Origin of the sequence: Micromonospora sp. MP36 (assembly GCF_008119785.1) — a bacterium.
Taxonomy (GTDB): domain Bacteria; phylum Actinomycetota; class Actinomycetes; order Mycobacteriales; family Micromonosporaceae; genus Micromonospora.
On the sequence record NZ_VSFA01000010.1, the window covers coordinates 56,630 to 143,964 of the forward strand.

The following is an 87,335-nucleotide window of genomic DNA, read 5'->3' on the forward strand; positions in this document are numbered from 1 at the left end:
CGCCCCTCGATGGCGTCGAGCACCTTGCTGATCTCGAATCTCATGCCGCGCTCCGGACGATGCCGTCGATCCGCCGGGTCGGGGCCTGCCCGCCCGGCTCGTTCCGCACCGCCGCCGCGGTGCGCCCGTCTGTCATGACCCGACCCTACCGGCAGCGCCGATCGAGGCCGGTCCACGCACGCCGGCAATCGACCTTCGTCGGTTGGTAGCGGCAGCCGGCAATCGGCCTTCGTCGGTCGGTGGCGGCGGCCGGCCGCCGGGCGGGCGGGGCGGCAGGCGCCCCGCCCGGGGCCGCTCAGGCGGTCCGCAGCGGGCGGCCGACCTCGTGCAGGTGTGCCAGGGCCTGCCGGTACGACTCGATCAGCCCGGTCTCCGTGTACGGGATGCCCTGCTCGGCGCAGTACGCCTGGACGATCGGCTGGGCCCGCCGCAGGTTGACCCGGGGCATGTTCGGGAAGAGGTGGTGCTCGATCTGGTAGTTGAGCGCCCCCAGCGCCACGTCCACGAACCGGCCGCCCCGCACGTTGCGCGAGGTGAGCACCTGCTTACGCAGGAAGTCGAGGTCGTCGTCGGCGCCGGGCATCGGCATGCCCTTGTGGTTCGGGGCGAACGCGCAGCCCATGTAGAGCCCCCAGAGCCCCTGGTGGATGGCGACGAAGAGCAGCGCCTTCCCCGGCGACATGACCGCGAACAGCAGACCGAGGTAACCGGCGGCGTGCGCGACGAGCAGCAGGCCCTCGACCGCGCGGTGCCGTACCGGGGTGCGCCACCGGCCGTCCGGCTCCCGGCCGACCAGCGCCTGCACGCTCGCCACGTGCAGCGCCAGCCCTTCGAGCAGGAGCAGCGGGAAGAACAGCCACGCCTGCCGCCGGGCGAGCCACCGGCCCAGCCCGCGGGTCGCCGCCGCCTGCTCGTACGTCCAGACCAGCGCGCCCGCCCCGACGTCCGGGTCCTCGTCCTCGTGGTTCGGGTTGGCGTGGTGGCGGTTGTGCTTGTCCACCCACCAGCCGTAGCTCAGCCCGACCGCGAGGTTGCCGGCGATCAGGCCGGCGAACTCGCTCGCGCCGCGCCGGCGGAACATCTGCCGGTGGCCGGCGTCGTGCCCGAGGAACGCCACCTGGGTGGTGGCCACCGCCATCCCGACCGCCAGCAGCAGCTGCACCCAGGAGTCACCCACCGCGGCCACCAGCACCCAACCGGCCACGAAGGCGCCCAGGGTGAGCCCGATCCGGACGGCGTACCAGGCCGGCCGCCGGTCGAACAGGCCCGCCTCGGCGACCCGCCGGGACAGCCGCGCGTAGTCGCTGCCCCGCCGGTTCGGTGGCGCCGTCAACGTCGATGAGGTCATGCCGGTTTCCGTCCCCTCGGTCGGTACGTCACACCGGGCGGCGCGACTCTCCGTAACCAAGCATGCCTTGATCGACTGCGCTGGGTAATCCAGCCAGCCCCCCAGCCGCGGGTGGTGCTAGCCCTACCCCATCCGGCCCACCGCGGCCCGCAGCCGGGCCAGGTCGCGCCGGCGGCGCTCGTAGGTGGCGGCGAGGGCGATCAGCGCCAGGCCGCCCAGGCCCAGGTAGATCCACCGGGGCAGCAGGTCCCAGCCCCTGGCCAGCTCGTGCAGCGCCAGCGGGACCAGGGCGGCCGCGCCGAGCACGACGGGTGCCTGCCAGCGCCGGACCGCCCCGCCCAACACCGCGCCGAGCGCGACGACCCCGAGCGCCAGCCGGCGCCACGGCTGCGGGTCCGGCCCGGCCAGCACCGACACCAGGCTGGGCAGCAGCGCCGCCGCGAGCCCCGGGCCGAGCGCCAGCCAGCTGTTCAGGCCCGGCCGGGTCCGCAGGGCCACCAGTCCGGCGCCGAGGGCGAGCGCCGCCGCCGGCACGCTGTACGCCTCCAGCACCGCCACCCCGCCGGCCGCGAGCAGCAGCCAGCCACCGAGCAGTTCGGTGCCGCCCGCCACACCGGCGAGAGCCCACCGCCGGCCGGTCGGCTCGCCCCGGCGGAGCACCCGTACCGCCACCACCGCGCCCCACAGCGCGCAGACCGCCGCCGCGTGCCGCAGTGCGCCGCCGGTGAGCAGCAGCGCCAGCAGGGCCACCGCGTGCGCGGCCGCCTCCACCGCGCCGGCCGCGCGGTCTCGTGCCCCGGGCGGACCCGCCAGCGTGGCAGGCACCCCCACCGGCACGCCCCCGGGGACCGCCGGCGCACCGTCGGCCGGGCCGGCCTGCGGCGCTGGACCCGCCGGCCGCGCCGGAACCTGGCGGAGCAGCGGTCCGGCGTGCAGGGCCGCCGCCGCCACGGCCAGGACCGCGAAGGCGGCGGTCCGCAGCGGCAGCCCGCCGGCCAGCGACGCGGTCAGCGCGAACCCGGTGGCCGCCGCCACGGCCGACAGCCAGCCGGCGAGCCGGGCGCCTTCCCGCCGGCCGGCCACTCCGACGACGGCGGCCGCGACAACCAGCGCGCCCAGCCCGGCGAGCGTCCCGGCCCGGGTGGCGGCCAGCCCGCCCAGCCCGGGCACGGTGAGCGCCAGCCCGAGCGGCCCGGTGACCGGCAGCAGCGCCGGGCGCGGCGCGGCGAGCGCGGCCACCAGCAGAGCGGCCAGCCCCGAACCGAACGCCAGCGCGGGAACCGCCGGCCAGGGAGCGCCGGCCGCCGCCAGCAGCACCGGCAGGGCGACCGCGCCGAACGGGAGCGCGGCCAGCGCCGGCAACGTCCAGTTCGGCTGGCGGCCAAAATTCGGCCCCCGCGCCGCCAGGCGACGCTCCGGACCGAATGACGGCCGGTCTGACACCACGCCGCGACCAGGGGCCGTCGCCATCCGGGCGTACGCCGCGGCGGCCGTGCCGAGCAGCAGCAGCGTCAGGCCGGCCGGGACCGCGCCGGGCACCGGCCCGCCGGCGGGCACCCCGGACCAGGGCCGGACCGGCAGCTCCAGGAGCACCCGCAGGGCCGCCGGGGCGGCCGCGACCACGGCCAGGCCGGCCAGTCCGGTGCCGACCACCCGGAGGGCGCCCGCCGGCCGGGCACCCCCGCCGGCGGCCAGCGCCAGCAGCACCCCCGCCGCGGCGTAGAGCGACACCCGCTCGGCGCCCGGTACGACCAGCGGCGCGACCCCGACCGAGGCGAGCGCGACGGCGAAGCCGGCCGAGGCGTACCCGTGCAGGTCCGGCCAGTGTCGACGGGCCGCACGGACGGCGACCACCAGCAGCACGACGGCGGCGGACGCGCCCCGCAGCCGCCACCAGGGCGCCGCGTCGAAGCCGACCAGCGCGACCGCCACCCCCGCCGGTACGGCGAGCAGCGCCACGCCGAGCGCCACCCCGGCGACGGCCGGCTGGGCCCCCTCGCCCCGGCGGCCTCGCGCCGCGACCACCACCCCGGCGATCGCCAGGACGGCGAAGCCCGCTCCCGCCCCGGCCGGGTCGGCGCAGCCGACCAGCAGGGCGTGGCCGAACAGGACCGCCGCGGCCAGGGCGGGGACCAGCACCGTCAGATACCGACGGCGTGGCCGGAACACGGCGCCGAGCAGCAGCGCGATGGCCGCCACCAGGTCGAGCGCCACCACCAGCGGCCAGGGGGTGGCCACGGCGGCCGGCGCGGCGAGCACGGCCAGCGCGCCGCCGGCCGCCGCGACCACCGGCCACGCGGACCGGGGCACCAGCAACGCCACCGCCCCGGCGATGAGCAGCACGGCCACCGGCAGCTGCCAGCCCCACGACGGGGCCAGGACCGGCTCCGCGCCCTGCCAGGCCGGGAACGCGGCGAGCGCGGTGGACCCGCCGACGAGCGCGGTGAGGATCGTGGCGACCTGCCCCGACCCGGCCGCCACCACCAGCGCGCCCACCCGCGGCCCGATACGCAGCCGCCCCGGCACCGCCCGCACGGCACCGGCCAGCCCGGCCGCCACCAGGCCGGCCGACACCAGCAACAGCCCCGGGTGCAGCGCGGCGACCGGTCGGATCAGCGCGATGGCCAGCACCGGCGCCAGCAGCCCCGCGGCGACCGCCCGGTACGCCCGGCCACCGGCCGCCAGCGCGCCGGTCAGCAGGGCGAGCGCCACCACCAGCAGCGGACCACCGGCCAGCAGCGGCGTGCCGGCAGCCCGCCCCAGCACGAGCGGGACCAGCGCGCAGCCGGCCGCGACGGCGAGCGCGACCGCGTGCCCGGTCCAGCCCAGCGCCCACCCGGCGCGCACCGCCGCCGACCCGCCGGGCACCGGCATGAAGCGCGGGTACACCGGAGGACCGGCCGGCGCGGCGGCCGGAACGGGTCCGGGCGCGGCGGCCGGCCCCCCGCCGGCCGCCGCCTCCCCGTTCGGGTCGGGGTGGACCGGCCCCCCGCCGGCCACCCCGCCCCGCCCCGGGTCACTCGCCGACGCCGCGCCGTCCACCCTCGACGGCAGCGCGGCCGGCGTGACCCGGTTCCGCAGGGCGATCACCACCACGAGATCGCCCAACGCCACCCCGGCGAACACCATTGCCCAGCCGGCGGCGGACGGGTCGGCGGCCACCACGGCCAGCGGCAGCACGGGCTGCGCGGTCAGCAGCGCCGCGAACCACGGCACGGTGAGCCGGCTGAGTCGCGCGTATCCGACCGCCACCGCCGCGCCGATCCCCCCGACCAGCGCGGCGTAGCGGCTTCCGGGCCAGCCCGTGACCCCGAACAGGTCCACCGACCAGGCGGCGTACCCGTCGAGGAGCACCAGCAGCAGCCCCACCGCGGCAAACGTCTCGGCGGTGCCGCGCAGCCCGCGCCACCGGGCCACCAGCGGCCCGGCGAGGGCGAGCGCGGTGAAACCCAGGAGGATCACCGCCCGCCCGGCGACCCCGAACGCGGCCCAGGCGACCGCCGTGAAGACCACCGCTGCGGTGCCGAGCAGCAGTCCACCGAGGACGAACAGGAGGCTCTGCACGGTCCGGGTGGAGGTCTCCGCCGCGCCGGGCCGTGCCGGGACGGCCGGCGGCGCGAGCACCGGTGACGGCACCGGCCCGACCGGGCGCGGCGGCGGGACCTCCCGCCGGATCCGCGCGGCCAGCTCCGCCCGGTGCTGCCGGGCCGTGCCGAGCCGGGCCGCCAACTCCTGGTACGCCACCCGGGCGCGCTCCACCTGCGGCGTGAGGGCGGCGATCTCCCGGTCCAGCCGCATCACCTCGACGGCCGGCGGATACGGCGGACGACCGCAGCCGGGGCAGCCGGAGGCGAGATCGGCCGAGGCGCCGCAGCCGGGGCAGGGGTAGCCGGTGTTCTCCACCCGGCCAGCATCGTGACCGGCGGGCCGGGCGGACAGAGTAGGCGTACCTAGGGGCGGGTGTGTTGCCGCACCCAGGCCGTGTAGTCCGGGTTGCCGCTCTCCATCCGGGTCACCAGGATCTCCGGCACCTCGTACGGGTGGTTGGCGCGGAGTTGGTCGATCAGCGCGTCCACCCGGTCCGGGGCGGTCTTGAACTGCACCGACCACTCGGCGGTGGTCTGGATGGCGGACTGCCACCAGTAGGTGCTGTCCACCGGTCCGCTCACCTGGGCGCACGCCGCCAGGCGTCCGGCGACGGCCGCGGCCGCCATGACGTCCGCGACCGCCCGCGCGTCCACCACCGTCGTCACCACGCAGATCTGCTCCACGAGCGCACCATACGTGGGATTCCTGGAAGTCCGCGTCACCGCGGGTCCGGTGCCCCCGCCGGACCGTCCCGGTTGGCCGCGATCCACCGGTCGATCCGCGCCCACCAGTCGAAGAGCCAGTCGATGCGGTCCTGCCGCCCGGTCGGGATGTCCTCCGGCGGCACCGACCAGAACCGCATCACGATCCGCTTGTCCATCGGCAGCTCCCGCCACACGTCGGTCACGGTGAGCATCCGGTCCAGCCCGGTGTGCGCGACGAACACGACCCCGGCGTCCGGGGCGGCGTCCAGGGCGGCTAGCAGCCCGCCGGGCTGTGGGGCGAGCACGTGCTGCATCCGTTCGGCGCGCGACGCCATCCGGTCCAGCCCGAGCGCCCGCAGCCGGGCGATGGCCCGCAGCCGCCGCCGCGGGGTGAAGTTGCCGCCCTCCGGAAAGATCACGAACGCGTCGTCGTCGTCCAGGTCGGTGGCGAGGTGGGCGATCTGCCCGAGCATCGTCTCCCGGCCGTCCGACCCGGGCGCGATGAACCGGTTGGGCAGCCGGTTGAGCAGCACGTCGATCGCCGGGTCCCACTGGAGGGTCGCCTTGAGCACGATCCGGGGCTCCCGGTGGAACCAGTTCACCAGCGCGTGGATCAGGATGAACGAGTCGCCGGGTCCGGCGTGCCGGCAGAGCACCAGCTCGGGGCGGCCGGGCAGGGCGGTGTCCGGGTCGGCGCCCACCACGTCGATCCGCAGCCGCAGCGCCCAGCGGGCCTGCCAGAACAGCACCCGCAGGAAGTGGCCGGCGAGCAGGTAGTGCGCCCGCTGGAAGGCCGGCGACCGCTTGCGCGCGCCGAAGCCGGCGGCCACCCAGAGCGCGAACAGGGCGAGCAGCGCGGCGGCGTCCCAGACCAGGTAGACGGTGGCGATCCAGAGCAGCCGCAACGGTCGCAGCCGCCCCGGCACCAGCGGCGAGGCGGCCAGCGCCAGCAACGCCCAGGCCGGCAGCGTGGCCAGCACCGCGACCGCGAGCAGCACCACGCCGGGGGCCAGCAGCAACCGGCGTACCCACCGCGGTGGCAGTGGCATCAGCGCTCCAGTTGGGTGTCCAGGTAGCGGCGGGAAGCGGTGTACGCGCGGCTGATCCGCCGCCCCACCGCCGCCATGTCCCGGTAGGCCCACGGGCTGTCCTCGCGCGGCTCCAGCCCGCCGGTGGGCAGCACGTGCACCTCCACCCCCTCGGGCAGGGCCGCCATCTCGCGGGCGAACCGGTGCCGGCGGGCGATCTCGAAGGCCACCTGCGCGATCTCCCAGGGCCGGCGGGGCGGGCTGAGCTCACGTTCGATCCGGCCCACCTGGAGTACGAAGATCTGCTTCGCGCCGAGCGCGACCGCCTCCCCGACCGGGATGGAGTTCACCACCCCGCCGTCGATGTAGTGCTGACCGTCGATCTCCTTCGGCGGCAGCAGCCCGGGCACCGAGGCGGAGGCGAGCACCGCCGGCACCACCGGCCCACTGTGGAACCAGTGCTCGGCGGCCCGTTCGATGTTCGCCGCGCAGCAGCGGAACGGCACCTTCAGGTCGGCGAAGGTGGTCTCCTCGCCCAGCTCGGTCTCCAGCAGCCGGCGCAGCGGCCGGGGTGAGTGCAGGTGCGTACGGGCGGCGAAGCGGCGCAGCTGCCGGGCCACCGAGTCCCCGTACACCTCGCTCGCCTCGGGCGAAGCCCAGAGCCGGACCAGCCGGTCGGTGACCGCCTCGCTCGGGTCGGCGGCGACCAGGGCGCCGTTGACCGCGCCGATCGAGGTGCCGAGCACCATGTCGGGCCGGATCCGGGCGCGGAACAGGGCGCGAAGCATGCCCACCTCGACCGCGCCGAGCACTCCCCCGCCGCCGAGCACGAACGCCACCGGACCGCCTGCCATGGCGTTCATCCTGGCACGAGGCGGAAAGCCGGCCCGCCGGAGCCGCCGCGGCGGATCCGCCCGGTCACCAGGCGCGACCGGGACCGTGCGCTAGGTGCTGGACGATCGCCGCCCGCAGCTGACCACGAGCGACCGTTCCCGGGCGCGGCCGTGCGTGGGCGGCTCGCCGGTCATCGGGCGGCGACCCGCGCCGTCTCCGGCCGGCCGGCCCGCACTCCCAGGTCGGCGATGAAGCTGTGGTACACCGACACGTAGCCGCGCGCCATCCGTTCCGCCGAGAAGTTCTCGGCGACGTGCGCCACGCAGTCCGCCGGGTCCAGCCGGATCGACTCGCGCAACGCCGCCGGCAGTTCGTCCGGCTGTTCGCAGAGCAGCCCGGTCAGCCCGGGGCGGACCAGCTCCGGCACCGCACCCCGGCGCAGCGCCACCACCGGCGTACCGGTCGCCATCGCCTCCAGCATGGCCATGCCGAACGGCTCCTCCCACTGGATCGGCATGATCAGGCAGCGGGCGTCGAGCAGCAGCCGCAGGGTGGCCTCGCGGTCGGCGTTCAGCACCAGGGTGACGTCGTCGCCCAGCAGCGGCTCGACCACCTGCTCGAAGTAGCGGCGTTCCGCCGGCTCGTTGCACTTGCCGGCCAGGGTGAGCGGCAGCCCGGCCGCCCGGCAGGCACGGATCGCCACGTCGGGCCCCTTGTCCGGGCTGAACCGGGCCAGCCAGAGCACCGGCCCCTCGCCCGGGGCGCGCTTGCGCGGGAAGTCCCGCAGCGGCATCGCGTTGTGCACCGTGCCCACCCAGGGCAGCCCCGGGTTCGCCCGGCGCTGGGCGTGCGAGATCGCCACCAGGCCCACACCCTGGTCGACGATGCCGAGCATGGTGCCGAACTCCCCGACCGGGTTGCCGTGCACGGTGGCCACGGTGGGCACCGACCGCCGGCCGGCGACCAGCGGGCCGATGGTGGTGTGGTCGTGGACGACGTCGAAGTCGGTCGGGTCCACCAGGCGGTTGACCTGGGCGAGGTGGGCCAGTTCGGGCAGTGACTCGCCCAGCCGGTCGTACTGGAGGTCGTCGCAGGTGGAGACGAACTCGGCGGCGGTGCCGTGGTCCCGGCCGGCGCCGAAGACGGTGACCCGGTGCCCCTGGTCGACCAGGCCGTTGACCAGCCCGGTCACCACCTGCTCCACGCCGCCGTAACCGGGTGGCGGCAGCGACAGCCACGGCGGTACCACCATCGCGATCCGCAACGGCGGTGCCCGGTCCGGCTGGTGATTCACGGCCACGAGTCCTCTCCGGTCGGCATCCGTGATCGGTGGCGGTTTCCCGCCCCGATCGGTGGCAAACGGATCAGGCGGCCACCACGATCCGGTCGTGCACCTCGCGCACCCCGGGCATGGTCCAAGCGGCACGTTCCGCCTCCTCGCGCTGCCACCAGGAGCGGACCACCCCGTCGAGCACCACGGTGTCCCCGGTGACCCCCACGCGGATCCGTTCCGTGCCGGTCCGGCGCAGCAGCACCCGTTGCAGGTCACGCCGGTTCTGCTCGTCGCTGGTCGGGGCCGGCGGACGGACCTCGATCAGGTTGGTGACCCCGCGTACGCCGCGCAGCCGGCGCAGCTCCCGCTCGGCGGTACGCCGCTGGAAGCCGTACTCCACCTCGCCCCGGAGCATGACCCAGCCGTTGGCGACCGTCACGTCCAGCCGGTCGGCGGGGACGTAGCTGTCCCACTCCAGCGCCCGGCTCGCCGCGATGGCGATGTCCGCGTCGGTACGCTCCTCCGCGGCGGGCAGCCGTACCTCGAGGTCGCTGGCGACCGCGCGGACCCCGCGTACCCGGTGCGCGCAGCGCTCCGCCGCCCAGCGCCGGGCGTAGCTGTCCACCTGGCCGGTGAGCGTCACCACCCCGTCGGCGACGGTCACGCCGATCTCGGTCGGCTGGGTCTGCGCATCCCAGTCCAACTCGGCGAGCACGTCCCGCTGGATTTCCTGGTCGGTACGGACGGCGGTCGTGGTCGTCATGGCGTCCCCTCCCATGCGTTTCCCGTGCGTCGAGGGTGCCGCCGGACGGGGTGAGCCGGGCTCACCCGGGCCGGGTGAGCGCACGAAAATGGGCGGCGGGTGACGGAGCCAACCCCCTTGACTCCGTCACCCGCCGCCCGTGGAGGAGGCAGGTCTGTGTTTGTCAGGACTCGGCGAGCGTCACGGTTGTCTGCTGCGCGGAACCGTTGCGCTTGAACTCCACCTGGACCCGGTCGCCGACCTTGCCCGCCTGGACGGCGCCGACCAGGTCGTTCGAGTCGTTGATCACCTTGTCGCCGAACTTGGTGATCACGTCACCCCGCTGGATCCCGGCCTTCTCGGCGGCGCTGCCCGCGGTGACCGAGGCGACCATGGCGCCACCGTCCTCGGCGGCGTTCACGCTGACGCCGAGCGACGGGTGGCTGACCTTCTCGCCGCGCTGGAGCTTCTCGGCGACGTCCTTGGCCTTGTTGCTGGGGATGGCGAAGCCGACGCCGATGTTGCCGTTGCTGCCCTGACCGGCGGTGGCGATGGCGGTGTTGATGCCGATCACCTCGCCCCGGGTGTTGACCAGGGCGCCGCCGGAGTTGCCCGGGTTGATCGGGGCGTCGGTCTGCAGCAGGCCGGAGATCGAGCTGGCGGCCTGCCGCGGGTCCATCTGCTGCCCGCTCTCGCCGGCCTGGATGGTGCGGTCGCGAGCGCTCAGGATGCCGGCGGTCACCGAACCCTGGAGGCCGAGCGGGCTGCCCAGGGCGAGCACCTGGTCGCCGACCTGCATGGCGTCGCTGTCGCCGAACTTGGCCGCCTTCAGGTCACTCACCCCGCTGGCCTTGACCACCGCGAGGTCGGTCTTCGGGTCGGTGCCGACGATTTTCGCCTGGGCCGTCTTGCCGTCGGCGAAGACCACCTTCACCGTGTCGCCGCTGGCGGAGGCGACCACGTGGTTGTTGGTCAGCACGTACCCGTCGGCGCTGAGGATCACCCCGGAGCCCTCACCGCTGTCCGTCATGATCGAGACCACGCTGTCCTGAACGGCGGCGGCGATCTTCGGCAGGTCGGCGCTGTTGATCACGGGCGCCGCGGAGTAGGTGCGGTTGATGGTGGTGCCGGAACCATCGGAGACGGCGAGCGCGAGCGCGCCGCCGGCCACTCCGGAGCCAAGCATCAGTGCCAGGGCCAGCGCCCCCGCGCCGATGAACTTCCCCGCCCGGCTCGGCCGCGGCGCCGGCTGCGGCGCGCCCCACGGCGGGACCGGCTGGCCGGCCTGGTGCGGCTGCGCGCCCGGGTACGGCTGGTGCTGCTGGTACGGCGGAACCGGCCCGCCGTGCGGCGCGTAGGCCGGGCCGGTCTGGTGCACCCCGGCGGCCCAGCCGCCCTGCTGCTGCCCACCGGCCCACGGGCTGGGCTGCTGCGGCTGCCCGGAGCCGGGGTACGACGGCGCGTACGGGCTGGCGGGGGCGGCCGGCGCCGCGAAGCGACCGGCGTCGCCGGCGGGCGCCTCGGAGCGACCGGCGTCGGCGACCGGCGCCTCGAAGCGAACGGTGTCGGCGGCCGGCGTGTCGGTGCGACCAGCGTCGGCGACCGGCTCGAAGCGAACGGTGTCCGCGGCCGGCGTGTCGGTGCGACCGGCTTCGGCGGCGGCCGGGGTTCCGGCGGCCGGGGAGTCGGCCGGAACCGGCGCGGCGGCCGGGGTGACGGTGGAGTCCGGGTGCCCGCTCTCGGCGTGGGGCAGCTCGGCGGTGGGGTGCGACGGCTCGGCGTCGGCGGGAGCCGGCGACCGCTGCGGATCGGTCTCGTGGTCGGTCATGGATCCACCTTCCCCCTTGGCACTGTCACCAGCCTGGAATGCGCCTGAATCTTCCCTGAAAGTCACTCGCCGGACTCGGGTGACTCCGGCAACAGCGGCAACTTCACCCGGAAGGTGGCCCCGCCGCCCGGCGTCTCGGCCACCTCGACCATGCCGTGGTGTGCCGCCACCAGCGCGGCGACGATGGCCAACCCGAGCCCGGTGCTGATCGGCCCGCCGGCCCGGCGGGTCCGTGCCGCGTCCACCCGGTAGAACCGCTCGAACACCCGCTCGGCCTGCTCGGGAGTGAGACCCGGACCGGTGTCCGCCACCTCCACCACGGCCAGGTTGCCCGGCTCGACACGCAGCCGCAGCGTCACCGAGGCCTCCGGTGGGGTGTGGGTGAGCGCGTTGGTCATCAGGTTGCCGATCACCTGGCGCAGCCGGGCGTCGTCGCCGAGCACCACCAGCGGCCCGGCGCCGGGCTCGATCTCCAGCTCGATCCGGCGTTCCGGTTCGACCGCCCGGGCCGCCTGCACCGCGTCGGAGGCCAGCACCGGCAGCTCGACCGGGGCCAGGGCGATCGGGCGTTCCCGGTCCATCCGGGCGAGCAGCAGCAGATCCTCCACCAGCAGGCCCATCCGGGCCGCCTCGTCCTCGATCCGGCGCAGCAGGCCGGCGGTCTCCTCCGGCTGGCGGGCCGCGCCCTGCCGGTACAGCTCGGCGAAGCCCCGGATGGTGGTCAGCGGGGTACGCAGCTCGTGCGAGGCGTCCGCGATGAACTGCCGCATCCGCTCCTCGGAGCGGCGGGCCCGCGCCTCCGACGCCTGAGCCGCGGCGGCGGCGTCCCGGGCGCTGACCTCGGCGCTGCGGGCGGCCGCCTCGGACGCGGCCCGGGCGGTGAAGGCCGCCTCGATCTGGGCGAGCATCGCGTTCAGCGCCCGGGAGAGCCGGCCCAGCTCCGAGGTCGGCACGGCTCGGCCCTCCTCCGGGTCGGGCACCCGTCGGGTCAGGTCACCGCCCGCGATGGCCGCCGCGGTCCGCTCGATCTCCACCAGCGGCTTGAGACTGGTACGCACGATGCCCGCGCCCACCGACGCCAGGATGATCAGCACCGCCCCACCCACCAGCAGGTCGATCCAGATCAGCTGCTTGACGGCCGAGTCGACGTCGGTGATGTGCTGCCCGAAGGCCAGGATCCGGCCGTTGCCGAGATCGGTGTAGAGCATGCGCCAGCGAGTCCGCCCGTCCTCGGAGCGTACGGTGAACGGCTTGCCGACCCGTGCCTGATAGCCGGCGTAGTCGGCGGGGAACCGCGGCAGTTCCTCCATGCTCAGTCCGGAGTAGCGGATCGGTTCCCCCACCTGTCTGGGGGTGGCCTCAGCGGCCACGTAGTCAGAAGGGATGCCGATGACGATCGTTCCCCCGCCACTCTGGTCAAGTACCCGGGCCACGCCGGCGGTGTTGCCGTGGAGCTGGTCGTCCACCTGGCCGATCAGGTAGTTGCGAAGGAAGTAGGCGGTGAGCGAGCTGATCACGAGAAGCGCGGCGGCGACCAGGGCCAGAACCGCGACGACCAGCTTGACCCGCAGCGGGACGGTCCGAAGGTGGCCCTTCGCGTCGTGGACGAGGTTCACGCCGCCGGCTTACGCAGCACGTAGCCGACCCCGCGCAGGGTGTGGATGAGCCGGGGTTCGGTGTTGTCGACCTTGCGCCGCAGGTAGGAGATGTAGGACTCGACGATGTTGTCGTCGCCCCGGAAGTCGTAGTTCCAGACGTGGTCGAGGATCTGCGCCTTGGAGAGCACCCGGTTGGCGTTGAGCATCAGGTAGCGCAGCAGCTTGAACTCGGTCGGCGACAGCTGCACCCGCTGGCCGGCCCGGTGCACCTCGTGGGTCTCCTCGTCCAGCTCCAGGTCGGCGAAGGTGAGCCGGGAGGGGGCTTGCTCGCCGGTGGCGGTACGCCGCAGCACCGCCCGGATCCGGGCGGTCAGCTCCTCCAGGCTGAACGGCTTGGTGACGTAGTCGTCGCCGCCCAGGGTCAGCCCCCGGATCTTGTCGTCGGTGGCGTCCCGCGCGGTCAGGAAGACCACGGGCGTACGCGTACCACCCTCGCGGAGCATCCGGATGACCTCGAAGCCGTCGAGGTCGGGCAGCATCACGTCGAGCACGACCAGGTCGGGCCGGTGGTCCTTGGCGGCGTTCAGGGCCGCGCTGCCGCTCGTCGCGGTGGCGACGTCGAAGCCCGCGAAGCGCAGGCTAGCGGAGAGCAGTTCGAGGATGTTGGGATCATCCTCGACGACCAGCAGTCGGGCCTCGGTCTGGGTAGCCACCATGGCACCCATCATCCGCGCCCTGCCTGCGGCGGCGCTGGGTGGATGCTGGAAACAACCTGTGAGCCGGCCCGCCCTGGCGACGGGCTCAGCGGAGCAGCCGGCGCAGCCCGTCCAACGCGCCGTCGAGCAGCCGGATCGCCGTCCGCAGCTGGGTGTCGGTGAGCCGCCCGGCGCGGACCAGCGCGCCGACCTCGACGGTGAACGCGGCGAGCCGCTGGTCGAACTCGGCGAGCAGGGGCGACTCGCCGGCCGCGGCCGGCGCCCCGTTGGCGGCGGGCCGGGTCGGTGGCGGCTCCCAGTGCGCCCGCCGGGTCTGCCGGGCCGCCTCGCGCAGCTCCCGCTTGAGGTCGCGCACCGAGCCGCGCACCTCGGTCCGGATCTCGCCGGCCAGGGCGGTGAGGTCCTCGACGGAGGCGGTGATGTCCGATTCCAGGGCGGCCAGCTCGTCGGCGCGCTGCCGCAGCTCGGCGCGGCCCGCCTCGGTGATCTCGTACACCTTCCGGCCGCCGGCGGCGGTGTGGGTGACCAGTCCTTCGACCTCCAGGCGTTGCAGCCGGGGGTAGATGGTGCCGGCGCTGGGCGCGTAGAGGCCGAGGAAGCGGTCCTCCAGCAACCGGATCAGCTCGTAGCCGTGCTTCGGGCCGTCGTCGAGAAGCTTGAGCAGGTAGAGCCGGAGCCGCCCGTGACTGAACACGGCGGTCACGGCAGCTCCTCCAGGTCGTCGGCGTCCTCGACGGGCCGGGCGAGCAGCGCGATGCTGCCGGAGGTCGCGGACGCCCAGAGCTTACCGCCGCCCGTGCCGAGGACCCCGTGACTGTCCTTCATCGCGCCCAGCCCGGCGCGGCCGCGCACCTGGGGGAAACCGCTGGTGATCCGCCCGGAGACGGTGTGCAGGTCGACGGTGAGGTCGCTGTCCTCCCGGACCCGGACGGTGATGCTGCCGGAGATGGCGCTGAGCCGGATCTCGCTGCCCCGGGGGTTGTCCAGGTCGCAGGTGATCGAGCCGGAGACGGTGTGCGCGTGCACCCGGCCGGGCGCGCTCTCGGCGAGGATCACCTCGCCGGAGACCGTCTCCAGGGACAGGTCGCCGGCGACGCCGAGCGCCTCCACCGGGCCGGAGGTGACCTTCGCGGTGGTCCGGCCGCGCAGCCCCATCAGGGTGATCTGGCCGGAGGTGACGTCGACCTGGGTGTCCCGGCGCAGGCCGGAGGCGACCAGCGAGCCGTCCACCAGCCGCAGGTCGGCCAGCACGTCGGCCGGCACGGCGACGGAGACCTCGGCCCGGAACCGGCGACCGAGCTGGCCGAGCCACCAGAGGAAGCCGGGCCAGCGGGGGTGTCGTTGGTGCCCGACGAACAGGCGGCCGTCGCGGTGCTCCACGATGACCGGCCGCCGGCTGACCCGGGTGACGTCGATCCGGGCCGGGCCGTCGGTGGCGACCACGTTGAGCCGGCCGGTGACCAGCCGTACGTCGAGCCGGGTGACCGGCCCGTCCAGGGTGAGCCGCTGCGGGCTGTCGACCGTCCAGCTGGCCATGGCGTCCTCCCTCTCGGTGACGTACCGATCCACGGCACGTCGAATGACGGGAGGAGCATAACGCGATACATCGCGACTGAACAAGATAGTGTCGCGACTCTGTCAGGCGGCCCGGTCGAGCACCACCTCCCTCGCCTCCCGCCCGGCGGCGGACGGGACCGCGGGCACGGATCCGGCCGGCACCGCGAGACCGGGGCCGGACGGCAGCACCCCGACCGGCGCCGGCAGGAGGCCGCCCACCGGGGCGGTCCGGCCGAGGGCCACCGGGCGGGCCGGGGTGAGGTGCACCACCGACTCGGCGGCGCGGGCGAGCATCCGCCGGTCCGCGTCCGCCGCCGGGTGCAGCGCGGCGGCCACCACCACCGACACGGTCAGGTCCCGGGCGGCGAGCACCCGGCGGACCGAGTCCCAGAGGGTCTCCTCGCCGAGGAACGCGGCCAGGGTGGTCGGGTCGCCGGCGTACCGGTAGCTGAGCCGGAGCGGGACGACCGGTGCGCCGGCGTCCACCGCGGCCTGGAACATGGCCGGCCGGAACCCGCCACGCGGCCGGCAGTCGGCGACCTCGCCGCACCAGGTGGTGCCCTCGGGGAAGACCGCCACCGGGTGCCCGGCGCGCAGCGCGGCGGCCACCCGGGCGACCGTGCCCGGCAGGTCCCGTGGCCGCGCCCGGTCCACGAACACGGTGCCGGCGGCGGCGGCCAGCGGTCCCACCACCGGCCAGTCCCGGACCTCCCGCTTGGCGAGCATCCGGGCCGGGGCGACCGCGAGCACCGCGAGGATGTCCAGCCAGGAGACGTGGTTGGCGACCAGCAGGGCCGGCCGGCGCGGCGTCCGGCCGCGCACCACCAGCCGCACCCCGAGCGCGCGCAGCGTCCCCCGCGCCCAGCCGCGCAGCGCGGCCCCCCGGTGCCGGGCGGGCAGCACCGGCAGCAGCGCGGCCAGCCCGACCCCGGCCAGGAGCATCCCGAGCACGCCGAGCAGCCGCGCCAGCCGGCGCGGGCGCGACACGGTGGTACCCGTGGCGGCGGGCAGGCACCACGAGCCACAGCCCGAGGTCGGCCGCCACAACTCCTCGGCGGTCACGCCGGCTCCCCGCCCAGGAAGTGCCGCAGGTAGCGGGGGTTCATCCGGTCCACCGAGAGCAGTACGTAGAAGTCGGCGCAGCCGAAGTCCGGGTCGTACGCCGGCTCCCCGCAGACCCAGGCGCCGAGCCGCAGGTAGCCGCGGAGCAGCGGCGGGATAAGCGCCCGCCGCTCGGACGGCGACAACTCTGGCTCGGCGCGCTGCGCCCCGGAGCCGTCGGCCAGGGTGGCCGGGGCGGCGGCCGGCGCTTCGGCGAACCACGGGCGGCGGGGCGTGACCCGCAGCGGCGGCGGGGCGAGGTGCCGGGCGGTGGCCTGCGCCCACACCTCGGCGGCCGCGGTCCCGCCGTCCGTCACCGGCACCGAGGCGCAGCCGCCAAGCCAGCGCGAGCCGCGCAGGTGCAGGTAGCGGGCGATGCCGGCCCACATCAGGTTGATCACCGCTCCGGAGCGGTGGTCCGGGTGCACGCAGGAGCGGCCGGCCTCCACCAGGTCGTCGCGGAGCGGGGCGAGCGGGGTCAGGTCGAACTCGCCGTCGGCGTACGGGCGCTGGGCGCGGCCGGGCGGCAGCAGCCGGTACGTGCCGACCACCTCGTCGGTGCCCTCCCGCAGCACGACCAGGTGGTCGCAGTGGGCGTCGAACTCGTCGGTGTCGAGCCCGGCGACCCCCGGGTGCAGGGTCGCGCCGAGTTCGGTGGCGAACACCTCGTGACGGAGGCGTTGCGCGGCCGCGACCAGGGTCGGGTCGTCGGCGATCAGCAGGGTGTATCCGCTGGTCGTGAGGGGTGCGCCAGCGGCGTGCAGAACAGCCATGGCTACCTGTGTAAGGGTCCCGGGTTGCCGCCCCCGGGGACGACGGGTGTCGATCCGGTGAACGCCACCCCACCGCCCGCCGCCGGGACGCGGCGATCAGGGAGTTGGCGGCACGTTCGCCCGGTTCGCGACCGCCAACCTCATGATCGGCCCACTGGAGTTGGCGCGGGGCGGCGTGCGAGGCTGCCGGGGGCGGGCCGGCGAGGGGGCCGGGGCCGCGAGCAGGTGCGGAGGAGCTACATGATCATCGAGTCCCGCTTCCACGGACCGGCCGGTTCGGGCAACGGCGGCTGGAGCGCCGGGCTGTTCGCGGCGGCGGTCGATGACCGGGGGCCGGTGGAGGTCACCCTGCGCAAGCCGCCTCCGCTCGAGACCCCGCTGACCGCGGTGGACGGCACGGTCCGCGCCCCGGACGGCCAGGTCATCGCCCAGGTACGCCGGGTCGAGGAGTTCACCGCCGTGGTCCCGCCGGTGGACCAAGCCACCGCGGCGGCCGCCGCGCAGGCGTACCCGGGGCTGGTGGAGCACCCCTTCCCCGGCTGCTACGTCTGCGGCCCGGAGAACCCGGACGGGCTGCGGATCTTCCCGGGCCGGCTGCCGGACGGCCGGACCGCGGCACCGTTCCGCGCCCCGGCCGAGGTGGTGCCCGCGACGGTCTGGGCGGCGCTCGACTGCCCCGGCGGCTGGGCGGTGATCGCGCCCGGCCGCCCGTACGTCCTCGGTCGGATCGCGGCGGTGGTCGCGGCGCTGCCGCGTCCCGGCGACGAGTGCGTGGTGACCGGCGCGATGGTCGGCGCCCAGGGGCGCAAGGCCGAGGTCCACTCCAGCCTCTACGGCCCGGACGGCGCCCTGCTCGGATACGCGCGCGCCACCTGGATCGCGCTGCCGCCGGCAGCCTGACTCATCCCTCAGGATGATCGCCTCCTGCCCACGAGGGAGGAGCGCGTACGCATCGCGCCTGATTGACCGGCTTGCACGGGGTTGCCAGGCTGTGCCACGGCGCCCCGCAACGGCGTCCCCATCGGCGCGCCCGCGCGCCGGGGCAGGAGAGGAGAATGATGTCCGACGGGCAGTGGAGCCCCAGCGCCGGGACCGGCCAGATCGTGGTGTCCGGACTGACGAAGGAATACAAGACCGTCCGGGCGGTCGACAATCTGTCGTTCACCGTCGAGCCGGGGCGGGTGACCGGCTTCCTCGGCCCGAACGGCGCAGGCAAGACGACCACCCTGCGCATGCTGCTCAACCTGGTCACCCCGACCGCGGGCCAGGCCACCATCGGCGGCCACCGGTACGCCGACCTGGCCGACCCGCTGCGCTCGGTGGGCGCGGTGCTGGAGGCGTCCAGCGCGCACAAGGGCCGCACCGGGATCAACCACCTGCGGGTGATCTGCGCGGCGGCGGGCCTGCCCCGGCACCGGGCCGACGAGGCGCTCGCGCTGGTCGGGCTCACCCCGGCGGCGAAGCGCAAGTTCAAGGGCTACTCGCTGGGCATGAAGCAGCGGCTCGGCATCGCCGCCGCGATGCTCGGCAACCCACAGGTGCTGATCCTCGACGAGCCGGCCAACGGCCTCGACCCGGAGGGGATCCGCTGGATGCGCGGCTTCCTCAAGGGGCTGGCCGCCGAGGGGCGGACCGTACTCGTCTCCAGCCACCTGCTCTCCGAGATGCAGTTGCTCGCCGACGACGTGGTGATCATCGCGGCCGGCAAGCTGGTCCGGCAGGGGCCGGTGGACCAGGTGATCGGCTCGATGACGCACGGCGCGCGGGTGCGGGTACGCACCCCGCAGGCCGAGGAGCTGACCGCGGCGCTGCGCGAGCAGTCGGCCACGGTGGACGCCGACGGCCAGGGCGCGCTGCTGGTCACCGGGGTGGACGCGGCGACCGTGGGCCGGGTGGCCCTGGCCGCCAAGGTGGAGCTGCACGAGCTGACCACCGAGCGCCCCGACCTGGAGGGGGTCTTCCTCGAACTGACGGCCGGAAAGGCGGAGATCCGATGAACCTGGTCCGATCCGAGCTGCTCAAGATCCGTACGACCAGCACCTGGTGGCTGCTGGGGATCGGCGCGTTCCTCGCCACCGCGGTGGCCTTCGCGGTGAACGCTTGGCTCGCGCACACCACGCTGAGCGGCCGGGGCGAGGAGATCGGGGTCAGCGGCGAACAGGCGACCGCGGCCGCCCAGGCGGCCAACCTCTACACGTCCGGGCAGTACCTCGGCCTGCTGTTCGTGATGCTCATCGGCATCCTGATGGTCACCAACGAGTTCTTCCACCAGACGGCGACCACCACCTTCCTCACCACGCCACGCCGCACCTCGGTGATCCTCGCCAAGCTCGGCGCCGCGTCGCTGCTCGGCTTCGGCTTCTGGCTGGCCACCACGGTGATCGACCTGCTCGCCGGGGCGGCCTTCCTGTCCCTGGACGGCCACGGCACCCAGCTCGGCGAGTGGGACGTGCAGCGCGCCCTGCTGCTCAACCTGCTGGCGTACGCGATCTGGACCGGTCTCGGGGTGGGCATCGGGACGCTGATCCCCAACCAGCTCGGCGCGGTGATCACCGCGGCGGTGCTCTACCTGGTCGGCACGCAGGTCGTGCAGCTGCTCTTCTTCCTGCTCTCCAACTGGCTCGACAACGAGGCCGTGATCAAGTGGCAGGTCGTCTGGCCGGCCGTCGCCTCCCAGGTGATGATCAGCGGGGAACCCAGCCAGTTCACGCCCGCCTGGTGGGTGGGCGGCTTGGTGCTGGTCGGCTACGCCCTGGTCAGCGGTGTCACCGGCGTCCTGATCACCCGACGGCGCGACATCGCCTGAGCCGTGACCGCACGGCCCCGGCCGGTGACCATCCGTCACCGATCGGGGCCGTGCGTCGCTCCGGGCCTGTTTCATCCCGGGCATGGCCTGGCGAAACAGCCACTAGCAGGGGTCAACGCGACACGCAGGGTTTGCCGAACTTCTGGCATCTTCTGTGAAACGGACCACGGGCCGGAGGCGAGAATGCCTGCGGCATTCGTACGGCGTAGCCTGGGAGCCGTCTTCCGTCCGCCGGTGTTGCGGCACGGACGACACCGCGTGACATTACGAACCCGCGTGAAAGAGGCGATCAGCGGCCGTGTCGACCCAGCAGACTTCGCAGGAGAACCCACTGGCGGGTTTCGGCCCGAACGAGTGGATCGTCGAGGAGATGTACCAGCGCTACCTCGCCGACCCGTCGAGCGTCGACTCGGCCTGGCACGACTTCTTCGCCGACTACAAGCCGGCCCCCGGCGCCGCCACACCGCGCCCTGACGGCCAGGCCAAGCCGGCCGCCGCGCCGGAGCCGGCCGAGCAGCAGGAGGCGGTCGCCACGGTGACCCAGCGGCCGGCCGCCGAGCAGCCCGCCACGAAGCCGGCCGCCGCGGCCAAGGCCGCCCCGGCCCCCGCCAAGCCCGCCGCCGCGAAGCCCGCGCCGGCCGCCAAGGCCGCCCCGGCCAAGCCGGCCGCCAAGGCCCCCGCCGTGAGTGCCGCCGGCACCACCCCGCTGCGCGGCGTGGCCGCCAAGATCGTCCAGAACATGGACGCCTCGCTGGCCGTGCCGACCGCGACGAGCGTCCGCGCGGTCCCGGCGAAGCTGCTGGTCGACAACCGCATCGTGATCAACAACCACCTGGCCCGCGGCCGCGGCGGCAAGGTGAGCTTCACCCACCTGATCGGGTACGCGATGGTCCGGGCGCTGATCGAGCACCCGGAGATGAACAACTCCTACGCCGAGGTCGACGGCAAGCCGGCGATGGTCCGGCCGGAGCACGTCAACCTGGGCATCGCCATCGACCTGGCCAAGCCGGACGGCTCCCGCAACCTGGTGGTGCCCTCCATCAAGGCCTGCGAGCAGATGGACTTCCGGCAGTTCTGGCAGGCGTACGAGGACGTGGTCCGGCGCGCCCGCCGCAACGAGCTCACCATGGACGACTACGCCGGCACCACCATCTCGCTGACCAACCCGGGCGGCATCGGCACGGTCCACTCGATCCCGCGCCTGATGCAGGGGCAGAGCGCCATCATCGGCGTCGGCGCCATGGAATACCCGGCCCCGTACCAGGGCATGAGCGAGGCGACCCTGGCCGAGCTGGCGGTCAGCAAGATCATCACGCTGACCAGCACGTACGACCACCGCATCATCCAGGGCGCCCAGTCCGGCGAGTTCCTCAAGGTGATGCACGAGCTGCTGCTCGGCGAGCGCGGCTTCTACGACGAGATCTTCACCTCGCTGCGCATCCCGTACGAGCCGGTGCGCTGGGTGCGCGACGTGGCCGTCGACTCCGAGGGCCAGATCAACAAGACCGCGCGGGTGCACGAGCTGATCCACGCGTACCGGGTCCGGGGCCACCTGATGGCCGACACCGACCCGCTGGAGTTCACCATCCGCAAGCACCCGGACCTGGACGTCCTGGAGCACGGGCTGACCCTGTGGGACCTGGACCGGGTCTTCCCGGTCAACGGCTTCGCCGGCAAGCAGCGGATGAAGCTGCGCTCGATCCTCGGCGTGCTGCGCGACTCGTACTGCCGCCGGGTCGGCATCGAGTACATGCACATCCAGGACCCGGAGGAGCGGCGCTGGCTCCAGGAGCGGGTCGAGCGCAAGTACGAGAAGCCGACCCCGGACGAGCAGAAGCACGTGCTCAACCGGCTCAACGCGGCCGAGGCGTTCGAGACCTTCCTGCAGACCAAGTACGTCGGCCAGAAGCGCTTCTCGCTGGAGGGTGGCGAGTCGCTGATCCCGCTCCTCGGCGAGGTGCTGGAGTGCTCCGCCGAGGCCGGGCTGGACGAGGTCGTCATCGGCATGGCCCACCGCGGCCGGCTCAACGTGTTGGCCAACATCGTCGGCAAGCCGTACGAGAAGATCTTCTCCGAGTTCGAGGGGCACCTCGACCCGCGCTCCACGCAGGGCTCGGGCGACGTGAAGTACCACCTCGGCCAGAATGGCAAGTTCACCACGCCGGACGGCGGGCACGCGGTCAAGGTCTCGGTGGTGGCGAACCCGTCCCACCTGGAGGCCGTGGACCCGGTGCTGGAGGGCATCGTCCGGGCCAAGCAGGACCGGATCGACCTCAAGCTGGAGGGCTACACCGTGCTGCCGCTGGCGGTGCACGGTGACGCCGCGTTCGCCGGCCAGGGCGTGGTCGCCGAGACGCTGAACCTGTCCCAGCTGCGCGGCTACCGCACCGGCGGCACCGTGCATGTGGTGGTGAACAACCAGGTCGGCTTCACCACCGCCCCGGAATACAGCCGGTCCAGCCTCTACAGCACCGACGTGGCCCGGATGATCCAGGCGCCGATCTTCCACGTCAACGGCGACGACCCCGAGGCCGTGGTCCGGGTGGCCCGGCTCGCCTTCGAGTACCGCCAGGCGTTCAACAAGGACGTCGTGATCGACATGGTCTGCTACCGCCGGCGCGGGCACAACGAGGGCGACGACCCGTCGATGTCCAACCCGCAGATGTACCGGATCATCGACTCGAAGCGGTCGGTCCGGAAGCTCTACACCGAGGAGCTCATCGGGCGGGGTGACATCACCGTGGAGGACGCGGAGGAGCTGCTGCGCGACTACCAGGCGCAGCTGGAGCGGGTCTTCAAGGCCACCCGCGACGCCGCCACCACCCCGCGCCAGCTCAGCCGGCCGCCCCGGCTGGTCGAGCCGGAGCCGCAGGTGGAGACCGCGACCGACGCGGCCGTCATCAAGGCGATCGGCGAGGCGCACGTCAACCTGCCGGAGGGCTTCACCCCGCACAAGCGGATCCAGCAGCTGCTCGACCGCCGGGCGAAGATGTCCGTCGAGGGCAACATCGACTGGGGTTACGGCGAGATCATCGCGTTCGGCTCGCTGCTGCACGACGGGGTCACCGTCCGGCTCGCCGGGCAGGACTCCCGCCGTGGCACCTTCGTCCAGCGGCACGCCTCGGTCGTCGACGCGAAGACCGGCGACGACTACCTCCCGCTGCAGTCGCTCACCGGCGACGGCGAGCGGTCCCGCTTCTTCGTCCACGACTCGCTGCTGTCCGAGTACGCCGCCATGGGCTTCGAATACGGCTACTCGGTGGAGAACGTCAACGCGCTGGTCTGCTGGGAGGCCCAGTTCGGTGACTTCGTCAACGGCGCCCAGTCGGTGATCGACGAGTTCATCTCCTCCGGCGAGGTGAAGTGGGGCCAGCGCTCCGCGGTCACCCTGCTGCTGCCGCACGGTCACGAGGGCCAGGGCCCGGACCACACCTCCGGCCGCCCGGAGCGGTTCCTCCAGCTCTGCGCCGAGGACAACATGCGGGTGGCGATCCCGAGCACCCCGGCGAACTACTTCCACCTGCTGCGCCGCCAGGCCCTCTCGCCGAAGCGGAAGCCGCTGGTGGTGTTCACGCCGAAGTCGCTGCTGCGGCACAAGCTCTGCGTGTCGCCGGTGGAGGACTTCACCATCGGCACCTTCCAGCCGGTCCTGCGGGACACCGCCGCTCCGGCGCCGGAGCAGGTGAAGCGGGTGCTGCTCTGCTCGGGCAAGGTCTACTACGACCTGTTCCAGGCCCGGCAGGAGCGGGGCGTCACGGACACCGCGATCATCCGGGTGGAGCAGCTCTACCCGCTGCCCGTCGAGGAGGTCCGGGCCGCCCTGGCGCAGTACCCGAACGCCGAGGACTTCGCCTGGGTCCAGGAGGAGCCGGCCAACCAGGGCGCCTGGTCGTTCGTCGCGCTCAACCTGCTGGAGCACCTGGACGGCGTCCGGCTGCGCCGCATCTCCCGCCCGGCCGCCGCCGCCCCGGCGGTCGGCTCGGCGAAGATGCACGAGGTCGAGCAGGGCGCGCTGATCGAGGCGGCCCTCCCCCGCCCGTGACCTGACCGCACCGCCAGTGCCGGGGCAGCGACCGTACGACGGCCGCTGCCCCGGTCGCGTGGCGGCCCTTTTCTGCCGAGAGGACTCATCATGTACTTCACCGACCGCGGCATCGAGGAGCTGGTCGAGCGCCGGGGCGACGAGCAGATCAGCATGGAGTGGCTGGGTGAGCGGCTCCGCGACTTCGTGGACCTGAACCCGGAGTTCGAGACCCCGATCGAGCGCTTCGCCACCTGGCTGGCCCGGCTGGACGACGAGGACGAGGAGTAGGTCGGCAAGGCCGGCCGGGTTACCGGGCCGTCGTCCCGACCAGGCACAGGTATCGTTCGACGACCGCCGTGGTGCGTTCGGCGTCTCCGGTGGCCAGCAGGTCGAGCAGGGCGCCGCGTAGCAGCGCCAGACCGAGGGCGGGATCCGTGGCGCCGCCGCCGGCCTCGCCGTGGGCGTCGGCCAGCAGGCCGAGCCAGTCCGCCACCGTCTGCCGGGCGAAGCCCGCCCACGGTCCGTCCGGTTCGCTCAGCGAGCGGGCGTACGCCTGCAGCCAGAGGACCAGCATCGGGCGGTGTGCCGGCGCCACGAGCCATGCCCAGGTCGCCCGCACCGCCGCGGCGAAGTCGTCGGCGCCCGTCGCCTCCCGGGCCTGCCGAAGCGCCGCCAGCTCGTCGGCCCGGGCTCGGGCGAGCAGGGCACGGATCAGCTCGTCCTTGGAGCCGAAGAGAAAGAGCAGGACGCGAGGGCTGGACCCGATGGCGGCGGCGAGCGGGCGTAGCGACAGCTCCGCCAGCCCGTGCTCCAACGCGTACCGGTACGCCCGCTCGAGGAGTTCGTCGCGGCGGGCACTCGGGGGTCGCTCGTGCTGCGTCACAGCGCTACTCTGCCACTGAAACGACTGTTTCAGTTGTGGAGGGCTGTCGATGAGCGCGGAAATCCTCATTCGTCCGTTGGGCCGCCCCGGTGACCTCGGCTGGGTGGTGATGGCCCACGGCGAGGTGTACGCCGCCGAGTTCGGCTGGGACACCAGCTTCGAGGCGCTCGTGGCCCGGATCGTGGCGGACTACGCCGCCGGCCACGACGCGGCCCGCGAGGCGGCCTGGATCGCCGAGCTGGACGGCGAGCGGGTGGGCTGCGTCTTCTGTGTGGCGGCGGACGAGCGGACGGCGCAGCTCCGCATCCTGCTGGTCGACCCGGCAGCCCGGGGACGGCGGGTCGGCGGCCGACTCGTCGACGAGTGCCTCGCCTTCGCCCGCCGGGCGGGGTACACCCGGATGCGGCTCTGGACCAATCACCCCCTGGTCGCCGCCCGCCGGATCTACCTCTCCCGCGGCTTCCGCCTGGTGCAGGAGGAACCACACCACAGCTTCGGCGCGGACCTGACCGGGCAGGTGTACGAACGGGAGCTGGCGCCCGCCGGCGGGTGAGCCGACCATTGACGCGGACCGTGCCGGTCGCGTCCACTGGAGAGCAACGCCCCAGCGACCAGGACGCGTCGGACCACACCCCGCCGACGCCAGGGAGGCGGAGATGAATCCCGAACTCCACAAGCCGCCGCAGGACGCGGTGACCGTACGCCACCTGCGCCTCGGCATCGGATCCGTCGGCATCGCACTGCCGGTCGTGCTGGTGGTGGGTCACCTGGTCGTCGCCCGCCGGCTCACCCTGCTCGACTCGCTCAGCGGCTACTACCACACCGAGATGCGGGACGTCTTCGTCGGCTCGCTGTGCGCCGTCGGGGTGTTCCTGATCGCCTACCGCTACCACTGGCCGGACGACGCGCTGGGCACCGTAGCCGGGGTGCTGGCGGTGGCGGTGGCCCTGTTCCCCACCACGGTGGGCGCGCCGGCCGGCACCACCAGCCACAGCGACCGGCTGGTCGGCGTGGTGCACCAGGTCGCCGCCGCGGCGCTGTTCGTGCTCCTCGCGGCCTTCTGCCTCTTCCTCTTCACCCGCCGGGACCGGGTCGGCGTGCCGCCGCGCCCGTCGGCCGTCCGGTTCTACCGCGTCTGCGGCGGGCTGATCCTGGCGGCGATCGCACTCGCGCTGGCCAGCACGCAACTGCCCGCGGACGTACGGCACACGCTCAAGCCGGTGTTGTGGTGCGAGACGGTGGCCGTGTTCGCCTTCGGGGCGGCCTGGGTGGCGAAGAGCGACGCGCTGTTCCGGGCTGCCGAGTCCGTCGACGAGAGCGACGTGGGCCAGGACACCCGGCCCGCCACGCCGACCTCGTCCTGATCGGCGAGGGGCCGGTCCCGGGCACAAGGACCCGGGCGGCCGACACCGCGATCTTGTAGCGTGAGTGCGTGGCACGCAGCGTGTACCTGACCAGCGTGGGATCGGGCGGGGGCAAGTCGACCGTCGCGCTCGGGCTGGCGGAGCTGCTGTCCCGGCAGGTCGAGCGGATCGGCGCGTTCCGGCCGCTGGTCGCCGGCCGGGGCCCCGACCAGATCCTCGCGCTGCTCACCGAGCGCTACCGGGTGGAGCTGCCGGTCGACGCGCTGCACGGCGCGACGTACGCCGAGGCCACCACGCTGGTCGCGGACGGCCGGCGGGAGGAGCTGATCTCCCGGATCGTGGCCCGCTACCGGGAGGTGGAGCGGCGCTGCCCGGCGGTGGTCGTGGTGGGCAGCGACTTCGCCGACGGGGACGGTGCCGGCCCGCGCGAGCTCGCGTTCAACGCCCGGCTGGCGACGGAGTTCGGCAGCGTGGTGGTGCCGGTGGTCGACGGCTTCGACCAGCCGCCCGAGGCGGTCGCGGCGGCGGTGCGCGGGGCGTACCACGACCTGGCGGACCTGGGGGCGACCGTGGTGGCGGTGGTCGCCAACCGGGTGCCCGCGCCGATGGCCTTGCCCGAGCTGCCCGTCCCCGCGTACGCGATCCCGGAGGTGCCGGCCGTGTCGGCGCCGACGGTGGCCGAGGTGGCGGCGGCGCTCGGCGCCACCCTGCTCTCCGGCGACGACACCGCGCTGGACCGGGACGTGCTCGACTACGTGGTGGGCGCGGCGCACGTGCCCACCCTGCTGGACCACCTGACCGACGGCGCGCTGGTGATCACCCCCGGCGACCGGGCCGACCTGCTGGTGGCGGCGAGCGCCGCGCACGTGGCCGGGCAGGTCTCCGTGGCCGGGCTGGTGCTCACCCTCGGCGAGCAGCCGGACCCGCGGGCGATGCGGCTGGTCGAGCGGCTCAACACCGGGTTGGCCGTGCTGTCGGTGACCAGCGACAGCTACGCCACGGTCGAGGCGTCCAGCCGGATCGAGGGCCGGCCCAGCGTGGCGAACCCCCGCAAGGTGGAGGCGGCGCTCGGTGCCTTCGAACGCTGCGTGGACACCGTCGACCTGGCCCGGCGGCTACGGGTCAGCCGTTCCGCGCGGGTCACCCCGTTGATGTTCGAGAACGACCTGATCGACCGGGCCCGGGCGCGGCGCCGGCGGCTGGTGCTGCCGGAGGGCGCCGAGGAGCGCATCCTGCGCGCGGCCGAGATCCTGCTGCACCGGGGCGTCGCCGACCTGACCCTGCTCGGGCGGCCGGCGGACGTCGCCCGGCGGACCCGGGAGCTGGGCGTCGACATCGGCGGTGCGCAGGTGGTCGACCCGGCCGCCAGCGAGTGGCGGGACGAGTTCGCCGCCGAGTACGCGCGGCTCCGCGCGCACCGGGGCGTCACGCCCGAGCTGGCCCACGACATCGTGGCGCAGCCCAACTACTTCGGCACCATGATGGTGCACTCCGGACGCGCCGACGGGATGGTCTCCGGCGCCACCCACACCACAGCGGCCACCATCCGGCCGGCCTTCGAGATCATCCGGACGGTGCCGGGGGTCTCCGTCGCCTCCAGTGTCTTCTTCATGCTGCTCGCCGACCGGGTGCTGGTCTACGGCGACTGCGCGGTCAACCCGGACCCGGACGCCGCACAGCTCGCCGACATCGCCATCTCCTCGGCCGACACGGCGGCCCGGTTCGGCATCGAGCCGCGGGTGGCGATGCTGTCGTACTCGACCGGCGACTCCGGCTTCGGGGCGGACGTGGAGAAGGTCGCGGCGGCCACCAAGCTGGTCCGGGAGCGCCGGCGCGAGCTGCTGGTGGAGGGCCCGATCCAGTACGACGCGGCGATCGACCCGCAGGTCGCGGCCACCAAGCTGCCGGACAGCCCGGTGGCGGGGCGGGCCACCGTGTTCATCTTCCCCGACCTGAACACCGGCAACAACACCTACAAGGCGGTGCAGCGCTCGGCCGGGGCGGTGGCGGTCGGCCCGGTCATGCAGGGCCTGCGGCGGCCGGTCAACGACCTGTCCCGGGGCGCCACCGTGCCGGACATCGTCAACACCGTGGCGATCACCGCCATCCAGGCCGCCGCGTCGTCGGAGGGGGTCGCGTGACCGACCGGGTGCTGGTCCTCAACTGCGGGTCCTCGTCCGTCAAGTACCGGCTGTACGACGGCGAGGAGGTCCGGGACAAGGGCAAGATCGAGCGGGTGGGCGAGCCGGGCGGCGGGCCGCCCGACCACGAGAGCGCGGTACGGGAGATCATCGACCGGCTCGACCTCGACGGGCTGACCGCGGTCGGGCATCGGGTGGTGCACGGCGGTTGCACGTTCAGCGCGCCGACACTGATCGACGACCGGGTGCTCGCCGCGATCGAGGACCTCGTCCCGCTCGCCCCGCTGCACAACCCGGTGAACCTGGCCGGCATCCGGGTGGCCCGGGAGACGCTGCCGGACACCCCGCAGGTCGCCGTCTTCGACACCGCGTTCCACCACACGCTGCCCGAGGCCGCCGCCACCTACGCCATCGACCGGGACACCGCCGAGCGGTACGGCGTCCGCCGGTACGGCTTCCACGGCACCTCGCACGCGTACGTCTCGCGGCGCACCGCCGAGCTGCTGGGCCGGCCGTACGCGGAGCTGAACACCATCACCCTGCACCTGGGCAACGGGGCGAGCGCCTGCGCGGTCCAGGGCGGGCGGAGTGTGGCCACCTCGATGGGCCTGTCGCCGCTGGAGGGCCTGGTCATGGGCACCCGCAGCGGGGACCTCGACCCGACGGTCATCTTCCACCTGCGCCGCGAGGCGGGGATGGGCGTGGACGAGATCGACGACCTGCTCAACCACCGCAGCGGCCTGCTCGGCCTGACCGGGGCCAACGACATGCGCGAGGTGCTGACCCGCCGGGACGGCGGGGATCCCGCCGCCGCGCTCGCCTTCGACGCCTACTGTCGGCGGATCAAGAGCTACGTGGGCGGCTACTACGCCCTGCTCGGACGGGTGGACGCGGTCACCTTCACCGCCGGCGTCGGCGAACACGCGGCACCGGTCCGCGCCGCCGCGCTGGCCGGCCTGGACCGGCTGGGGATCGCCGTCGACCCGGCGCGCAACGAGGGCAGCGGCGACCGGGTGATCTCCCCCGCCGGCACCGAGGTCACCGTCTGCGTGATCCGTACCGACGAGGAGCGCGAGATCGCCCGGGAGACCCGGGACGTGCTCGCCTTGCGCGGCTGAGGCCAGTCGGCCTGCGGCTGTCCGATCGGCTGGAGTGCCGAATCCGGCGAGGGCCGCGCGGACCGGATGGTGGTCGTCCGCAGCCGGCGGCGGGGGTCAGGCCAGCGCCAGCCAGACCACTACGGCGACCACCACCACGGCGACGCCGATGCCGGCGATCAGCGGGAGCCGGGACGGCGCCTCGGCCGCCGCTGCCGCGTCCGGCGAGTCGACGAAGGCACGGAACTGCGCGGTGTTGCCGCTGGGGTCGGTGTAGTTCTCAGACATGCGCGTGACCATAGCGAAGCTCGTCCACCCGGAGGGTCTTCCGCCGGGCCGGTGACGACAACATCGTCCGGCCGGTGGAGCCGCGTCGGCCGGGTGGTGGCGGCGCTTGGTCCGGACGTCCGGGCCGCACCGGCCACCCGGCCGCCTACCGTGAAGAGGTGAGGGTGCAGCGGCTGGTCGCCGCACTGGTGACGGCGCTGCTCGTGGGGTGTGCTCCGGCCAGCGCCACGACCCGCGGTCCGACCTCGCCCGCCTCGCGACCCGCCCCGCAGGGGATGTACCCGGTCGGCGTGCGGCAGTTCGTCGTCGACCCGGGCGGCCCCCGGCCCCTGCCGGTCACCGTCTGGTACCCGGCGGAGTCCCCGGCGCCTTCGACGCCCACCGCCTCCGCGACCGACCCGCTGTGGGCGCGGACCGGTGCAGGCGGCCCGAGCGTACGGGCCGGCGCGCGGGTGGCCACCGGGCGGTTCCCGGTGGTGATCTACAGCCACGGGCTGCGCAGCCTGCCCGAGCTGCACGCCCCGCTGACCGCCCGCTGGGCCGCCGCCGGCTTCGTGGTGGCCGCGCCGGCGTTCCCGCGTACCAACCTGCGGGCCCGGGACTTCACCCGGGCGGACGTCCGCAACCAGCCCGCCGACGGCTGGCGGCTGATCCGCCACCTGGTACGCCTCGACACCCGCCGCGGCGACCCGTTCGCCGGGCGCCTGGCCGTCAACCGGATCGCCGCCGCCGGACACTCCGCGGGCGGCTTCACCACGGCCGGCATGTTCACCTCGGGACACTCGGCCCGGCTGCGCTCCGGGATCGTGCTCGCCGGCGGCGGGCTGGCCGGCAGCTTCGCCGGTCCGGTGGCGCCGCTGCTCTTCGTGCACGGCACCGCCGACCCGGTCGTGCCCGAGTCGGTCGGCCGGGCCGCGTACGCCCGCGCGCTCGGGCCGGCCGCGTTCCTGAGCCTGCGTGGCCAGGGCCACGGCGAGTACCTCATCCCGGGGCACCCCGGCTTTCCGCAGGTCCTCGCCACCACCATCGACTTCCTCCGGTGGACGCTCTACGACGACGCGGCCGCCCTGCACCGCCTCCCCACCGACGCCCGCCTGCCCGGCCTCACCACGCTCACCAGCCGACTCCCCCGCTGACCCGGCGCTCACCCCGGGCCCACTCCGGGTCCGCGACCAGACTCCGCCACATCGCCTCCGCGCCGACGGGCGCCTCCGTGCCGTCGGACGCCTCCGTGCCGTCCGACGCACATCGCCGACCCGGCGGTATCGCCCAGCCCCGGATCCCGCCACATCGCCGACCCGGCGTCGGTGACGGCTCGGCCCCCGGCCCTGCCAAGCCCCGACGGGGCGGCGCGGCCCGCCGATGGGCGATAGCGTCGCCCGCGTGGACTCCGACGGGCTGGCGGGCCGGCAACTCGACGCGATCCGCGAGGTGACGGCGCTGGCGGACCGGGCGGGCATCGCGGTGTGGCTGCGCGGCGGCTGGGCGATGGATTTCCACCTCGGCGTGGTGACCCGCCCGCACGTGGACGTCGACTGGTACTGCTGGCGGCGCGACGCCGACGCGCTGGCGGCCGGGCTCGCCGGGGCGGGTTGGCGACCCGACCCGCGGATGCCGCCCACGACCCAGCTCGACGTGCTCCGCGACGACGTCGAGTTGAGCTTCGCCTACCTGGACCGGGACGCCGAGGGGCGGGTGGTGGTCGGGGCTGGGCCGTGGGCCGGCACCCCACTGCCCGGGGGAATGCTGGACGCCCGACCGGGGCGGATCGGTCCACTGGTCGCGCCGATCATCAGCGTCGCCGCGCAGATCGAGTTCAAGGAGATGTTCCCGGTCTGGATGCCGGCCCGGCCCCGCCGCGCCAAGGACGCCGCCGACCTGGCCCACCTCCGCGGCAGTTCTTGATTCGCTCCGCATCCGCGACCTGGCGGTATCGACCAGTCCGGAACCCCGCCACATCGCCGATCTGTCGTCGAGCACGACTGGCCCAACCGGACGCCGACCCGGGCGTCGAGCACGGCCGGCGTGACCGAAGGCCGGCCGGCCGGTCCGGAACGCAGGGCACAATCGTGTTCATGTTCCGTCGCCGCGCCGCCCTGATCACCGCCGCCCTGCTCAGCGTGGGTCTGGCCGGCTGCTCCGGCGGGACCGTCCCGACCGGACGAGCCGCACCGAGCGCGCCGCCCTCGGCGACCACGCCGGCGCCGCGGGCACCCGCCGGGCACGCGCCGACCGAGAGCTTCGCCGTCGGCGTACGCCAGCTCAAGCTGAACCACGACGACCGCGCCCTCCCGGTGACCGTCTGGTACCCGGCGCGGGGCGCGGCCGGTGGTGCGCCGGAGCGGTCCGCCCCGGCGGCGACCGGGCGGTTCCCGGTGGTGATGTTCAGCCACGGGCTGGGCGCCCGGCCGGAGGACTACCAGCTGCTGCTCAGCCGCTGGGCGGCGGCCGGGTTCGTGGTGGCCGCGCCGCGGTTCCCACACACCGGCGCGGGCGGCGACGGCAACGTGCTCGACGTGCTCAACCAGCCGGCCGACGTGTCGTACGTGCTGACCCAGGTGCTCGCCCTCGACGCGAAGGCGGACGACCCGCTGCACGGCCGGCTGGACACCGAGCGGGTGGCCGCGGCCGGGCACAGCGCGGGCGGGGTGACCACCATCGGGCTGTTCACCGCGGGGCGGGACGAGCGACTCGACGCCGGCATCGTCTTCGCCGGTACGGCGCTCGGCGTCGGCACCGCCTTCGCGGGTGCGGCCGCCCCGCAGCTGTTCGTGCACGGCGAGGCCGACGAGGTGGTGAGCTACGCCTCCGGCAAGGCGGTCTACGACGCTGTGCCCTGGCCGAAGGCCCTGCTCAGCCTACCGAAGGGCGATCACGGCCGGGCCCTGCTGACCGACGGCGCGGCGCTGCGGGTGGTCGCCGACACCACCGTCGAGTTCCTGCGCTGGACCCTCTACGGCGACGCGGCGGCGAAGCGGCGCCTCCCCGCCGACGCCACCCGCGGCGGCCTGGCCACCCTCGACGACCACCTCTGAGGCACCCCGGCGCCGCCCTCGTCGGCGCGGCGCGGGCCCGCCCCGTCAGGCGGTGTGGTCGATGACGACCTTGCCGAAGACGTCGCCGGAGGCGAGGCGGGCGAACCCGTCCTCGATCCGGCTGAACGGCACCACGCTGTCGACCACCGGGCGCACCTCGTGCTCGGCGCAGAACGCCAGGAGCTCGGTGAGCTCGTCCGGGGTGCCCATCGAGGTGCCGAGGATCTCCAGCTGCATGGCGAAGACCCGGCGCAGGTTGACCTTGGGCTCGTGCCCGGCGGTGGCCCCGGAGACGACGATCCGGGCCATCGGCGCGGCGGACTTCAGCGAGTGGTCGAAGGTGGCGGCGCCGACCGTCTCGATCACCACGTCGACCCGCTCGGGCAGCCGGGCACCGGGTTCCACCGCGGTCGCCCCCAGCTCGGTGATCCGCTCCCGCTTGGCGGCGTCGCGGCTGGTCGCGTACACCCGCTTGCCGAGCGCGACGCCGAGCGCGACGGCCGCGGTGGCCACGCCGCCGCCGGCCCCCTGGACCAGCACCGACTCGCCGTCGGCGACCCGCCCCTTGGTGGTGAGCATCCGCCACGCGGTGAGCCAGGCCGTGGGCAGGCAGGCCGCGTCGGTCGCCGACAGGCCGGTGGGCAGCGGCAGCAGGTTCATCCGGGGTACGGCCACCCGCTCGGCGAAGGTGCCCGGGAAGTGCTCGGAGAGGATGGAGACCCCGCGCGGGTCACCGGGGGTGGGCACCACCGGGTAGATGACCACCTCGTTGCCGTCCGGGTCGGTGCCGACCGCGTCGCAGCCCAGGATCATCGGCAGTTGGTCGCCGCTGAGGCCCACCCCGCGCAGCGACCAGAGGTCGTGGTGGTTGAGCGAGCTGGCCCGCACCTGCACGGTGACCCAGTCCGGCTCGGGTCGGGTCGGCTCGGGACGGTCGCCGACGGTGAGCGCGGCGAGCGGGTTGTCGGCGTCGAAGGCGGAGGCATATGCGGCACGCATGATCGGCACGGTAACAAGCTGAGCGCTCGTTAAGAAGGGACCCTTCGGAGTGCAAAACGCCACAAGAGGGGCCCCTTCCCCCGATTCAGCGGCGGGCCACCCCGTCGCGGCGGGCCGCCTCGGCGACGGCCTCGGCGACCGCCGGCGCGACCCGCGGGTCCAGCGGGGACGGCACGATCGCCTCCGGGGTCAGCGACTCGGCGACCACCCCCGCGATGGCGTCGGCGGCGGCCACCTTCATCCCGTCGGTGATCCGGGTGGCCCCGGCGTCCAGCGCGCCCCGGAAGACGCCGGGGAAGGCGAGCACGTTGTTGATCTGGTTGGGGTAGTCGCTGCGCCCGGTGGCGACCACCGCGACGTGCCGGGCGGCCACCTCGGGGTGCACCTCGGGCGTGGGGTTGGCCAGCGCGAACACGATGCCGCCCGGGGCCATCCCGGCCACCGCCGCCTCGGGGATCTGCCCACCCGACACGCCGACCAGCACGTCCGCGCCGCGCAGCGCCTCGGCGATGCCGCCCTGCCGGCCGTCCGCGTTGGTCGTCTCGGCCAGCTCGGCCTTGGTCCCGGTCAGCTCGCGATGCCGGCCGAGGATGCCCTTGGAGTCGCAGACCACCACCTGGTCCGGGTTCACTCCCCCGGCGATCAGCATCCTGGTCACCGCGACGCCGGCCGCGCCGGCCCCGCTGACCGCCACCCGCAGGTCGCCCAGCTTGCGATTGAGCAGGGTGGCCGCGTTGCGCAGCGCGGCCAGCACCACGACCGCGGTGCCGTGCTGGTCGTCGTGGAAGACCGGGATCGGCAGCGCCTCGTCGAGCCGGCGCTCCACCTCGAAGCAGCGCGGGGCGCTGATGTCCTCGAGGTTGATCCCGCCGAACGACGGGGCGAGCGCCCGGACCGTCGCCACGATCTCGTCGACGTCCTGGGTGTCCAGGCAGATCGGCACGGCGTCCACGCCCCCGAACTGCTTGAACAGCACCGCCTTGCCCTCCATCACCGGCAGCGCCGCGCGCGGGCCGATGTTGCCCAGGCCCAGTACGGCGGAGCCGTCGGTGACCACGGCGACGGTGTGCGACACCCACGTGTAGTCGTCGACCAGGTCGGGGGCGGCGGCGATCGCCTCGCAGACCCGGGCCACCCCCGGGGTGTACGCGAGGGAGAGGTCCTCCCGGCTGGTCAGCGGCACGGTCGAGGCGACGGCCATCTTGCCGCCGAGGTGCAGCCGGAAGACGGGATCTGCGGGGTCCGGAGGGGACGAAGACATGGTGACTCCAGGATCTGTCGAGCAGACGGACCGGCCCGGCTCGGCGCGCGCGGTCAGCGGCCAGCGGGGCGGCGGTGCGGGGGGTCACCCGGGCACTTTCCGAGCATAGTGGCGCACCCGTCACCCGGGTGTGAGCGGGGTCATATCCACCGCCGCCGACCTTTGACCAGCCCCGGACGCGGCCAGTAGCGGGCCACCACCCGGCCCCGTACGTCCGCCACCCCGTACGCCCGGGAGTCGTCGGTGACCAGGTCGTTGTCGCCGCGTACCCACCAGCCGCCGTCCTGGGGACGGACGGCGCGCTTGACCACGAGCAGGTCGGGGCGGCTGCGGAAGACCGCGACCACCACGTCGCCGGGACGGATCGGCCGGCCGCCGGTACGCACCAGCACCGCGTCGCCGTGCCGCAGGGTCGGGGCCATGGACGGCCCGGTGACCAGCACCGGCGTCAACGGGCCGCGCAGGCCCCACGGATCGGATCCGTTCACCGCCCGCACCGGGTTTCACCTCCCGCCCGCCGGGGAGCATGTCCAGGAGTAATGTCGTCTTGGATCATCGCAAACATCCCATGGAGGACCCTGATGCGCCTTCCCCGCATCCTCACGCCCCGTGTGACCGTCAGTGCCCACTGTGACCTGCCGTGCGGCGTTTACGACCCGGCGCAGGCCCGGATCGAGGCCGAGTCGGTCAAAATGATCTGCGAGAAGTACCAGGCGAACACCGACCCGGAGTTCCGCACCCGGGCGATCCTGATCAAGGAGCAGCGGGCCGAGCTGGTCAAGCACCACCTCTGGGTGCTCTGGACCGACTACTTCAAGCCGGCGCACTTCGAGAAGTACCCGCACCTGCACCAGCTCTTCAACGAGGCCACCAAGCTCGCGGGCTCCGCCGGCGCCAAGGGTGCCACCGACCCGACCAAGGCCGACGAGCTGCTCTCGAAGATCGACGAGATCTCGAAGATCTTCTGGGAGACCAAGCAGGCGTGACCCCGCCGCTTCCGGCACCGACGATCCGGCCGGCACGTCCCGAGGACGTGCCGGCCGTCGTCGCGATGGTGCACGAACTCGCCGACTACGAGCGGGCCCCCGAGCAGTGCCACCTCACCGAGGAGCAGCTCACCGCCGCGCTATTCGCGCCCGCGCCGGCGCTCTTCGGCCACGTCGCGGTGGACCAGGCCGACCAGCCGATCGGCTTCGCCCTCTGGTTCCTCAACTTCTCCACCTGGGAGGGCGTGCACGGCATCTACCTGGAGGACCTGTTCGTCCGGCCGGCCGCCCGGGGCACCGGCGCCGGTCGCCTGCTGCTCGCCACCCTCGCCGCGATCTGTGTCGAGCGCGGCTACCGGCGGCTCGAGTGGTGGATGATCAACTGGAATCCGGCGGCCCGCTTCTACGCCGCCATCGGGGCGGCACCGATGGACGAGTGGGTCCCCTACCGGCTCGCCGGCACCGCGTTGCACGACCTCGCCGCGCAGGCGACGGCCGTCACATCCCCCGGCGGCTGACCGGGTAGAGTCCCGCACCAGGGGGATGAGGGTGACTCAACTGACCGGCCAGCCGACGAGCGATGACGTCGTGCACCTCACCGTGCCCGCCGACGGCGGGTATCTCGGCGTGCTCCGCACCGCCACGGCCGGCCTCGCGGCCCGGCTCCAGTTCGCCCTCGACGAAATCGAGGACCTGCGCATCGCGGTCGACGAGGCCTGCGCCATGCTGCTCGCCATCGCCACCCGCAACGCCGAGCTGGAGTGCCGGTTCGCGGTGACCGAGGACGCGCTCACCGTCGAGGTGACCGTGCCGACCGTCCGGGGCGCGACGCTGCCCTCCGAGTCGTCCTTCGCCTGGAAGGTGCTCACCGCGCTGACCACCGCGGCGTCCGCCCGGGCCGCCGACGGCCGGGCCACCATCTCCCTGCTGACCCGCCGCGCCTCCGGCTACTGACGGCCGCCGCCCCGGTCGGGGCCGAGTGACGGCGTCAGTGGAAGCCGAGCGCCCGGTTGGTCGGCGAGCTGAGCAGCAGCCCGGTGACCCCGAGACCGAGCGCCATCAGCGGCAGGCCCAGCCAGCCCAGCCCGCCCTGGATCATGTACCAGCCGACCGGCAGCAGCATGAGCTGGAGCACGATGGCGGGTGCCCGGGCACCGGACTTCCGGCGTACCAGCGCGCCGCCGAGGGCCCAGAGCGCGGCCGCCCCACCGAGCGCGAAGACCGTCACCAGCAGCGCCGAGGTCAGGTCGGTGGTGGGCGCGGTCAGGTCGGACCAGATCAGCCACACCGCGACCAGGCCGAGCGCCACCGCCTCGGCACGGAGCAGGTGTACCGCCCAGCGGAGCGGGGCGGGGACCGGGTCGGAGTCGATCGTCACGGCGCCACGATACCCGTGAGTAGGCGCGGTACAGTGCCGCCCATGCGGGCCGTCCTGGTGGTCAATCCGAAGGCCACCACCACCAGTGAACGCAGCCGTGACGTCCTGGTCCGGGCGCTGCGCAGCGAAGTCGACCTGTCGGTGCGGTACACCCGCAGGCGGGGCCACGCCGTGGACCTGGCCCGGGAGGCCGCCGCGGAGGGCGTCGACCTGGTGGTCACGCTGGGCGGCGACGGCACGGTCAACGAGGTGGTGAACGGCCTGATGACGGCCGAGCCGCCGACGTTCCGGACCGGGGGCACGCCGGCGGAGCGGCTGCCGGCGCTGGCGACCGTGCCCGGCGGCTCGACCAACGTCTTCGCCCGCGCGCTCGGCCTGCCCCGGGAGTGGCCCGACGGGACCAGCATGATCCTGGAGGGGCTGCGCCTGGGCCGGTCCCGGACGATCGGCCTGGGTCGGGCGGACGACCGCTACTTCACCTTCTGCGCCGGCTTCGGCATCGACGCCGCGGTGATCCACCGGGTGGAGCGGGCCCGCAAGCGGGGCCGGGTCTCGACGCCGGCGCTCTATCTCCGGTCGACGGTCAGCCAGTACTTCCTGGCCTCCGACCGGCGCCATCCCAGCATCACCCTGGAGCGGCCGGGCGAGACCGCCGAGGCCGAACTGGGCACGGTCATCGTCCAGAACACGGCGCCCTGGACGTACCTGGGCGAGCGCGAGATCAACCCGAACCCGCAGGCGTCCTTCGACCTCGGCCTGGACGTGCTGGCGATGCGGCAACTGCGCGTCGTCAGCACGGCACGTACGGTGACCCAGTTCTTCTCCCGTACGCCCGACCCGCACGGCCGCCGGGTGCTCCGGCTGCACGACGTGGCGGAGTTCACCCTGCTCTCGGCCCGACCGCTGGCCTTCCAGCTGGACGGGGACTACCTGGGCGAGCGAGAGAAAGTTAGATTCGCATCCATTCCGGCCGCACTGAGAGTAATCTGCTAGGTCTCGGGTACTGCCGTCGGTTGACCGGGTGACCCACCGCACTCCCGTGGTGGGCGATTGCTCCAGTCGCGGCGCGGCGTCGGACACGCCGAGTTGGGGTTGTCGGCGACGGCTTCAGGTCGGTGGCGCAGACGCGCCGAGCTGGGGTCGGCGCAAGCCACACCGACGAAAGGTGCCGGAAATGTCAGCAATGTCACGCAGACCGTACTATATTGATCCTCGACTGTGGTACGCCGGGTAACCAGAGCGCTCTGAAACCCGGACAAAAGGGTGGTGAGTCCGCTCACTGTTCGGAGTTTTTCCGAGCGGCACCCTTGACATCGCCGCAGTTCGTGAAAGTATTCACAAGCGAACTTGTGTTACCGGGACATTGCCTGGATATGCTCGGCAGGTTGAGCTGTTCCAGCAGGTCCCGGGGCCCGCAGCCTGCTCACGCACTGCCGAATTGGTGGATGCTGACCGTCACCAGTCGGCAATGCGGACGCATATAGGAAAAGCAACGAAGCGTTATCTGGCCCCCACTTAAGAATGAGGAGTGTTGCCGCCATGGACTGGCGCCACGATGCCGTCTGCCGCGACGAGGACCCGGAGCTGTTCTTCCCGATCGGGACGTCCGGTCCGGCCCTCCTGCAGGTGGAGCAGGCCAAGGCCGTCTGCCGGCGCTGCCCGGTGACCGACCAGTGCCTGCAGTGGGCGCTGGAGTCCGGTCAGGACGCCGGCGTCTGGGGCGGGATGAGCGAGGAGGAGCGCCGCGCGGTGAAGCGCCGCGGCGGTCTCCGGGTGCTGCGCGCTCACTCCGCCTGATCGCACGCACAGCACGCCCCGGCCGGGTCCACCCGCCGGGGCGTCTTGCTGCCACCCCCGCCCGGCGGCCCACCACGCCACGTCGATCATGAGATTGCCGACGATGTGGACCAACCTCATGATCATCCGAGCCGGGCGGCGTCAGCCGAGCTGGGCGGCGGCGCGGCGGAGGACCAGGTCGGCCAGGTCGGGGGCGTCGGTGAGCGGCGCGGCGACGGCGACCGCTCCGGCGTTCCGCGCGGCGGCGAGCACACCGTCGTGGAACAGGCCCGGCGCCAGGAAGTAGGCGGCCACCCCGACCCGGCGAGCCCCGCCCGCCCGCAGCTTCGCCACCGCGACGCCGACCGCCGGGGGCGCCGCCGAGGCGTACGACACGCGACAGGGAACACCCAGGCCGGCGCCAAGCGCCGCGGCCACCCGGCCCACCGAGCCGCGCGCCCGGGGATCCCGGGTACCCGCGGCCGCCAGTACCAGGGCGTCGTACCCGCCCGGCCCCGCCTCGGCCAGCCGGTGGCGCAGCCCGGCCAGCAGCCCGCCGTCCACCCGTCCGACGGCCGGTCCGAGCACGTCGGCGACCCGTACGTCGATCGGCGGTCCGTCCGCGCGCGCGGCGGCGACGGCCGCCGGGATGTCGACCTTCCGGTGGTACGCGGCGGTCAGCAGCAGCGGCACCAGCACCGCCCGGGGGTGCCCGGCGGCGGCGAGTTCCCGCAGCACCGCGGTCGGCCCGGGCTCGGTGTGGTCCAGCCAGCTCGGCAGCACCGTGCTGCCGGGCCGGGCGGCCGCCACGGCGCGGGCCAGCGCCCGGGTCGCCTCGGCCGCCCGCGGGTCACGACTGCCGTGGGCGACCAGCACCACCGGCGGATCGGCCGTCAGGTGTGCAGCCCGCACTCGGTCTTCTCGAACATCGCCCACCGGCCGGCCCGCGGGTCCTCCCCCGCCCTCGTCCGCCGGGTGCACGGCCAGCAGCCGATCGAGCCGTAGCCGCGGCCGAACAGCTCGTTGACCGGGATGTCGTACCGCGCCACGTAGGCGTCCACGTCGCGCTGCGTCCAGGCGGCGATCGGGTTCACCTTGACCTTGCCGCGCCGGGCGTCGAAGGCCACCACCGGGGTGTTGGCCCGGGTCGGCGACTCGTCCCGGCGCAGCCCCGCGGCCCAGGCGTCGTATCCGGTCAGCGCCCGCTCCAGCGGCTCGACCTTGCGCAGCTGGCAGCAGTCGTCGGGGGAGCGGTTGAACAGCCGGGGGCCGTACTGGCCGTCCTGCTGGCCGACGGTCATCCGGGGCCCGATCGACCGGACGTTCACCGGCAGCCGCCGGGCCACCTCGTCGCGGACCCGGAGCGTCTCCGGAAAGTGCAGGCCGGTGTCCAGGAAGACCACGTCGACACCGGGGGCGACCCGGGACACCAGGTGGGCCAGCACGCCGTCCGCCATCGAGCTGGTCACGCAGAACCGGTCGCCGAAGATCTCGGCGGCCCAGCGGGCGATCTCCAGCGCGGGGGCGTCCGCCAGCTCCCGGCCGGCCTCCTCGGCCAGCGCGCGCAGCTCCTCGGGGTCGCGCCGCCCGGGATCGGCGGCGGTCGGGCCGCCGGCCCCGACCAGGCCCAGGTTGGCGGCGGAGACCAGGCCGGTCATCGGGTCACCGCCCGGCCGAGCAGGCCGGTGAACTTGACCGTGAAGACCCGCGCGCAGGCGTGGCACTCCCAGGCGCCGTGCCCGGCCTCGCTCGGCCGCAGGTCCTCCTCCCCGCAGTACGGGCAGTACAGCGGCGCGGAACGGGTCTCACTCACCGCGCCACCTCGCTCCGCTCGGCGCCACGATGAGTCACCGGGACGCTGAACTGGCTGATTCGCTCGCTGCGCTCGCTCATCGGAGTTCCTCCTCGTCGACCCTGATCACCCAGTTGGCGAACGTCTCGCCCGCGGTCCGGCCGGCCAGGTAGCGGCGGGCCAGGCGTTCCACGTACTCCGGAAGCTCGTCGGCGGTGGTCTTCAGGCCGCGCAGCTTGCGGCCGAAGCCGGCGGTCTGCCCCTGCGCCATGCCGAGGCCGCCGCCGAGGTGCACCTGGAAGCCCTCCACCTGCCGGCCGTCCGGGCCCACCACCAGCTGGCCCTTGAGCCCGATGTCGGCCACCTGGGTGCGGGCGCACGCGTTCGGGCAGCCGTTGAGGTGGATGGAGATGTCGGCGTCGAAGTCGCGCAACCGCTCCTCCAGCCGGGCCACCAGCTCCTCGCCGCGCCGCTTCGTCTCGACGATGGCGAGCTTGCAGAACTCGATGCCGGTGCAGGCCATGGTGCCGCGCCGCCAGGCCGACGGCCGGGCCTCCAGGCCGATCCGGCGCAGCTCCGCCACCAGCGAGTCGGTCCGCTCCGGCGCCACGTCCAGCACCAGCAGCTTCTGGTACGGGGTGAGCCGCACCCGGTCGCTGCCGTGCGCCTCGACCACGTCGGCGAGCCGGGCGAGCTGCGGGCCGGAAACCCGACCCACCACCGGGGCGGCGCCGACGTAGTTGCGACCGTCGCGCTGCGGGTGCACGCCGATGTGGTCGACCGGCTTCGCCGGCAGCTCCGCGGCCGGGCCGTCGAGCAGGGTCCGGCCCAGGTACTCCTTCTCCAGCACCTCGCGGAAGCGCTCCACGCCCCAGTCGGCCAGCAGGAACTTCAGCCGCGCCCGGTTACGCAACCGCCGGTAGCCGTAGTCGCGGAAGATGCCGACCACGCCGGCCCAGACGTCCGGCACCTCGGCCAGCGGCACCCAGACGCCGAGGCGCTTGGCCAGCATCGGGTTGGTGGACAGGCCGCCGCCGACCCAGAGGTCGAAGCCGGGACCGTACTCCGGGTGCGTCACCCCGAGGAAGGCGATGTCGTTCGCCTCGTACGGGGTGTCGACCAGCCAGGAGATGGAGGTCTTGAACTTGCGGGGCAGGTTGGAGAATCGCTTGTCGCCGACGTACCGGCGGACGATCTCATCGATCGCCGGGGTCGGGTCGACAACCTCCTCCTGGGCCACCCCGGCGACCGGGCTGCCGAGCACGACCCGGGGGCAGTCGCCGCACGCCTCGGTGGTCTGCAGACCCACCTCCTCCAGGCGGCGCCAGATCTCCGGCACGTCCTCCACCCGGATCCAGTGGAACTGGATGTTCTGCCGGTCGGTGATGTCGGCGGTGTCCCGGGCGAACTCGCGGGAGATGCCGGCGACGACCCGGAGCTGCGCCAGGTTGAGTTCGCCGCCGTCCACCCGGACCCGGAGCATGAAGAACTCGTCCTCCAGTTCGTGCGGCTCCAGCACGGCCGTACGCCCGCCGTCGATGCCCGCCTTGCGCTGGGTGTAGAGCCCCCACCAACGGAACCGGCCGCGCAGGTCCTGCGGGTCGATGGACGCGAACCCCCGGTGGGCGTAGATGTTCTCGATCCGGGCCCGCACGTTCAGCGGGTCGTCGTCCTTCTTGATCCGCTCGTTGGCGTTGAGCGGCTCGCGGTGCCCGAGCGCCCACTGTCCCTCGCCACGGGCACGGCGCGGTGCCCGCGTGGCGGGTGGGTTGTCGGAGCGGGTGGGGGTGCTGCTGACCGCCATCGCGGCGTCCTCCGTTGTCTGCTGTGCCTGGGTACGCAAACGCGACGGCCGGCCCTAGCAAGGGCCGTGGACGGCGATGTCGATGACGGCCGGCGCGGAAGCGCGCCCGAGACGGATGGGTCGGGCGTCGTCAGTAGGCCGGACAGATCGCGCTGCGCACGCGGCCGTAATCGACGTGGCGACGGGCCACGAAGCGGCGGACGACAGCGGCGGTCATGGGCCATATGCTCCCACAACCCCGGATGACCAGCCAACGTCCGAGTGTGTGATCCCACATCACGGGCATCGACGGTGATCCACTGTCGCGCCGTACCGCTCACCGGGTGGCCGCACCGCGAATCGGCGGACCCATGACGCGCACCTGTGTGACGCTGCGACAGGTGACCACCCGTGCGTCGCCCACCCCGGCCGGGACCACCGGTGAGCGCCCGACGTGGTGGGTCATGGTGGCGCCCGCGCTGCTCACGCTGGCGGTCACCCTCGCCGGAATCGGGCACGCGCAGCCGTGGCGGGACGAGCTGGCCACCTGGAGCGCCGCCACCCGTCCGGTCGGCGACCTGGCCCGGCTGGCCGGCACCATCGACGCCGCGACCGGGCCGTACTACCTGTTGATGCATGGTTGGACGGCGCTGGCCGGGGCCTCACCGACCGCGCTGCGGCTGCCGTCCGCGCTCGCCATGGCCGGGGCCGCCGCGCTCACCGCCCGGCTCGGCGAACGGCTGCTCACCGCCCGGGTGGGGCTGCTCGCCGGGCTGCTCTTCGCCGTCCTGCCGAGCACCTCCCGGTACGGCCAGGAGGCCCGCCCGTACGCCCTCGCCAGTTTCCTCGCCGCGCTCGGCACGCTGCTGCTGGTCGAGGCGCTGCGCCGGCCGACCTGGCGACGCTGGACCGGGTACGCCCTGGCCGTCGCCGCCCTGGGCCTGACCCACCTGATCGCCCTCACCCTGCTCGCCGCGCACGGGCTCGTGGTGCTGCTCGCCGCGGGGCGGGGCCCGGCGGCGGCCGGCCTCCGGGACCCGGCGAGCACGCACGCACCCGGGGACCGGGCCGGCGCCGGCGCGACCGCCAACCAGGCGGACGACCGTGCCACCAGCGCCCAGGCGGACGGCCGCGCGATCAGCGGGCAGGCCGGCGGCCACGCGATCGGCGGGCGGCCGGTGGGCAGGCCGACGGCCGCCGACCGGGGTGCTGGGCCGGCGGACGAGCGCCGGCCGGCTCCCCGAACCAGCTCCGGCCCTGCGCCACCCGGCGGGTCGGCTGCCGGGCCGGCCTGGCGGTGGGTGGTCGCCTTGCTACCAGCCGTCGTGCTGGTCACGCCGTTGGTGCTGCTCGCCGGGGGTCAGCGGTCCCGGCAGCTCGACTGGGTGCACCTGGCCCGCCCGGGCGACCTGGCGGCGCTGCCCGGTGGGCTGGCGCAGAGCGGGGTGGTGGGTGGGCTGCTGGTCGGCCTCGCCGCGCTCGGCGCGGGGCGGCTCGGCCGGCGGGCCCTGCTGCCCGGCGCGGTGGTCCTGCTGCCCGTGCTGCTGCTCTTCGCCGCCGGGGCGCTCGTGCCGCTCTGGGTGACCCGGTACCTGGTCTTCACCGTGCCGTTCACCTGCCTGCTGGCCGGGGCGGCGCTGGCCGGCGTACGGCTGGCGCCGGCGCTCGCCGTGGTGACCCTGGCCGGGGTGCTCGGCCTGCCCGACCAGGCGGCGCTGCGCCGCACCCACGAGTGGCCGCGCACCGCCCCCGTCGACTACCGGGGTGCGGCCCGGATCATCGCCGACCACGAGCAGCCGGGCGACGCGATCGTGTACTCGCCCCGGGAGAGCTGGCTCTTCCTCGACCTGGGCATGGCGTACCACCTGGGAGCGCGGCGACCCCGCGACGTGCTGGTGGGCCGCGACCAGCGGCAGCGCGCGGACCTCTGGGCCAGCGAGTGCGACCGGCCGGCGGAGTGCCTGGCCGGGGTACGGCGACTCTGGCTGGTGGTGTCCGGCCGGCGGACCGATCCCGTGGCCGCGGTGCCCGGCCCCAAGGGGGCGGCCCTACGGGACGGCTTCACCGTCCAACAGGTGTGGCCCCGCCCCGGCATCACGGTCGCCCTCCTCACCCGCTGACCGCCGCCCGCAGGCGCAGCGCGGGGACGCGGGGTCAGGCGGTGAGGCGGTCGGTGGTGCCGCGGGGCAGGGGGACGACCAGCACGGCCTCGGTGCCGCCGGTGGCGCCGTTGCGCAGTTCGATGGTGCCGCGCAGCTCGCCGGTGACCAGGGCCCGGACGATCTGGAGGCCGAGGTTGCCGCCGCGCTCGGCGTCGAACTGCTCGGGCAGGCCGCGCCCGTTGTCGGTGACGGAGACGTGCAGCTGCTTGCGGAACCGGTGCGCGGAGACCACCACCTCGGGCTCCACCCCGTCCCGCGGGCCGGCGGCACTCTCCTCGCCGGCCGGCGGGAAGCCGTGCTCGACGGCGTTGAGCAGCAGCTCGTTGAGGATCATCACCAGCGAGGTGGCGATCTCGGCGGGCAGTACGCCGAAGCTGCCCTGCCGGCGCATGCCGACGGTCACCTCGGTGGCCGCGACCTCGGTGGCCGCGCTGGCCACCCGGTCCACGATCCCGTCGAACTCGACCGCCTCGTCGCTGGACAGGGAGAGGGTCTCGTGGACCAGCGCGATCGAGGCGACCCGACGTACCGACTCCTCCAGGGCGACCCGGGCCTCGGGCATGCCGACCCGGCGGGCCTGGAGGCGGAGCAGCGCGGCGACGGTCTGCAGGTTGTTCTTCACCCGGTGGTGGATCTCCCGGATGGTGGCGTCCTTGGTGATCAGGGCGCGATCGCGGCGGCGTACCTCGGTGATGTCGCGGACCAGCACCAGCGCGCCGATCGGCACGCCGGCCGGCATCAGCGGCAGCGCGCGGGTGAGCATGGTGGCGCCGCGGGCGTCGATCTCCCGCCGGGGCGGGGCCTCGCCACGCAGCGCGGCCAGCACCGCGTTGCCGGCGTCGGTGCCTTCCAGCGGGTCGCCGGCCAACCGGCGGTGCAGCTTGGCCAGGTCCTCCCCCACCAGGTGGGAGGCGTAGCCCAACCGGCGGTACGCGGACTGCGCGTTCGGGCTGGCGTAGGTGACCTGCCCGTTGGCGTCGAGCCGGACCAGCCCGTCGCCGACCCGCGGCGCCGAGGTGGTCTCGCCCGGGTGCCGGGGCGGCGGGAAGGTGCCGTCGGCGATCATCTGGGCCAGGTCGTCCGCGGTGGTCAGGTAGTTCAGTTCGAGCTGGCTGGGCGTGCGCGCGGTGGAGAGGTTGGTGTCCCGGCCGACCACGGCGATGACCTCGCCGGACTCCCCGTCGGCGGTCCGCAGCCGCACCGGGATGGCCTCGTGCCGGGCGGGCACGTCGCCGTACCAGACCGGGTCGCCCTCCCGCCAGATCCGGCCCTGGCGGTGGGCCACCTCCAGGTGCGCCACCTCCGGCCCGCCGACGATCCGCCCGACCTGGTCGTCGAGGTACGCGGTCGGGGCGGTCGTGGGCCGGACCTGGGCCACGCAGAGGAACGTGCCGTCGCCGTCCACCGGCACCCAGAGCAGCAGGTCGGCGAAGGACAGGTCGGAGAGGAGCTGCCAGTCGCCGGCGATCCGGTGCAGGTGGTCGATGTCGGTCGGCCGGAGCTGGGTGTGCTCCTCGGCGAGGTCGCGCAGGGTGGACACGCTGACCAGCGTGCCACGCCGGGCGTCACATCGTCGCGGTGACCTTTTTCAACCCGCGCGGAGCGTCCGGATCCTCGCCCCGGGCCAGGGCCAGGGCCAGGGCGAGCCGCTGCAGCGGGAGAATGTCCAGCAGCGGGGCGTACCGCTCGTCAACCTCGGGCACGGCCATCCGGGCGGTCACCTCGACGTCGGCGGAGCCGACCACCACCACGTCGGCGCGGCGCTCCCCGAGCCGGGGCAGCACCTCGCGCATCGACTCGCCGCCGGGGCCCGAGCCGACCACGGCGAGCACCGGCACGTCCGGGTCGGTCATGGCGAGCGGGCCGTGCAGCAGGTCGGCGCCGGAGAAGGCGAGCGCCGGCAGGTAGGACGTCTCCATCAGCTTGAGCGCGGCCTCCCGGGCCGTCGGGTACGCGTATCCCCGGCCGGTGGTGACCAGCTGAGCGGCGAACCGGTAGCGCGGCGCGAGCTGCGCCGGGGTGGCGTCGGACAGGGTGCGTTCGGCCAGCTCGGGCAGGCGGGCGAGGGCCGCCCGCTCCTCGGCGGGGAGCGTGCCGTCGCCGGCGCGTACCCCCTCGATCAGCATGAGCAGCGCGAGCAGCTCGGCGGTGTACGTCTTGGTCGCGGCGACCGCCCGCTCGTGCCCGGCGGCGATGTCCACGCTCAGCTCGGCGGTGCCGGCCAGCGGCGAGTCGGGGTTGTTGGTGACGGCGAGGGTGAGCGCGCCCGAGGCGCGGGCCACCCGCAGCACCTCGGCCAGGTCGGGCGAGCCGCCGCTCTGGCTCACCCCGACCACGAGGGCGTCGGACAGGTCCGGCCGGGCGCCGAAGACGGTGATCGCGCTCGGCGAGGCGAGGCCGGCGGGGAGGCCGAGCCGGATCTCGCTCAGGTACGCGGCATACAGCGCCGCGTGGTCGGAGGTGCCCCGGGCGGTGAAGACCACGTGGCGGGGCCGGCGCTCGGCGATCACCGCCGCGACCCGGGCGATCGCCCCGGCGTGCTCGGCGGAGAGCAGGCGGTCGTAACCAGCCGGCTGCTCCTCGATGTCGGCGGCCATGCCAGCCCCTGGACGCGTCACGGAAGCCCCCTTCTGCGCGATTGCCGCGCGATCCGTGCTCAGTCTTGCATCTTTCGGCTGTAACGAGCAACGGAACGCGCAGTAGTGCGCAGTAGATCACCAGATGGACCGGTGATCGCCTAGGCTTGCCCGGCTGGTGGACGGACCATCGAGAGGACGACGTGCCCGAGGACGACCCCGCGCTCGCCGCGGAGGAGGAGCTCACGCTGGCCCGGCTGGCGCTGGCCGACGGAGACCTCCCGCACGCCGCGGACCACGTCGCCGCCGCCCTCGTCCGGGCCCCGACGCTGCCCGAGGTGCACGAGACCCTCGCCCGGGTGGCCGCGGCCAGCGGCGGCGACCTGGAACTCTTCCCCCTCGGGCACCACGCCTTCGTCGGCGCGGTGGTGGCCCGCGCCCACCTGCTCGCCGCCGCTGGGCGCCCCGCCGAGGGGCTCGACCTGCTGGCCGCCGCGACCGGCTACGCGCCCGGCGCCGACTGGGCCGGGGTGCCCTGGGTGACCGCCCCCGACCTGCCCGAACGGCTCGATCCCGAACGCGCCGCCCGGATCCTCATGCAGATCTGCGCGGCGGTGCCCGACCCGGCCCCCCGCCGCCTCCGCGACCCGCTGCGGCCGTACCTCGTGCTGGCCCGCAACGCGGTCACCGTGCATCCCGGGCACGCGCTGCTGCTGGGCGCGGCGTCCGCGCTGGCCCGGCGCGTCGGCGAGGTCGCCCTCGCGGTCACCTGGGCCGCCCGAGGGGTACGCGCGGAGCCCACCAAACTCGGCGAGGTGTGGCTCGGGTACGCCTACCGCAGCGCCGGCCGGACCCGGGACGCGCTCGCGGCGCTCGGCCGGGCGGTCGCACTCGACCCCGACGACCTCGCCGTGTACGCCGACATCGCCGGCACCCTGGCCGACAACGGCCGGCTCGACGAGGCGCTGGACTGGATCGACCGGGCGCTCACCCGGGACCCGACGTTCGACTGCGCGGTGCACACCGCGCACCGGCTGCGCTTCCAGCGCGACGGGGACGTCGCCCACCTGGTCGCCCTCGCCGACTTCGTCCGCGACCACCCCGACGACACCCACGAGCACGGCGACCTGGCCGAGTGCTGCCGCAGCCGCCCCTGGCTCGGTCAGGTGACCCCGGCCGGCGGGCCGGTGCTGGACGCGCTGCGGCAGGCCCTCGCCGCCGAGGGCGCCGCCCGGGTCGCCGTACGCCTCGACGCGCTCGAACCGCCGAGCGCCATGCGGACCGCGGCGGCGGCCGCGCCGGGGCTGGACGTGGAGGTGGTCGCCGTCGTCGGCCCGGACCCGCGGGAACCCCGTCGGGCCACCACCTGCCAGCTCTGGCGCTACGAGGGGACGATCGCCGCGCCCACCCTGCCCACCCCGTCGGCCGAGGCGGCGGAGCGGATCCGGCAGCTCGCCCACCCGGCCTGGCCGCACCCGCCGGCCGCGTACGACGCGGCGGTCGCACTGGCCACCCTGGACGTCGCCGACCTGCTCGGTCTGCTGGTGCATCCGCCCGAGCCGCCGGCCACCGCGCTGGGCCGGGTGCTCGCCGGTCAGGACCCGTCCCTCTGGGTACGCTGCGTGCAGGTCTGGGCCTGCCTCGGGCTGCTGCACCACCGCACCGACGAACCGTGGGCGGAGTCGACCCGCCGCCGGGTGCTGGTGGAGCTGGTCTGGGGGGTGGAGGACTGGATCACCGAGGCGGCGCTGTTCGCCCTGGTCACCGCCGCCTGGGTCGACCCCTCCGTACGCCCCGACGTGGCCGCCGTGGTGGCCGAGCGGATCGCCGACGTGGCGGCCGTGGCCCGCGAGCGGCGGGTGCCGATCGCCGCCTCGCTGGCCCACCTGGCGCTGGCCACCCCCGACCTGGACCCGGCCACCCGCGACCTGGCCCGCGAGCTGACCGCTGGCCCCGTCGACGCACCCCGCTCGGGTCTGTTCGGGCGCCTGTGGCACCGCCTCGCCGCCCTCTTCCGCCGCCCCTGACCCGCGCCCCCGGGCAGCCCCGCCCCGCCCCGCCGCCCGGCCCGCCGCCCGGCCGGCTGGCCCTCGGCAAGATCCACACCGGATCGCCGACCTGGCGTGATCAACCCGCCCCGGATGCCCCCATTTCGCCGAGCCGGAGTGGATCAAGGCGACCTGTCCGCCACATCGCCGAACCGGCGCGATCAGCCCACTCTCGGCCGGGGAAACTCGAGTCGATCAAGCACGGCGCCCCCGCCACACCGCCGACCTGGAGTCGATCAAGCGGGGCGACCGGGCCACGTCGGCAACGCGGAGACGCGGCGCGGCCACGCCGTACCCCGGGAAGGGTCGGCGTGGCCGCGGAGCGTGCGTCAGGCGACGGGGGCCTTGCCGAGGGCGGCCTCGGCCTCGCCCTCGGGGGTCGCGGCCGGGCGCGCGTCGTTCGACGAGCGGAGCGGGACCTCCTTGATGAACCAGGCGAGCACCGGCACCGCGACGGTGATGAACACCGCCCAGAAGAAGACGTGCGAGATGGCGTCGGAGAGCGTGCCGAGGACGAGCTCCCGCATCGGTCCGGTGAGCTGCTTCAGCTTCTCCAGGTCCATGGCACCGCCCTCGCCACCCTGCCCGCCGGCGAACGCGGGACCGGCGGCCGAGTCGGCGAGCCGGTTCGCGAAGATCGCGCCGAACAGCGCGACGCCGAACGAACCGCCGATCGAGCGGAAGAAGGTGGCCGCCCCGCTCGCCGCGCCCAGGTCCTTCTGCTCCACGCTGTTCTGCGCGATCAGCATCGTGGTCTGCATGAGGAAGCCCATGCCGACGCCGAGCACGATCATGTAGAGCGAGGACTCGACCTTGCTGGTGCCGAGGTCGAGCAGGGTCAGCAGGCCCATGCCGGCGGCCATCACGACGCCGCCGACGATCGGGAAGGCGCGGTAGCGACCGGTCTTGGTGATGACCCGGCCGACCACCAGCGAGACCACGAGCATCCCGAACATCAGCGGGAGCAGCAGCAGGCCGCTGTTGGTGGCCGAGGCGCCCTGCACGGTCTGCTGGTAGAGCGGCAGGAAGTTCATCGAGCCGAACATCGCGAAGCCGAGCAGGAAGCCGATCACCGAGATGAGGGCGAAGTTCCGGTTGGCGAAGAGCCCGAGCGGCAGGATCGGCTCGGGCGCTCGCCGCTCGACGAGGCCGAAGGCCGCCAGGGTCACCGCGGCGAGGGCGGCGAGGCCGAGGATCTGCGGGGACACCCAGTCGTACTCGTTGCCGCCCCAGGTGGTGACCAGGACGATCGCGGTGATGCCGACGGAGAGCAGCGCGGCGCCCAGCCAGTCGATCTTGTGTTCGGTGCGGTACTTCGGCAGGTGCATGGTGGTGGCCAGCACCAGCAGCGCGACGCCGCCGAGCGGCAGGTTGACGTAGAACGCCCAGCGCCAGGAGAGGTGGTCGGTGATGAAGCCGCCGACCAACGGGCCGGCCACCATGGCGACGGCCATGATGGCGGCGATCATGCCCTGGTAACGGCCCCGCTCGCGGGGCGGCACCAGGTCACCGATGATCGCCATTACGCCGACCATCAGGCCACCGGCGCCGAGACCCTGGACGGCCCGGAACGCGATCAGCTCGATCATGCCGTCGTTGACGCCGCCCAGCAGGCTCGAGCCGGACATGCCGCACAGCGCCGAGCCGACCAGGAAGATGACCACCGAGGTCAGGAAGACGGCCTTGCGGCCGTAGAGGTCGCCGAGCTTGCCCCAGATCGGGGTGGAGACCGTGGTGCCCAGCACGTACGCGGTGACCACCCAGGTGAAGTGGTCGGCCCCGCCGAACTCGAAGACGATCCGCGGCAGCGCGGTGCTGACGATCATGTTGTCGAGCATCGCGAGCATCATCGCGATCATCAGGCCGAACAGCACGACCCGGACATTGGGTCGCGCGACCGCCTGGGCTGGTTGACTCATGGGTAAGCTCCCCCGAAGATTTGTGACCGACTTACTTGCCGCCCGGCTGGTTACCTTACTAGCCGCACGGTAAGTTGGTGGTCGGAAAACCGTCAAGCGAGATAGGTGGTAAGGGTGAGGGAGAGCACAGGCGGCACGCGGGAACGCATCCAGGCCGTCGCGCTGGAGCTCTTCACCGAGCAGGGGTACGAGAAGACCTCGCTACGGGAGATCGCCGAGCGGCTGGGCGTGACCAAGGCCGCACTCTACTACCACTTCAAGAGCAAGGACGAGATCGTCAACAGCTTCGTCGAGGACCGGCTGCGCCGGATGGACGAGCTGATCGAGTGGGCGCAAACCCAGCCCGCCACCCTGGCCACCCGCCGTGCGCTCATCGCCAAGTACGCGGACACCATGTTCAGCAGCGAACTGCCGTCGGTGATGCGGTTCTTCGAGCAGAACCAGACCGTGCTGAAGAGCCTCAGCGCCGGGATGCAGATGCGGGACCGGATGCTGCGGCTGGCCAACGAGCTGTGCCGGGGCGACGAATCGCCGCAGGCCCAGCTCCGCGCCGCGCTGACCCTGTTCGCCGTGCACACCAGCTGGTTCGCGATCCGCGCCCCGCACATCACCGAGGACGAGCGCAAGAAGATCGCCCTGGACGTGGCCGACGAGCTGCTGGCGAAGATCGCCGACGCCGGCTGACCGGACGGGTGGCCGCCGTGCCTTCCGGGGCGCCTCGGCGGCGGCCTCCGGGTCAGCCGCGCGGGGGCAGCTCCAGGCGCAGGCCCAGCAGCTCGACGCCGGGCAGCGGCGACCAGTCCTTCTCCGGCACCCGGACGAACCCGAGCCGCTCGTAGAGCCGGTGCGCGGTTGCGGCCATGCCGGCGCGTACGCAGATCACCAGGGCGGTGCAGCCGAGGTCGGTGGCCCGCGCCACGCAGGCCCGGACCAGGGCCACGCCGGCGCCCCGGCCCTGCGCGGCCGGGTCGACCGCGAGCATCCGGAACTCGGCCTCGCCGGGACCGGAGAGTTCGGCGTACGGGGAGCCGGGCAGCACGAACGTCACCGAACCGAGCGCCTCGCCGGTGGCCTCGTCGACGGCGAGCAGCACCTCGCCAGTCTCCGCCCGGGTGGCCACGTCGGCGAGCACCACGCCGTAGCCGTGCTCGCCCTTGAGCTGGCCGTCCGCCTCGTAGGCGGCGACCGTCAGGCGCGCCACCGCCGGGTATTCGGCCGGCTCCGCCCGGCGGACCAGGACGCCGCTCAACCGATCACCGCGATCAGGTCGCCGTCCTGCACGACGTCACCCTCGTTGACCGCGATCTGCTGCACGACGCCGTCGGACTCGGCGACCACCGGGATCTCCATCTTCATCGACTCCAGGATCACCAGCGTGTCCCCTTCGGACACGGTGTCCCCGGCCGACGCGACGACCTTCCAGACGTTCGCCACCATCTCGGCGCGGATCTCCTCGGCCATCTCCGGGCCCTCCCTCTCCACCGCTGTTCTGCGAACGGTATCCAATCATGACCCGGCCCCGGATCGGGGCGGCGTGCCCGGGCCGCCCCCTCCAGACCCGCGCGACCGCCGACGGCACTAGCATCAGCGGGTCGGTCTCCGGCGCCCGGAGCACCGGCACGACGACCTCCGCCGCGCTCGCCGCGGCCGGACCGTGACCAGCACAAGGAGGCAGAGCATGGCGAAGAAGGCCCGCAAGAAGAAGGCCCGCAAGAAGAGCGGCGCGAACCACGGCAAGCGCCCCAACTCCTGATCGTCGGCGTACGCCGGATCAGCGACGTACCGGCCGTGGTGGCCGGACACAGCGGTGGCCCGGGTCCGTTCGGACCCGGGCCACCGATGTCTTCAACTCGTCGCGCGATGCTCAGTCGGCGAGCTCGCGGGACTCGGTGGTCTCGAAGACCACCAGCTCGGTCAGGCGGGCCCGCAGCCGCTCGCGCAGCTGATCCGGCGCGGTCTCGTTGCCGCAGCAGCGGGCGACCAGCGCCTTCACCTCCTGCTCGATGCCGTACTCGCGCAGGCACGGCCCGCACTCGTCGAGGTGGGTCCGGATCAGGACGCGCCGCTCCTCGGCACACTCCAGGTCCAGGTAGAGGTAGACCTCCGCGAGCACTTCGCGGCAGTCCGTCTCATGCGGCTCTCCACAGCTCACGGTCACACCTCCCGGCCGGCAGCGGCGGTCGAACCCTTCGACGGCGCGGCGGTGAACCCCCGCTCCGCCGCGTACTGCTCGAGCAGCTTGCGCAGATTACGTCGGCCGCGGTGCAGCCGCGACATCACGGTGCCGATCGGAGTGCCCATGATGTCGGCGACCTCCTTGTAGGAGAAGCCCTCGACGTCGGTCAGGTAGACCGCCAGGCGGAACTCCTCCGGCAACTGCTGGAGGGCCTCCTTGACGTCGCTGTCCGGCAGCCGGTCGAGCGCCTCGGTCTCGGCCGAGCGCAGCCCGCTGGACGTGTGCGACTCCGCCTCGGCGAGCTGCCAGTCGGTGATCTCGTCCGTGGGCGCCTGGACCGGCTGGCGCTGCCGCTTCCGGTAGGAGTTGATGTAGGTGTTGGTCAGGATCCGGTAGAGCCAGGCCTTCAGATTGGTGCCCTGCTCGAACTGGTGGAAGGCGGCGTACGCCTTCAGGTATGTCTCCTGGACCAGATCCTCGGCATCCGCCGGGTTGCGCGTCATCCGCAGCCCGGCAGCGTAGAGCTGATCGACGAAGGGCATCGCGTCCCGCTCGAAGCGGGCCCTGCGCTCGTCCGTCTTCTCGGTCGTCAACCGCACATCCCCTCGCGTCGGATGCTTCCCCGCCGAGGATACGCGTACGGACCTGCCCACAGATTCACTTCCGGCCGGTGTGCTGCCACTCACCATCGCCGGCACCTCCGCGGGCCACTCCGGCGCGTCGAGCAGCTGTCTGAGCTGCCGCGCGTCCTGTTCGTCCCGCTCCCGGCTCCGCGTCTCGGTCGGCACCGGTCACCCCCCTCGGCTGGAAATGGCGTCCGGGGGTAGTAACGCGCAGCGTGGGCCGGTGCATTCCGCCACCACCCGCCGTTCCTGGTCCCGGCCTCGGCCGCGACCGACGCTGGGACCAGGAAGGGCCTGGGAGGATGGCCTCGGACGCCCAAAACGGACGTCCGACACCATCCGATGCAACGACCCGCCGCCACCGACGGTCACGCCCTCGCAAGATCGCGACCGCCACGGGAAGTGGTGCCGCAACCGGACGGGCGGCCGCTCCGTCCTGGATCTTGTCCGGTGAGCTGGCCGGGTGCCGGGGTCAGGCGGGTGCCCAGCCCCGGCCGTGCAGCCAGGCGCGGACCACCGCGGCGGTGGCCGCCGGGTCGACGCGCAGGTCGTGCCGCTCCCCCGGGCGGACCACCACCTCGACGCCGGGCGCCGCGTCGGGCACGCCGAACGGGTCCCGGTCGCCGTTGACCACCAGGGTGGGCAGGCCGGTCCGCAGTTCGCCGGCGCGCGAGCGCTCCGGACGCCCCGGCGGATGCAGCGGAAACGCCAGCGCGACGATCCCGGCCGCGTCGACGGCAGCGGCCGTGCGGCAGGCGACCCGGGCGCCGCTGGATCGGCCGCCAACCACCCAGCGGGAGACGTCGGGATGGCGGGCCCGGAGGGCGGCCAGCACCGCCGTCCACGCCTCGTCCAGGTGGCCGGCGGGGGCCGGAGCGCGCCGCCCGGCGACCCGGTAGGGCTGGGTCACCCGGACCACGCCCACCCCGGCCCCGGTCACCGCGTCGCGGACCGCGACCAGGTCCGGGGCGTCCACGTCGCCCCCGGCGCCGTGCCCGAGCACCAGCAGGGTGTCCACCGGGCCGGCCGGCAGGTCGGTGTCGGCCCGGGCCGGCCCGCGGGGCGTCTCGATCTCGTCGCTGTGCCGCACCCGCCCATTCTCGCCGTGGCCCGCCCCGCCCGCCTCGACCGGCACGTTCTTCGCGGTCTCCGTCCGACACAAGCAAGATCGACGAACTGGTTGTCACCACACGCCGGGATACCGCCACATCGGCGGCCCTGCGCGCGCCAACGCCGTCGCCCGCGTCCCCGGCGGGGACGCGGGCGGCGGCGCACGGCATCAGCGGGACGGCACCAGGGTCAGCAGGCGGTCCCGGACCGGTGGGCCGGCCTCCTCGGCCGCGTCCGGGTCCGGCTGCACCTCGTCGCGCCAGGCGACGAGCATCGCCCGCCGCTCGCGCGGCGTGGTGCCGCCCCAGACGCCGTGGCAGTCGCCCACCTCCAGCGCCCAGGCCAGGCAGGACCCCTGGACGTCACAACTACGGCAGAGCGCCACGGCCGCGTCGGCCGGTTCGTTGGGTGCCGGAAAGAACGTCTCCGGGTCCACACTCTGGCAGGTCCCTCTGGTTCGCCACGCGTCGTCGTGTCGCCGCTCGCGCAGAGCCCGCAACAGTCGCGGATCTCGTCGTGCGGCAGCCACCTCGTGCGGGCGGGGCATACGTGCCCGTGTCAATACACCCACCTCCCCCGTGGGACCGGCAATGATCATGAGAGATCGATGGATGTCATCCGCCCCGTGCGAACAGACGCCCAACGCCGGCGCTGTGTTTTATCGCACTTCCGGACACGGGGACAAGACTCTGCCGTAAACATGGCTAAACAACCGGGCGACGTTTCAGGCGTAACCCCGGCAAATCAGCACACGACAATGTGCCGACGGTGATCAGAACAAGGTCATTTCCGAGACGCTCTCCTCTCGGCGCAGCGGAACCCGGGCGATGAGGTCGGGACCGTCGTTGCGGACGTCGCCGACCGCCGGGGAGACCGGGCGGACCTCCAGCCCGGCGAGCCACTCCGGGGCCGGCGGGGCGAGCAGCGCCGCCGGCTCGCCGCCCGCGCCGAGCCAGGCGGCCCACCGCTCCCGGGGCAGCAGCAGCGGCATCCGGTCGTGCACCTCGGCCAGTTCGCCGACCGCCGGGGTGGTCAGCACGCTGAAGGTGAGCAGGTCGTGCCCCGCCGACTCCCAGAGCGACCAGATGCCCGCCAAGGCCAGCACCGACCCGTCGGTCGGCGTCATGTAGTACGGCTGCCGGCGGCCGCCCGGCTCACGGACCCACTCGTACCAGCCGTCGGCCGGCACCAGACAGCGCCGGCGGGCGAAGGACGGGGCGTACGCCCGGCTGGTGGCGACGGTCTCCGCCCGGGCGTTGATCATGCGGGCGGCGCCGGCGGCGTTGCGGGACCAGTGCGGGACCAACCCCCAGCGGCCGACGGAGAGCAGCCGGTGCCCCTCCGGCGCCAGCCGGACCAGCGGCACCGGATCGGTCGGGGCGACGTTGAAGTCCGGGCCGACCCCGCCGCCGGTCTCGTCGGACGACTCGAACAGCGCGCTCAGGTCGCCCGCGCTCCGGGTCGTCGCGTACCTCCCGCACATGGCGCACACGCTAACGCGCCGCCCCGGTTCCGGCTGTCCCGCCAGCCGGGAGCAGGCACGATGGGCGGTTCCACCGGTCCCGGGACTTGGCAGAATGTGAGCGTGGGGAACCTTACCGCGACCCGGCGACCGCAGCCGTGGACCGCACCGACCGCCAGCGACCCGGTCGGCGCCACGCTGCGCCTGCCGGGCTCCAAGTCGATGACCGCCCGGGCCCTGGTGCTCGGCGCCCTGGCCAGCGGCCCGTCGACGCTCGACCGGCCGCTGCGCGCCCGGGACACCGAGCTGATGGCCGGCGGGCTGCGCGAGCTGGGCGCGCACATGTCGATCTCGGACGACGAGCGCTGGCTCATCCGGCCGCACCGGCTGGTCGGCCCCGCCCACGTCGACGTCGGCCTGGCCGGCACGGTGATGCGCTTCCTGCCACCGGTGGCCGGGCTCGCCGAGGGGCGGGTCACCTTCGACGGCGACCCGCAGGCCCGGGTCCGCCCGCTCGGCCCGCTGATCGGGGCGTTGCGCGCCCTCGGCGTACGCATCGACACCCCGCCGACCGGCAGCCTGCCGCTGGCGGTCCTCGGCGCCGGCCGGGTCACCGGCGGCGAGGTGGTGATCGACGCCTCCGCCTCCAGCCAGCTCGTCTCCGGGCTGCTGCTGGCCGCGCCCCGCTTCGAGCGGGGGGTGGTGGTCCGGCACGAGGGGCCGCCCGTCCCGTCCGCGCCGCACCTGCGGATGACGGTGCAGATGCTCCGGGCCGCCGGGGCGGCGGTCGACGACGCCACCCCCGACGTCTGGGCGGTCGAGCCCGGCCCGCTGACCGGGCGGGGCTGGGAGATCGAGCCGGACCTCTCCGGTGCCGTGCCGTTCTTCGCCGCCGCGCTGGTCACCGGCGGCGAGGTGACCCTCCAGGGCTGGCCGCGCAGCAGCATGCAGCCGGTCGAGCAGCTCCGCACGCTGCTGACCCGGATGGGTGGCGAGGTGACGCTGACCACCGCCGGGTTGACCGTCCGGGGCACCGGCAGCGTGCACGGCCTGGACGCCGACCTCTCCGACGTCAGCGAGCTGACCCCGGCGCTGACCGCGCTGGCGATGCTCGCCGACTCGCCGTCCCGGCTGACCGGGATCGGGCACATCCGGGGGCACGAGACCGACCGGATCGCCGCCCTGGCCAAGGAGTTCACCGCGCTGGGCGCGGACATCACCGAGTCCGCCGACGGGCTGGAGATCCGGCCCCGCCCGCTGCGCGGCGGGACCTTCCAGACGTACGCCGACCACCGGATGGCGCACGCCGCGGCGGTCGCCGGGCTGGCCGTCCCCGGCATCGAGGTGGACGACGTGGCGTGCACCTCGAAGACCATGCCCGAGTTCCCGGCACTATGGTCAGGGATGGTGACCGGCAAGAGCTGACGCGACGGGGGGACGTCCTGGCGACCAGGCGGCGGGAGTACGACGAGGACGACGTCCGGGTCCGACCCGGGAGGTCCTCGCGTCCGCGTACCCGGACCCGGCCACGGCACGAGAACGCGGTCGACGGGTTCGTGATCGCCGTCGACCGCGGGCGGTACACCTGCGTGCTCTCCGACGCCGGGCCGGACGCCCCGACCGTCACCGCGATGCGCGCCCGCGAGCTGGGCCGCAAGTCGGTGGTGGTGGGTGACCGGGTCGGGCTGGTCGGCGACACCTCGGGTGCGCCCGGCGCGCTGGCCCGGATCGTCCGGATCGCCGAGCGCACCTCCGTGCTGCGGCGCACCGCCGAGGACGACGCGACCACCGCCGAGGGACGGCTGGAACGGGTGGTGGTGGCCAATGCCGACCAGCTCGTGATCGTCAGTGCGCTGGCCGACCCGCCGCCGCGCACCGGGTTCATCGACCGCTGCCTGGTGGCCGCGTACGACGCCGACATCGAGCCGCTGCTCTGCCTCACCAAGGCCGACCTGGCCGGGCCCGAGGCGGTCCTCGACTACTACACCGAGCTGGAACTGCCGTACGTGCTGATCCGGCCGGACTCGCCGCTGGACGCGCTGCGCGCGCTGCTGGCCGGGCGGGTCTCGGTGCTGGTCGGCCACTCCGGGGTGGGCAAGTCGACGCTGGTCAACCGCCTGGTGCCGGAGGCCGACCGGGCGGTCGGCACGGTCAGCGCCATCGGCCGGGGGCGGCACACCTCCACCAGCGCGGTGGCGCTGCGGCTGCCCGATGTCGCCGGGGGCTGGATCATCGACACCCCCGGGGTACGCAGCTTCGGGCTGGCACACGTCTCCGCGGACAGCCTGCTGCACGGCTTCCCCGACCTGGTGGAGGCGACGGTCGACTGCCCGCCGAACTGCCCGCACACGGCCGACGCGCCGGACTGCGCGCTGGACGCCTGGGTGGCCGCCGGCAAGGCCGACCCGCGCCGGCTGGCGTCGTACCGCCGGCTGCTGGCCTCCCGCAGCGGCGAGGTCGACCCCCGCGAGCCGAGCCGGCGGGGCGAGGAGTGAGCCGGTGGGCCCCGGCGACCCGGCGGCGGGTTGACCGTTAGCGTGTCCGGCATGACCGGGTACGCCGACGATCTCGCCCTCGCCCACCTGCTCGCCGACGCCGCCGACGCCGTCTCCACGGCCCGGTTCGGCGCCCTCGACCTGCGGGTCGAGGCCAAGCCCGACCTCACCCCGGTCTCCGACGCGGACACCGCCGTCGAGCGGCGGATCCGGGACCTGCTGGCCGAGCACCGGCCGGGTGACGGCCTGCTCGGCGAGGAGTACGGCGAGCAGCCCGCCACTGGCGCGGACGGGCGGCGCTGGGTGGTCGACCCGATCGACGGCACCAAGAACTTCGTCCGGGGCGTACCGATCTGGGCCACCCTGATCGCCCTGCTGGAAGGGGACCGCCCGGTCCTCGGCCTGGTCTCCGCTCCGGCGCTGGGGCGGCGCTGGTGGGCCGCCCTCGGCGCGGGCGCGTACGCCGGCCCCGACCTGGCCACCGGGGCGCCGATCCGGGTCTCCGCGGTCGGCGCGCTGGCCGATGCCAGCTTCTGCTACTCCTCGCTGACCGGGTGGGAGGAGGCGGGCCGGCTGGACGCCGTCCTGCAGGTCATGCGGGACGCCTGGCGCAGCCGGGCGTACGGCGACTTCTACGGCTACATGCTGCTGGCCGAGGGGGCGCTGGACGTGATGGTGGAGCCGGAGCTGTCGCTCTGGGACATCGCCGCGCTGGTCCCGATCGTCACCGAGGCGGGCGGGACGTTCACGGACCTGTCCGGCCGCCCGGCGCCGGCCGGCGGGGAGAACAGCGCGATCGCGACCAACGGAGCGCTGCACGGCGACATCCTGGCCCGGCTCGGCCGGCCGGCCGTACGCTGACCCGCCGGTAGCCTCTATCCTCGCCAGGTGGTGTCCTCCGGTTGGTGCTTCCTCGCGGCCATGATCGTCGCGTACGGCTTCGCCAACCTCCTCCAGTCGGTGGCCGCGGCGCGGACCACGGTGCACCACACCTTCGACCCCGGGCTGCTGCTCCGGCTGGCCAGCCACCGCACCTACCTGGTCGGCCTGCTGTGCCAGGTCACCGGTTTCGTGCTGGCCTTCCTGGCCCGGCGCGACCTGCCGCTCTTCCTGGTCCAGGCCAGCGTGGCGGCCGGCCTCGGGGTGACCGCCCTGCTCGGCGTGCTGGTGCTCAAGTGGCGGCTGCCGGCCGCCGAGATCGCGCTGCTCGGGCTGCTCTTCGGCGGGATCACCGCGCTGGTGCTGGCCGCCCAGCCGGCGCCGTCGCGACAACTCGGCGCCACCGGGCTGATCGGCCTGGCGGCGGCGCTCGGCGTAATCGGTGTGCTCGGCTTCTTCGCCGCCCGGCTGCACGGCGCGCCCGGCTCGGTGGCGCTCGGCTCGCTGGCCGGGATGGCGTTCTCCGCCGCGGCGGTGGCCGCCCGGCCGCTCGCCTCGGCCGACACCGCGGAGGCGTTCGTCCGCGACCCGCTGCTCTACCTGCTGATCGCCCACTCGGTGGTCGGGCAGCTGCTGCTCGGCCTGGCGATGCAGCGCGGCTCCACCACGGCGGCGGTGGCCGCGATGGACGCGGCCGGGGCGGTGCCCGCGGCGATCATCGGCCTGCTGCTGCTCAACGACCGGATCTGGCCGGGGCGGGAGTGGCTGGCCGGGATCGGCTTCCTGGCCACCCTGGTGTCGGTGGTGGGCCTGACCCGGTACGCCGAGCCGCAGCACCACCACGCGGTGGCTCGCGACCGGGAGCGCCCGATGATCGGCGCCGGCGCCGTCGTCCGGCCCCGCCACTGGGCCGGCCCGGAGTCCGGCCGCTGAGTCAGGCCGCCTCCACCGGCTTGCGCCGGGCGACCACCCGTTCGTAGAGCCGCTCCAGCGCCCCGGCCGTCCGCTCCCAGGTGTAGCTGCACCGGACCCGGTCCACCGCGGCGTGCCCGTACGCGAACCGCCCGGCGTTGTCGGCCAGCAGCCGGCGCAGGGTGACCCCGAGGGCCCGCACGTCGCCGGGCGGGACCAGCCGCCCGGTCACCTCGTCGACCACCGCGTCGGCGATGCCGCCCATCGCGTAGCCGACCACCGGCACGCCGCAGGCCATCGCCTCCAGCGACACCCGCCCGGCCGACGAGTAGTGCGGGGTGCAGGCGACCACGTCGGCGGAGCGGTACCAGGTGGCCATCTGGTCGTGCGGGACCGTGCCCACCAGCTTCACCTGCTCGGCCACCCCGGTCTGCTCGGCCAGCTCGCGCAGCCGGCGCGCCTCCGCGTGGTCGGCGAGCCGCTCGGCGGGCGGGCCGCCGGCGATCACCAGCTCGGCGTCGCCGACCAGTCGCATCGCCCGGACCAGGTCCTCGTGGCCGTGGGCCGGGGAGAGCCCGCCGACGGAGAGGATGCGGGAGCGCTGGTCCCGGGGCGCCGCCTCGCCGTCCGGGTGGAACTGCGCGGTGTCCACCCCGGTCGGCACCATCGCCACGGAGGTGCGCTGCAGCCCCATCCGGGTCAGCTCGTCGACCTCGTCGTTGCACTGGGCGACCGCGATGTCCACCGCCCGGGTCAGCGCCCGTTCCAGCGGGATCCGCTCCCCCGGCCCGTCGTACCGCTGGCCGAGGTGGCGCAGTTGCTCGACGCCGAGCGAGTGGAAGGTCTGCACGACCGGGATGTCGGTCTCGCGTACGCCGTGCGCGGCGGCCAGGCCGCCGACCCAGTAGTGCCCGTGCACCACGTCGGGCGTCCAGTCATCCGACCACCGCTGCGCCAGCCAGCGACCGAACTCGGCCACGTGCGGCACCAGCGCGGCGGTGGGCAACGAGGTGGGCGGACCGACCGGCACCCGCTCCAGCCGGTAGCCGTCCAGCTCGACCCGCTCCGGCTGCCCCGGCTCGTCGCGGCGCTCGTAGACCCGGACGTCGTGACCCCGTGCGGCGAGTTCGGCCGCCACCCGCGCGATGTGCTGGTGGGTGCCGACGGTGGGACCGTCGACGGACGGGCCGGCGTGCGCGCACACTAGGCCGACGCGCATGGTGCACCTCCATGCGTTCTATCGAGCGGTGGTCCTCCGGTCAGAGGGTCCCATTAACCCGGCCCTGCTGCGCCGAAACCTGGCAGATCGGGATCGGACCGACGCACCCGGCGCGAGGGTGGCCAGCGGGACGTTCCGCCGGCTTCGCGACTCCTGCCCGGAACCGCCCCGGCGCCCCGCGATCCGGGCTGTCCCGGCCGCATGATCGCCCCCGACCGGGGGTACCGGCGGAGCATGCCGCTCACCCGCGACCTCGGCGACGCCACGGTGGTGATCACCGGCGCGTCCAGCGGCATCGGCGCGGCCACCGCGTACGAGCTGGCCCGGCGGGGCGCCGACGTGGTGCTGGCGGCCCGGACCGAGGAGGCGCTGCGCCAGGTCGCCGAGCGCTGCCGGCGACTGGGCGGGCAGGCGCTAGTCGTACCCACGGATGTGACCGACCCGGTGGCCGTGGAGCGGCTCGCGGCGCGGGCGGCCGCGGAGTTCGGCCGGATCGACGCCTGGATCAACAACGCCGCGGTGAGCGCGGTGGGGCTCTTCGACGAGATCCCGGTGGAGGAGTTCCGCCGGGTCGTGGCGGTGAACCTGCTCGGCACGGTGCATGGGACGAAGGCGGCGCTGCCCTGGCTCGAGGCGGCCGGCGGCGGGGTCCTGGTCAACAACGCATCCGTGCTGGCCGAGGTGGCGATGCCCTACCAGTCCGCGTACAACGCGACGAAGCACGGCATCCGCGGGCTGGCCGACACGGTCCGGCAGGAGCTGCGGGTCACCGGCCGCGGCAACATCTCCATCTGCACGGTGCTGCCGGCCAGCATCGACACCCCGTTCTTCCGGCACGCCGCCAACCACAGCCGGCACGAGCTGACCCCGCCCCCACCGGTCTACCCGCCGGAGGTGGTGGCCGAGACGATCGTGCGACTGCTGCGCCGGCCCCGTCGTGAGGCGTACGCCGGGGGCGCGGCCCGGCTGTTCGGGCTGCAGTGGCGGCTCGCGCCGGCGCTGGCCGAGCGAATGCTCGGCTGGTACACCGCCCGCACCCAGTTCGGCCCGGGCGTACGCCTGCCCAGCACCGGCAACGTGTTCACGCCGGACGCGGCGGCCGAGCGGACCGGCGGTTGGCACGGCCGGCGGCGCCAGCTGGTCCGGATCACGGCGGCGTTCGGGCTGGCCGCGGCGGGCACCGCCGTGGGCACCCTGGCCGCCCTGACCCGACGCGCGCGGGTGGACCGCTGATGAAGCGCATCGACCGGCCGGATGCGGGGGTCGGGCCGGGCATGCACAATGGGACGATCATGCCGACGGATGTGCGCTGCCTGGTGGAGACGGATGACTCCTCCGCGGTCGTCAGGCTGACCGGCGTGCTCGACCTGGCCGGCGTCGACACCGTCCGGGAGGCGCTGCTCGCCCGGCTCTGGCAGCGGCCGGGCCCAGTGATCGTCGACCTGTCCGGGGTCGTGATCGCCGAGCCGGGGGCCCGCGCCGCCGTCGACGACGTGTACCGCACGGTGGCCGACTGGCCGGCCGCCGGCGTGCTGGTGCTCGACCCGGCGGGCCGCGCCGGTGACGCCGCCCCGGTCTACCCGTCCCTGGACGAGGCGCAGGCCGCGTTGGCCGACGCGCCGCTCGCGGCGGTGCTGACCGCGGACCTGCCCCCGGTGGTGGGGTCGGCCCGCGAGGTCCGCGCGCTGGTCACCGACGGCTGCGCGCGGTGGGGGGTGCCGGAGCTGGCCGAGCCGGGCTGCATCGCGGTCACCGAGATGGTGAACAACGTGGTCGCCCACGCCGGGACGCCGATGACCGTCCGGGTGGCCCCGCAGGACAGCGCCCTGCACCTGGCGGTCGGCGACCACTCGGCGCGGCGGCCCGCGTACGCCGGGCTGGCCCCGCTCACCTCGACCGGTGGCCGCGGGCTGCTGCTCATCGACACGCTCGCCCGGCGGTGGGGCACCACCCCGCTGCCGGACGGCAAGGTCGTCTGGTGCGTCCTGCACGCCGAGGACGAGGCGGCCTTCCGCGGCTGACCGGCGATCGAGCCCGGCATCCTGGCCGGATCGCCCAGTTTCCGTCCGTTCCTCCCGATCCACGCCGCCGGACCCGGTTAATGCGGTCAGCTCGGTGGGTAGTGACCGGTCATGCGCGACGACGACTACCCCACCCCCGTGTCCGACCCGGAGGCGGAGGGCCTGCCCGACACCGCCGACGACGACTCCACGGCCAAGGACGACGTGCTGACCGGGCGGGAGGCGGACGGTCCCGAGCCGGCCCAGCTCCCGGGTGACCGCGACCCGGTGGCCGTGGACCGGTTCGGGACCACCGCCGAGGAGCAGCTCGACGGCGAGTCGCTGGACTACAAGCTCCAGCGCGAGGTGTACGAGCGGCCCGCCGACGATCCGCTCGCCGGCCCGGTCGACCCGGACATCGCCGCGGAGGCGGACAGCGACGAGGCCGCCGCGCAGGCCCAGTTCGACGCCGACGTGATGGACCCGGGCCCCACCTCCGACCCGCACTCGCCGGTCTCGCTCTACGACCACGGCCAGCTCGGTGCCGTCGCCGACCACCAGGTGGGCCGGCTGGTCGAACCGGACGAGGGCGCGCACACCGACCAGGAGACGGACAACATCGGCTACGACGCGGGCGCGGCCGGTGGTGGGGCGACCGCCGAGGAGCTGGCCGTGCACGAGACCCGCCCGCCGGAGGCGACCCCGTGACTCAGTCGTCCAGGCCCTGCTCGATGGCGTAGCGGGTCAGCTCGACCCGGTTGTGCAGCTGGAGCTTGCCGAGCGTGTTCTGCACGTGGTTCTGCACCGTCCGGTGCGAGAGCCCGAGCCGCTCGGCGATCTGCTTGTACGACAGGCCCTTGGCCACCAGCCGCAGCACCTCGGTCTCCCGTTCGGTGAGCCGGGGCGCCGGGTCGTGCGGGGCGGCCGGCCCGGTGGCCAGCCGCCGGTACTCCCCCAGCACCAGCCCGGCCAGTCCGGGCGTGAAGACCGGCTCGCCGGCGGCCGTGCGGCGGACCGCGTCCAGGAACTCGGCCGGCGCCGCCGACTTGACCAGGTAACCGGTGGCCCCCGCCTTGACCGCGTCCAGCACGCTCTGCGGCTCGCCGCTGGCCGACAGCATCAGCACCCGTACGTCCGGCAGCGCGGCGCGCAGCCCGCGGATCACCTCGACGCCGGAGACGTCGGGCAGTTGCAGGTCGAGCACCACCACGTCGGGGCGGACCGCCGCAGCCACCCGGACCGCCTGCCGCCCCTCCCCGCTGGTCGCCACCACCAGGTGCCCGGCCTCGGTGAGGTCGCGGGCCACCCCCTCCCGCCACATCGGGTGGTCGTCCACCACCATGACTCGTACGCCGGTGCTCATCGGGCGCTCCTCGGCACGCTCAGCTCGATCTCCGTGCCGGCCCCGGGGGCGGACACAATACGCGCTTCGCCGCCCAGGTCGGCCACCCGGCCCCGGATGGACTGCGCCACTCCGAGTCGGCCCTGCGCCGCCGCCTCGGCGAGCCGCCCCGCAGGGATCCCCGGCCCCTCGTCACGTACCGAGACGGTCACCGTCTCCCCCTCGTCCTCGATCAGCACCCAGGCCCGCCCGCCGGCGTGCCGGGCCACGTTGTCCAGCGCCGCCCCGACCGCGGCGGCCAGTTCGGCGGCTACCCGGGCGGGCAGCGGCACCGGGGTGGCCGGCGCGGCGACCTCGACCGTCGCCGAGGCGTACCGGTCGAGCAGGTCGCGCAGGTCCCGGGTGCCCCCCTCGTCGGCCGGCGCGGCTCCGGCGCGGCCGATCAGGGCGCGCAGGGCGGCCTCCTGCTCGCCGGCCAGCCGGGCCAGCTCGCCCGCCTCACCGCCCAGGTGGGCGCCGCGCCGCTGCACCAGCGCCAGCACCTGGAGCACCGAGTCGTGGATGTGCCGGGCCAGCCGCTCCCGCTCCCGGGTGGCGGCCTCCAGCTCCACCGCTCGCTGCAGCCGCTCCTCGGCGGTGACGGCGAGCCGCGCCACGTGCCCGACCACCGCGCCGGCGAGCAGCAACAGGATCACCCCGGTCAGCGAGGACTGGCTGATCCGCGTCCGGGTGGCCAGGTCGACCCCACCGAGCGCCAGCGCGGCGATCGCGCCGCGCCGCCGGCCGCCGGAGACCGCCCAGGCCAGGACCGGCCCGGCCAGCCAGGCGACGGTCAGGGTGGGCACGCCGGCGGCGAGCGCCGCGCGGCCCACCACCCACGGGGTGGCCAGCATGATCGCCAGCACCACACCGAGGTCGGCCAGGAGCAGCGGCCAGCGCCGCCCGGCCGGGCGCGCGTAGCCGGCCGCGGTCACCCCGGTCCAGGCCAGCATCCCGAGGAGTACGCCGCCCGCGGCGAGCGGGTGGGCGTACCGGTGAGCGTCGCGGAGCACCAGCAACCCGACGTACGCCAGCGAGGCGAACCGGAACACCGCGATGGACCGCCAGAGCGGGACCTCCAGGCCCCCCGGGGACGACGGCATGCGCGACACCATGCCACAGCCCGGCCCGAGCGGGGTGGCGGGTGCGACCCGGGAAACCCTGACGTACGGTGGAAAAGCCGCGAAAATCGCCGAGATCGACCGCCGGGACGGGGCCATGACGAATGCAGAATTCCCCGCACCGCGTACGGTTGTGCCCATCGAACCCACCCTCCTCATCGCCGAGGCCTTCGATCAGGCCCAGGTGACCGAGCTACGGCACTCGGTCACCTCCTGCGTGCACGCCGCCGGGCTGAGCGGCCAGCGGCGGGACGACTTCGTGCTGGCGATCAACGAGCTGATCACCAACGCCGTGCGGCACGGCGGCGGCCAGGGCTGGCTGCGGCTGTGGTGCCAGGCCGGGGAGCTGGTCTGCGAGGTGGCCGACCACGGCCAGGGCATCAGCGCCCAGCGGCTCGGCGACCGGAACCGGCCCGCCCCGGACATCGCCGGCGGGTGGGGTCTGTGGCTGGCCCGGGAGCTGAGCGACACGATGGCGGTCGAGACCGGCCAGGCGGGCACGATCGTCCGGATCACCACGGCCGTCGGCTGAGCCCGCTCGCTGCGGCCGGCCGGTGAGGAGCACGCGGCCGGCCTCGGCTGTCGGCACCCGGACGCAGCGGTCAGGTGAACAGGGCGCTCACCGACTCGCCGTTGTGGATCCGTCGCATCGCCTCGGCCAGGGCGGGCGCCACCGAGAGCACCGCCAGCTTCGGCACCCGCTTCTCCGCCGGGATCGGCACCGTGTTGGTGCAGACGATCTCCAGCACCCCGTCCTGCTCGCTCAACCGCTCCAGCGCCCCGCTGGAGAAGAGCCCGTGCGTACAGGCCAGCCGGATCGAGCGGGCCTTCCGCTCGCGCAGATGGGCCATCAGCTCGATCACCGTGCTGCCCTTGGCGATCTCGTCGTCCAGCACGATGACGTCCCGGTCCGCCACGTCGCCGATCACCGTACTGATCTTGACCCGATCGTCGCTGAACCGCTGCTTCGCCCCGGCCGCCACCGGGGTGCCGAGCATCCGGGCGAACGCCGCCGCCTCCTTGGCGTTGCCCAGGTCGGGCGAGACCACCACGGCGTTGCTCAGGTCACGGCCCCGGAAGTGGGCGGCCAGCTCGCGCAGCGCGTGCAGGTGGTCCACCGGGACGCTGAAGAAGCCGTGCACCTGCGGCGAGTGCAGGGTCATCGCCAGCACCCGGTCCGCGCCGGCCGAGGTGAGCAGGTCGGCCACCAACCGGCCGCCGATGGAGATGCGCGGGGCGTCCTTCTTGTCCGACCGGGCGTACGCGTAGTGCGGCAGCACCACGGTGATCCGGCCGGCCGACGCGCCCCGGGCCGCGTCGATCATGAGCAGCAGCTCGACCAGGTGCTCCTGCACCGGCGGCACCAGCGGCTGGATCAGGAAGACGTCCCGCTCGCGGCAGTTCGCCTGCAACTGCACCTCGAGGCAGTCGTTGGCGAACCGGGACACCCGCACCGGATGCAGCGGGACGCCCAGGTGGGCACAGATCTCGGCGGCGAGGTCGGGGTGGGCGGTCCCGCCGAACACGGCAATGTCACGCACGACTGCCGATCGTACGGGTCCGGCGTCGGGCAGGGCGGTGCCGCATCGTCGTGGGGCCCGGTAGGGCCGGCGAGCCGGTGCCCGGGTCAGCTCCAGGTGTTGCCGGTGAGCCGCTCGTACACCTCGACGTAGCGGGCCCGGGTCGCCTCGACCACCTCGGCCGGCACCTCCGGCGCCGGGGGCTGCCGGTCCCAGCCGCTCTCGGTGGCCCAGTCCCGGACGTACTGCTTGTCGTAGGAGAACTGGGCACGGCCCGGCTGGTACGACTCCGCCGGCCAGAACCGGGACGAGTCGGAGGTGAGCACCTCGTCGGCGAGGAGCAGGCTGCCGTCCGGCGCCCAGCCCAGCTCGATCTTGGTGTCCGCGATCAGCACGCCGTGTTCGGCGGCGATCTCCGCGCCGCGCCGGTAGACGTCGATGGTGATCTGCCGCAGCCGCTCGGCGGTCTCCGCGCCGACCTTGTCGACAACCTGCGCGTAGGTGATCGGTTCGTCGTGCTCGCCCTTCGGGGCCTTGGTCGACGGGGTGAAGATCGGCTCGGGCAGGATGGACGCCTCCACCAGCCCCCGCGGCAGCTCCACGCCAGAGACCGCCCCCGTGCGCTGGTACTCCGCGAAGCCGCCACCGGTGAGGTAGCCGCGGGCCACGCACTCGACCGGGACCATGTCCAGCCGGCGGCAGCGGATCGCCCGGCCGGCGAACTCCTCGGGCACGTCGGTGGCGGAGATCACGTGGTTCGGCACCAGGTCGGCGAGCTGCTCGAACCACCACAGCGACAGTGCGGTGAGCAGGCGACCCTTGTCCGGGATCGGGGTCGGCAGCGGCACGTCGTAGATGGAGATGCGGTCGGAGGCGACCAGGATCAGCTCGTCGCCGTCGGCGTAGACGTCCCGGACCTTGCCCGAGTGCAGAAGTTCCACGGCGCCTAGTACACCACGCGCCGCCCCGCCGCCCGGCGCGGCCACCGATCATCGCACCGGCATCCATCGATACGGCGCACCACGCCGCCGTTGACACCCCCGCCCGGGCCCTGTGTAAATGATCCGTCCGCAGCAGCCGCCCGTGCCCCAGGGAGAACCCGTGCGCGCTCCGCAGTCCGTACCCCGCCCCGGCGTCGACCGGCGGCGGCTCCTCGGCGCGCTGGTGGGGGTGCCGCTGCTCGCCGGCGGGCTGGCCGGCTGCGGCCCGGAGCAGGAGAGCCCGGTCGACGAGGGGCCCGTCGAGCTGTCGGTGTTCTGGTGGGGCGGGAAGGCGCGGGCCGAGGCCACCGAACGGGCGCTGCGGCTCTACTCGACGCGGCACCCGAAGGTGCAGTTCCGGGTCACCTCGCAGGACCTCACCGGCTACTACGACCGGCTGGCCACCCAGGCCACCGGGGGCAACGTGCCCGACCTGTTCCAGATCGACGACACAGTGCTCACCGAGTACGCCCGGCGGGAGATCGTCCTCGACCTCAGCGGGTACGTCGCGGACCACCGCCTCGACCTGCGCGGCCTGCCGGAGAACCTGGCCCGGTACGGGCAGGTGGACGGCCAGACCGTCGCCGTCCCCGCCGCGCAGACCTACGCCGCGCTGGTCTACAACCGCGACGTGCTGCGCCGCCTGGGGCTGCCCGAGCCGCGCCTGGACATGCCGTGGCCGGAGTACGTGCAGTGGGCCGCCCGGCTCACCCGCGCCTCGGGCAACCGGGTGGCCGGCACCACCGACCCCTCCGGCGACTACCGGGCCCTCTGGCTCTGGTTGCGCGGCCAGGGCGGCGAGTTCTACCGGGGCCGGCAGCTCGGCTTCGGCTCCGGCGACCTGCTGCGCTGGTTCGAGTTCTGGGAGGTGGCCCGCAACTCCCGCGCCACCCCCGGCACCGCGCTGACGGAGCTAGCGGACACCGGCGACCTGGCGCGCCAGCTCGTGGTGACCGGGCAGGCGGCCACCTCCTTCGCCTGGGCCCATGAGCTACCGGAACTGCAGAGCCGCACCCGCGACGAGCTGGGCCTCACCAGCTTCCCCGGCAGCCCGGCTGCCCAGTGGCCCCGGGCGTCGATGTACTGGGCCGCGTTCCGGGGCACCCGCCACCCCGAGGTGGTGATCGACGTGATCAACTTCCTGGCCACCGACACGGAGGCCGGCCGCATCCTCGGCACTGAACGCGGGTTGAACGCCAGCGTCCCGGTCCGGCAGTCGGTGGCGGCGGGCCTGACCGACCCGACCGCGAAGCAGTTGGTGGCCCTCGGCGTCGACCTGGACAGCGTCACCGGACCGGCGCCGGCGCCGCCACCCCGGGGCCACGCGCGGGTGCGTACCCTGCTCGTCGCCGCTGCCGAGAGCATCCGGGCGAAGCGGTCCGGGGCCCGGGCGGCGACCTCCCGGTTCATGGCGCAGGCGAACGCGGCCCTGGCCGAGTGACGGGCCCGGCCCGGGAGCGCGGACCCGGCACGGCGGACGACGGCACGGGACGGCGGTCAGCGCGGCGGGCGATTCCGCCGGCCGCGGGTCAGCAACAGCACTATCAGCACGATCCCGCCGACCACCACGAGGCAGCAGAGCAGCCCGAGAAAGCCGAAGCCGCCGCCCCGGGACCGCCGCCGGGCCGCCTCCACCACCAGTTCGCCGGTACCCGTGGACGCCCAGGCCGCGACCGGCACGAACACGGAGAGCACGACCGCACCGAGGACCGCGCCGAGCCGGCCCCACCACCTGTTCCAAGCAGACATGCCCCCCATCCTCGCCGAGCGGCGCAACCCGGGCAGGACGCAGGGCCGGGCGGAACGGAAGAGCCCGGAGGACGAGGAAAGGCCCCGGAGCGAACTCCGGGACCTTTCGTGACGAGTAGCGGGGACAGGATTTGAACCTGCGACCTCTGGGTTATGAGCCCAGCGAGCTACCGAGCTGCTCCACCCCGCGTCGGCTCGTACAGCTTATCGCATCCCCGCCGCGGAGATCAGCCGGCCCCCCCGATCACGGCGCGTCGACCGTCGGCGGCACAACGAGAACGGCCCCGAGGGATTCCTCGGGGCCGTTCCGGCGTGGTAGCGGGGACAGGATTTGAACCTGCGACCTCTGGGTTATGAGCCCAGCGAGCTACCGAGCTGCTCCACCCCGCGTCGGTCCGTCAACCGTAGCGCACCGACCCCAGGGGGCGCAAAACGGCCGTCAGCCCAGCCACCTCCGGACCGCCTCGGTCGCCCGGCGGCTGTCCGCCTCGAACTGCGACCGATCCGTCGACGTGCCCTCCCAGCCCTGCTCCCAGAGCACGGTCACCACGTCGCCGATCCGGACCGCCCGGATCAGGTGCACCTCGTCGCCGCCGGTCGGCGCGCCGTTGACGTCCCGGTACGGCGTACGGGTCTCGAACAGCACCGACTCGTCGCCGTACCGGGCGCCGTCGAGCAGCCGCTGGGTGACGGTCACCCCCGGCGCGTCCGCGAGCGGCTGCTCGGGGCAGCCCCGGACCGCTTGGCTCAGCTCGCGCAGCGCGTCGTCGGCCCGGCCGGCCCGGTAGACCGTGACGCTCTGCCGGTAGCTGCCGTCCGGCACGGCATCCGCTGCCGCGCCCGCGAGCTTGACCGCCAGCGTCCGCGCCCGGCGCGTCACGACCTGCGCCTCGCCGGGCGTGGCGCCGCACAGGGCCGGCAGCACCGGTCCGGGGACGAACTGGCTGCCCGTGCCCGCGTCGTTGGCGGCGGGCAGGGCGAAGAAGGCCCGGTCCGGGATGCTGGTCGGGGTGGTGGCCGGGGGGCGGGCGCTGGTCCTGGGAGCCGCGGGCGTGCGGGACGGGGTGGCGGCGCTCCGGCTCGGCGACGGCGTGCCGGAGGCGGGCGGGGTCGACGCCCCGGCCGTGGGGGTGGCGGCGGGTGGCCCGGGTGGGACGTCCGGCCCGGCGGCGAGCACGAGCCGGGCGCCGACGGCCGTGCCGGCGACCAGCACGGCGGCGGTCAGCGCGCCCAGCGTGGCCCGGTTCCGCGCCCGGCGGTCGGCCCGCCGGCGCACCTGGTCCGGATCCGGCAGCGCCCGCGGGTCGGTGTCGGCCGCCAGCGCCCGGTAGAGGCGGGTCAGTTCACGCGACATCGTCGACCTCCAGCTCCTCGGTGGCCAGGCCGGGCAGCAGCTCGGCGAGGCGGGTACGCCCCCGGGACAGCCAGGACTTCACGGTGCCGGTAGGGACCCCCGCCTCCCGGGCGATCTCCGCCACCGGCATGTCGAACAGGTAGTGCAGCGCGAGGGCCTGCCGATAGCGGACCGGCAGCTGCCGGAGCGCGCCGACGAGCAGCACGCTGTCCTCCCCGGGAGGCCCGACGTCGTCCGGTGGGCCGGTCCGGCTGGCCGCCAGCCGCCAGCCGCGCAACCGCCGCCAGCGGTCGGTGGCCAGCCGGCTGATCACCAACCGCAGCCAGGCTTCGGGGGCCGGGTGAGCGGTCAGCGTCCCCCACTGGCGCCAGGCCCGGGCGTACGCCTCCTGGACGAGATCCTGGGCCTCGCCGGGATCCTCCGCCACCGCGTAGCCGTACCGCAGCGCCCGCCCCGACGTGCTCCGGTAGAAGTCGTCAAAACTGTTCGTGTCCCTCATCTGGAGATCCCGCCTCCCCTCGGTCCACCTGCACTGATGACGGGCGAGCCGGGTGTCGGGTTGCGGGCGTTCCGTCCGGTATACGACAGAGCCCGTGCCCGGAGACCACCACGGGTCTCCGGGCACGGGCTCGATCTGGTCGGGCCGGCGTCAGCCGTTCGGTGTCGGCGAGGACGAGGGCGCGGCCGGCGGCGACGCGGACGGGCTGCCGCTGGGCGACGGGGCGGTCGACGCGTTGGCCGCCACCTGCGCCTCCTGGAACGCGGTCATCGCCTCGTCAAGCGCCTTCAGGGCCCGCCCGTAGCGCTCGAAGTCACCGGAGGTCTGGGCGGCCTTGACCTCGGCGATCGCGCTCTGCACCTTGCCGGCGGCCTCGGCGAGCGCACCGGTGAGCACCGGCGGGCTGGTGCCGCCCGTCGTCGGCGGGGCGCCGCCGGTGCTGGGCGGGGTGCCCCCGGGCGCGCGCTTGCCCTGCTCGACGAGCTGCTTGATGCCGTCGGTGAGGTTGTTGGCCAGCACCGCGTACGAGCCGTCGCCGTACGACACCAGCACCCGCTGCATCAGCGTCAACGCGTCCTGCTGGTTGCTCTTCACGTAGACCGGCTCGACGTAGAGCATGCCGTCGCCGAACGGCAGCGAGAGCAGGTTGCCGTACTGCACCTGCGCCTGGTTGGACGAGAGCAGGTTGAGCTGCTGCCGGATGTCGCCGACGTTGGTCATCTGCTGGTGCACCTGGACCGGGCCCGCGGTACGGGTCTGGTCCGGCAGGTCCAGCACCTCCAGCCTCGGCTGGCCGTCGACGTACGACCCGGAGATCAGCGCGGCCAGGTTCTGCCGGCCGTTCGGGGTGACCGCCGAGGTGAGCTGGAAGCGCGGCGCCTGCTGCCCCGGGAGCTGGGTGAAGAGGTAGTAGGGCGGCTGCTTCTGCCCGCTGTCCGGCGCGTCCGGCACGTTCGGCACCTGCCAGAAGTCCTGGCCGGAGTAGAAGTCACCCGGGTCGGTGACGTGGAACCGGGTGAGCAGGTTCCGCTGCACCTTGAACAGGTCCGCCGGGTAGCGGAAGTGCTCGGCCAGCTCCGCCGGGATGTCGCCCTTCGGCAGCAGCAGGTCGCCGCCGAACGCCTTGTTCCACGCCTTGAGCACCGGGTCGGTGTCGTCGAACGCGTAGAGCTTGACCGTGCCGTCGTACGCGTCGACGGTGGCCTTGACCGAGTTGCGGATGTAGTTGACGTTCTCCCGGGCGAGCTGGAAGGTGCCCCGGCCGGTCAGCTCGTCGGCCGTCTCGGCCTGCAGGTTGACCCGATCGGCGTACGGGTAGGTCGCCGCGGTGGTGTAGCCGTCCACGATCCACAGGATCCGGCCGTTCACCACCGCCGGGTACGGGTCGCCGTCCAGGGTGAGGAACGGTGCGACCTTCTCCACCCGGTCCCGCGGGTTGCGGACGTAGAGCAGCTTGGAGTCCTTGTTCACCGCCTCGGAGAGGAGGAAGTTCGACTCCTGCTCCTTGATCGCGTAGAGCAGCCGGCGGGTGAACGAGCCGATCTTGACGCCGCCCTCGCCGGTGTACGTGTAGTACTGCTCGCCCCCGGTCGAGGTCGGTCGGTCGAACTCGACGTTGCGGTCCCCGGTCTGCCCGACGATGGCGTAGTCGTCGGCCTTGATCCGCTCGCCGTAGTAGATCCGCGGCTGCTGGGCGGGGATCTCCTCGGTCGCGGACGCGCAGCCCTGCGCCTCCTTGTCCGCCTCGCCGAGGAAGCCGGAGACGAAGTACGGCATGCCGTTGCCGCAGATCTGGTTGGCGGGCGCCGCCACCAGCCCGTAACCGTGGGTGTAGACGGTGTGCCGGTTGATCCAGTTGCTCTGCTGCGGGGTCAGCTCGTCGTAGTTGATCTCGCGGACGCCGACCACGTAGTCAGAGGTCTTGCCGTCCACGGCGTACCGGTCGATGTCCAGCTTCGGGCCGAAGTCGTAGAAGCCGCGCACCTGCTGGAGCTGGGTGTACGTCTCGGAGACCAGTTGCGGGTCGAGCAGCCGGGCGTTTCCCACCACCGAGGTGTCGGTGGCCAGGCTGGGCGGCGGGGTGAGGTTGCTCGCGGCGTACGGGGTGATCTTGGTCCCGGCCAGCCCGAACGCGGCCCGGGTCGCCTCGATGCTGCGCTGGATGTACGGCGCCTCCTTGTCCCGGGCGCTCGGCTTCACCTCGAAGGTCTGCACTGCCCAGGGGTAGATGCCGCCGATCGCCACCGCCGACACGCCGAGCAGGGCGAGCGAGATGCCGGGCCAGACCAGGTTCCGCATCACCGCGTTGGAGAACACGATGATCGCGATGGCCACCACGATCGAGATGTAGGCCAGGATCTCCTTGGCCGGAAGCAGCGCGTTCACGTCGGCGTAGCCGGCGCCGTAGAGCTTGGCGCCCTCGTTGTACTCCAGCAGCATCGCCCGCCGGTCGAGGACGTAGGCGACCGCCTTGAGCAGGATGAAGACCGCGACCAGCGTGCTCAGGTGGGCGCGGGCGCCGCTGGTCATCCGGTCGCCGATGCCCTGCAGCCGCACCCCGCCGAAGACGTAGTGCATGGCCAGCGCGCCGAGCAGGGCGAGCACCACCGCGGTGAAGCCGACGCCGAGCAGGTAGCGCCAGAACGGCAACTGGAAGACGTAGAAGCCGACGTCGACGCCGAACTCCGGGTCCTTGACGCCGAAGCTCCCGCCGTTGCGGAACAGCAGCCACTGGCTCCACCGGCTCTGCGCCGACAGCCCGGCGAAGAGCCCGATGACGGCGGCGACCAGGGCGATCCAGGTGCCGAGCCGGGGGGTCAGCAGCATCCGGTACCGCTCCAGGGTGGCCTGCTCGGCGGAGTGCGGGCGCAACTGCGGCCGCAGCCGGTACGCCAGCCAGAGGTTGCCGGCGACGATCGCCGCCATGCCGAACCCGATCACCAGGAAGAGCAGCAGCCGGGTGGCGAGCACCCCGGTGAAGATCTGGGTGTAGTGGACCTCCTCGAACCAGAGCCAGTCCGTCCAGGCGTTGACTCCCCACCCGAGCAGGGTGAAGAGGACGAACACCCCGATCAGGACCCCGATGGTGACGCGTCCGCGCCGGCTCATCCTCGGCAGGGGACTGCTACGCATGACCACTGTTGGCTCCGCACGCTCGATGTGATCGGCTCCGACCAGGCACCCAGAGTACGGGGTGTTCCTGAACACGTCGGGTCAAGGTCACGTCACGATCCTCGCGCGGGGCCACCGGGCCGGCTCAGCAGCGGGTCGGCTGCCCTCCGGCGCGCAGCGTCTCCAACGCCTTCAGCGCGTCGTCCAGCGAGGCCACCTTGAGCAGCGGCAGGTCGGGCTGCGGGTTGCGCACCGCCTCGGCGCAGTTGTCGGCGGGCACCAGGAAAACCTTCGCGCCGGCATCCTTGGCGCCGACCAACTTCTGCGCGATGCCGCCGATCGGGCCGACCCGGCCCTCGTCGTCGATGGTGCCGGTGCCCGCGATGATCTTTCCGCCGGTCAGGTCGGCCGGCTCCAGCTTGTCGACGATGCCCAGGGCGAACATCAGCCCGGCGCTCGGCCCACCGATGTCCCCGAGGTCGATCTTGAGGGTGAACGGGTGCGGCTGCTGCTGGTCGATCTCGACGCCGATCCGCGGCCGGCCGTCCTGCTCCCGGCTGGTCACCGTGGCGGTGGCGGCCACCCCGTCGCGGAGGTACCCGATCTCCCGCGCGGTGCCGGCCGGCTTGGCCCGGATCAGCTCGGTGAGCCTGGCCGCGCTGGTGACCTGCTGGTCGTCGACCGAGGTGAGCACGTCGCCGGGCCGGAGCACGCCGACCGACGGCCCACCCGCGGTCACCGCCTTCACCAGCACCTGGATCGGGTAGCCCAGCTCGCGCAGGGCCGCCGTCTCCGCGCTGGTCTGCGAGTTCTGGAAGTCCTCCGCGTTGCGCTTGTCGATCTCCTGCCGCGACTCGCCCGGCGGGTAGACCAGCTCGCGGGGCACCACCGCCTCGTCCTTGGAAAACCAGCCGGCCAGCGCCGACCGGAGCCGGACGGTGGGCTGCACCCCGACGGTGGTGAGCCGCAACTGCCCGGCGGAGGTGGACGTCGGCCGCCCGGTGACCTGGATGATCTCCTTGCCGTCCGCGCTGCCCAGGGTGTTGACGGTCGGGCCGGGACCGAGCACCACGTACGGGATGGGCACGCTCAGCACCCCGACGCTGAGCAGGGCGGTGAGCAGTGCACCGAGGAGGACGGTCACGCCGCGACGTCTCATGCGGCAGAGCGTACCGATCCGGGCGGAAGCGTCCCGCGCGACGACCGGCGGACTTCGCCCTCAGCGCAACGCCAGCGGGCGCGACCTGCGGCAAGGCACGCGTACCGTAGACCTCGTGCCTGATATTCCGTTCGGCTTCGCGCTTCCGGGTGGGCAACCACCAGACCCCAACGATCCCGCACAGATGCAGCAGTTCATGGCGCAGTTGCAGCACCTGCTCTCGGCGCCGGGCAGCGGGCCGGTCAACTGGGACCTCGCCCGGCAGGTGGCCGCGAGCCAGCTCGCCGCCAGCGGCGACCCGGCGGTCTCGCCGTTCGAACGCAACGCGGTGGAGGAGGCGCTGCGCATCGCCGACCTCTGGCTGGAGCCGGCCACGTCGTGGCCCTCCGGCATCCGGAGCTCGGTCGCCTGGAACCGCAACGAGTGGATTTACAAGACCCTGGACGTGTGGCGCAAGCTCTGCGACCCGGTGGCCAGCCGGATGGTCGGCGCGATGGGCGACCTGGTGCCGCCGGAGGCGCGGGCCCAGCTCGGCCCGATGCAGTCGATGGTCGCCACGCTGGGCGGGGCGCTCTTCGGCGGCCAGCTCGGCCAGGCGCTCGGCTCGCTCGCCGCCGAGGTGCTCTCCGCCGGCGACATCGGCCTGCCGCTCGGCCCGGCCGGCACCGCGGCGCTCATCCCGGCCAACATCCGGGCGTACGGCGAGGGCCTGGAGCTGCCCGAGGACGAGGTGAGGCTCTACGTCGCCCTGCGCGAGGCCGCCCACCAGCGGCTCTTCCAGCACGTGCCGTGGCTGCGCGGGCACGTGCTCACCGCGGTGGAGAACTACGCCGCGGGCATCCGGGTCAACCGGGAGGCGATCGAGGAGGCGATGGGCCGGGTCGACCCGACCGACCCGGAGTCGATGCAGGCGATCGCCCTAGAGGGCATCTTCACCCCGGAGGACACCCCGTCGCAGAAGGCGTCCCTGGCCCGGCTGGAGACCGTGCTCGCCCTGGTCGAAGGCTGGGTGTGCCACGTGGTCGACAGTGCCGCGGGCGAGCGGCTGCCCAACGTCGTACGCCTCGGCGAGGCGTTCCGCCGGCGCCGGGCCGCGGGCGGGCCGGCCGAGCAGACCTTCGCCGCCCTGGTCGGCCTGGAGTTGCGGCCGCGCCGGCTGCGCGAGGCCACCGTGCTCTGGGCGGCGCTGACCGAGCAGCGGGGAATCGCCGGCCGGGACGCCGTGTGGGGTCACCCCGACCTGCTCCCCTCCGACGACGACTTCGCCAACCCGGAGGCGTTCGCCGCCACCACCAGCGACCTGGACGAGGAACTGGCGAGCTTCGACTTCACCGCCCCCGGCGCGCCGGAGGAGCAGTCCCCGGGCGAGGACGACGACAAGAAGTCCTGACGCCCTTCCGGATCCGCACAACTCCCCGGACGTTGTGCGGATCCGGCTGCGTCTCGGCGGCGGTCAGTGGGGCTGGGCGGAGAGGAGGGCGCGGGTCGCCTCCCAGCCCTCGACGGCCGGGTCGAGGACGGCCAGGTCGGCCGGGCCGCGCAACCGGCGCCAGCCGACCGTGACGGCCACGTCCCCCGGGCGGGGGGCGGCCGCGCGCACCTCGGCCGGTGCGGCCGTCTCCAGGTCCAGCACCGGCAGCCAGTCCGGTACGGGCAGCCGGGCCGCCACGCCGAGCAGACCGGGGACGCCATCCTCCACCGGGGCGACCGCCACCGGGCGGCTGGAGAGCGGCCGCAGCAGCTTGCCGAGGGTGAGCCCGGGCACGTCGGGCGCGTCGGCGACCACCACGGCCGCCTGGTCGTAGTGGGCCCGCTCGGCAGTGCCGGCCGCGGCGGCCCGGTCGGCGCCGGCTGCGGCGGCCCGGTCGGTGCCGGCCAGCGCGGCGAACACCGCGTTGACGGTGGGTTCCGGTACCTCGTACACGGCGGTGCCGGGCCACACCACGGCGTCGGCCAGCCAGCGGTCCCCGGGCGTCACCGCCACCGCGGTCTCCACCTCGTTGAGGGTGGCGAGCAGGTCCACGACGTCCTCGGCGAGCGCCGTGCGCCACCGCGTCGGGTCGATTCCCGGCGGCGTCCACGCCACCGGAGCGAGCAACGCCACCACCACACGTCGAGCCACGCTCCGACCCTAACCCCCACCGGAGCCACCTCGGACGCCGCCGGCCGCCGTCTGCGGGCCGCTACGACGACGCCCTGGCCAGCGCCCGGTCGACCAGGTCGGGCGGCCGGGACGGGCTGCCAGCGCCGGGCCCGATCGATGGCCAACTGGACGCTACGAACTTGATGACGAGAATGAATCACCGACCGCCCGAGTAGGCTTCCGCGACGCGACCAGCGCAGGCCGCCTCCGGCCGTCGTCCTAGGCAGGCGTTCTCGGTGGCGAGTTCAGTCGGCGAGGGGGAGGCCGGAGGCCGAGGCGACGCCTTCCAGGTAGCCCCGGGCCCGCTCGGTCTTCGGATACCGGCCCACCAGGGCCCAGAAATGGGCGTTGTGGCTGGGCACGATCAGGTGCGCCAGCTCGTGCAGGAGCACGTAGTCGATCACCCAGTCGGGCATGTCCTGGAGCCGGTGGGAGATCCGGATGGTGCGGTCGGCGGGGGTGCAGGAGCCCCAGCGGCCGTTCTGGTTGGTGACCCAGCGGACACTGGCCGGCGAGGCGGCGGCGCCGTACTCGGGCAGGTAGAGGTTGATCAGCCGGGTGGCCCGGGCGAGCAGCTCGGCGTCGGAGCGGGCGAGCCGGCCCTCCCGGGCGGCGAGCCGGGCCAGCATCCGGTCGACCCACTCGCTCTCCTCGGCGCGCGAGAACTGGTCGGGGATGAGCACCACGACGCGCTCCCCGTCCCGGTACGCGGACACCGTCCGTCGCCGGCGCTGACTGCGCCGTACCTCGACGACGGGCTTCCGCGTCCCGGCCATCACTGGCCCGCGCAGCCTCGGATGACTGTCACGACAGCAAGCTAATGCGTAATGACCAGGAGTCCGCAAGAGTCAACACGATGACACGCGCCCGGAAAATGGTGGTTGGTCGCCCAGCGTCCCAAAAAAAATCTTTGCGGCAGCCCCGGAACCCTGCCCGGTTACCCTTCGTGGCGGCCCCGCCGGGGCCCCCGCCCGTCACCTGCCCGCCCCGCACACGTTAAGTGATCTACGGACGCACGTCGCGTCGGGGCGGCTCGAAGGGGCGATCTGAGGGTATTTGCCCGGCGTGTCCCTGCGGAACTGACTTATCCGACGTGGCTCGGCATGCACACTCTCGACGTCGACTAGCTCACAGTGTCGATGCTGAGCTGACATGGAACCGCCCAGACCTGGGTAGGGTCCGCCAACCAGCGGTCACGAGCGTGGCCGCGGAGAACGACCCAGCGCCGGTGCCCCGCGTGGCCCGCCGCCGGGGAACCCGCCGGGACGGCGTGTCCGGCGGACGAGACGAGGAGGGGCTACCGTGGCCGACCAGGCCCAGACCTACAACGGTTACTGCGTCAAGTGCAAGGAGAAGCGGGACTTCGAGGGACGCATCGAGGTCTCCAAGACCGGTATGAACATGGCCAAGGGCAAGTGCCCGGTGTGCGGCACAACAGTGAACCGCATCCTGGGCAAGGCCAAGGTCTGACCGGTACGGATCGACGCGGGGAGGGGTGGCCGACGGCCACCCCTCCCCGCGTCCGTTCGATCCCTACTGTCGGCTGACCGACACCGGTTACCGCCGAGTTGTGGAAAAGCCGCCTTTTTCTGTGGACAACCCTGGCCACGGCCCGGCGCACCTGTGGACAACGATCGACGGAGCGCGCGGACACGGTCACGATTCGTGGCATGGCCGACCCGACACCCCTCGCCCGTCCCACCCTCCTGCCGGGCCTGGCCCGCCTCTGGCGGGACCGGCACACCCTCCAGCTCGGGATCGAGCCCGGCCGCGCCGTCCTGCTCAAGGTGACGAACCCCCGCGCCGCCCGCCTGCTCGACCTGCTGGACGGCACCCGGAGCGAACGTGCCGTCCTCGCGTACGCGGCCACGGCGCGGGTCGCGCCCGACGAGGCCCGCGTCCTGCTCGACACGCTGCGGGGCGCCGGTCTCGTCGTACCGGCGCAGAGCCTGCTCCCCCGGGAGCTCGCCGGGCCGGTCCGGACCCGGCTCGCCGGAGAGGCCGACGCCCTGGCGCTGGCCACCCCCGCCCTGCCCGGCACCCCGGCCCAGGTGCTGCGCCGCCGCCGGGCGGCGCGCGTGCTGGTCACCGGCGCCGGCCGGCTCGGTGCCGCGATCGCGGTCGCGCTGGCGCAGGCCGGCGTCGGGCACGTCGCACCCGAGCTGCCCGGTCCGGTCCGCCCGGGCGACCTGGTCGGGACCGGCCTGACCGCCGCGGAGGTGGGCCGGCCGCTGGCAGCGGCGGTCCGCGCCGAGCTGGGCCGGTCCGCCCCGGGTACGGAGACCGGGCCGCTCCGCCGGGGCCGCGTCGACCTGGTGGTCCAGCTCGGCACGGACCGGCCGGCGGCCCTGCTGGCCACCGGGTACGCCCAGCGCCGCCAGCCCCACCTGCTGGTCGACCTGCGGGGCGGCGTGCCGGTGATCGGCCCGCTGGTCCGGCCGCCGGTCGGTCCCTGCCTGAACTGCCTCGACCTGCACCGGGTGGACCGCGACCCGGACTGGCCCACGCTCGCCGCCCAGCTCGCCGCCGACGACGCCGAACGGGCCTGCGCCGCCACCACCCGGCTCGCGGCGGTGGCGTACGCGGCGGCGGAGGCGCTGGCCCACCTCGACGGCAGCACCCCGGAGACCCTTGGTTGCGCCGTCGAGGTCGCCGGGGCCGGCCGATTCCGCCGCCGCCAGTGGCCGCCGCACCCGTCCTGCGGTTGCTCCGGGCGTCGCCCGATCCGGGTCAGGCCCACCGGTCCGGGCTTCGTAGCAGCAGTGGGCCCTCCGAGTCGGTAACAATGACCGGGTGACCGACATCCCGCGCCGGGCCGTGTCCCGGACCGCCAAGCTCGCCGCCCTGCCGCTCGGCTTCGCCGGCCGGACCGTCCTCGGCATGGGCAAGCGGGTCACCGGGCTCGCCTCCGAGGTCATCTCCGCCGAGATCCAGCAGCGCACCGCCGAGCAGTTGTTCAGCGTGCTCGGGCAGCTCAAGGGCGGGGCGATGAAGTTCGGCCAGGCCCTGTCGGTCTTCGAAGCGGCGCTGCCGGAGGAGATCGCCGGACCCTACCGGCAGGCGCTCACCAAGCTCCAGGAGGCCGCCCCGCCGCTGCCCGCGGCCACCGTGCACAAGGTCCTCGTCGAGCAGCTCGGCCCGGACTGGCGGGACCGGTTCGTGGAGTTCAACGACACCCCGGCCGCCGCGGCCAGCATCGGCCAGGTGCACCGCGCGGTCTGGCGGGACCCGGGGTACGGCCCGAACGGCGCCCCGAACCACCGGGACGTGGCCGTGAAGATCCAGTACCCGGGCGCCGGCGACGCCCTGCTCGCCGACCTGAAGCAGCTCTCCCGGCTAGGCGGCATGTTCCGCGCGATCCAGCCCGGGCTGGACGTCAAGCCGCTCCTGGTCGAGCTGCGGGAGCGGATCACCGAAGAGCTGGACTACGAGCTGGAGGCCGAGTCGCAGCGCGCCTTCGCCGCCGCGTACGCCGACGACCCGGACATCTACATCCCCGAGGTGCTGGACGCCTCGCCCCGGGTGCTGATCACCGAATGGGTCGAGGGCACGCCGCTGGCGGAGATCATCCGGGAGGGCACCGAGGAGCAGCGCGACGAGGCGGGGCGGCTGATGGCCGAGCTGCACCTGTCCGCGCCGATGCGGGCCGGGCTGCTGCACGCCGACCCGCACCCGGGCAACTTCCGGCTACTCCCGGACGGCCGGCTCGGCGTGATCGACTTCGGCGCGGTGGCCCGGATGCCGGAGGGCACCCCCGAGCCGATCGGCCGGATCGCCGCGCTGTCGTTGCGCGGCGACGCGGAGGCGGTGGTGGCCGGCCTGCGGAAGGAGGGCTTCGTCAGCCCCACCGAGCCGATCGACGCCGAGGCGGTGCTGGACTTCCTCCGCCCGATGCTGGAGCCGATCGCCGCCGAGGAGTTCCGGTTCACCCGGGCCTGGCTGCGGTCCGAGGCGGCCCGCCTGGCCAATCCCCGCTCGCCGGCCTACCAGCTCAGCCGCCAGCTCAACCTGCCCCCGTCGTACCTGATGATCCACCGGGTCACGCTGGGCTCGATCGGGGTGCTCTGCCAGCTGGAGGCGAAGGCCCCCTACCGGGCGATCCTGGAGCGCTGGCTGCCCGGCTTCGCCCCGGTGGGCTGACGTGCCACGGGGGCGGCGGCCATCCGGCCGCCGCCCCCGTGTGTGTGGGTAGTGATCTAGAGAGCGCCCAGGTCGCGAGCCGACTGGCGCCGGCTCTTCATCGCGACGGTACGGGCGGAACGGGTTGCCTCAGTGCTCGTGGTGGTGCGACCGGCCTGAGGCCGGGGCATTCGAGCCCGGGACAACGCTTCATGAAGTAGTTGCATCTCGGTTCCGTTCGGCAGGTGCAGCATCGGTTTCGACTTTCTCGCGGCCGGTGGGCTCACCGGCGGGGACGTTGGAACGGGGTGTGTCAGGCCGCCAGCCGGACCGCGTTACGCGACTCGGACAGCCCACTGGCCGCCAGTCGCGCCTCGGCCTCGACCCGGAGCTGCGCGTCGCGGGCGAGGTCCTCCTTGCGCGGACGGCCACGGGGCCGCTTGCGCGGGACGACCGCGCCACGCTCGAAGATCTCGCCGCCCCAGACGCCCCAGGGCTCGGCCCGCTCCACCGCGCCGGCGAGGCACTCGACGCGCAGCGGGCAGTCCCCGCAGAGCGACTTGGCCAGCTCGAGCTCGGCAGGCGAGTCGGAGAACCACAGGTCGGGGTCGAACTTCCGGCAGGGCAGGTTCGCCTCCACCTCGACGCTCACGTCGAGCGGGGCCAACGCCAGACTCATCCTCCGGTCACCTCTCTCTCACTTCGATCTCGTGGATCGCATTTCCGACGTACTTGCGGTGCAAAAACACTGAGGCCGCGGATCCCGGTGTGCGGGTTCCGCGGCCTCGAGGTGAGCCGGTGGTCTGGTGGATCAGACCGGTCTACCTCGAGGTGGAACACCGCGGACATCCGTGCGCTTGTTGGCGCCGATGCCCATGCCCGTGAAGCCACTGGTCCCCTCGATCCCCGCCAGCGGCGCCACGGTCAGGTTCAGCTCGGCCTGAACCTGGACCTGGTGCACCTGCGGGACCGACGGTCGAGCGGCAAGGGCCACCCGGACAGCCGACAGCGGAGCGCAGGCAGCTGGCATCGCCAGCGGACGCTCGTAGATGTAGGTCTCCATTGATGCCACCTCCCTGACTTTCCTCGTGCCGACCATGGACTCATCCCCCGTGAGCAGCCGGAATGGCGCCGCTCGCGAGGTGTGTCCTGAGGCTATTCCTCGCCTCGGTGCGAGGGCAAACGATTTACGGCTAGATTTCGAAACTTTTCTGCGGGCAGACGTCGTCCACCGTCGCGCCCCCCACCAGGGCCAGCACCGTATCACCGTAAAGTCCCAGTTTGCGGGGGCCGATCCCGGCGATCGCGATCAGTTCCTCGCTGCGCCCCGGCCTCCGCTCGGCCAGCGCGGTGAGCGTGGCGTCGGTGAAGACGACGTACGCCGGCACCTTCTGCGCCTCGGCCACCCGCTGCCGCCACTCGCGCAGCCGTGCGTACAGCTCCTCGTCCAGGTCGGACGGGCACGTCGGGCAGCGCCCCAGCTTGCGGTCCGCCCCGGCGAGCAGGGTGGCGCCGCAGATCCGGCAGGAGACCACCTGGGGACGCCGCCGCTCGGCACGCCGGACCGCGCCGGCGCCCGCCCGCTCGGTACCCCCCGAGCGGTCGAGCTGCGGCAGGAACCGGCAGGGCCGCCGGGCCCGGCCACCCGGCGAGCGGGCCGCGGCGTACGACAGCCACAGCCACTCCCGGGCCCGGGTGATCCCGACGTAGAGCAGCCGCCGCTCCTCCTCGACCTGCTCCGGGGTCTTCGCGTAGGTGGTGGGGAGGGTGCCCTCGGCGAGGCCGACCAGGAAGACGGCGTCCCACTCCAGGCCCTTGGCGGAGTGCAGCGAGGCCAGCGTCACTCCCTCCACCGTGGGTACGTGCTGCTGCGCGGCCCGCCGCGCCAGCTCGTCGTTGAAGTCGCTCAACGTCACCGGGCGCTCGATCGCGGCCGCCTCGCCGATCGGCACCACCTCGGGCGTCGCCGCGTACTCCTCGGCGAGCTGGACCAGGGCGGCGAGCGCCTCCCACCGCTCGCGCGCGGCGCCGCCGGCCGGGGGCGCGTCGGGCGCCCAGCCGACCGCGGCGAGCGCCTCCACCACGGCGGCCGGCACCGGGGTCTCCCCCGGGATCGACCGGGTGGCGGCGCGCAACGCCACCATCGCCTGCCGCACCTCGGGCCGCTCGAAGAACCGCTCCGCCCCCTGCACCACGTACGGCACCTGCGCCTCGGTGAGCGCCTTCTCGTACGCCTCGGACTGCGCGTTGGTGCGGAACAGCACGGCGATCTCCCGGGCCGGCGTGCCGCCGTCGATCAGCACCCGGCAGCGGGCGGCGACCGCGTTGGCCTCCGCCGGCTCGTCGGTGAAGATCCGCAACTCGGGTTCGGGGCCGGGCGGGCGCTGGCCGTGCAGCTCCAGCCGCAGCCGGGCCTCGGTGCCCCGGGCCTGCGAGATCACCGCGTTGGCCAGCCCGACCACCTGCGGCGTGGAGCGGTAGTCGCGGACCAGCCGGACCACCGTGGCGGTGCGGTGGCGGCGCGGGAAGTCGACCAGGTACGACGAGGTCGCCCCGGTGAAGGAGTAGATGGTCTGGCTGGCGTCGCCGACCACGGTGAGGTCGTCCCGGCCGCCGAGCCACGCCTCCAGCAGCCGCTGCTGGAGCGGGTTGACGTCCTGGTACTCGTCGACGACGAAGTGCCGGTACTGGCCGCGTACCTGCTCGGCGACGTCGGCGTGCTCCTCGATCCCCCACACGGCGGCGCGCAGCAGGTCCTCGAAGTCGATCACCCCGTTGCCGCGCTTGAGCCGCTCGTACGCGGCGAACACCTCGGCCACCTTCGCCGGCTCGTACGGGGTCTCGCGCAGCGCCTTGGCCGCGGCCACCACGTACTCGCCCGGCTCGACCAGGGACGACTTGGCCCACTCGATCTCACCGGCGAGGTCGCGGGCGGCGGCCCGGTCGGCGCGCAGGCCGACCTTGGCGGCGGCCAGGGTGACCACCCGGACCTTGCTCTCCATCAGCTCCGGCATGGCGCGCCCCTCGAGCAGCCGGGGGGCGAAGTAGCGGACCTGGCGCAGCGCCGCCGCGTGGAAGGTGCGGGCCTGCACCCCGCCGACGCCCAGCGCGGTGAGCCGGGCCCGCATCTCGGCGGCGGCGCGGGCGGTGAAGGTGACCGCCAGCACGTGCCGGGCGGAGATGTCACCAGTCAGCGCGCGGTGGGCGATCCGCGAGGTCACGGCTCGCGTCTTGCCGGTGCCCGCGCCGGCCAAAATGCAGACCGGGCCGGCCGGGGCGGTCACCGCGGCCCGCTGCTCCGGATCCAGCCCGGCCAGCACCCGTTCCGCCGCTGAGTGAACCGCCACAGCCAGGAATCATTGCAGCCCTCCGCGATGTTGCAGCGGTTAGCCTGGCCTGATCGGACCGGGCGCGAGCCACCCCTTGGAGGACCTGACCATGTTGACGATGTATTCCACCCCGTGGTGCGGCTACTGCCACCGGCTGAAGTCGCAGCTCGACCGGGAGGGCATCGCGTACGAGGTGGTCGACATCGAGCAGGACGCGAAGGCCGCGGAGTTCGTGATGAGCGTCAACGGCGGCAACCAGACCGTCCCGACCCTGCGCTTCGCCGACGGCAGCGCCCTCACCAACCCCTCGATCACCCAGGTCAAGCAGCACCTCGCCACCCTGCCCAGCTGACCTCACCCAGCCCCGAAGAGCGGCCGCCCCACCCGGGCGCGCCGCTCTTCCCGTCTCTACCCGCCCCCTCCTCGATGATCATGAAGTTATTGCGCTCGTCGTCGGCGTGTCGCGACAACAACTTCATGATCAACAGCGGCGGGCGGGAGGGCGGTGGCCGCCACCGGGCGGCGGGGGGCGGGGGTGCGGGGGCGGGGCTGGGGGGGGGGGGGCAGGGGGCGGCCCCGGCCGAGG

Annotated in this window: 84 protein-coding genes, 2 tRNA genes and 1 pseudogene (1 of these 87 cut by a window edge); 35 read left to right on the forward strand and 52 right to left on the reverse strand. The window is 74.0% G+C overall.

Annotated features, from left to right (window positions below; genetic code table 11):
* The 15 genes from FXF52_RS11670 to FXF52_RS11740 form a co-directional block, all read right to left on the reverse strand.
* Positions 1-44, reverse strand: the beginning of a protein-coding gene (locus tag FXF52_RS11670; protein ID WP_148796342.1) for an FHA domain-containing protein. Its footprint begins 1,111 nt before the window's first position; the window shows 44 of its 1,155 coding nt (coding positions 1-44); the start codon lies at positions 42-44; the stop codon falls past the left edge of the window.
* A 251-nt stretch (positions 45-295) separates the two neighbouring features.
* Positions 296-1,348, reverse strand: a complete 1,053-nt coding sequence (locus FXF52_RS11675; protein WP_148796344.1) for an acyl-CoA desaturase — start codon at positions 1,346-1,348, stop codon at positions 296-298.
* A gap of 123 nt (positions 1,349-1,471) precedes the next feature.
* Positions 1,472-5,251 (reverse strand): SCO7613 C-terminal domain-containing membrane protein, encoded by a 3,780-nt coding sequence (locus FXF52_RS43850; RefSeq protein WP_148796346.1) that lies wholly within the window; start codon positions 5,249-5,251, stop codon positions 1,472-1,474.
* 47 nt (positions 5,252-5,298) lie between these two features.
* Positions 5,299-5,619 carry a divalent-cation tolerance protein CutA gene (gene cutA / locus FXF52_RS11685; RefSeq protein ID WP_148796348.1) on the reverse strand — a complete coding sequence of 107 codons (321 nt, stop codon included), beginning with the start codon at positions 5,617-5,619 and terminating at the stop codon, positions 5,299-5,301.
* Between the two features lie 35 nt (positions 5,620-5,654).
* Positions 5,655-6,689: a 1-acyl-sn-glycerol-3-phosphate acyltransferase gene (locus tag FXF52_RS11690; protein ID WP_148796350.1), complete on the reverse strand. Its 1,035-nt coding sequence runs from the start codon at positions 6,687-6,689 to the stop codon at positions 5,655-5,657.
* The gene (locus tag FXF52_RS11695; RefSeq protein ID WP_148796352.1) at positions 6,689-7,522 is read right to left on the reverse strand and encodes a patatin-like phospholipase family protein; all 834 of its coding nucleotides are present in this window, start codon (positions 7,520-7,522) and stop codon (positions 6,689-6,691) included. Before FXF52_RS11695 ends, FXF52_RS11690 begins: the two co-directional genes overlap by 1 nt.
* Before the next feature lie 170 nt (positions 7,523-7,692).
* Complete coding sequence (locus FXF52_RS11700; RefSeq protein ID WP_148796477.1) at positions 7,693-8,754, reverse strand: glycosyltransferase family 4 protein; 1,062 nt, start codon at positions 8,752-8,754, stop codon at positions 7,693-7,695.
* Positions 8,755-8,866: 112 nt separating this feature from the next.
* Positions 8,867-9,538: a BON domain-containing protein gene (locus tag FXF52_RS11705; protein WP_148796353.1), complete on the reverse strand. Its 672-nt coding sequence runs from the start codon at positions 9,536-9,538 to the stop codon at positions 8,867-8,869.
* A 163-nt stretch (positions 9,539-9,701) separates the two neighbouring features.
* Positions 9,702-11,345, reverse strand: coding sequence for a trypsin-like peptidase domain-containing protein (locus FXF52_RS11710; protein ID WP_148796354.1), 1,644 nt, complete (start codon positions 11,343-11,345; stop codon positions 9,702-9,704).
* Positions 11,346-11,407: 62 nt separating this feature from the next.
* A complete protein-coding gene (locus FXF52_RS11715) occupies positions 11,408-12,961 on the reverse strand; it encodes a cell wall metabolism sensor histidine kinase WalK (protein ID WP_148796355.1) in 1,554 nt (517 codons plus the stop codon).
* Positions 12,958-13,659, reverse strand: coding sequence for a response regulator transcription factor (locus FXF52_RS11720; RefSeq protein ID WP_073834697.1), 702 nt, complete (start codon positions 13,657-13,659; stop codon positions 12,958-12,960). The genes FXF52_RS11715 and FXF52_RS11720 overlap by 4 nt, the downstream gene beginning before the upstream one ends.
* A gap of 85 nt (positions 13,660-13,744) precedes the next feature.
* A complete protein-coding gene (locus FXF52_RS11725) occupies positions 13,745-14,362 on the reverse strand; it encodes a PadR family transcriptional regulator (protein WP_148796356.1) in 618 nt (205 codons plus the stop codon).
* Positions 14,359-15,195, reverse strand: coding sequence for a DUF4097 family beta strand repeat-containing protein (locus FXF52_RS11730; protein ID WP_148796357.1), 837 nt, complete (start codon positions 15,193-15,195; stop codon positions 14,359-14,361). Before FXF52_RS11730 ends, FXF52_RS11725 begins: the two co-directional genes overlap by 4 nt.
* A gap of 102 nt (positions 15,196-15,297) precedes the next feature.
* Positions 15,298-16,278, reverse strand: coding sequence for a 1-acyl-sn-glycerol-3-phosphate acyltransferase (locus FXF52_RS11735; RefSeq protein ID WP_187413449.1), 981 nt, complete (start codon positions 16,276-16,278; stop codon positions 15,298-15,300).
* Positions 16,275-17,090 carry a GNAT family N-acetyltransferase gene (locus FXF52_RS11740; protein ID WP_148796358.1) on the reverse strand — a complete coding sequence of 272 codons (816 nt, stop codon included), beginning with the start codon at positions 17,088-17,090 and terminating at the stop codon, positions 16,275-16,277. The genes FXF52_RS11735 and FXF52_RS11740 overlap by 4 nt, the downstream gene beginning before the upstream one ends.
* Positions 17,091-17,330: 240 nt before the next feature.
* Here FXF52_RS11740 and FXF52_RS11745 point away from each other — a divergent pair, with 240 nt between their 5' ends.
* The 5 genes from FXF52_RS11745 to FXF52_RS11765 all read left to right on the forward strand — a co-directional run bounded on the left by FXF52_RS11745 (position 17,331) and on the right by FXF52_RS11765 (position 24,208).
* Positions 17,331-17,990, forward strand: coding sequence for a hypothetical protein (locus tag FXF52_RS11745; RefSeq protein ID WP_148796359.1), 660 nt, complete (start codon positions 17,331-17,333; stop codon positions 17,988-17,990).
* A gap of 158 nt (positions 17,991-18,148) precedes the next feature.
* A complete protein-coding gene (locus FXF52_RS11750; protein ID WP_148796481.1) occupies positions 18,149-19,087 on the forward strand; it encodes an ABC transporter ATP-binding protein in 939 nt (312 codons plus the stop codon).
* The gene (locus FXF52_RS11755) at positions 19,084-19,896 is read left to right on the forward strand and encodes an ABC transporter permease (RefSeq protein ID WP_148796360.1); all 813 of its coding nucleotides are present in this window, start codon (positions 19,084-19,086) and stop codon (positions 19,894-19,896) included. Before FXF52_RS11750 ends, FXF52_RS11755 begins: the two co-directional genes overlap by 4 nt.
* Before the next feature lie 298 nt (positions 19,897-20,194).
* A complete protein-coding gene (locus FXF52_RS11760; RefSeq protein WP_148796362.1) occupies positions 20,195-23,938 on the forward strand; it encodes a multifunctional oxoglutarate decarboxylase/oxoglutarate dehydrogenase thiamine pyrophosphate-binding subunit/dihydrolipoyllysine-residue succinyltransferase subunit in 3,744 nt (1,247 codons plus the stop codon).
* Positions 23,939-24,028: 90 nt separating this feature from the next.
* Entirely contained in the window at positions 24,029-24,208 is a 180-nt protein-coding gene (locus tag FXF52_RS11765) for a DUF6104 family protein (RefSeq protein ID WP_148796364.1), read from the forward strand.
* A 19-nt stretch (positions 24,209-24,227) separates the two neighbouring features.
* Here FXF52_RS11765 and FXF52_RS11770 read toward each other — a convergent pair whose 3' ends face one another.
* Positions 24,228-24,803, reverse strand: coding sequence for a TetR/AcrR family transcriptional regulator (locus FXF52_RS11770; protein ID WP_255471860.1), 576 nt, complete (start codon positions 24,801-24,803; stop codon positions 24,228-24,230).
* Between the two features lie 49 nt (positions 24,804-24,852).
* Here FXF52_RS11770 and FXF52_RS11775 point away from each other — a divergent pair, with 49 nt between their 5' ends.
* The 4 genes from FXF52_RS11775 to FXF52_RS11790 all read left to right on the forward strand — a co-directional run bounded on the left by FXF52_RS11775 (position 24,853) and on the right by FXF52_RS11790 (position 29,426).
* Positions 24,853-25,356, forward strand: a complete 504-nt coding sequence (locus tag FXF52_RS11775; protein ID WP_148796368.1) for a GNAT family N-acetyltransferase — start codon at positions 24,853-24,855, stop codon at positions 25,354-25,356.
* A 103-nt stretch (positions 25,357-25,459) separates the two neighbouring features.
* Positions 25,460-26,167 carry a DUF998 domain-containing protein gene (locus FXF52_RS11780; RefSeq protein ID WP_187413450.1) on the forward strand — a complete coding sequence of 236 codons (708 nt, stop codon included), beginning with the start codon at positions 25,460-25,462 and terminating at the stop codon, positions 26,165-26,167.
* A 68-nt stretch (positions 26,168-26,235) separates the two neighbouring features.
* Positions 26,236-28,308 (forward strand): phosphate acetyltransferase, encoded by a 2,073-nt coding sequence (pta, locus tag FXF52_RS11785; RefSeq protein ID WP_148796370.1) that lies wholly within the window; start codon positions 26,236-26,238, stop codon positions 28,306-28,308.
* On the forward strand, positions 28,305-29,426 hold the full coding sequence (locus tag FXF52_RS11790; RefSeq protein ID WP_148796372.1) for an acetate/propionate family kinase: 1,122 nt from the start codon (positions 28,305-28,307) through the stop codon (positions 29,424-29,426). Before pta ends, FXF52_RS11790 begins: the two co-directional genes overlap by 4 nt.
* 96 nt (positions 29,427-29,522) lie before the next feature.
* On the opposite strand, the gene FXF52_RS41575 is transcribed toward FXF52_RS11790, so the two are convergent.
* A complete protein-coding gene (locus tag FXF52_RS41575) occupies positions 29,523-29,693 on the reverse strand; it encodes a hypothetical protein (RefSeq protein WP_187413451.1) in 171 nt (56 codons plus the stop codon).
* A 158-nt stretch (positions 29,694-29,851) separates the two neighbouring features.
* Here FXF52_RS41575 and FXF52_RS11795 point away from each other — a divergent pair, with 158 nt between their 5' ends.
* The 3 genes from FXF52_RS11795 (at position 29,852) to FXF52_RS11805 (ending at position 32,728) form a co-directional block, all read left to right on the forward strand.
* Positions 29,852-30,829, forward strand: coding sequence for an alpha/beta hydrolase (locus tag FXF52_RS11795; protein ID WP_148796374.1), 978 nt, complete (start codon positions 29,852-29,854; stop codon positions 30,827-30,829).
* Between the two features lie 247 nt (positions 30,830-31,076).
* Positions 31,077-31,598, forward strand: a complete 522-nt coding sequence (locus FXF52_RS11800) for a nucleotidyltransferase domain-containing protein (protein ID WP_255471861.1) — start codon at positions 31,077-31,079, stop codon at positions 31,596-31,598.
* Positions 31,599-31,768: 170 nt separating this feature from the next.
* Complete coding sequence (locus FXF52_RS11805; RefSeq protein ID WP_148796378.1) at positions 31,769-32,728, forward strand: dienelactone hydrolase family protein; 960 nt, start codon at positions 31,769-31,771, stop codon at positions 32,726-32,728.
* A gap of 45 nt (positions 32,729-32,773) precedes the next feature.
* On the opposite strand, the gene FXF52_RS11810 is transcribed toward FXF52_RS11805, so the two are convergent.
* The 3 genes from FXF52_RS11810 to FXF52_RS11820 form a co-directional block, all read right to left on the reverse strand.
* On the reverse strand, positions 32,774-33,736 hold the full coding sequence (locus tag FXF52_RS11810) for a zinc-binding dehydrogenase (RefSeq protein WP_187413452.1): 963 nt from the start codon (positions 33,734-33,736) through the stop codon (positions 32,774-32,776).
* A gap of 76 nt (positions 33,737-33,812) precedes the next feature.
* Positions 33,813-34,988, reverse strand: coding sequence for an NADP-dependent malic enzyme (locus tag FXF52_RS11815; protein ID WP_148796381.1), 1,176 nt, complete (start codon positions 34,986-34,988; stop codon positions 33,813-33,815).
* 140 nt (positions 34,989-35,128) lie between these two features.
* A complete protein-coding gene (locus FXF52_RS11820) occupies positions 35,129-35,485 on the reverse strand; it encodes a S26 family signal peptidase (RefSeq protein ID WP_187413453.1) in 357 nt (118 codons plus the stop codon).
* An 84-nt stretch (positions 35,486-35,569) separates the two neighbouring features.
* Here FXF52_RS11820 and sodN point away from each other — a divergent pair, with 84 nt between their 5' ends.
* The 3 genes from sodN to FXF52_RS11835 all read left to right on the forward strand — a co-directional run bounded on the left by sodN (position 35,570) and on the right by FXF52_RS11835 (position 36,928).
* The gene (sodN, locus tag FXF52_RS11825; RefSeq protein ID WP_148796383.1) at positions 35,570-35,974 is read left to right on the forward strand and encodes a superoxide dismutase, Ni; all 405 of its coding nucleotides are present in this window, start codon (positions 35,570-35,572) and stop codon (positions 35,972-35,974) included.
* A 65-nt stretch (positions 35,975-36,039) separates the two neighbouring features.
* Positions 36,040-36,492, forward strand: a complete 453-nt coding sequence (locus tag FXF52_RS11830; RefSeq protein ID WP_148796485.1) for a GNAT family N-acetyltransferase — start codon at positions 36,040-36,042, stop codon at positions 36,490-36,492.
* 31 nt (positions 36,493-36,523) lie between these two features.
* Positions 36,524-36,928, forward strand: a complete 405-nt coding sequence (locus tag FXF52_RS11835) for an ATP-binding protein (protein WP_148796487.1) — start codon at positions 36,524-36,526, stop codon at positions 36,926-36,928.
* A gap of 34 nt (positions 36,929-36,962) precedes the next feature.
* On the opposite strand, the gene FXF52_RS11840 is transcribed toward FXF52_RS11835, so the two are convergent.
* Positions 36,963-37,352, reverse strand: a complete 390-nt coding sequence (locus tag FXF52_RS11840) for a hypothetical protein (RefSeq protein WP_148796385.1) — start codon at positions 37,350-37,352, stop codon at positions 36,963-36,965.
* 42 nt (positions 37,353-37,394) lie between these two features.
* On the opposite strand from FXF52_RS11840, the gene FXF52_RS11845 reads away from it, so the two are divergent.
* Together FXF52_RS11845 and FXF52_RS11850 are read left to right on the forward strand one after the other, a co-directional pair.
* A complete protein-coding gene (locus tag FXF52_RS11845) occupies positions 37,395-38,345 on the forward strand; it encodes a diacylglycerol kinase family protein (RefSeq protein WP_148796387.1) in 951 nt (316 codons plus the stop codon).
* Positions 38,346-38,891: 546 nt separating this feature from the next.
* On the forward strand, positions 38,892-39,149 hold the full coding sequence (locus tag FXF52_RS11850) for a WhiB family transcriptional regulator (protein ID WP_073834718.1): 258 nt from the start codon (positions 38,892-38,894) through the stop codon (positions 39,147-39,149).
* Between the two features lie 141 nt (positions 39,150-39,290).
* Here the strand turns inward: FXF52_RS11850 and FXF52_RS11855 are convergent, their stop codons facing one another.
* From FXF52_RS11855 to FXF52_RS11870, 4 genes are all read right to left on the reverse strand, one after another.
* On the reverse strand, positions 39,291-40,040 hold the full coding sequence (locus tag FXF52_RS11855; protein WP_370517941.1) for a sirohydrochlorin chelatase: 750 nt from the start codon (positions 40,038-40,040) through the stop codon (positions 39,291-39,293).
* On the reverse strand, positions 40,022-40,786 hold the full coding sequence (locus FXF52_RS11860; RefSeq protein ID WP_148796389.1) for a phosphoadenylyl-sulfate reductase: 765 nt from the start codon (positions 40,784-40,786) through the stop codon (positions 40,022-40,024). The genes FXF52_RS11855 and FXF52_RS11860 overlap by 19 nt, the downstream gene beginning before the upstream one ends.
* Positions 40,783-40,941 carry an IS1 family transposase gene (locus FXF52_RS11865; protein WP_148796392.1) on the reverse strand — a complete coding sequence of 53 codons (159 nt, stop codon included), beginning with the start codon at positions 40,939-40,941 and terminating at the stop codon, positions 40,783-40,785. Before FXF52_RS11865 ends, FXF52_RS11860 begins: the two co-directional genes overlap by 4 nt.
* A 76-nt stretch (positions 40,942-41,017) precedes the next feature.
* A complete protein-coding gene (locus tag FXF52_RS11870) occupies positions 41,018-42,724 on the reverse strand; it encodes a nitrite/sulfite reductase (protein WP_148796394.1) in 1,707 nt (568 codons plus the stop codon).
* A 443-nt stretch (positions 42,725-43,167) separates the two neighbouring features.
* On the opposite strand from FXF52_RS11870, the gene FXF52_RS11875 reads away from it, so the two are divergent.
* On the forward strand, positions 43,168-44,823 hold the full coding sequence (locus FXF52_RS11875; RefSeq protein ID WP_148796491.1) for a glycosyltransferase family 39 protein: 1,656 nt from the start codon (positions 43,168-43,170) through the stop codon (positions 44,821-44,823).
* A 34-nt stretch (positions 44,824-44,857) separates the two neighbouring features.
* Here the strand turns inward: FXF52_RS11875 and FXF52_RS11880 are convergent, their stop codons facing one another.
* Positions 44,858-46,405, reverse strand: a complete 1,548-nt coding sequence (locus FXF52_RS11880; RefSeq protein WP_148796396.1) for a sensor histidine kinase — start codon at positions 46,403-46,405, stop codon at positions 44,858-44,860.
* Between the two features lie 25 nt (positions 46,406-46,430).
* Positions 46,431-47,462, reverse strand: a complete 1,032-nt coding sequence (locus FXF52_RS11885) for an SIS domain-containing protein (RefSeq protein ID WP_148796493.1) — start codon at positions 47,460-47,462, stop codon at positions 46,431-46,433.
* A gap of 182 nt (positions 47,463-47,644) precedes the next feature.
* Between FXF52_RS11885 and FXF52_RS11890 the strand changes: the two genes are divergently transcribed.
* Entirely contained in the window at positions 47,645-49,468 is a 1,824-nt protein-coding gene (locus tag FXF52_RS11890; protein WP_148796398.1) for a tetratricopeptide repeat protein, read from the forward strand.
* Between the two features lie 350 nt (positions 49,469-49,818).
* Here FXF52_RS11890 and FXF52_RS11895 read toward each other — a convergent pair whose 3' ends face one another.
* Entirely contained in the window at positions 49,819-51,408 is a 1,590-nt protein-coding gene (locus FXF52_RS11895; protein WP_148796400.1) for an MDR family MFS transporter, read from the reverse strand.
* Between the two features lie 114 nt (positions 51,409-51,522).
* Here FXF52_RS11895 and FXF52_RS11900 point away from each other — a divergent pair, with 114 nt between their 5' ends.
* Positions 51,523-52,092, forward strand: coding sequence for a TetR/AcrR family transcriptional regulator (locus FXF52_RS11900; protein WP_148796402.1), 570 nt, complete (start codon positions 51,523-51,525; stop codon positions 52,090-52,092).
* 52 nt (positions 52,093-52,144) lie between these two features.
* On the opposite strand, the gene FXF52_RS11905 is transcribed toward FXF52_RS11900, so the two are convergent.
* Together FXF52_RS11905 and FXF52_RS11910 are read right to left on the reverse strand one after the other, a co-directional pair.
* Positions 52,145-52,657: a GNAT family N-acetyltransferase gene (locus tag FXF52_RS11905; RefSeq protein ID WP_148796403.1), complete on the reverse strand. Its 513-nt coding sequence runs from the start codon at positions 52,655-52,657 to the stop codon at positions 52,145-52,147.
* Positions 52,654-52,869: a biotin/lipoyl-binding carrier protein gene (locus FXF52_RS11910; protein ID WP_073834949.1), complete on the reverse strand. Its 216-nt coding sequence runs from the start codon at positions 52,867-52,869 to the stop codon at positions 52,654-52,656. The genes FXF52_RS11905 and FXF52_RS11910 overlap by 4 nt, the downstream gene beginning before the upstream one ends.
* Positions 52,870-53,086: 217 nt before the next feature.
* Here FXF52_RS11910 and FXF52_RS44025 point away from each other — a divergent pair, with 217 nt between their 5' ends.
* Positions 53,087-53,161 carry a 50S ribosomal protein bL37 gene (locus tag FXF52_RS44025; RefSeq protein WP_369700219.1) on the forward strand — a complete coding sequence of 25 codons (75 nt, stop codon included), beginning with the start codon at positions 53,087-53,089 and terminating at the stop codon, positions 53,159-53,161.
* A gap of 111 nt (positions 53,162-53,272) precedes the next feature.
* On the opposite strand, the gene rsrA is transcribed toward FXF52_RS44025, so the two are convergent.
* From rsrA to FXF52_RS11935, 5 genes are all read right to left on the reverse strand, one after another.
* The gene (rsrA, locus tag FXF52_RS11915; RefSeq protein ID WP_148796405.1) at positions 53,273-53,560 is read right to left on the reverse strand and encodes a mycothiol system anti-sigma-R factor; all 288 of its coding nucleotides are present in this window, start codon (positions 53,558-53,560) and stop codon (positions 53,273-53,275) included.
* A gap of 2 nt (positions 53,561-53,562) precedes the next feature.
* Positions 53,563-54,372: a sigma-70 family RNA polymerase sigma factor gene (locus FXF52_RS11920; RefSeq protein ID WP_148796407.1), complete on the reverse strand. Its 810-nt coding sequence runs from the start codon at positions 54,370-54,372 to the stop codon at positions 53,563-53,565.
* 307 nt (positions 54,373-54,679) lie between these two features.
* Positions 54,680-55,297, reverse strand: coding sequence for an alpha/beta family hydrolase (locus tag FXF52_RS11925; protein WP_148796409.1), 618 nt, complete (start codon positions 55,295-55,297; stop codon positions 54,680-54,682).
* 189 nt (positions 55,298-55,486) lie between these two features.
* Positions 55,487-55,879 (reverse strand): WhiB family transcriptional regulator, encoded by a 393-nt coding sequence (locus tag FXF52_RS11930; RefSeq protein WP_148796411.1) that lies wholly within the window; start codon positions 55,877-55,879, stop codon positions 55,487-55,489.
* A gap of 210 nt (positions 55,880-56,089) precedes the next feature.
* Complete coding sequence (locus FXF52_RS11935) at positions 56,090-56,800, reverse strand: SOS response-associated peptidase (protein WP_148796413.1); 711 nt, start codon at positions 56,798-56,800, stop codon at positions 56,090-56,092.
* Positions 56,801-56,902: 102 nt separating this feature from the next.
* Between FXF52_RS11935 and aroA the strand changes: the two genes are divergently transcribed.
* The 4 genes and pseudogenes from aroA to FXF52_RS11955 all read left to right on the forward strand — a co-directional run bounded on the left by aroA (position 56,903) and on the right by FXF52_RS11955 (position 61,133).
* A complete protein-coding gene (gene aroA, locus FXF52_RS11940) occupies positions 56,903-58,204 on the forward strand; it encodes a 3-phosphoshikimate 1-carboxyvinyltransferase (protein ID WP_148796415.1) in 1,302 nt (433 codons plus the stop codon).
* Entirely contained in the window at positions 58,174-59,274 is a 1,101-nt protein-coding gene (rsgA, locus tag FXF52_RS11945) for a ribosome small subunit-dependent GTPase A (RefSeq protein ID WP_187413454.1), read from the forward strand. Before aroA ends, rsgA begins: the two co-directional genes overlap by 31 nt.
* Positions 59,275-59,325: 51 nt before the next feature.
* Complete coding sequence (gene hisN / locus FXF52_RS11950) at positions 59,326-60,135, forward strand: histidinol-phosphatase (protein ID WP_148796417.1); 810 nt, start codon at positions 59,326-59,328, stop codon at positions 60,133-60,135.
* A 60-nt stretch (positions 60,136-60,195) separates the two neighbouring features.
* A pseudogene (locus FXF52_RS11955) lies at positions 60,196-61,133 on the forward strand (hypothetical protein).
* On the opposite strand, the gene FXF52_RS11960 reads toward FXF52_RS11955, so the two are convergent.
* Complete coding sequence (locus FXF52_RS11960) at positions 61,088-62,284, reverse strand: glycosyltransferase (RefSeq protein WP_148796422.1); 1,197 nt, start codon at positions 62,282-62,284, stop codon at positions 61,088-61,090. The pseudogene FXF52_RS11955 and the gene FXF52_RS11960 overlap by 46 nt on opposite strands.
* A gap of 234 nt (positions 62,285-62,518) precedes the next feature.
* Between FXF52_RS11960 and FXF52_RS11965 the strand changes: the two genes are divergently transcribed.
* From FXF52_RS11965 to FXF52_RS11975, 3 genes are all read left to right on the forward strand, one after another.
* Positions 62,519-63,517, forward strand: coding sequence for an SDR family oxidoreductase (locus FXF52_RS11965; RefSeq protein WP_148796424.1), 999 nt, complete (start codon positions 62,519-62,521; stop codon positions 63,515-63,517).
* Positions 63,517-64,305: an ATP-binding protein gene (locus tag FXF52_RS11970; RefSeq protein WP_187413455.1), complete on the forward strand. Its 789-nt coding sequence runs from the start codon at positions 63,517-63,519 to the stop codon at positions 64,303-64,305. The genes FXF52_RS11965 and FXF52_RS11970 overlap by 1 nt, the downstream gene beginning before the upstream one ends.
* Before the next feature lie 111 nt (positions 64,306-64,416).
* Positions 64,417-64,992, forward strand: a complete 576-nt coding sequence (locus FXF52_RS11975; protein WP_148796426.1) for a DUF5709 domain-containing protein — start codon at positions 64,417-64,419, stop codon at positions 64,990-64,992.
* Position 64,993: 1 nt separating this feature from the next.
* Here FXF52_RS11975 and FXF52_RS11980 read toward each other — a convergent pair whose 3' ends face one another.
* Together FXF52_RS11980 and macS are read right to left on the reverse strand one after the other, a co-directional pair.
* A complete protein-coding gene (locus tag FXF52_RS11980; protein WP_148796428.1) occupies positions 64,994-65,647 on the reverse strand; it encodes a response regulator transcription factor in 654 nt (217 codons plus the stop codon).
* Entirely contained in the window at positions 65,644-66,768 is a 1,125-nt protein-coding gene (macS, locus tag FXF52_RS11985) for a MacS family sensor histidine kinase (RefSeq protein WP_148796430.1), read from the reverse strand. Before macS ends, FXF52_RS11980 begins: the two co-directional genes overlap by 4 nt.
* A 115-nt stretch (positions 66,769-66,883) precedes the next feature.
* Between macS and FXF52_RS11990 the strand changes: the two genes are divergently transcribed.
* Complete coding sequence (locus FXF52_RS11990) at positions 66,884-67,318, forward strand: ATP-binding protein (protein WP_148796499.1); 435 nt, start codon at positions 66,884-66,886, stop codon at positions 67,316-67,318.
* 70 nt (positions 67,319-67,388) lie between these two features.
* Here FXF52_RS11990 and FXF52_RS11995 read toward each other — a convergent pair whose 3' ends face one another.
* Together FXF52_RS11995 and FXF52_RS12000 are read right to left on the reverse strand one after the other, a co-directional pair.
* Positions 67,389-68,327, reverse strand: coding sequence for a ribose-phosphate pyrophosphokinase (locus FXF52_RS11995; RefSeq protein ID WP_148796432.1), 939 nt, complete (start codon positions 68,325-68,327; stop codon positions 67,389-67,391).
* An 86-nt stretch (positions 68,328-68,413) separates the two neighbouring features.
* The gene (locus tag FXF52_RS12000; RefSeq protein ID WP_148796434.1) at positions 68,414-69,247 is read right to left on the reverse strand and encodes a phosphoribosylaminoimidazolesuccinocarboxamide synthase; all 834 of its coding nucleotides are present in this window, start codon (positions 69,245-69,247) and stop codon (positions 68,414-68,416) included.
* A gap of 160 nt (positions 69,248-69,407) precedes the next feature.
* Between FXF52_RS12000 and FXF52_RS12005 the strand changes: the two genes are divergently transcribed.
* The gene (locus FXF52_RS12005) at positions 69,408-70,727 is read left to right on the forward strand and encodes an ABC transporter substrate-binding protein (RefSeq protein ID WP_148796437.1); all 1,320 of its coding nucleotides are present in this window, start codon (positions 69,408-69,410) and stop codon (positions 70,725-70,727) included.
* A gap of 56 nt (positions 70,728-70,783) precedes the next feature.
* Here the strand turns inward: FXF52_RS12005 and FXF52_RS12010 are convergent, their stop codons facing one another.
* The 7 genes from FXF52_RS12010 to FXF52_RS12040 form a co-directional block, all read right to left on the reverse strand.
* Complete coding sequence (locus tag FXF52_RS12010; RefSeq protein WP_148796439.1) at positions 70,784-71,035, reverse strand: hypothetical protein; 252 nt, start codon at positions 71,033-71,035, stop codon at positions 70,784-70,786.
* 116 nt (positions 71,036-71,151) lie between these two features.
* A tRNA-Met gene (locus FXF52_RS12015) sits at positions 71,152-71,225 on the reverse strand.
* 123 nt (positions 71,226-71,348) lie between these two features.
* Positions 71,349-71,425: transfer RNA gene (locus FXF52_RS12020), tRNA-Met, on the reverse strand.
* A gap of 49 nt (positions 71,426-71,474) precedes the next feature.
* Complete coding sequence (locus FXF52_RS12025; protein WP_148796441.1) at positions 71,475-72,389, reverse strand: hypothetical protein; 915 nt, start codon at positions 72,387-72,389, stop codon at positions 71,475-71,477.
* Entirely contained in the window at positions 72,379-72,888 is a 510-nt protein-coding gene (locus FXF52_RS12030) for an RNA polymerase sigma factor (RefSeq protein ID WP_148796443.1), read from the reverse strand. The genes FXF52_RS12025 and FXF52_RS12030 overlap by 11 nt, the downstream gene beginning before the upstream one ends.
* A 150-nt stretch (positions 72,889-73,038) precedes the next feature.
* A complete protein-coding gene (locus FXF52_RS12035) occupies positions 73,039-76,020 on the reverse strand; it encodes a UPF0182 family protein (RefSeq protein WP_187413456.1) in 2,982 nt (993 codons plus the stop codon).
* Between the two features lie 124 nt (positions 76,021-76,144).
* A complete protein-coding gene (locus tag FXF52_RS12040) occupies positions 76,145-77,158 on the reverse strand; it encodes a PDZ domain-containing protein (protein WP_187413457.1) in 1,014 nt (337 codons plus the stop codon).
* A gap of 184 nt (positions 77,159-77,342) precedes the next feature.
* On the opposite strand from FXF52_RS12040, the gene FXF52_RS12045 reads away from it, so the two are divergent.
* Positions 77,343-78,548 carry a zinc-dependent metalloprotease gene (locus FXF52_RS12045; RefSeq protein ID WP_148796501.1) on the forward strand — a complete coding sequence of 402 codons (1,206 nt, stop codon included), beginning with the start codon at positions 77,343-77,345 and terminating at the stop codon, positions 78,546-78,548.
* Positions 78,549-78,611: 63 nt separating this feature from the next.
* Here FXF52_RS12045 and FXF52_RS12050 read toward each other — a convergent pair whose 3' ends face one another.
* Entirely contained in the window at positions 78,612-79,280 is a 669-nt protein-coding gene (locus FXF52_RS12050; RefSeq protein WP_148796447.1) for a hypothetical protein, read from the reverse strand.
* Between the two features lie 266 nt (positions 79,281-79,546).
* Positions 79,547-80,077 carry a M48 family metallopeptidase gene (locus FXF52_RS12055; protein ID WP_148796449.1) on the reverse strand — a complete coding sequence of 177 codons (531 nt, stop codon included), beginning with the start codon at positions 80,075-80,077 and terminating at the stop codon, positions 79,547-79,549.
* A 526-nt stretch (positions 80,078-80,603) separates the two neighbouring features.
* On the opposite strand from FXF52_RS12055, the gene FXF52_RS41580 reads away from it, so the two are divergent.
* From FXF52_RS41580 to FXF52_RS12065, 3 genes are all read left to right on the forward strand, one after another.
* Complete coding sequence (locus FXF52_RS41580; protein WP_165945332.1) at positions 80,604-80,771, forward strand: DUF5679 domain-containing protein; 168 nt, start codon at positions 80,604-80,606, stop codon at positions 80,769-80,771.
* 200 nt (positions 80,772-80,971) lie between these two features.
* Positions 80,972-82,084: a TOMM precursor leader peptide-binding protein gene (locus FXF52_RS12060; RefSeq protein ID WP_148796451.1), complete on the forward strand. Its 1,113-nt coding sequence runs from the start codon at positions 80,972-80,974 to the stop codon at positions 82,082-82,084.
* 10 nt (positions 82,085-82,094) lie between these two features.
* Positions 82,095-83,441, forward strand: a complete 1,347-nt coding sequence (locus FXF52_RS12065; protein WP_148796453.1) for an AarF/ABC1/UbiB kinase family protein — start codon at positions 82,095-82,097, stop codon at positions 83,439-83,441.
* A gap of 292 nt (positions 83,442-83,733) precedes the next feature.
* Here FXF52_RS12065 and FXF52_RS12075 read toward each other — a convergent pair whose 3' ends face one another.
* The 3 genes from FXF52_RS12075 to FXF52_RS12085 form a co-directional block, all read right to left on the reverse strand.
* Complete coding sequence (locus FXF52_RS12075; RefSeq protein ID WP_148796457.1) at positions 83,734-84,099, reverse strand: WhiB family transcriptional regulator; 366 nt, start codon at positions 84,097-84,099, stop codon at positions 83,734-83,736.
* A gap of 132 nt (positions 84,100-84,231) precedes the next feature.
* On the reverse strand, positions 84,232-84,483 hold the full coding sequence (locus FXF52_RS12080; protein ID WP_148796459.1) for a hypothetical protein: 252 nt from the start codon (positions 84,481-84,483) through the stop codon (positions 84,232-84,234).
* A 130-nt stretch (positions 84,484-84,613) separates the two neighbouring features.
* Positions 84,614-86,767 carry an ATP-dependent DNA helicase UvrD2 gene (locus FXF52_RS12085; RefSeq protein WP_148796462.1) on the reverse strand — a complete coding sequence of 718 codons (2,154 nt, stop codon included), beginning with the start codon at positions 86,765-86,767 and terminating at the stop codon, positions 84,614-84,616.
* A 91-nt stretch (positions 86,768-86,858) separates the two neighbouring features.
* Between FXF52_RS12085 and FXF52_RS12090 the strand changes: the two genes are divergently transcribed.
* The gene (locus FXF52_RS12090) at positions 86,859-87,101 is read left to right on the forward strand and encodes a mycoredoxin (RefSeq protein WP_148796464.1); all 243 of its coding nucleotides are present in this window, start codon (positions 86,859-86,861) and stop codon (positions 87,099-87,101) included.
* The last annotated feature ends 234 nt before the right edge of the window (positions 87,102-87,335 follow it).

Coding starts and splice junctions, on each gene's coding strand:
- FXF52_RS11675 (WP_148796344.1), bottom strand. CDS start 1,348: ATGACCTCATCGACGTTGACGGCGCCACCGAACCGGCGGGGCAGCGAC.
- FXF52_RS12040 (WP_187413457.1), bottom strand. CDS start 77,158: ATGAGACGTCGCGGCGTGACCGTCCTCCTCGGTGCACTGCTCACCGCC.
- FXF52_RS41575 (WP_187413451.1), bottom strand. CDS start 29,693: ATGTCTGAGAACTACACCGACCCCAGCGGCAACACCGCGCAGTTCCGT.
- FXF52_RS11845 (WP_148796387.1), top strand. CDS start 37,395: ATGCGGGCCGTCCTGGTGGTCAATCCGAAGGCCACCACCACCAGTGAA.
- FXF52_RS11730 (WP_148796357.1), bottom strand. CDS start 15,195: ATGGCCAGCTGGACGGTCGACAGCCCGCAGCGGCTCACCCTGGACGGG.
- FXF52_RS12010 (WP_148796439.1), bottom strand. CDS start 71,035: ATGTCTGCTTGGAACAGGTGGTGGGGCCGGCTCGGCGCGGTCCTCGGT.
- FXF52_RS12025 (WP_148796441.1), bottom strand. CDS start 72,389: ATGTCGCGTGAACTGACCCGCCTCTACCGGGCGCTGGCGGCCGACACC.
- FXF52_RS11875 (WP_148796491.1), top strand. CDS start 43,168: ATGGTGGCGCCCGCGCTGCTCACGCTGGCGGTCACCCTCGCCGGAATC.
- FXF52_RS11745 (WP_148796359.1), top strand. CDS start 17,331: ATGATCATCGAGTCCCGCTTCCACGGACCGGCCGGTTCGGGCAACGGC.
- FXF52_RS11990 (WP_148796499.1), top strand. CDS start 66,884: ATGACGAATGCAGAATTCCCCGCACCGCGTACGGTTGTGCCCATCGAA.
- FXF52_RS11885 (WP_148796493.1), bottom strand. CDS start 47,462: ATGGCCGCCGACATCGAGGAGCAGCCGGCTGGTTACGACCGCCTGCTC.
- FXF52_RS12035 (WP_187413456.1), bottom strand. CDS start 76,020: ATGCGTAGCAGTCCCCTGCCGAGGATGAGCCGGCGCGGACGCGTCACC.
- FXF52_RS11980 (WP_148796428.1), bottom strand. CDS start 65,647: ATGAGCACCGGCGTACGAGTCATGGTGGTGGACGACCACCCGATGTGG.
- FXF52_RS11850 (WP_073834718.1), top strand. CDS start 38,892: ATGGACTGGCGCCACGATGCCGTCTGCCGCGACGAGGACCCGGAGCTG.
- FXF52_RS11815 (WP_148796381.1), bottom strand. CDS start 34,988: ATGTCTTCGTCCCCTCCGGACCCCGCAGATCCCGTCTTCCGGCTGCAC.
- FXF52_RS11710 (WP_148796354.1), bottom strand. CDS start 11,345: ATGACCGACCACGAGACCGATCCGCAGCGGTCGCCGGCTCCCGCCGAC.
- FXF52_RS11775 (WP_148796368.1), top strand. CDS start 24,853: ATGAGCGCGGAAATCCTCATTCGTCCGTTGGGCCGCCCCGGTGACCTC.
- FXF52_RS12060 (WP_148796451.1), top strand. CDS start 80,972: ATGGCCGACCCGACACCCCTCGCCCGTCCCACCCTCCTGCCGGGCCTG.
- FXF52_RS11805 (WP_148796378.1), top strand. CDS start 31,769: ATGTTCCGTCGCCGCGCCGCCCTGATCACCGCCGCCCTGCTCAGCGTG.
- FXF52_RS12090 (WP_148796464.1), top strand. CDS start 86,859: ATGTTGACGATGTATTCCACCCCGTGGTGCGGCTACTGCCACCGGCTG.
- FXF52_RS12075 (WP_148796457.1), bottom strand. CDS start 84,099: ATGAGTCTGGCGTTGGCCCCGCTCGACGTGAGCGTCGAGGTGGAGGCG.
- FXF52_RS11695 (WP_148796352.1), bottom strand. CDS start 7,522: ATGGCAGGCGGTCCGGTGGCGTTCGTGCTCGGCGGCGGGGGAGTGCTC.
- rsgA (WP_187413454.1), top strand. CDS start 58,174: ATGGTCAGGGATGGTGACCGGCAAGAGCTGACGCGACGGGGGGACGTC.
- FXF52_RS11830 (WP_148796485.1), top strand. CDS start 36,040: ATGGTGCACGAACTCGCCGACTACGAGCGGGCCCCCGAGCAGTGCCAC.
- FXF52_RS11860 (WP_148796389.1), bottom strand. CDS start 40,786: ATGACCGGCCTGGTCTCCGCCGCCAACCTGGGCCTGGTCGGGGCCGGC.
- macS (WP_148796430.1), bottom strand. CDS start 66,768: ATGCCGTCGTCCCCGGGGGGCCTGGAGGTCCCGCTCTGGCGGTCCATC.
- hisN (WP_148796417.1), top strand. CDS start 59,326: ATGACCGGGTACGCCGACGATCTCGCCCTCGCCCACCTGCTCGCCGAC.
- FXF52_RS11975 (WP_148796426.1), top strand. CDS start 64,417: ATGCGCGACGACGACTACCCCACCCCCGTGTCCGACCCGGAGGCGGAG.
- FXF52_RS11780 (WP_187413450.1), top strand. CDS start 25,460: ATGAATCCCGAACTCCACAAGCCGCCGCAGGACGCGGTGACCGTACGC.
- FXF52_RS11720 (WP_073834697.1), bottom strand. CDS start 13,659: ATGGTGGCTACCCAGACCGAGGCCCGACTGCTGGTCGTCGAGGATGAT.
- FXF52_RS11910 (WP_073834949.1), bottom strand. CDS start 52,869: ATGGCCGAGGAGATCCGCGCCGAGATGGTGGCGAACGTCTGGAAGGTC.
- FXF52_RS11970 (WP_187413455.1), top strand. CDS start 63,517: ATGAAGCGCATCGACCGGCCGGATGCGGGGGTCGGGCCGGGCATGCAC.
- FXF52_RS12080 (WP_148796459.1), bottom strand. CDS start 84,483: ATGGAGACCTACATCTACGAGCGTCCGCTGGCGATGCCAGCTGCCTGC.
- FXF52_RS11895 (WP_148796400.1), bottom strand. CDS start 51,408: ATGAGTCAACCAGCCCAGGCGGTCGCGCGACCCAATGTCCGGGTCGTG.
- FXF52_RS11965 (WP_148796424.1), top strand. CDS start 62,519: ATGCCGCTCACCCGCGACCTCGGCGACGCCACGGTGGTGATCACCGGC.
- FXF52_RS11700 (WP_148796477.1), bottom strand. CDS start 8,754: ATGGTGGTACCGCCGTGGCTGTCGCTGCCGCCACCCGGTTACGGCGGC.
- FXF52_RS12045 (WP_148796501.1), top strand. CDS start 77,343: ATGCAGCAGTTCATGGCGCAGTTGCAGCACCTGCTCTCGGCGCCGGGC.
- FXF52_RS12030 (WP_148796443.1), bottom strand. CDS start 72,888: ATGAGGGACACGAACAGTTTTGACGACTTCTACCGGAGCACGTCGGGG.
- FXF52_RS11690 (WP_148796350.1), bottom strand. CDS start 6,689: ATGCCACTGCCACCGCGGTGGGTACGCCGGTTGCTGCTGGCCCCCGGC.
- FXF52_RS11755 (WP_148796360.1), top strand. CDS start 19,084: ATGAACCTGGTCCGATCCGAGCTGCTCAAGATCCGTACGACCAGCACC.
- FXF52_RS11935 (WP_148796413.1), bottom strand. CDS start 56,800: ATGTGCGGGAGGTACGCGACGACCCGGAGCGCGGGCGACCTGAGCGCG.
- FXF52_RS11960 (WP_148796422.1), bottom strand. CDS start 62,284: ATGCGCGTCGGCCTAGTGTGCGCGCACGCCGGCCCGTCCGTCGACGGT.
- FXF52_RS11750 (WP_148796481.1), top strand. CDS start 18,149: ATGTCCGACGGGCAGTGGAGCCCCAGCGCCGGGACCGGCCAGATCGTG.
- FXF52_RS11870 (WP_148796394.1), bottom strand. CDS start 42,724: ATGGCGGTCAGCAGCACCCCCACCCGCTCCGACAACCCACCCGCCACG.
- sodN (WP_148796383.1), top strand. CDS start 35,570: ATGCGCCTTCCCCGCATCCTCACGCCCCGTGTGACCGTCAGTGCCCAC.
- FXF52_RS11765 (WP_148796364.1), top strand. CDS start 24,029: ATGTACTTCACCGACCGCGGCATCGAGGAGCTGGTCGAGCGCCGGGGC.
- FXF52_RS12055 (WP_148796449.1), bottom strand. CDS start 80,077: ATGGCCGGGACGCGGAAGCCCGTCGTCGAGGTACGGCGCAGTCAGCGC.
- FXF52_RS11705 (WP_148796353.1), bottom strand. CDS start 9,538: ATGACGACCACGACCGCCGTCCGTACCGACCAGGAAATCCAGCGGGAC.
- FXF52_RS11740 (WP_148796358.1), bottom strand. CDS start 17,090: ATGGCTGTTCTGCACGCCGCTGGCGCACCCCTCACGACCAGCGGATAC.